This is a genomic window from Streptomyces sp. 2131.1, assembly GCF_900105515.1.
Classification (GTDB): Bacteria; Actinomycetota; Actinomycetes; order Streptomycetales; family Streptomycetaceae; genus Streptomyces; species Streptomyces drozdowiczii.
Window position 1 is genome coordinate 1 of the sequence record NZ_FNSY01000003.1, and the last position, 111411, is coordinate 111411.

Here is a 111411-nt window from a genome sequence, read left to right on the forward strand (position 1 = left end):
GGCACGGGTCACGGGAGCTACTTGCCTCACATGCCTGACGCCCATTTCGCACCCGAGATAACACCCGGGCCGGCGCCGAAGTTCTGTGAGCGTGAGGACCACAACGGGGGCGCGAAGTGGCGGTATGAGCGGAGCGCCGCGGCGAAACAGGCGAGGCAGGCCGGCGCCGCAGAGGAGCCGGAGACCGACAAGCCGGTCACGGACTCTGCGGCCGACGCGGTCAACGTCCGTGAGGACATCGTCCGTCTGCTCAAGCAGCTCCCCGAGTCTCTCGAGCGCTACGTCAGTCTGCTGGAGACGGTCAGCGACCCGGAGGCGGCCGAGGCCCAGGTGATGGCCGTGGAGAGCCAGGCCAACACCCGGGTCGCAACGGCGCAGGCCCGCGCGGACACCGAGCGCACCGCCAGAATCGCCGCGGTGAATGCGAAGGTGGCGGCCGAGGAGGAGAAGGATGCCGCCAACCAGGCCGCGGAGCAGATGCAGAAGGAGCTCGAGGCGGCCCGCGCCCAGTTCGAGGAGGACACCGAGCGGATCACTGCGGAGGCCCAGCACGACATCCAGGAGGCGCGCAACCTCCAGGAGGAGAAGCGGCAGGAAGCCGAGCGCCTGGTCCAGGAGGCGCGGGAGACGGCCGAGACGCAGGTCAACGCCGCTCGCCAGGCCGCAGCCGACGAGATTTCCGCGATCCGGGAGCGCGCCGCCAAGGAGGTCCTCAACGCGGAGAACGCCGCGGGGGAGGCCCGGGTCAAGGCGGAGCGCCAGGTCGCGGAGATGACCACAACGCTCGCGGAGGCGCAGGCCACCGCAGCGGCCAAGATCGAGGAGGCCAACGAGAAGGCCTCGGCCGCGGAGGCACGCGCCGCCACGGCCGAGGAGAACGGCCGGCAGGCGCTGCGGGACGCCGAGGGCATGGTGCAGGCGGCAAAGGGTGCGGCCGAGACGGTCCAGGCCGGGTTGCAGGCCGAGCTCGGTCGGACGAACGACAAGCTCGAGAAGCGGGAGAGCCAGATCGAGGGGTTGCGCGGCGAGCTGAACGCCTTGAAAGACAAGCTGCGCGCCGCGGAGGACCGTGCGCGGACGGCCGAGAACGGACTGCACGCCCAGGAGGCGCAGGACGGAGCTCCGGAGTAGTTCGGCTGGAACACCGGCTTCCACCCGGCGCCGCGGCGTACGGTGGTCACAGAAGGGCCCGGTACCGCAACCCCCGTCGGTACCGGGCCCTTCTGTGCGCCCGGTCAGTCCGTGGCGTAGTCGTGCCGGTCCTCGTCGCCGCGACCGGCGATGGTGGCGGCGGCCCGTTCGAGGGCGGCCGCGAACGGGTCGCCCGCAGTGGTGATCCCGTCGCGCAGGTACTCCTCGGCGGTCTTGCCCGCGGCGGCCGCGGCGAGCTTCACCTGCTTCCGCTCGGCGGCCGTGAGCGGCGCTGTGAGGGCACGGGCCTGGTCGACGTCCATGCGGGGACCGTACCAGCGCCCTGGGGGCCGCCAGGGGCCGTCTAGGTGGTGCTCTCCTCGGCCTGGTGCTGCGCGAGGAGAGTGCGGCGCATCGTTTCCCACCTGGTGGGGACCAGGTCGGTCTCCTCGACGCCCTGCTGGTCCTGCTCCTTTTGCACGGCGTCGGCGACCTTCTTGTACCACTTGCTGATGCCGCGCCGGAGGATCGGAATGCCGGCGTCGGGGTTCGGCGGGGCGGACAGCCACAGTTGCCGCGGCACGCCGCCCTGTAGCCGACTGGTCAGCCTGGAGCGGCGGATGATCCAGTCATTCAACCGGGCGCGGGTGTCCTCGCTGAGCTCCCAGGTCTCCGGCTCGGGCATCTTCCCGCGGAGGCCTCCTTGGGGCTGGCGGATCAGGGTGAGGGTGCGCGGGGTATCGCTGATGAACGTGAGGTCTTCGAGGAGCATGGACTCCAGCTCGGCGAGGCGGGGCCAGACGTCGCGCATGACGCCCCACATGGCCAGGCCGCGGACGATGACGTCGGGCCGGTCGACGTCCGTCCACTGGGCGGCTTCGGTCTCGAGGTGGCCGGTGATCAGGTTGGCCATGCGGGGGGAGACGGTCGGGCGCAGGCGCCACGGGGGGAGGTCGGGGGCCTCGAAGGGGAGCCGAGCCTGCTCGGCGATCCGCTCGAGGCAGAAGATCCGGATCCGCTCGGAGGTGTCGTAGCTGGTCGGGTCGGTGGCCACTATCGGCGCGCTGCGCAGGTGGCCGCCCCGCCCGTACAGCAGGTACGCGTGCACGGCCTCGGGGGCGAGGAGGTTGGCGAGGGAATCGCCGGCGCTCTCGGTCAGGCCGAGGGGGAGCGCCAGGGCGAGCTCGCCCGCGACCCACTCAAGCTGCTGCATGCGGGAGTCCGAGACGACGTCCTTGTTGCCGCGGTTGACGGTGCGGAACGTGTCGAGGATCCGTTCGAGCTGGCGGAGGGCCGGGGCGGGGCTGGGCACGGCTTGGAGGGCGACCGCGTGCGTCACGGGGTCGCCGCTGGCGCTGAGGGGGCGGGCGGTCGTCAAGGTCATGGCACAGAGTTTGCACGCTCCGGGCGCCCGTGGATGCACCTTCCTCGTACTAATTGAGCAGGCCGCGGCGGCGCGGCGGGTTGATCGGCTCCGGCTCGTACACGGTGAGCAGGGCCGCGTCGGCGCGGTCGGGGGACTTCATGCCGCGCTGCTTCATCGCCTTCTTCGACTCGACGACGCTGTATCCGGCCGCGTTGGAGCCGAGGCGCGGGGTGGAGAGCTGGATGCCGGTCTGCCGGTCGACGCGGAGGCGGAGTCGGCCCAGGCCGGTCGAGGGGTCCGGCTGCAGCAGGCCACGGGTAGCGAGCCACATCTCGTCGCGTTTGCGGTACGGCCGCATCTGGGCGCCCGGGTCGTCCTGTTCGGGGGACTCGGACACCATGACGCCGACGATCTGCGCCTGGTGGCGGCCGGTCTTCTCCCAGCGCTTGAGCATGCTGGTCACGCCGTGGCCGATGCCGTTCTGGTCGACCTTGACGCGAACGGCGTGCGGGGAGCCGATGGCGTTGGCGACGAGCTGCGCGGCCTTGATCTCCTCGAGGACCTTCTCGGCGAGGAGGACCTGGTCGTCGTTGATGGTGCCGGAGGAGCAGTAGCGGGTCTCGATGACGTCGCCGACGATGCGCGAAATGACGAACTCATCGCCACCGTCCGCGGCGACGTCGACGCCAAGGCGGACCCAGGCGCCGTCCTTCACCGTATGGGTGGCGGTCTCCGTCTCGATGCCGAGGTCGCACAGCCGGCGCCATCCGGGCCCGGTCGGGTCGTCGCTGGTCTGCGCGGCCTCGACCCAGGTCACGGGGATGGTGAGACCGCCTCCGCCCTTGGGGAACTTGGCGTGCACCTTCGCGATGACGTACGGGTGATCGGGCCCGTACTCGCGGATCGTCCGGTCCACCCATTCCTGGTCGGGGAGGTGGATGGCCAGGGAGTGCGGCGGGACGCCGTCCGGGCAGTCGTTGCAGTAGGGGACGCGCTCCCCGGTGATCGCCGGGGACACGAACGTGGCGATCGGGATGGTGACGGTGCCGCGCTCCTCCGGATCCTCGCCCTCCTCGCACAAGCCCTCGAACCAGGACCTGGGGTCGTCCATCGCTGGGTTGCCGATGGCCAGCATCCGGGCGTCACCGGTGAGCAGGTTGTTCGTGCCGTTGCCGATGGTTCGGGCGATACCGCCGGCCTCGTCAACGATGATGAGCAGCTTGGGCGTGCCGTGGATGCCCTGCATGGCCGCTTCGTCGTTCTCGGGCGCGGTGAAGCCGTACGCCACAATGACGTCATTGCCCCACTGATCAGGCATTTTCCACTGGGTGGTGTCGCAGTAGCCGGGCAGGCCTGCCCGGGCGACGGTCTTCCGGATGTGCGGCCACAGCTGGTTCCGGACCTGCCGGAACCTGGTCGCCGTGGTGACGATGACCATGGTTCCGGGTGCGTTGACGGCCCCGGCCCAGGCAACGGCTCTACCCGCAATCCAAGTTTTACCGACGCCAAATCCGGCGGGGACAGCGATGCGCTTGTTGAACGGGATGGCGTCGACGATCTCGCGCTGGCGGGACCAGATGCTTTCGCCGAGGACGTCCTCGATGAAGCCGGAGGGCGTGTCGTGCCAGAGCCCGTACATGGAGCCGGTGGCCCGTTCGACTTCCCGCATGACGTACGGCCGCTCGCGGGCGCTGATGTCGTGCTTGAAGGCGTGCCGTCGTGCCGAGACGGGGGCGCGCAGCAGGATGTCGGCAACGTTGGAAGCGTCGCGGGAGATGACACCGGGCTTCCGTGCGCGCCGCAGCTCCTCGCGTTCGGGGGCGACGCGCAAGTTCGTGGGCGGGGGCTGCATGCGGGACATGGGCGGGAAGGTGCCGCCCGGGGGGATCTAGTGTCGCGGCCTGGCCGGAGCCCATGCCCAGGCTGCCGGCCAAGCCGCGTGGTCCGGCACGGACCAAATGAACCGAACTGATCACCTCCACCCTTCCAGGTAGCGACCCGTGCCGGAAGTCTGTGCCGAGGGCGGCCCCGCTCCGGGGAGGTGGAGCAGGGGCGCCCCCGGTCTTCAAAGGGTGTGGCCGGAGTGCCTTCCCCAGGAGAATCTCGGGGTCGGAGGGCCAGCCGCACCCTGTAATACGTCGCGGGGACGAATCCTGTTACAGGTCGCCGATGAAGACCCGCGGGGCGGCCGCCTGCGTGCGCATGACCCAGCGCTCCAGGTCGGACCAGGACAGGGTGAAGCTTTCCGCGGGCAAGGGCCGGATGCCGGTCAGCGGATTCTCGGCCGCCCACTGGGCGAGGTTCGCCGCGATGCGCTTCTGCAGGGCGGCACGCTCCTCGGCGGTGAGGGGGACGGGCTTGAAGGCGTACACGGTGGCGCCCTGGCCGCTGCTGTCGCCGTCCCAGCCGAGGGTGAGCTTCAGCCGCTTTACCTGCCGGGTGAGCTCGCTCAGGGCGCGGAGGGTGGAGCAGCCGGGGCAGTCGCAGGGCGCGGCCTCGTCGGCGGCCGTCGGCTGCTCGCCGGTCGGCTGCTCGGCGGCCGGGGCGTTGAAGCTCGCAACGAGGTCCTGCTCCTCCTCGGACCGGAGTATGGCCCGCCGGAACCGTTCGACCTCGAGGTCTTCGGCCTTCTGCTGCTCGGCGGTGAGCTGGTACCAGTGCGGGAGCGCCCGGCCCTCCCCCTCGGCGATGAGGCGTTTCACCTCGTAGTGGTTGCGGGTGAGGTTCGGCGGGAGCAGGGTGCGCCGGGGCTTCACTGTCGTCATGCAGGGGGTAACGCCAGGCGGTCGAATTCTGTGACACCCCCCTGCCCCATCCCCTGCTGCTGCGCTTGTCGGCGCTCGATCGCTAAGAGGCCCCGATACGCGCCGATGCCTGAGCGAAGCGAAGGCATCGGAACTACTTGATGGTGGTACTTGATCTTCTTACTAAAGGGGCCCAGTCCTCGGGCGCCCGGTTCTACGGCGCCCCATAAACCGGCGACCGGAAAACGGTCTCCGGTGACCGGGGACCGAAAACCGGTCCCCGGTGTGACCAGGTCAGATGCAACAAGAAGGCCGGCCCCGATGATGCTGGGGCCGGCCGTGGTGGAACCGGTGGCGCTACAGGCCTCGTCGACGGCGGGCCGCGGCGCGCTGCTTGTAGATCAGGTTCCGCTCGACGTCGGCGTGCTCGGCGATCTTCTCGGGCTTCCAGCCGTAGGGCTGCTCCGACAGGGCGAACACTGCCTCCTGCATGAAGCGCACCGCGAGGTCACGGCGGGCCCGTGCCGCGAAGACGATCGGGGCGGCCTCGAGGAGCTTCTCCTCGGCGCCCTCGACTCGCTCAATGCCTGCGGCCTCGGCGGCCTGGATGAGCTCCTCGCCGTTGCCGGTCGGCAGCTCGTGGACGTGCTTCTTGTTGCCGAACATCACCGTGGCGAGCGCCTGCCGGTAGCCCATGTTCCCCAGGCCGACGGTCGCGGCCAGGCCGAGACGCTGCTCGTAGAACCACAGGTGGGCGAGCGCCTGGTCCCGCTCGTCGAGGTGCAGTGCGATCTCGGCGTCGGCCTGGGCGACGATGCCGGCGGCCTTCACGATCAGGTCCTCGGGGCGAACGTGGACTGCGTCCTCTGGACGCTCAAGGCCCAGCTTCTTGAGGACCTCGTCCTTGGAGTCCTTTTTGATCTGGGCGTAGTTCGGGGCCGGGATGCGCGGGCCGTACGTCTTACCAGCCTTGGGCATGGTGGCTGTTCTCCGTCCAACTGTGGCGCGAGTTGTGCGCCGGCGCGGCGACTGGGGCAACCCCATGCCGCCGCAACGACGGGAATAGTACACCAAGGGAAATGTGGTTGTCAGGGAAGCGGACGCGACACGGGCACTGACCTGCATCGGAGGAAAGCGAACGCCCGGCCGGCCAGGACAAGTACGTAGCCGGCACCGTCGTTCACGACCGTCTGCCCCGAAGCTGGGTTCGGGGTGTCAGTCGTCGCGATCCGTCCGAAGCCGAGGTTCGGGCCCTGAGAGATCGGAGCGGTCCACAGCCGAAACGGCCCCAGGCGCAGGTAGCGCGGCGCCCGGATACGGCGCTGCAGCGTGACACGGGCCATCAGCGGCGCTCCTTCCGCAGGGCCTTGAAGGCGGCTTGCGAGCGCTTGTACGCAGGCCACTCACTGCGCGGCACGAGAGAGAACGCCCCGACGACAACGGGGCCGAGGATGACCTCGAGGCCTGCGATCTTCGCGTTCCGGCCCTCGCCGTGCGTCGCCCAGGCCACACCGAAAAGCAGGGGCGGCGCCGCGGGCGTCACCGGCCACACCCCGGCGGTGAACCGGCCCAGGTCGACGAACCGCGGCCGGCGAACCCTGATCAGCAACTCCAGGGCGACGAACACGACGGCCGAAACCGGGGACGAGTACAGCCACAGGAGGAAGGCGATCGGCCCGTCCAGGGCCACCCACCAGGCGACGGCCCGGGCGGTCTTCCCTCGCGGAGCGCGCTTCGGGCGGTGGAACCACACGGTGCCGGGGAGCACCTCGATGACGTCGGGGTCCTCGTCGGTCCAGGACCAATGCCGGTCGTACGTGGGAGTCGGGGAAGCGCCGTGCGGGCCCTCGTGCTTGGCCAGGCGCTGGCACTGGACGTCGACGGCGAAGCAGGACCAGGTGGTGCACTGACGTTGGCGTCTCATCGCCGCCCCCAGGTGCACAGAAAGTCGGCGATGCCGTCGAAGATGCCTTCGACCACAGCGGCGACCCAGTCCAGAGGCGAGCGGCGGGCGCGGTCGGCGCGCTTGCGGGGCCTCATCGGGCGGCCTCGCCGTGGTGCTCGCGGTGGGCGATCACCTGGGCGCGCGTGGCGAGCTTGGCGAACATCAGCGTGCGGGAGGCGACCGTAACGGTGAAGCCGACGCGGCTGCCGTTGCCGCCGAACGCCCAGCCGGTCGACACCGGCACGGGCCGGATGGTTCGCCAGCCGCCGATCGTGTACCGGCCGAAGCGGTGGCCGAAGTCGCGGTACCAGCCGCGTGTGGTGTGGCAGCAGCCGGAGAACGCGCCGAGGGCGACGGTGAACCCGAGGAGCGAGGCGGCGAAGCCGATGATCCTGGCGGGGCCGTCGACCTGGCAGCGGATGGCCTTCGCGCGCAGGAGGTACTTGCTGCGCCACCCGGCGAAGTACAACCGGGAGGTCAGAGGGAACGCGCGGGTGTGGTCGGGGGCGATCATCGGGACACCGCCATCGCGCGGACACCGTCCGGCGTCAGCCGGTACTCGCTGCCGTCCGGGTAGCGCACCAGGACCTCGTTGGGGAGCTGCGGCCGGCGGACCTTCCACCCGGCCTCGTACGACTCCCTGGGGTTGTCCTCGAACCAGCCGTTGCAGACGGTGCACACGAGGAGCAAGTTGTGGGCCTGGTTGATCCACTCCTCCCGGGCGCCGCCCATGCCGCGGTTCACGCGGTGGTGGATCGTGAGGTGGTCCCGCGTTCCGCAGCGCACGCAGGCGCCGCCGTCGCGGTCGTGGACGATCGCCTTCACCAGGTCGGTGGGGCCGGTCCGTCGTCGTGCCACAGCACTGGTCTCCTCGCCTGCCCCGGCGCCGGACCGATCGTTCACGGTCCTGGTGGGCGCCCGGGGCGAGGCGGGGAGAGTGGACGGCGGCCGCGGCTTACGTCGCGGCGTGCCCGAGGTGGTGGAGGACCTGACCGGCCGGAGCCTCCAGGTACTCGGCGAGGTACTCGGCCCGCTCCCGGCTGATGACAGCGGTGGCCTGGGTGTCCGGGACGGCGTCGGCGGGGAGCTCGGGCAGACCGGTGACGAAGAACCCGATGTGCCGCTGCTGCAGGCCCCGCACGCGGCTGAGGAGCAGCTCGGCCGCGGCGCCGTCCCACGGGCCGATGGTGTGCAGCGGCGACATGGCGCGGTACGAGAAGTGCATGCGGCTGGAGAGGCTGTCGGATGCGGTCCGCGCGACGATGGCCCGCGTGTCCCGGATCCGGCCCGGAGACAGGGAACCGGCCGGGTCGTCGACGGCGTGCTCGACGAAGTCGGCCACGAAGTCCCGCAGGGGCTCCAGGTCGCGGATGGTGCCGCCGTACAGCGGCGCGGCAACACCCTGGGGGCGCGGCCGCTCGTCGATGACGCGGGTCAGGCCACGCATCCAGACGCGGATCCCGCTATCGAGGGAATGCGCGAAGACGAGCTCACCGCCCTCTTCGACGGGCGCGGCTAGGACGTGCGTAGGGGTGGGCATCGAGGGGTTCTCCTCATCGGCGGCGGGATGGGCGCGGCCGAGGTCCCGGGCGCGCGCGATCAGCCCGGTCGGAGGGGGCTGCATCCCCGCCACTGCGGGGCCCAAGAGGGGAGTCCGACGAGGTCTCCGAAGCAGAGCCTACCGAGGGCCGCGGACGGGATGCAGGTGCTTCGCCTCGAAAACGCTGCCCGACTACGCCTCCCACAATGTGCGCGCCACGTTCTCCGTTCCCTGCGCCGCGCGCCCCGCCGACAGTTACGAGCCGGACGGCGGCATGGGATCGCCTCCGATGAACTCCGGCGGGTCGGTGCGGGCGAGATCCCAGCCGCGCTCGTGCGCGTACTCGGCAATCTCGGCCAACGCCTGCTCAATCTCGGTGCGGGGGGTATCGGCGTAGAACAGGTACGTCCCTGGGGCGTCCTTGGCTTTGCTCAGGTACGCGTACAGGTTGGCGGTCGCCGTCTCTTCGGTCTTGCCACCGATCAACTGCTCCACGCCGTGGTGAATGGCGACGATGCCGGCCGAGTCCTTGAACACGTCAAATGTCACGGTTGACACCGTAGCGGCGGTGAGGTGACGTGACGCGGAACGGGCCCGGAAGCCGCGTCACGTCACCTCTCTTCCTGCCCGGGGGTCAGGCCGCGCGGTGCTCGGCGAGCGCCTGCTCGAGCTCGTTGAGGATCGTCACGATGTCGTCGATCTTCACGTAGGAGATCCCGAAGGTGACGGTCCCATCCGCGTGGACGTCGAACTCGTACTCCGCGTACGACTGCTCGTCCTCGTAGTGGTAGCTGCCTGGCTCAGCCTCGGTGAACCCGCCGGGGCCCTCGTCGAACCAGTTCGCGCCCCACGTCTCCTTCATGGCGTGGCCGACGGCGGCCTTGGGGACGCGCTCGAACTCGACTGTGGCGCGCCCGTGGTCATCGAGGCACACCTTGCCCTCGCCCTCCCCGGGCTGCTTCCAGCGCAGGGTGGGGCCGAAGCAATGGCACTTTTCTGCGGGGGTCAGGGCGGGGAACGCCGCGGTGAACGCCTCTTGCGCGGCGAACTGCTGGTTGTCCCAGGACATCCTCCAATCGTGCATGGCCTTCATGACGTGCGGCTGCACGCTGCTCCCTTCCGCCCAGGGCGCGGGGCCACCAGACGGCGGCCGCGGGCCGTGCCTCGGGCAAGGAGCGCACCCTGCACGTTGTGGAGGACTTGTGTCCGCTCCGTGGTTACTGGGTGGTCACTGCGCGGCGGCGGGGGCCGTGACCTGGTCACACGACGCGTACAGCGAGAACCACTCCTCCGGCTCGTCGGCCGTGCCGCCCAGGGCGACCAGGCGGCTCGGGCCGTACGCGTTATCGGCCAGGAACGTCATGGTGGCGCGCATGTCCGGATCGGCGATCCGGTCCGCGTCGGCGACGACAGCGACGTACTGGTGGAGTCCGCCCACGCTGTGCGGGGTGGTGTTCCACGCGGCGAACGCCATGATGCGCTGCGGGCCCTCGAGGTCGTCGGCCCACCAGCCGCCCCGCCGGAGGTCCAGGCGGCCAGGCAGGCACGCGTTGTCGATGAACCGGGCAAGGATGCGCCACACGCTCGCCGACGTCGATCGGTACGGGGCGATGGAGACGGCGACGCGGGGGCCCTCGCCGAACGGGCGGGGGCACGACACCAGGGCCGTCCACGCGACAAGCACGGCGGCCGCAGTGTGATTGTCGATGCCCGGGAGGCGGGCGGCGATCCGGCGGGCGTCCGGGTCGGCGACGGCGTCCAGGGCGGCGCGCAGCTCCTCGTCGAGCGCCAGGCCGAGGACGTCGACGGCGAACCCGCTCGGGGTATCCCGCCACAGCTCGTACGCGCTGCCGGTGTGCTGATCGAGGGCGACCAGCACGTCCAGGAGGACGGCGTCGTCCAGGGCGGCGACGTGGGTGGCCCGCTGGTCAACCGGAAGGTTGAGCAGCCGGTGGGCGAGCTCCGCCGACTCCGCGGCCGGCTGCACGATGCGGTGCGGGCGGTTGGCGGTCCGGGCCTGGGAGGCGAGCGCGGCGCAGCGGGTGAGCGGGATGTACGTCATGGGCGTGGACCGTAGGGGCCGCAGAGGGTTGCGTCGCCCGCTGGGCTGGCCGGTGGCAGAGCCGCTCCTGACGTGGGGCGATGCGATGCAGAGGTGACCTCCAGGACGCGCTGCGCCCCGGCCGGGGAGTCGTCCGGCCGGGGCGCAGCGTCGTACGGGGTCAGGCGTCGGCGCCACCGATGCCGCTCGAGCACTCGGGGTCGAAGATGTTGCAGCCGTCCGGGTCCGGCGTCATCGGCGCGGTCGGCGTCGGCTGCGGCGGTTCGCTGGGTGCCGGGGTGGTGCTCGGCGTGGGGTCCTCGGGCGCCTGGGTCGACGGGGCGGGCTTCGGCTCGCTTGAGGAGTCGGGGCCCTGCACGATGACGACGGCGAGCGCGGCGACGCCCAGGGCCAGGGCGAAACCCCAGCAGACGATCATCACGCGCAGCAGACGCGAGCAGCGCAGGCAGCGCGTCGCACGGGGGCAGGGGGCGGGCTTCGGGCAGGGGACAAGGTCGGACACGGGCGTTCCTTCGGTACGGGGACTGGACGAGCGGACCGTGTCGGACCGACACCGCTTGTGTCGCGTGCTCACCGCCGCGGCGGCGCGATGCGGGGCGGCGCGGCCGGGGCTTTCGGTGCCGCGGGAACCTTCGCGGCCGGGGCCTTCGGCCGGACGGCCGGCCTGCGCGCAGTGCTCGGGCCACTCCCGGCATGGTTGGTACCAGCGTGCGGCGCGCCCGCGGGGCCGTACGGCAGGCACGTCACGGGGTCCACGGTGCCGACGGCGTGCCCGGGGCAGCGGCGGGAGCTGCCGTCGTGGTCGCCATCGGTGACGAGGAGTGCGAGCAGCACGACCAGGCCCAGCACGAGAGCAACGACGCGGGCGGAGACGACCAGGCGGGACGTGCGGTCGTCGGTCATGAGGAACTTGGTCACGACGTGGCCTTCCAGACGAGTGGTGAGGCCGCGGATCGTGGAGGCCGGAAGCGCCTTGCGTCGCGCGCTGCCTACAGTCGAGGGATGAGCACGATTCCCGAACCGGAGCGGGCCCGCCCCCACGGGGCCGAGGACGGGCCGCCCCCCGTTGTGTGGACATGGCCGCGGAGCGACCGTCCGGCGCTCAAGGTGTGGTCCGCGGGCCGATGGCGGTACGCGCCGGTGATCGCACGGCAGGACTGGGCGGACGGCACGGTTCGCTACCAGGTCGAGGCGGACCTTCGCGGGGACACGACCGTCACAGTTTGCGCGTATCAGTGGCCACAGCCCGGGTTGCGGGTGGCGCACCGGAGCGGCTTGGAGCCGTCCAGGGCGGCCGACGGGCGGCGCCAGGGTGGAATGCCGCAGGCGCCGCACCGTCGGCCGCGTACGGGGCCGCAGAAGCGTTCGGCTACAGGTAGGTGATCTGGAGCTCCGCCGCGAGGAGACCACCGTTCAGCGGAGTGTCGGTGAGCAGCGCGCGGACGGGGCGGCCGTCGACCTTGAGCTGGACGACGGAGCCGGCCGGGGCCGGACTGGTGAAGGTGACGCGGCGGCCGCCGAACAGCGCGCCGGAGTTGATCACCAGGTAGGTGCGTACGGAGTCCACGGGAGTTGGCCTTTCGAGCTGGGGCCTGCCCCGTGCGGGCCGCCCTGTACCCCTTACGCGGGCTCGCCCCCGGTGGGACAGGACTACCGGAGCGGATTCTCTCCGGCGATCCGGTCGAGGTCTCCGATCTCGAACGGACAGGTGGGCGCTGGGGCAACGATCTCGCGGTTGCGGGTACCGGCGGGCGGGATTCGGCCGACGGGCCGCGTACGGGCCTCTCCGGGCCCGTATCGAGGCGCCCGACCGCCGGGTGAAGCCCGTTCAGCCTTTGGGGCCCAGTTCGAGCGATCGACAGTGCTCCGGCTCCGGCTCCTCGCGCATCGCAGCGTCGGCGCGCACCAGGGCGTCGGACACCGCTTCGCTCAGGTGTACCGGCTCGTACACGGTGATGGTCGGCTGGAGGCGGTCCGCAAGGGCGGCGGCAAGGTGGTTGCGCAGGGACCGCTCGTATCCGGCGCGGGCCTGCGGGTCAGCCTCAATGCACCGCCAGGCGGCGCGGTCTATCTGCTGCTGGACGGTGACCTCGGCGCCGTTCACGGTGACCGTGGCGGTCAGGACGACGAACGCCCCGAACGGGTTGATGAAGGGAAAGTCGTACACGGGGCCGCTCATGAGCGGCGGGCCGTCGAGCGGCGGCGGGGCGTGCCATGGGCCCGGCCGTGGCGGCGGGGTGCCTGAGCCACCCAGTACGGCGCGCGCTGGCCTTCATCGAGCCGCGCGGCGAGGAGACGGAACGCGGCGGCGGCCTCCCGGAACTGGTCGCCCACACAGAGCGCGTGGAAGCGCTGAAACGGGGTGGCGGTCTCCCGGAGCTGGCGACCGATGTCGAGGCCCGAGAGGGGCGTCTGGTTACTCATGTCGGGGGGAACGTCGGGCGGCCCCGGGCTGTGACAGGGGCCGGGAACGAGGACGGCCCCCGCCGGTGAGGGGCGGGGGCCAGGGGGCGGCGGGGGTCAGTCCTCGTCGATCCCGAGGTACGCCTGTCCGCCCCCGCCGGCGACGGCGTCCCCGTGGGGCTTCTTCTCGATCTGCACGCCGCCCGCCGGGGTCCAGGTGGCAATGTGCGCGAGGCCGGAGACGTCGGCGCCCGGGCTCTGCCCGTTCTCCTCGCCGGGCTCCCAGTCGCCTTCGTGCCACGCCTGGGCGTCGTCGGCGAACTGCCCCTTCATGTCGGCCGTGACCGGGCCGCAGAACTAGACGGTTCCCCCCTCCCCGCGCGTCAGGTAGACCCCTCCGGCGTTGTCCTCGTACGCCCGGATGCTGGCGGTGCTGGCCATGGTTCGCTCCCTCGGATGTGGTGGTTCTGATATAGCGGACGGCACGGACAGCCGGGGCGCCCTCGGCGGAGGACGCCCCGGCCGGGGCCGCTAGGCGACCGTGTCGTAGTCGTCGGCGTCGAGGTACTCGTGCAGCCGGTAGAGCTGGCACAGGTAGTCGGCGGCCCGCGCTTCGCCGTCGACGTTGAAGAACTGGGCGAGGACCCGCGCCGCCATGAGCGGGGGGACGACGTCGGCGAACTGCTGGAACACGCTCGTCCGGGAACCCTGACCCGGGTACGAGGAGCGGAACCCGACGAGGAGACCGGCCTCGTTCTGGGTGAGGCGCAGCCCGTCAGAGACGCGCTTCCAGGTGCGGGCCTTGCCGGTGAGGCAGTTGGACGGCTTGTCGGCGGAGAACTCGTTCCCGCCCTTGGCGCGGCCGGTGGCCGGGTCGATGGGGCGGACGCCACGGGTGTTGATCCGCTCGCCCTCCTTCCAGCCCAGGGCCTGCGCCATCGTGGTGCGGGGGACGTTCTCGCCGGGCGTGGGCAGGGACGACAGGCGGCGGGAGGCGAGGAAGAACACCCGCTCGCGGCGGGAGGCGAGACCGAACTCGGAGGCTTCGAGGATGCCCTGGGTGCTCCAGTACCACTGGCCCTCTTGCTGGCCGCCGCGCAGCTCCCGGCGGATGTCGCCGAGGATCTGCTGCGGCAGCCGGCTGGACTGCTCCATGGCGATGAACTGGAGCGGCGCGCCTGCGGCCTGCATGCCGAACGCCCAGAACAGCAGTTCCGCCATGAGGCCGATACGGGCGTCGGTGAGCGGGGCGAGCTGGGCGCGGAGTTCGTCCCAGGTGGCGCCGGAGCGGGGGGCGAACCCGTCGTGGTAGCCGAGTTCGTCGCAGGTGTCGCAGCCCTCGCACAGGTCGTCGAGTTCGTTGCCGGGGAGGAAGCCGCCCGCCTCGGAGGTTTGGGCGAGCACCGAGCACAGGACGTCGATGTTTGCCTGTTCCTGCCCGGAGTGCTTTCCGGCGGGGGAGAACGAGGGGCACGGCGGGGAGACGATCAGGCCGCGAACGTGGCGCAGGGCGTAGTGCTCGGGGTCCAGGGCGGTGATGTCTGCGCAGATGCGGAAGTGACCGGCGGCGCGGGCGGTGGCGCACGCGTCCTTGGAGACGTCGATGCCGACGGCGTCCACGGCGACACCGAGGACGGTGGCGAGACCCTCCGACCAACCACCGGGACCGGCAAAGAGCTCGATGATGCGGATCGGGTCGCCGGGCAGCGGGTCGAGGAGCCAGCGGCCGGGGAACGGGGCGGCGGCGGTGTCGAGGAAGGCGAGGACCTTGGGCGGGATCGGCAGCCCGTTCTGGCGGGCCAGAGTCGCGATGTGAACGGCGGTGGCGACCGTGGGGGGCAGGGTCCTCATCTGGTGTTTCCTCTTCTTCGCTGGTTCCCGTCGGCGGTGCTCTCCACCAACACCCCGAATAGTACACCAAGGGAAATCCAGCAAGCTCCTAACTGGGGAAATACCCAGTCGATTGCCCCGGGCTGACTGTTCCTGCGGGTCAGGCGAACGTGGCGGTGCGCGCCTGGGCCTCGATCACGGCGGCGGCGGCCTCGACGTCGGCCCCCAGGTCAACCCCGGCGCGCCGAAGGTCTTCAAGCAGCTCCAGGGCCGTCGGGTCGTCGCCCTGGTCGTACGCGGCGATGTGCGCGGCGACCTTCTCGCGCATCGCCACCAGCGCGGTCTCGACAGCCAACAGTCGGCGCAACAGCGGCGGCAGCGCGGTGCGGGCGTAGTTGCCCAGGGCCTGGGTCGTCCGGCGCCCGGCGACGGTGTCGGCGTGGATCTCGGCGACGTCCAGGAGGACGGGGAACGACGGCGGGGCACCGGGGCGCAGCGCGCGGTCCAGCTCGGCGAGCTGCTCGGGCTTAGCAGGGATCAGCACAGGGTGGCTCCGATTCGGAAGGGACGCGCCCGGAGCCGTGACGGGGCTCCGGGCGCGGTGCGGGCGTTCAGCGGGCGAGGTACGGGGCGAGAGAGACGAGGAAGTCAACGCCGACGGCGTGAAGGTCGACGGAGGCCGGGGTGGTGTCGCGCACCCGGGCGGCCGGGTCGGCGGCGGGCGCGGCGTACCCGTACACCCCGGGCCGCGTCCCGAACGCGATGCCGCCCGCGTCGGTCTGCTCCACGTCCACGCGCTGCGCGAGGAACGCGGCCATGCGGCGGGCGAGACGCCCCCGCACGTTGCGCATCGGCCACGTCTTCGGGTCGAGCGGCTTGCCAGGCAGGAACTGGGCCACGGCCCGCTCGACGGCGCGCACCGGACCCTCTATCTGGACGTCACACGCGGGGTTGGAGCCGTGCAGGGTGGCCGAGTAGCGCAGGCCGGCCGAGGACCAGGTGACGGTAGACGTGTTCACCAGGAGCCCGCCCCGCTCGTACGTCGCTGCGCCCTGGGCGCGCATCGCGGCGCCGATCTCGTAGAGCAGCTCCAGCCGGACGCGGGAGACGTCCTCGCGGGCGCGGGCCGCATCGTCGTCGAGGACGGGCAGGACCAGGCGCAGGATCTCGCGGGCGACGACGTCCGGGCGGGAGGAGCAGAACGTGAAGTCCGGCCGGTACGGCTCACGGCCGGGGAGCTGCCACCCGACCTCGGTGTTCCAGGTGTGCCCGTTGGCGACCAGGACCAGGGCGCGGGCGCCTTGGACCAGGCGGACGCCGGGGTGCCGGGCGGTCCACCACGGGGCGTAGGGCTCCACGGTCCAGGGGACGCCGGTTCGCGCGGGGAGCAGTGCGGCGACGTGCTCGGCGAGGGTGCGGGCGGGGCAGGCGACGGGGGCCGGGGCGGCCACGGGCGCGGTCATGTCGTGGGGCCTTTCGAGGGGGCCGCGCCCCGGTACGAGGGGCAGGGGCGCGGCCGGGCGGGTGAGGGTCAGACCAGGTGCGCGGCGGCGGCGAGCAGGAAGTCGACGCCGGCCGGGGCGACCTGGGCGCAGACCCGGGTGCTGTCGGTCACGGGGTCGCTGAGCTCGGCGCGGGAGGGAAGCGCGATCCAGCCGTGCAGGTCCTGGTAGCCGCCGAACTCGACCTCGTCGGCGTCGACTGGGCGGAGCTGCGGGAAGCGGTCCGTCAGGTGGCGCGTGAACGGGCTACCGGCGTCCGTGGGGACGTGACCGTGCAGCGCGGGCAGCAGGACCGGCAGCGCCCCATACAGGCCACTCATGGGCCCCTCGTAGGTCAGCGAGTAGTTCGAGCCCGCACCGTTCGCCCATACGCCCCACTCGGCGCCGGACGCGCTCGCCCACTTGATGCCGGGGCCGTCGGGGCGCTCCGTGCTCGCGGGGGACACGCCCTGGTCGATCAGGTGGAACCCGAACTCCGTAAGCGCGGTGCCCTTGGCGTGCAGAACGTGGTGCCACCCCTTCTCGGCGGCGGCCTCCCGGATCGTCGCGGCGTCCAGGTCGGCGAGGAGCCAGCGCAGCGCACGTGTGGCGAGCGTGGCGACGGAGGCCGGGTCGGTGGAGTCGACGACGACGTCCGGCGTGTACGGGAACAGGTCGGGACGCTCGCCGTACAGCTCGACGCGGTTGCCCTCCTCGACGACGAGCAGGGAGCGGCGGCCGTCGGTGATCCGGGACGTAGCGGCGTGGTTGCGCGGGCCGTAGAGCGGGGCGGTGCCGACCTTCCACGCCTTGCCCTGGCGGGCGGGCAGGAGGGCGGCGAGCGGCGCGGCGGTGGCCGCCTCGGTGACGGCAGAGATCACGGGGTGTTCCTCGTTTCGTGGTTCGGTCCGGCGCGGTGCTCTCCGGCCGGTGATGTGGTCATGCGGGTGGGGCTTGTGTCGCGGCCGGCCCCGGGGGCGGGGGTCGGCCGCGACAGGTCAGCGGGTCGGTTCGAACCCGGCGACGTCGTCCACCAGGTCGCCCTCGAGGTCGGGGCCGACCTCCTGGTCGTACGCCCGCTGAACGGCTTGGGCGTGGCCGTCGACCAGGAACTCGTACGCCCACACGTCGCGGCCGTCGAGGATGGCGTCGATCGCCGTCTCTTCTCCGTCCTTGACGGTGTGGGACTCGGTGATCGTGAGAACCGGGCCGTCCCAGGTGCCGACGAGCAGTACGGACATGGGGCGCTCCTTCCGGGTAGGGGCCGCGCGGTGGGCACGGCCCCGGGGGTGGGCGGTCAGGCGGCGTCGGCGAGCCAGCCCGACACCACGTCGGCGTCCTCGCCGTAGCACTCCGACGTGACGTCCGCGAACGACGCGTCCGGGTCATCCAGCAGGGTCAGCGCGGCGTTGACCGCGAAGTTGTCGATGTCGTCGGCGACGCCGTTGTGGAGCCGTGCGGCCATGTCGTCAACGGCGCGGTTCAGCGCGGTGGAGACCTGGTCCCGGGTGTACGTCTCGTACGTGACCGGGTGCAGGGGAGTAGCCGGCCTCGGCACGGCGAGGACGTTCAGATATGCCCAGAACGCCGACTGTGTCGCTGCGAAGTCTCGGTTCTCAACGTCTACGCCGGACTCCTCGGCGGCCATGTTGAAACCCTCGCCGAGGGCCTTCTCGACCTGCTCGTACGTGAAGGCGGTGGCGGGAGTGGTGCTCATGGTGGGTGTCCTTCGTTCGGATGTCCGGGCGGTGCTCTCCGGCCGGTATGTGGTCAGGCGGTGGGGGCTTGCGTCGCGCCCCGGGGCGGCTCGTGTGTCCGGCCCCGGGGCGTAGCGGCGGGGGGCGTGCCGGCTAAGCCGACTCGGCGTCACCGGCGCGCAGGTAGCGGCCGGTGTCGATGTAGTGCTGGCAGGATGCGGACGACGTGAGGTCCCAGGCGGCGGGGTCGTAGCCGGTGACGGCACGGAGCGCGGCGGCGGCCCGCTCGGCGAGCGCCTTCAGGCCGTCCCCGGCATACGCCTCCACCAGGTACACACCCCCGGGCCGGTCGGCGACGCCCTCGGGCAGCTCCGGCGACTCGGGAAGGCTGTCGTCCTCGTACCCCGTGTACGAGATGGTGAGGTCGCCTTCGTAGTCCACCTCGATCACGAAATCGGCGACGTACGGGTGCCCGGAGATGACGCCGTAGACGCCCCAGGGGCCGGACTCGGCGCTCCAGCCGGGACCGAGGAGCTGCGCCGTGGCGCGTGCGATGTCGGAGATGCTGAACGGGTACTCCGTGCCGGGCGCGGGCTCGTACGCGGCCGGGGCGGTGGCGGTGCTCATTGTGGGTTCCTCGCTTCGTTGGTTGGGCCCGGCGTGCTCTCGCCGGGTAGTACGCCGGGCGGGGGGTTCCTGTGACGCCCCCGCCCGGCCGTGCAGGTCAGCGGCGGTTGCAGGGGCGGGCGTTGTCGACGTGCACCTCGGCCTCAAGGCGGAGGCGCTTCTCCCAGACCTTGAAGACCTGGCGCAGCCAGTCGTCCGTCCGCTCCCACTGGTGCGGGCCGTCGTCGTGCAGGAGGTGCAGCGCGTGCGCCTGCTCGGCCTCGCGCCGGCCAAACTCCTCGAATCCCGGGTTGACCGGGTTCAGGCGGTGAGGGAGCGGGAGTTCGCGGTCGACGAGCGGCACCAGGACGTACTCGCCGAGGTCGGCGGGGAACCGGGCGGCCGGGTGCTCCACGGCGATCTGCTCGGCCATGAACAGCTCCTCGGTGGCCTCCAAGGGCAGGTGCTCGTACGCGCCGGGCGGAACGGCGTCGAACTCGCGGGCGGCGGCGTCGAGGCGCTCCGCGATGCCGTAGAGGGCGGCGCGAATGTTGGGGTCGGTGGTGAACCGGTCGCGGGCGATCTCGGCGACGGTGCGGGCGCGCTGGCCGGCCTGGGCGTACTGGTTGACGACCGGAGCCGTGGTGGTGGACATGGGGGTCTCCGTCTCTGGGGTGTTGAGGGGCCGGGGCGCGGCGGGGGGAGGCCGCGCCCCGGCGGTTCTGGGAAGGGGTCAGGCGGCGGCGCGGGCGGTGGCCGGGCGGCCGAGGCGGAGCGCGGCGAGGAAGTCGGCCACCTGGCCGTTCTTCGGGGTGAAGCCGGAGAGGGCGACGGCGCGGATGTCCTCGCGGGTCCAGAGCGCGACGGAGACGACGCGGTGACGCTTCATGCGGGCGAGGTCGCCGGTGCGGGAGACGGTCAGGCCCTTCTTTCCCTTGCGCTTCTTCGCGGTGGTGGCCGTGCCTGCCTCACGGTCAAGGCCCTTGGCCTTCTTCGTGATGGTCGCCGCGTAGTTGTGGGCGACGAGCGGGGTAACGCCACCGGCCATCAGGTGGGCGGAGGCGGGGGCGGGACCGGCGGCAACGGCCTTGATGGCGTTGCGGGTCTCGCGCTGGGCGCGGGTGCGGGTGCGGAGGGTGGAAGCGGCGCGGCGGCTGCGGGCACTGGCCATGTGGTGTTCCTCGTGTTCTTCGTTGGTTCGTCGGCGGTGCTCTCCGCCAACAAGAGGAATAATACACCAAGGGAAACCAGCAGGGGAAGCCATGATCCGCACGGACCTGGGTTTGCGCAGATGAGAGCGCGTCCACCCCCCTGGGGAGGGTCGGACGTGTTTCCTCCGGCTTACTGTTCGCGCGGGCTAGAACAGGGCGTCGTCCTGGGGCGTGGCGACGGCGGCCGGCCTGCGGGTGCGGGTGGCGCGCGGCTGGGTCGGTTCGTCCCCGAACAGGGCGTCGGTGCCGTTCGCGTGCGGCGCGGCCTCCACGCGGCGGGCGACGGCCTGGGCGTCCACCAGGGTGAGCGGGGCGGCCGGGTCGAAGTCGGCGCGGTGCATGGTGGCCCAGTCGATGCTCTGGGGGCGGGTGGCAGTGCTCACGGGGTCTCTGCTGTCTCGGGAACGGGGCCGGGGCGCGGGGTGCGCCCCGGCGGGGCGGGGAGCTGTCAGGCGGCGACGGTGAGGCGGGCGGGCGGGTGGGCGGCCTCCTCGCGCATCTCGCGGGCCGTGTCGCGCACAGTGGCCATGACCTCCTCGGCCTGGGCCGGGGTGAGCCGCTCGGCGCCCTCGCGCGGGCCCTCCTCGGCCTCCACGACCGCGAACACGGCCGCATAGATCTCCGTGACCAGCAGACGTCCCCCCTTCATGCGCTGAGCGATGGAGCCGGGCGCGGCGGCGTTGAACTCCTCGCGGGCGGCGGCGACCTTCTGCCCGTAGTAGAGGGCGGATCCCCATCCGCGCTGCATGTACTCCGTGCGGACGGTGGTCTCTGCGATGTGCAGGCCGTCGCGGATCGCGCGGTTGGCCTGCCCGCGCTCCATCAGGACGGCGCGGACGTACTTGTTCACGACGTCGCGTGCGGCTCGCTCGGTGGCGCTCATCTTCCGGGCCATGACGTGGGGTCCTCTCGTGTGCTGTGCGGGGGCCGGGGCGCACGCGGGCGGCGCGTCCCGGCGGGGAGCTGCGGGGGTCAGGGGTGCGGCGGCCGGGTCACGGCTGGTTGTGCTCGAACCACTGGGCGTCGAGGGCGAACAGGGCGGCGCCAAACTCCTCGGTGCCCGGGACGGCGTCGATGCGGGTCAGCAGCTTCCGGCCGGCAGCGACGGTGTGCGGGGTGCCGTCGTTGTCCGTCCAGGCGTACGCGGGGCGCTTGGCCACGGTCGCGCACAGGTCGGCGTACTCGGCCTCGCCCTTGCACTGCGGCGGGACGCCGGGGCCGCACTCGCGGTTGCCCATCGTGGCGCAGTCCCACCCGGTCTCGTCCTCGTCGACCCGGCCGTCTCGGTTGTCGTCGCCCATCAGGTCGGCGCGCCCGTCGATCCAGCCGTCGTTGTACGTGGTGACGGCGTCGCTCTTCGGGGCGAAGTCGGCCGGGGTGGCGTCGGACGCTGCGATGGTGCCTGCGGCGCCCAGGATGATCACGGCGGTACCGACGGCGAGCAGGGACGCCGGGCGGGGGCGGCGGGCCAGCAGGCGGGCGAGACGGGGGAAGCGCGGCATGGGGTGTTCCTTCGCTGGTTGGTGCGGTCCCGGTTGCTCTCCGGGGCCGTGGGCGGTGCGCCCTGCGCCCGTTCCGGCGGACAGCCGGCCCAGGGGCGGGGCGCACCGCCCGCCGGGGGTGGCGGCGGGCGGTGCGGTCTGGGGGTCAGGCCGTAACGGCGCTGTCCGTCATGAAGAACGGGTTGATAAGGAAGTCGGCGCTGTCGCCGTTAAGGGCCTCGCGGAACCCGGCGGAGCGGTCCCGGGCGACCACGAGGTGAACGGCGGAGCCGGGGACGGCGTCCTTCACGGCCCAGGCGCGGGCCACCTGGTTGTCGTAGCCGGAGTCGGTGGTGACTCCGAGGTGGTGAACGGCGGCACGGTCGGTGCCCGCGTCGGTGACAACCGCGATGAAGAGGTGGAGTTGGGGGGTCTTGTCCAGGGTGACGGCCATGGTGTTCCTCGCTTCGTTGGTTGGCCCCGGTGCTCTCCGGGGCGACAAGAAGAACAGTACACCAAGGGAAATTCAGCGCAACCCCCTGAGGTAGGAAACCATAAGAAACCCAGGTGAACGGCTAGGAAGTCGCACTGCGCAGACCCTTTATATTTCCCTGGGTTGACTATTCCTCTGGGGTGGGGCTACGTTCAAGGCACGCCACTAAGGCGGGGCCGGGGCGAGCATCCCCGGCCGAACCAACGAACCGAGGAGCACCCGATGGCTGACACCCAGACGACCGGCATCAAGAACGCGGACGAACTCATCACCCTTGCGGCCGCGTTCGGCCTGACCGTGACGGTCGAGAGGACCGACCGCGACACGCTCACCTCCTACGTGGTGCGCTTCGCGATCCCCGTCCCCGCCGCGAACGCCGGCACTGAGCTGGGCCGCGCCATCGCGGGCGACACCATCACCCTCCTGTGGACCAAAGCGAAGAAGAAGGGCGCACGCGGCCGCCTGGCCGACGCCACCGTCTGGACCGTCGCCGGCCACCGCAAGGCGCGCACCCTGCGCGCGGTCACTGCCGCCGTCGACACCCTGGGGCGCAGCTCCAACAAGTACGCCCGCGACGCTGCGCCCTTCCCCGAGGACGTCGTCGACGCCCCGCACGCCGTGTTCGTCGACGGCCACCAGGTCCACGCGGGCATCCCTGCCGCGCACGTCCGCACCATCGTGAAGAACCGCCGCTTCCGTGGCTGGACCTTCCACCAGGACGCCGACAAGGCCATCGTGTGCGAGACCCGCCGCTACGTCCCGGTGCAGCCGGCCGCCGCCGAGGAGGCCCCCGCCCCCGTCGCCGACGAGCGCCAGCACGTTCGGATCACCAACGACGGCCCCGCCGAGGTCATCCCGACCCGTGAGGCCCTGGACGAGATCAACGCCGCGATGATGGAGCCGGAGGTGAAGCGGACCGTCAAGCGCATGTCCGCGAGCAAGTCGACGGCCCACATCGTCTACCGCGACGGCCGGACCGTGTACCTGCGCCCCGCCACCCCCGGCGACGTCTTCCCCACCCCGGCGGAGCGCCCCACGGACGCCGAGCTGACCGGCGACATCGACGCAGGGCACGCCGCCTACCTCGCCGAGACGTTCGCCGCCGTCGCCGACGGTACGGCGCTCCCCGTCCGCGCCGACATGATCCGGCCCGGCATGGACGTGATCCACGCGCACATGGGCGAGACCCGCACCATCGACACCGTCACGGCCTACGTCGGCGCCCCCGGCGCGCCGTGGGTCCGCCCCTCCTGGACGTTCCGCAGCCACGACGAGAGCACGGCCGGCAGCACCTACCCGCCGGAGATGCACCTGATGGTTACCCGCGCCTCCCTGGACGCCGTGTTCGGCCCGGCCCCCGTCGAGGACGCCGCCCCCGCCGCGCCGGTCGACGAGAAGACCCGCCGTTGGGCCGAGGGGTTCGCCGCGAAGTGGTGGGCCGAGCAGAACACCGGCGAGCCCACCGACGCCGCCCTGGCCGCCGTGTTCGCCCACACGGTGAAGCCGCCGAAGCCGGAGGCGTACCCGCTCATCCGCGAGGCCATCACCGCACTCACGCCCCCGCCCGCCGCCGCGCCCCTGTTCGCCGCGCACGCCGCCCGTGAGGCCGCCGAGGAGGCCACCGACCTGACGCCGCGCGCCCTGTCCACGCTCGCCCACCACTTGGAGACCCTGCCGCTCGCCGCGCCCCCCGCGCTGCACGAGAGGCTGCACGCGGCCCGAGACACCGCCGAGGGTGCGTGGGAGGCCCTGCGGTTCGCTCACAGCCTGGCCGCCAAGACGGCCGCCCGTAGTGCCGCAAAGGACGCCATTGTTCGGGCAAGGGCCGCCATCCTGGCCGTCCAGCCGCACGCCCGCCGGATGCACGGCACCGACATGCCACACACCGCCGACAGCATCCGCGCCGCCGCGCTCGCCTACATGCACCTCGGAGCCACCCCCGACGAGACCAACGCCCTCAAGAACGGCGCCGCCGAGGTACGCATCGACTGCCGCCCCGACACGGGGAACGGGTGGACCGTCACCGCCCGCATCACGGCCGGCATCCGGGACGTCCGCTGGTTCCTCCCCGCGCACCCGCCCATCGTCGTCAAGTTCCGCAGGGTCGACGGCCGCCAGAGCCCCGCCGACAACGCGCGCAAGGTGATCGGGTCCATGCTCCGCGTGGACGTACCCGTCACGTACAAGGACGCCGCGCACCACTGACCCCGCCCGGCGCCGCCCGGCCGGATCGGGTCGGGCGGCGCCCTCGAGGCCCCATACGCGCCCGCGCGCGTGTGGACGGTCCAGAAAGTCCAGGAACCCGCGTCACCTGCCCCGTTCCCTCTGGGGCGACGCAAGCCGTCTCCGCGCGGCCCACTGCCCGGCGAGAGCACGCCGGGCCCAACCAACGAAGTGAGGAACCCCCGATGTTGACCCCCCTTGAGCGCGCCGACGAGATGGCGCGTCTGGTCATCGCTGCGGCGCAGCAGGACAACGCCTGTGTTGTGACCGGCGGCCTGGTGGACACCGTGATGAAGCTGCACGCCGACACGGAGGCGGGGAAGGCGAACCCGGTGACGGTGCGTCGGCTGATCCGGGCCGGCGCCGGGGCCGAGGGGGTCCGCGTCGTCCTCACCGATGATGAGCGGTACTGGGCGATCCGGGAGCAGCTCCACCACATGGGCGGCGACGAGGTGCACGCGCTGCGCGACAGCATCTCCGACGGCGGCGAGCTGGACCCGCGCGGCAATGACCGCGTGCTGGTCGAGGCGATCTCCGTGCGTCTGTCGCGGCGTCTGCCTCCGCACCGTCTGAGTGGTGCCGAGCCGGTCTCCATCCGTCTGTGGGACGAGCCGGAGCCGGACGGAGTCGGGTCGCTCCCGGAGTACGCGGGCCACCCGAGCGTGGTCGCGGCCTTGGAAATCCTGCGCGCGGCCAGGGTGCCGGTGGCCACGGTCCCCGGGCGCAAGATGCTGTACCGCGACTGGCACAGCCCGCAGGGGCCGCAGGGTGCGTTTCTGTGGACCTACACGGGTTGGACGCTCGAGGTGACGTGGTTCATCGACGGCGCCCAAGACGAGCGGGGCATGCGGTCCCGTGACGTCCGCCGTGTGCGGGGTGCCCGTAACCAGGCTCTCGACGACGTCGCCGCAGCGTTCCGTGCGGCGGGCTGGACGGCGTGGCGGGTGATGAGCCGTAAGACGGCGACGCGGTGCGATCTCCGCTTGGACGTAGCACCCCCGGCGGCCGTGGAGTCCCCGGCCGTCTCCTGACGCCCCCAGTCCCGTTCTCCCGCCCTGTCGCCGTCGTCCTGGTCGCCGAGTGCGTCCAGACGCGGCGGGGCGCTCCCAGGAAGGCCCAGCCCCGACATGCCCATGCCCCCGTGGCTCCGCTCCCACCTGCCTGCCGAGCCCACCCGTACGTTCGTCGCGTTCACCGACGCGGTCGCCGAGCTTTTGGAGCTGCCGCCCGCGCCGCCGGCCGAGGTCTACGCCCGCCGGTACGACACGGACCACGTCTGGATGGTCTGGCGGTACAAGGACGGCGGCGCCTCCCTGTTCCTCGAGCGCCCATACGGGGAGCTGCGCGACGGCGTGTGGGTTCGCCTGCACTGGCACGAGTCGCCGAACCCGGAGGTGGTGGCCGCGATGATCCGGGCCTACGTGCGCCGAGGACGTCGCGAGCAGCGCCGCCGCCCGTGCTGGCTCGTCCGCGTGCTGTTCGGCCGCTGAGCCGGCCCCGTGATCCCCGGCCCGCACCCCGTGGGCCGGTCCCCTGCGGCGGAGAGCTACCGCCGCAACCCGAAGGAGAGGAACAAGCGCGTGAGCGCGTACGTAGAGATCCCCCGCCCGTACGAGTCGGCCCCCGGCCGGTTCACCGTCGACCTGGTGTTCCCGACTGCGTCGAAGCGCCGGGCGAAGCAACACCACGACGTGGCGTGGGCCCTGGCCGACGTCCACGGCGTGGAGGCGTCCACCCCGTTCGCCCTGAACCCCAGGTGGTCGTACTACAAGGAGATGTGCGGGAGCGATGAGCGGTACGGCGGGCCCGACGAGCGGCGCCTGACGGTGCAGGGCGGAGCTCGAGCGGTCGCCCGGTACCTGGTCGCCCTCGAGCGTGTCCTCGACGAGGTGGAGGCCCTGGCGACGCGAGCAGTCCGCGCGTTCGGCGCGTGGAAGCGCTCCGTGGCCGGTGAGCCGTTCCTGGAGTACGAGGACGCGTCCACCATGCGCGTGCGGTCTCGGGAGTTCCGGGCGGACGTCCTGCGGGCCCTGGTGCAGGGTCTGGACGCCCGTACGCGGCCCGTGGGGGAGCGGGACAGCTCCCGGCCGCTGTGGGAGCAGTACGGGGCCGTCGCCGAGGAGGTACGGGCCGCCGCGGGCGGAGTCGACCTCGAGCGGGCCGACGAGGAGGCCATGACCGCCCAGGAGGCGCGCATGGTCCCGGCGGCCGTCGCCGAGGCGGAACGCCTGGTCCGCGCCGAGGCGGCCCGGCTCGAGGAGCAGCGCCTGGAGGAGGAGCGCGAGGAGCTGTTCCGGCAGGTCGACGCGGCGTGCGCGCAGGAAGCCGACGAGGCGGACGCCGAGCGGTGCGCCCTGGACGGACAGGGGGCGTTGTTCGCCGTCTCGGAGGCCCGGCCCGCGCTGGTGGTGCCCCCGCCCCGGCCGGTGAAGCCGCGCCGCGCGCCCCGTGAGCGCGTGCCCGTGGCGGCCCGGTTCCCCGACGGGACAACGCACGTTGCGATCAGCCGGGAGCAGGTGGAGCACTTCAACCCGGGCATCGCGGCCGCCATGTGGCCGAAGGTGAACCCGGAGCGCCGGCGGTACGTCCCCGCGGCCTGACAGCTCCCCGGAGTCGGGACCACCCCGAACGCTAAGCCCGGGTGAATCCAGGGGTGCGAATCCCTGGTTTCACCTGGGCTACCCCTTCCCTAGATTCCCCTGGGTGTACTATTCTTCTTGTTGGCGGGAGAGCAACCCGCCGCAACCAACGAAGGAGGAACACCCCCATGAACGCTGCCCTGGCTGCGAAGCCCCTGCCGCAGCTTTCCGCGCAGTACGGGCCCATGCGGTCCGTGATCGGCGCCCCCAGCACCACCGACGTCATCCCCGAGCAGCACGACGCCTACCTGTTCAACATCGCGGGCGGCAACGTGCTTCGGGAGTCCGTCATCAAGGGCGCCGACCGGAAGCCCGTCCTGGCCGTCCGGTTCGTCGAGTACACCGACCCCGTCACCCGCACGCAGCGCTACGCCGTCGACTTCTGGTCGATCCGGCGTATCAGCGTCTCGGACCACGGCAACCGCGCCATGGCTGAGGTGACGTACGAGCGGGCGGTGCGCGCCGAGTACGAGCGCCCGACGCTCGACCTGCCCGCCGAGCGGCTCGGCAAGGGCCTGTCGGCCTACTACGACGTCACCGACGTCGCCTGACCGGTCCGGTCCCTCTCTCGCCGGGGCGCGACCGTACGCGCCGCGCCCCGGCACCCTCCCCCAACTCGCCACCACTCCACCGAGGAGACACCCCGCCATGGGCAAGACCACCGACGCCGCCACCCGCACGATCCACCTTCAGGGCGTGGGCCGCGTGCCCGCCGTCGAGGCCCAAGACCTGAGCGTTGGCGACCAGCTCATGTACAACTCCGGCAGCGTCTACCAGATCACTAAGATTGAGGACGCCTCCCCGAAGTTCTTCCGGATTTTCCAGGTCAGCACCGAGACCGGCGAGGAGTACAGCCGCCGTGTCAAGAAGGACCGTCTCGCGGCCCGCGTGCCCGAGGGAAAGCGCCGCCGTCTGGGCCACGACGCCCCGGCAACCAACTACCGCGCCCAGGTCTGCGCCCCCCAGGGCGGTATCTGGGTCACGGTGAGCCACGGTGACACTGCCAAGGCCGCCGCATGTGGCCGTACTCCGCTGAACCAATTCTCCTACTTCGGCTCCGTGATGCTGGGACGTCACGGGCTCGGCGACACTTACGACGCCCGCGTCGACAACATGGCGGCCATGGCGGCCGGCGCGACCCTCACCGCCGAGAACGGGCACCGTTTCCGCATCCTGCCGCCAGAACAGCCGAGCGTATCCGTGGAAGCCGCCGCGCTCGCCCAGAAGTACCCTCTCGGCGCTGCGGCCGTCTTCACGCCGGAGGGCGCCACGGAGCGGGACGTTGTCGTCGTGAACTCCGCCCCCGACGCTGACGGCACCGTCGAAGTGCTCAGCGCCCGGCAGAACGGTAAGGCGCTCCGGGTGCCGCTTGCCGCGCTGGAGGAGCTGCCCGCACTGCCCCCGGCCCCCGAAGGCGACCCCACCGACTATTGGACCGTCACGGACGACAAGGGCCAGGAAGTAACCCGCGTGCGGGCCGAGACCAGGGTCGGCGCCCGTACCGAGGTGGAGAGGAACCCCCAGGCTGCGGCGGTCGCCAAGAGGCTCGGTGGGCTGTTCTACCGGCGCCTCAGCACATCGGAGCTCCCGCCGGAGCTCCGGGCCGCGCTGGAGGCCGACACCGCCCGTCAGGCCGCGCCTCGCGCCCTTGGCTGCCTCCCCGGAAGCGTTGACGTCCCTCAGGTGAAGGCCGCTATCCGTCTCCTCACACACGACGGGCAGCCGCTCGCCGCGTTCGACGAGCGGGACCGGTGCCTGAGCGCCGGGGCCTACCTGGACCCGCGCCGCGAGACCGGCGAGGTGGTCCTCGAGTTCCTCGCCGAGCACCGGCCGGCCGCCGGGCGGAAGGAGCTGGCCGACGAGCAAGAGCGGGTCACCCTCGAATACGCCGCCCTGTTCCGAATGGCCGGCTGGACCGTGCAGGAGTTCCAGGAGCGCGACCACACCGGCCAGGAGCGTCTGGCGCGGCTCATCCTCACGCCTCCGACGCCCCACAGCGTCTAGCAGCTCCCCCGGCCGGGGCGCAGCCCGTACGCCCCGGCCCCACCCGTCTCACGCCCTGGAGGACCACCCGATGCAGACCATCGCCCTGTTCGACGTCCCGACCGCTCCGCAGCCGGCCGCCAAGCTCCATCGGGCGCCGCTCGCCCTGGGGGAGCTGCCCGTGTCGAGTGTTCCCGCCGCGTACGACCGGGAGCACCTCTACAGCCCGAAGGCGAACACGGCCGCGCTCGTCGACCACCGGCCCGGCGACCAGTTCCCGCCGCTCCCGGTGTCCCCGCCCGGGCCGAAGGCGTGGGGCGCCTGGTGGCGGACCGAGGCCAGCGTGACCACGCCGGACTATCTGGGGCTGGAGCCCGGCGACGTGATCACCCTGGACGACGGCGACACGGCGACCGTCGTATCCACGTGCCGGTTCGGCGCGGTCGTCCGCTACGCGCTGCCCCCGAGCGAGTGGTGCGACAAGGAGTACGCGGAGCAGTACGTGACCGCCCGCAACCAGTTCGGCCGCTGGTACCGCTGACCACCCGCCCACGGGGCGCAGCTCCCACGCTGCGCCCCGGCCTCTCCGCCCCTTCTCCGCCCGCTCCACGCCCTTGAGGACCCCGCCATGCAGACCGTGCCCCTGTTCGACCTCCCCGACATCCAGACGCTCCAGGAAGCCCCCGCGGCCGCCGCGCCGGCGAAGACCAAGCCGAAGCGGAAGCGGACGAGCCGCGTGCACCCGTCCGTCCCCCTCGAGCCGTCGACGACCGTGCCGGACGAGATGATCCTCAACGCGGACTGGATCGTCATCTCGAGCAGCGGCGGCAAGGACTCGCAAGCGATGCTCTCGTACGTCGTGCGGCGCGCGAAGGCCCTGGGGATGCTGCACAAGGTCGTCGTCGTCCACGCGGACCTGGGCCGGGTCGAGTGGGAGGGGACGCGCGAGCTCGCCGAGCTCCAGGCGGCGCTCGCCGGAGTCCCCCGGTTCGAGGTGGTCCAGGCGAAGGGCGCCGATCTCCTCGACCGCGTCGAGATCCGGTACGGCAAGCTCAAGGCGAAGGCCGAGGAGGAGGCGCGCGAGCGCGGCGAGGACCCGGCCACGGCGAAGGTCGCCCCGGCTTGGCCGTCGAGCGCAGCACGCTGGTGCACCCCGGACGCGAAAAGGGGCCCGATCCGGACCCTCTACACCCGGCTCGTCGACGAGCTGGGCGACCTGGGCCGCCCCGTGCTCATCCTGGAGTGCATCGGCCAGCGGGCCGCGGAGAGCACCGCGCGGGCGCAGCTCGCCGAGGTGGAGGTCAACCGCGGAGCGAGCAACGGGAAGCGGCACGTCACCACCTGGCGGCCGATCCACGCATGGAGCGACCGGAAGGTGTGGGCGGAGATAGCCCGGTCGCGTCTGCCCTACCACCCGGCGTACGACTGGGGAAACCGGCGCCTGAGCTGCGTGTTCTGTGTCCTGGGGTGCAACAGCGACTTGGTGAACGGTGCCCGTCGGGTGCCGGAGCTCGCCGCGGCGTACGCCCGGACCGAAGTGGTGGTCGGCGCCGACTTCAAGAAGGGGTTGAGCATGGCGGAGATCATCCGGCGCGCCCAGGCGCTCGAGGAGGCCGAGGGCCCCGCCGCGCGGCCGCCGGCCGGAACCGCGATGGCAGTGCACATCGGCCAGGCCGCAGCGACGAAGTACCGCGTCCGTCAGGTGGCGTTGTACAGCCTGGCCGCCTGATCTTCCCCATGCCCGCGCCGGGCCCGGTCCGGCGCGGGCAGACTGACCCCCGACCCCTTCCGATGGAGAGACGACGATGCCCGAACAGCACCAGGACCTCGACGAGCAGCCGGAGGCGGTGCGCGCCCTGGTGGGCCGGACCATCACGGTGACGGAGGCCCTGTCGGGGATCCCGAACGCCCGCCCGTACCAGCTCCGGATCACCGAGGCCCGCATGACGTCCGACCCGGCGTCCCACACTGTGCACGTGACGGGGGAGCGGCTCCGCATGGACGGCCGGCCCGCCACCCGCAAGTGGCGTCCCGTCGAGAACACCACCGTGTGGCTGACGGACGGCTGGACGGACGTCCTGGGCCTGCCCGCCTTGCCGTCGCGGGAGTGGCTCCGGGAGGCCGTGGGCCAGCCGGTGTACTCGGAGAGCCAGCGTGCCGGTATCGCAGCCCAAATCATCGACCAGGGCGCGGCGTACCGGGTCACGGTCGGCGAAGTCGTCGAGGACCAGGCCGTGCCCGGCGACGAGGTGACGCGCCGGGTGGCCGAGGCGCTCGCAGAGAAGGGGATGCGGCTGGACCGGCACGCGCACGGGCGGACGTTGCGGCTGCGCTACGCGGACGGGCGCCCCCTGGTGTTCTTGACCCCGGAGGGCTGAGCCGGCCCGCACGGCGGGGGTCGTCCTGGTGGGCGGCTCCCGCTTTTTTCTGCCGTTCCCTACCCCGGCGGATTTCCCTTGGTGTACTATTCCTGGTGTTGGTGGAGAGCAACCACCGGCGAACCAGCGAAGCGAGGAACACCATGTCCGCAGCCGTTCTTTTCGACGTCCCCGCCATCACGGCGAACGCTAAGCCCAAGGAAAAGCGTCCCGCTCCGGTGTACGCCGAGCGTCGGTGGTTCGCCGACCTCGACCGGGTGACGTACCTGGGCACGCACCAGCCGTCTTGGCTCGCCCGCGAAGAGTTCGGCAACGACTGCATCCCGCTGTGCGTCGCCCACCAGCGGCTCGACGGCCGCAAGACCCTGCCGCGCGCCGTCACTCCCTGGATGCTCGACTCCGGCGGCTTCACGGAGCTGTCGAAGTACGGCCGCTGGACGGTGTCGCCGTACTACTACGCCGCGGCGGCGCGCCGGTACTACGACGAGACCGGCCTGATGGACGCCTGCGCGATCCAGGACTGGATGTGTGAGGACGAGATCCTCGCGAAGACCGGCCTCACGATCGCCGATCACCAGCTCAAGACCGTTGCGTCGTTCCTCAACCTGATGAGCCTCGACGCCGAGCTCCCGTGGATGCCCGTGATCCAGGGCCGCACCCTCGACGACTACCTGCGGTGCATCGACCTGTACGACCAGGTCGGCGTAGACCTCACGCTCGAACCGGTCGTCGGCATCGGCTCCGTGTGCCGCCTGCAGCAGACCGACGAGGCCGCCCGGATCATCGAAACGATCTGGGGGATGGGCATCCGCCTGCACGGGTTCGGCTTCAAAAAGACCGGCCTGCGACGCGTCGCCCACCAGCTCTACAGCAGCGACTCCATGGCCTGGTCGTACAACGCCGTGAACCGGGCCCCGATGCCCGAATGCGTCGGCAAGCACGTCCACTGCGGCAACTGCCCGAAGTACGCCATCGCCTGGCGTAACGCGCTCCTCAACTCCCTGCCGGACGACCCGCAGCTCCTGCTCGCCGCCTGACCTCGGCAGGCCCCTGGGGCGCCCCGCACGGGCGCCCCGCCCCCCTTCGGGCCGGAGAGCACCGGCCCCAACCACGAAATGAGGAACCCCCGATGACCGCCACGCGCATCTACGGCACCTGGACCACCAAGGTGAATCTGTACTCCACCGGCCCCGACGCCGACGTCGACGCCGTGGTCGACGGTGGCGCCCCGGACTGGCGCGCGATGCTCGCCGACACCGGCGCCCTGGACCGCATGAAGGCCGAGTACCGCGCCGCCATCGACGCGGCCCTCCCCGGTGACGTCGCCCTGTGCGGTGAGCAGTTCTTCGGGCCGGCCGAGCCCGAGGCCGGCGAGTTCGACGGCTACCCCGTAGACGAATACGGGGCACTGGACTTCGCCGCCATGGTCGAGGAGATCGACCTCGCCGCGATCGTCGACCGGCACGACCCGGACGCGTAGCAGCTCCCCACCGGGCCCCTCTGGGCCTGCCCCGCCCCCGTTCTGACACAGCCTGCCGCGGCGTGACGTTCCTCCATGCGCCCGGCGACACCGCAACGCCCCTGAAAGGACACCGATGGACCCCGTCGTCTTCACCGCGAAGGACATCAGCACCCTGCGCCAGGCCGCCCGGTTCCTACGCGCAATGGAATTGCAGCTCCCGGCCACCTCGCACGACATGACGCACACGGGCGTTCTCACGTCCGCGTTGTGGCTCGACCACCAGGCCGACGAGCTGGTCGCCGCGCCGCAGCCCGCGTCCCGGGAGACGCGCCGCCCGATCTTCAACCACCTCGTTGCCCCCGCGGCCGGCGGGCCCGTGCTCCACGTCCAGGCAAAGGCGCTGCTCGACGAGCACGAGGCCGCCGTGCGGGCCGAGGCGCTCGCCGACCCGGAGGCCGTACGCGCCGCCGTGGCCCGCCTGAACCAGGTCGACACGGCCGCCGAGGACGACACGGCGCACCGCTGCACGCTGCCGCCCACCCGCCGCCTGCCGTGCGGCTGCTGCCCGCACGCGCTCTGCGAGGACTGCGAGCGGTGCGGCCACACGTGCACGTGCAGTCGCGCCCCCGAGGCCATGGAGAAGTAGCCCACCGGCCGGGCGCCGCCACACACCCGGCTCCCGTCCCACCACACCGTTCCGCCGGCAGGAGATGCGAGATGACGCCATATGAACGCCTCATGGCCGAGGCCATCCCTACTGGCAGATTCGGTGACCCTGTCGGCGAGACCCGCCCTCAACGCCCTCTGATGACAACGCAGGACCAGCAGGCCGCGCGCCGCGCCGCCTTGGCCGAGGCCCAATCCGACTGGCGTCTGCCGGATGCCGCCTCCCAGCGCAAGCGCGCCCGGTCCGCCGCGGTGGCGCTCGAACGGTCCGCCGAGCGGGCCCGGGCGCGCAAGGAGTCCCGCCCGCGTCACCTGCGCATCGTGCCCGACCCGAACGACACCCAAGCCGCTTGACCATCACACGCCCAGAGAGGCACCGCCATGCGCTGGAACGTCACGCCCCGCCGCAGCAAGCCGAACAGCGGCCGCTGGAGGGCCGACCGCACCGAGTACGCCCGCCGCCGGCCGTGGCCGCTCGAGCTGCCCGGTCTGTCCGTCCCCCGCCCCGCCTGCGCCTGACCGTCCGCCTGATTACCACCGCACTAGGAGAAGCCCATGCCCAGCACCACCCCGGCCGAGCCCAGCCGGCTGATCTACCCGTACGGCTACGTCGACGGCCAGAACCACCGCCTGCTCCTGCGCACCGCGGTCGATGGGAACGGGCAGCCGTACGTGTGGGTGGAGGCCGAGAACCTCGCGGCCGGAGGCGACACCGCGGCCGTGTGGCTGTCGCTCGAGCAGGCCGCCAGCCTCCGCGCCGCCCTCGGCGAGGGCCAGGCGCACCACGTCACCGACTACACGGGCGACACCCTGACCGTGCTGCCGGGCAGTGCGTGGACCACCTTCGAGGTATCCCGGCAGGCGAACGACGACGACGAGGCCGCCGCGGTGCGCGTCGTCGTCCTCACCGGCCGGCTCCCGGAGCTGCGCGAGGCGCTCGCCATGACCGCGCAGTTCGCGCAGCAGCGCATAGCCGCAGGCGAGCAGAAGCCGCACGTGCTCACCCCGGCCGAGCACGACCGGGCGTGGCACGCAATCGAGGGCGCCGCGGGGGAGCCTGGGGCCGACCCGGGCACGATCCTGCGGGCCGTCCTCGGCGCGCTGCAGATCCTGCCGCCCAGCGCCGAGGACTGGCAGGCCGCCCGCGAGGACCTGCACCGCCGCGTGGGCAGGAGGTCGCCCGATGGCCAGTAAGGCAGTCGAGGGCGGGTACGGCAGGAGGCAGCGCCGTGGGTGACTGGTTCGGCGTCGGCTTGACCGACTACTACGACCCGGGCGACTGCCACACCGGCGACGTCTGGCACACCCCCGGGACGCCCGTACGCGCTGATGACGACTTCGTCTTCTTCTTCGACGAGCTCGGCCGCCGGCAGCCGGTGGAGCACTGGTCGGACCTGCTCTTTCAGTCGACTTGGTGGCAGGACGCCGAGCGGAGCATCTGGCGCCTGGACGAGCTCGACGAGATGCGGTGCAGCCGGATCTACGGGTTCGCGGCCCGGCGCGAGGAGGAGACCGGCACGCTCCTCGCCTGGGAGGCGACTCGCGGGCCGGTGCCGAACGGGGACGTGGCGTTCGACGCGTACGACCGTGGTCTGGGGCAGCTCCTGGACATGGTCGGTGAGCACGGGTGGATTCACCGCACTGAGCTGATGGTCGCCCTGCAGCGCCGCATGCGCGGGTGGCCCGCGATCGAGGGGACGTGCTTCTGCGGCTACCCCGTCGCCGAGGGCTGGGACCACGGCGCGTGCCACGCCGGAATGGAGATCGCCTGACAGCTGGCAACTCGGTGAACTGCCGTATGCTGCACACCAGTTTCATGCGCACGGAGGCCCGGCCACCAACATTGGCCGGGCCTCCGTGTTATGCGGACGCTGAGCGCTACTTGAGCGCCTCTCTGGCGGCCTTCCTGGTGGCCTTCTCCGCCTCCTGCATCCGCTCGAGGACCGCGTCGTAAACGGTGGTGTCCTCCGGGTCGGCGAACGCCTCCATGAGCCGAAGGGTCACCTCCGAGCGGGAGATCCGGGGACGGTTGAGGGCGTCTGCGATCTTGATGGCGGTCCTGTCGACGGCCCGGGTCACCGCGGGCGGGATCGCGCGGGAGACCGGCGGCTGGATCTCCTCGACGAGCACGCCCTTGATGGTCTTCGCCAGGGCGTCGACGTCCTCGTCCTCGTCGAGCTTGAGGTCGCCCGGCAGCATCTTGACGGTGTTGCGGAGCCGCTCGGCGGTGACCTGGTCCGGGCCCCAGGAGTCGGCGACCAGGACGTACACCGCGACGGCCGCGTTCAGATTGAAGGCGTTTTTGACCGGGACGATCTCACGGACCTGACCGGGGTTGACGTCGTAGCTGCGAGCGGCGAGGACTTCTCCGATCGCCCAGCCGGCGCGCAGCTTGCTGCACTTGCCAACTGAGATGCCTTTCTCCAGGGGCGCCCACTCCTCGATGGTGCGGTAGGTCCGCTCCGGCTCTAGCTTGTGTGGGGTGTCCCGAAACAGCTTGCCAGTGGCGATGGTGTCGAGGGCTTTGCCCTGGATGAACCAGGCTGTGTTGCCCAGGTCGACGCCCTCGAGGCACTCCTCGTACCGCGTCCGTTCCTCGTCGGTGAGCGCGCCCTCCCCGGCGGGCTCGACCGGGTCGGGGATCTTGTGGAGGCCAGGTCGGGCCTCCTCGACGGCGGTTTCGACGGCCTTCTCTATGGTCGCCTGGCGGTCCGCTTCGACGGCCTTGGAGCCCTCGGCCAACTTGCCTTTGCCGCGGCGCCGGGCCGAGCCCCAGCTCGCGTCTTGCGCCCACGCCTCCTTCTTGTCGTCGCTCACGCGGCATCCACCAGCCCGGCCTTGACCGCGATCGTGCGGAAGAACTCGGCGGTGTCCGACTTCGGCCGGTACATCTGGACCGGCTTGCCCTCGGCCTCTGCTTCGCCCAGGTCGGCGCCGCGGAACGGAATCTCGACGAGGGGCGCCAGGTCGGGGTGGCTGCGGAGCTGCTTCAGGATCACCTTGTTGTACTCCCCGCGCCCGTACAGGGCGAGGCTGATAACCATGCCGAGTTCGTGGAAGTCGTCGCGCTCGAGTTCTTCCATGATGCCCTCGTGCTGGTCGAGCTGGGAGCCGACAGCCTTCATCGCCCACTTGTGGGTATTGGCCATCATGAGGGCGCCGTGTGCCGCAGCGGTAATCGAGCTGGTGTCCGTGTCGATGGCCGGTCGGGTGTCGATCAGGATGTAGTCGTACTCGCCCTCGAAGTGGGCGAGCATCTTCCTGTGCGCGTGGAGCGCGTTGCCTCGCTCGCGCAGGCGCGCGGGGAGGAACGTCAGGTCGAGGCTGGACGGCAGGACGTGAATCAGCTCGAACGGCTTGGCGACCAGCGGGTGCGGGTCGAGACCCTTCAAGAGGCAGTCGGTCTGTGTGGGGCCCTCGTCCTCGTCGAGTCCGTCGAGCTTGAACCCGTCGGTGAGGTTCATGGACGGGTCGCCGTCCACGATCAGGACTCGCATGCCGTAGGAGGCGAGCGCGCCGGCGAGGTTCATGGTGGTCGTCGTCTTGCCGACGCCGCCCTTCTGGTTGCACATCGCGATGATGCGCGTCATCGTCGCGGGTCCGGTGAAGGGCCCGTAGCGGAGCCGTTCAATCTCGGCTGCTGATGTCGTCATGAGAGGGACGATAGTCAGACCGTCGCCATGTTTCGGGCAGTGAGCCCGTATAGGTACCGGCGGCGGCACGTGATAGGGCCCCGAACGTCACCCGTACGGGGCCCTGGAGAATTGCCCAATTGGGCAAGAATGATCTTGGTTACCTGCCGAAGGTGCGGCGCTGCGCGGCGTGGACGGCGAGCGCCTCCTCGAGGGCCTGTCCGTCGTAGTCGGGCCAGTGCCGGTCCTCGAAGTGCAGCGTGGCGTCCGCGGCCTGGTAGAGCAGGAAGCCGGACAGGCGGCGCTCTCCGCTGCTGCGGATGATGAGTTCGGGGTCGGGCAGGCCTGCGGTGGAGAGGAAGTCGTCCAAGGGCAGCTCCTGGCGCCCGTCGTAGTTGGGGGCGGTCAGGGACCGGGCGACGGCCTGGCGGACGTCGGCGCGGCCGTCGTAGCCGATGCCCAGGCAGACGGTCATGCCCTGGCGGTCGGCCGTGAGTCGTTCTGTCCGCTCGATCGCGGCCAGGAGCCGGCCGGGGACGAGGTAGAGGCCGGAGAGCTGGGAGAGAACTCGGACGGGGCCGGTGGAGACGGCCGCCTCAGTGTCGAGCAGGTCGACCAGCACATCGGTGAGGGCCTTGACCTGGGCTTCGGGGCGACCGAAGTTCCGCTCGGACATCAGGAAGACGGAGGCGGCCCCGACGCCGAGGGCGCGGCAGTGTTCGAGGATCTGGTGGACGACGGCCGTGCCCTGCCGGTAGCCCTCTTCGACGGTGAGGCCGTGGGCGGTGGCCCAGCGGCGGTTGCCGTCGGCGATGAAGCCGATGTGGCGGGGGACGTCGAGGCGGTCAACGGCGGGCGCGGGAGCGGGAAGCGTCTGCATGGGCCGGAGGAGTACAGGCATGGCGGTCTTTACGTCATCCGGTGAGCGCGGCGAAGACCGCACCGGCGGTTGCGGTGCCCGCGGCGGCGCCGGCGATTGTCTGGGCGAGGGTGTGGTCGCGCAGGGAAATACGGGACCAGGCGATGACGGCGACGAGCGGGTAGGCGAGCCAGACGAGCGGCCCCCAGGTGAGGGCGAGCATCGCCAGGGCGCCGCCGGCGACCGCGGTGTGCACGCTGATTTTCCAGAGCGCGGTGACCGGCAGTAGGACCGCGAGGGTGGCGAGCATCGCGACGACCAGGGCGACCATGTCGGTCGGGGCGTCGAGCCAGAGCATGCCGCCGATGCCGAGGCCGACCAACGCCATGATCACGGGGATGAGGATCATCCGGCGCTGTCGCTGCCCGATGTGCCGGTCGGCCCACATGCCCTTGCGCATGCCGTACTTGATGAAGGCCATGGGCAGGACCGCGGCGAACACGATGGCCTCGAGCGCCCAGAGCGCCCCGGTGATCGGGTTGTTCTGGGCCAGGCCGACGCCGAGGCTCACCCCGATGATGACGTTGCGCGGCTCCATTCCGTCGGTGATGAGGCGGGCCGCGCGGTTCTCCTCGCGGGCCGGGGTAGGAGCGGCGGTCGTGGTGCTGGTCATACGGCGACTTCCTGGGGAGCTTGCCGGCCGGAGAGCTCGGCGGCCGCTTCGGCGAGGCTGGGCGAGGTGTAGTGGTGAGCGACCCGGGCGAGCCATGCTGCGTTCGCCAACAGGTCGTTGTGCATGGGCATCTGGGAGCCGGCCGCGTACGTGGCGGGCTCCTCGCCCTCGACCGCCTTCCTGCGGGCGACGCGCAGGGTGATGGCCTCCCGGGCGGCGCGGGCGTCGTCGCCGCGCAGGCCTGCGCTGTGGGCGATGTCGAGGGCCTGGCGGTGGACGTCCTGGCTGATCCAGGGCAGGAGGGTGAACCACGCGTCGGAAATGTCGACGACGCGCTTGTCGAGCCGGTCGTACAGGTCGCGGGCCCGGCGCCGTTCCTCGCGCGGCGAGTCGGTCTCCTGAAGGCGGCGCAGGATGACGTCCGATGGGAGGACGGAGACGAGTTCCTCCCACAGCGGGCGCAGGGCGAGCAGGCCGTGGCGGTGCTGGAGCGCGCGGATGAGTAGCTCGGCGGCGCGTACGGAGCTGCCGATGATGACCAGGAGGATTGTCACCATCTGGAGCAGGGATCCGCCGCGGTGGAACTCGCCCTCGCTGAGGGGGAACGTCCAGTCGGTGAAGCCGCAGACCAGGAACGAGAGCCGGTAGACGGGGTAGAAGGTGCCTGTCCCGGCCCCCGCGGCCATCAGGCGCATGCACAGCCGCAGAAGCCGGTCGTCGGTGCGCCGAGCAACAGTGAGGCAGAGCAGCGCCGAGGGGGCCAGGGCCGCACCCATGGTCAGCAGGTACAGCGCCAGGTGCACCGTGCCGGCAACGTTGCCGTACTGGGCGCTCGCGAAGTCGGCGGATCCGTCGGGGGCGATGACGGAGGGGGAGGAGAACGGGAAGACAAGGGAGGCCGCGATGCTGGTTCCGAGCAGGAAGACCATGCGGGGTTTGAAGGAGACCCAGCGGCGCCAGGCCGGTTCCTCCTCCAGGGGTGGTACGACCGACTCGACCCATCCCACCAGGAGAATGCAGGCGACCATCACGGCCAGGTGCTTGGGGAGCACCGCGGCGTCGTGAAGGCCGGTGTGCTGGTTCAGGAAGTCCTCGATGAACGACAGGCGCAGCGTGGCGCCGGCCGCGAGGGCGGCAAAGGTCGCAAGGATCGCCCGCTTCCCGCTCGTCCGTGCCGTGTCGCGATCCTGCTTGCGGTCGCGGATCTCCTGATAGGTGCGGATGCCGACCACCAGCCAGAGCGGGATGGTGGTGAACAAGTCAATGACGTCGTCGGTAGGCACGGGGGCTCTCAGCGGCAGGTGGGGGTCACAGGCTGTGGTGCAGCCGGTCGACCAAGGGGTCGTGGTGGCGGGTGTCGCGGGCCTGCTCGGCAGCCTGCCGGCGCAGCAGGTAGGCGAACCCTTCAGCCTCATTCTCGATCCGGACGTACTCGGGATCCTGGGGCCCCTCGTGCGAACGGGCCCGGCCGAACAGACAGCCGTCGAGGAAGTCGGGGCCGAGGAACTCGTACGGCTTCGGCTTGACGGGCAGGAGGAGCGGCTTGTGGCCCATCTCCTGGTGGCCCCACTCGTGGCCGAGGTTGTGCACCGCGGCGGAGCCCGTGAGGGCAGCGTCCACCCAGACGGCGTCCGGGCCGTCGCCAGGGCGTTGGACCCACAAGGCGTTCGCATGCAGGCCGGGGATGGGTGAGGGCCCGCGCAGCAGCTCCAGAAGGCGTCCGTAGCGGAGCTGGTAGCGCTCCTGCATCAACGCGAACAGCGTGTCGAACGTCAGCGGGGACGGGAGGGTGACGGCGGCAAGGGCCTGGCGGATCTTGCGGTCATGGGCGGATTGGATCACCGGATTTGGACACCTGCAGGGGGACTAGTCGGTGGACGGGACTACTGGAAAGGGCCGGTCTCGCTCTCCATCGCCTCGAGCTGCGCGAGCTGCTCGGCGTACCGGGCGACACGCGCCTGCCCGGCAGGGGACAGCCTGCGGGTTGTCCGGGCAAGGACACGAATCTCCGGAGGCTCCGGATCTTCGCTCTGCGTTGGACGTCTGGCGTCGAGGAAGCGTTGCACTTCCTCCACCACCTTCCTGGATGTCTCGCTGCCCGTGGCTTTGAAGACGTCCAGGGGGAGGCCGAAGAAGTCGGCGAGTATGGACGCCACCTCGATCCCGGGGTTCTTCACGGTGCCGTTGCGGAGCCGGCGGATGTGCTCATTCGTGATGGTTCCGGCCCCGAACTTCTTGTTGATCGCGTCGGCGATCTCCGTGTTCGTGGGCTCGATGAACTCACCGGGTCTGGTCGGGTCCTCCTTGGCCTGGGCCTTGAGAAGAAGGCCGAGCACGTCCTGGAACGTGTGGACCTGCGCGCTGGCAGCGTCCTGGGCATGGGGGTCTGCAGTCACGGTGGAGTGATCTTCCTTGGCGGGATGGTGATGGCCTCACCCTAACTGTCATCCACCGATCGTTTGATGGAACACAAGTTTCAACCACAGATTGTTTGACGTTTCACCCTTCGACCATCTTTGATGGTTCGCGAAACAGCGCGCTCGGCCGGTTACCGGCCGTGCGCACCCGTGCAGTCATCGCCACAGGTCGCGCCCAGGAAGGCATCTCGTGCTACCGCACCCCTCGTATCGCTCCGTGCGCCTCATCAAGCGCATGATTCCGCCGCTCTGACCTCTGCACACGCTAGCCGGTTTCGAACTAGCATTCGAAAACGTGCTACCTGATGGAACGGACCATCGTGACGATCTCCGACGCCGCCCCCCACAACTGGCCTCCGCGCGCCCTCATGGGGGAGGGAGGTGCCGCCCTCCTGCTTGGCGTTGAGAACTCCGTCGACTTCGTCATCGGTCCCGACGTCGCGCCGATCGAGGCCATGGAACGCGCTTACGCCACGGCGGCGCTGCTCCTGCCTCGGCTCCTCAAGGGCGCGCCTTATGCCGACCGGACGGGCGACGAGGTCCAGGCCGTGCTCCAAGAGCTGGTAGACGTGACCGCCCGGCACTGCGCCGGCGCCGGTCTGGTAGCCCGGATCGCGTATGACGGCGGTGACGTCACGGTGTCGGTCGGGGACATGACCGGCGCGCTGCCTGCGCCCGAGGTCGAACCGGGGCTGTATCTGGTGTACCGCCTGGCCTCCGACGTGGGTCAGCACGTCGGCGACCATGGCGGCTGGGTCACCTGGGCTTCCGTTCCTTGTTCACGCTGAGCAGCCCATCGTGCCCCGGTTAAACCTCAGCCACCGAAAGCCCGCCACGACGCGCCGGTAGGTGAGTGCTTTGGCGCGCGTGGCCAGTTCAACCCCCTCCGGTATCAGCCACTCCATTACTGCTTCACGGCCTCGGCCACAGACGTCCGGCACGGTCGCATGTGGCCGCGCCACCCACCCCGAGGACCGGAGCGCTTGCGCGAGGACCGCAGGGCCACCCGTACGGCGGCGCGGTCGACCGCGGGCGCCAGCCTCTTACAGATAGCAGCAGCCCTCTGACCTGCGAAAACGTGATCGATCTATTCCTCTTGCGTGAATAGATCGTCTGGCAAACAGGGGCGTTGTATTCCGCCTAGCGGCATAGATCGTGTGCGTCAAGGGTATTGCCGCGACACGCGAATAGAACTCTGCAAAAGTTGCGTCCTGTGCTAAGTTTTGCACTCCCAGGACGGAGGAAGGAGCAGGTCAAGTGCCTACACCTGCAAGGCGCTCAGCAGCAGTAACACCGCCGCTGACGGCCCGGCAGCGTCTTGCCCCCGTACCGCCTTCAGCGCCGTCGGACGACGTGCTGCGCGACATGGTCAAGGCGCTCGACAAAGTCGCGACCAACGGCGGGCTTATCAGCTCGGATCCGCCGAAGCGGCCGTACCAGTTCGCCAGCGGCCAGCACATCAGTCTCGACACTGACCTCCAGGCGAACCTTTGGCAGTTTGGTCTGTCGCCCATGGCCCGTGACCTGCTGGACCACATGGCCACCCACCATGACGACCGGGGCGAGTTGCTGACCACGCAGAAGAAGCTCGCGACGCACTTCGGGTGCTCGCAACCGAAGGTCAGCAAAGCCCTTACTCAACTCGATAAGCTGCATTTTGCCTGGAAGGTTCGCCGGGGGGTGCTGCAGGTGAACCCCACATACGCTTACCGGTGGGGCAGCAGGAAGCAGCGCGCCCTGATCGCACAACTCGGAGCGAAGTTCCTCCGGGAGCGCACCATCGTGATTCCAGAGGCCGGGAGGTAGTTGTGAGCACCGCGCTTGTCCGCAACCCCGATATGTTCGAGCGACTGCCTGACGCGAGTCTGGGCAAGACAGCCCGGGATGTCTTCGACATCCTCCAGGCTCGCCAGGAGCCGGCTGGCCTCGTCCGCATCTCACAGAAGCAGATCGCGGAGCGCCTGGGCATCACAGTGCCGTCAGTCTCCCGTGCCATAGGAGAGCTCAAGGACCGCGGGCTCGTCCACCCCCGGACCGTGCACGGCAAGGTCCAGATTCACCCACTGTTCGCGGCGTACGAGTCGATGGCGCACATGGTGAACCATCTCAAGGAGGAGGGGACGCACCTATGGCCCCTGACCTTCCCCGGCAGGATGGTGCAGCTTCCGTCTGGAAATGACCCGCGCGCGGGCACGTCCTTCGATCCGGACCCAGATGGAGGGGAGCCGGCGCCGCTGCCCGACGCAAAGCCTCCCCTGCGAATCGCAAGCTGACCGGTCCGCACTTGTAGAAGGGGCGTCAACCTGGCCCGGTTGACGCCCCTCTTAGCTACCCTGATTCCTCGCCGGAGCCAGGTACTGCTTGGTCCCGAGAATACAGGCTCCGGACCAGGCCCGGGCCGCCGTCACCTCGTCAGCCGGGTCGGCGCAGCCTGCTCGCCGTGCCGGCGACGGTCTCGGCGTCGTCCCGGTTCTCGTACCAGGAGACCGGCAAGTTGTGTTCCTCGGTGTCGACGACGGCGAACGGCTGCAGGCGGCCGTGCAGGACGACGTTGTCGTAGGGCCGGTACTCGACGCCGAAGCGTTCGGCCGGCTCGCCGTCGCGGCCGCCGAGGTTCGCCAGGCGCTCGAGGATCCGGGACACGTCCACCCCGGTCGGCGAAGTGGGGCGCGGGCGCCGACGCCCCGGGGGTTCCGGCAGGTCGTCGGGTTTGACCCCCAGGTCCTGCAGGGCCTGGGGGAGGTAGCCCAGGTGCCGGGCGACGATGTAGTCGTTCTGCTCCTGGAGCGTCCCGAGCTCGCGGTTGCCCAGGCGGACGTAGAGGGCGAGCAGCTCCTCGAGGGCCGCGGCCGCGGCACGCTCGTCGCGTCCGGCACGAGCCGTACGGATCTGCTCGGTCAGCGGGCCGGCGACAGCGGCGAACGAGTCAGACACGAAGTGGCTCCTACCCACGTCGGGAGGTACGGACGCGCCACGCTACTACCCACCCCGATGGTTCCGGATAACGGGCCAGGGCGCCCCCCTCTCCTAGGTGCTTTTCGCGCGCGCAGCCCACGCGCCTCGCGGCGCGGCTGGCAAGGAGGGAGGGGCGCCCTGGCCCGTTATCCAATTGATCAGTCAGGCGAGGGTCGCGGCCGGCGTGCGCAGCTCCTCGACGACCCGCATCACGTAGAACCCGAGCCGATCGGGCTCCCGTCTCGTACGCAGGAGACCACGGCGCCGGCCGGTGCGGATGACCAGCCGCAACGTTTCACGAGGTAGCCCCACGTCTTCCACATGCGCAGCCGCAGCCGCGGCCGGGATCCACTCCTCGTACGGGAATCTCATCAGGGCCGCGTAGAAGTTGACCGTGTCGGCGGCCGCAGGCGCGGGCGAGGCGTGCGAGGACATCGCGGGGTGCTCCTTCTCTTCGGGTTGGGCGCCCGCCGAGTTGCTCTCCCGACGCTCGCCTGCAAGGCGGAGATTACAGTAAGCCCAGGGAAATCTGCCATGGGGCCTCCGACCGGTGACTGGTACAACTTGGCCGGTTATGCTTCCCTCGCGCCACGCGGAAGACGATCCTCCTTTTCCCCGGTTGGGGGTTCTGGTCCATCGGGCCCGCCAGGGGGCGCTCAGACGGCATATGGGGGGACATCACGCCGTGACGGACAGCATCGCAAGCATTGACCAGCTCATCGCACGAGCAGCCGCCGGTGGCTCAGACGCGCCGGAGGCCATGAGCGCCTTCTACGCGCGTCTCAACACCACGGTCTACAACTGGGTCCGCCAGTACGTGCGCGACCCGCACAAGGCCGAGGACCTCGCGCAAGAAGTTTGGATCAAAGTGGCTCAAAACGTGGGCCGTTACCGCCCGGGGACGAACCTCCTGGGCTGGCTGATGACCATCACGCGGAACACCGCGGTCGACCACCTGCGCAAGGAACAGCGTCGCCCCACCGAAGTGCTCCAGCCTGATCACCTGCAGCTCGACCGGCCGCGGCCGGGCCTCTCCGTTCACGAGCAGACCGAGCGCCGGCAGCTCGCGACGGCCATGGTCCAGCGGATGAACGAGCTCAAGCCCGATCAGCGCACTTGCCTGCGGCTGCGTTTCTACGACGGCCTCAGTCCGGCGCATACTGCGGAGCTCATGGGCAAGACTGAGGGCGCGGTGCGCACCCTGACGGTACGGTCGTTGCGACGGCTGGCCCAGGTGCTCCCGGAAGGGGACTCTTCCGCCGATCTGGTGGAGGAGCTGTTGAAGCTCGCGGCAGGCAGAGGAAAAGTTCACGGTGTTCGGGTCCAGACTTCACAGGAGAGGGCGCCCCATGTTGCAACGCGCTGACAGGGGAGCGGAGCGCCTCGAGCGTGCGCTCGAGGGCGGCCCGATCCCACACGACTCCGACACCCGCCGCGCCCTGGCGGCCGCAGGCGGCCTGACGCCGGGCCACGGGCGCAACCCTGCCCGCGTCCAGCAGACGCACGACGTGATGATGGCGGCCTTCATGCGGACCTTGAATCCGTCTGAGGCCCGCGACGACGCCGGCACCGACGACGGCCTGGAGGAGATGGAGCTCCACCGCACGGAAATCACGCTCCCCGACGGCGGCCAGCTCGTGGTGTCCGACCTCGAGCAAATCACCCCCGAGCGGCTGGAAGAGGCCGCGCAGATGGCCGCCGAGATACTCGCGCGTAGGGCGAAGGACCACCACAGTTGAGCAGCCCTACCGACAAGCTCGACATCGTCGTGGGGGAATTCCCCACCGATGCGATGCTGTGCAATCTCAACGGCGTGCGCACCCTGTTCCTGGGGGTGGACCAGACGTTCGGCCGGGCCGTGAGCAACGTGCGCAACGTACTGCCGGGCATCACCGTCGAGGCCGCCGAACGGATGGTTCGCGAGCAGGCCCCGGAGCTACGGGACTTCGACGAGCTGCTCGGGCGGACCGATCCCGTCCCGCCCAGCGTTGAGGGGCCCGCCGCCGCCCTGGTGGACGACGCCGTCAGGGAGCAGCTCCCGCGCGGTGCCGCCAAGCGTCGCCGGAGGGCTGTCCTCGTCGCCGCGCTGCTGCCCGCCCTCGCTGCAAGCTGGGCGGTAGGCCGGTACACGAACATCGACGACGCCACATCGACGACCGCAGCCAGCGCGCCGGACGCCTCACCGAGTCTGGCTGATGCCGACGTGGTGAAGGCACCCTTCGCCGACCCCCAATTCAAGTGGTTCAGCGGGTCGAGCGAGATCGTGTGCGACCCGATAAACGCACTTGAGGCGGAGTGCACCGACTCCGACGGCATAGTGATGGCGACGAAGGCCGCGACCGGTCCGGACTCGACGATCTTCACGTTCTCGTACGGCAGCGAACGCATCGGCCTGCGGATCTTCTACGACGCCAAGTACGCGGCAACCTGGGCTAAGCAAGACGGCTCCCGAGAGCTGTACCCGAACATGCGGACCCACGACCGGTACATCCTGTGGGGCACGGACCCCGACCGGATCAGGGAGTACAACGACCTCCTGGAGGACGCGGACAAGACGTCCGGGCCGACCGCGATGGGCGGCGCCACGCCGCTGCCGCCGCGGCTGGCCGCGCTCACGCTGGGCACGCTCGGACTGGACGACCACGAGGTGACGCAGATCATCGCCGCCCCCCAGGCGGCGCCGACTGACACTCCCACCCTGCTCGCCGCCCGCCTGGTGCTGGGTCTGGACAGCACACCCACCTGGCCCGAGCCGGGCGACGACGACATCGTGGCACTCGCGGCCGGGATCGAGCCGAACCCGCCGACCACGTCTCCCTCCGGAGGCGGCACGTCCATGGTGGTGCCGGTCGTCGAGCCGGACGTATCCGTCACGCCCACGGCGTCGGCGGGCGGTTCGGAAACGGACACCACGCCTTCCGGCGGAGGGACAGGGACGTCCCCGACGTCGCCTCCGGTGACCGATCCGACGCCGAACGATCCCGAGCCGTCCACCCCCACCACGCCGACTCCACCCCCGGTGACGGACCCGACGCCGAGTGGCCCCAAGACGACGCCTCCGGTGACGGACCCGACGCCGAGTGTTCCCAAGCCGACACCGCCGGCCACCGAGCAGCCGCCGCCGGCCGAGGAGACTCCGCCGCCCGTGGAGGAGACTCCGCCGCCTGTCGAAACCCCGGCGCCGCCAGTGGAGGAGACTCCGCCCACGGGGCAGGACGGAACCATTCCGGCCGGGCCGGAGGAGAGCGGGGACGACCTGCTGATCCTGGACTCAGCCTGGACCGTCTCAGCCGCATGAGACAAGCGAAGGGCCCCGGACATCAGTCCGGGGCCCTTCGCGTGCCTGGTGTCAGAACGGCGGCTCTTGGGTCGCCCACGGATCGTCGACGGTCGGCCCCTGTGCGGCGGCCGCGGCCGGGCGCTGCCCACCGCCGCCCGTCGTCTTGGTGACCCGGGCCGTGGCGTTGCGCAGGCTCGGGCCGACCTCCTCAACGTCGAGTTCGTACACGGTGCGCTTGACGCCCTCACGGTCCTCGTAGGAGCGCTGCTTGAGGCGCCCCTGGACGATGACCCGCATGCCCCGCTGGAGGGACTCGGCCACGTTCTCGGCCGCCTGCCGCCAGACCGAGCAGGTGAGGAACAGGCCTTCGCCGTCCTTCCATTCGTTGGTCTGCCGGTCGAAGGTGCGCGGGGTCGAGGCGACGCGGAACTTGGCCACCGCGGCGCCGGAGGGAGTGAAGCGGAGTTCGGGGTCGTCAACCAGGTTGCCTACGACGGTGATAACGGTCTCGCCTGCCACGGACGGGCCTTTCGAGAATCGGGGGCCGGCCCGCGGGCGCGGGCCAGCCGGGAAGGGGTCAGGAAAACAGGAGCTTCCAGGTCAGCGGGCCGGGGATGCCGTCGGCGTCGCCCTTGAGGGAGGCATGCGCGAGCTGGAAGTCGCGGACGTTCTTCCGATCCGAGTCCGACCACTTCGGCCCCGGGCCCGAGGTGTAGTGCTTGCCGTAGCCCTTCCGGACGAGCTGCTGTCCGAGCAGGGTGATGGACGCATTGCTCTTGCCAGGGCCGAACTTGCCGACGCCGGGGAACGGCGGGGCCGGCTTCGCCGTGACCTTGCCCGGCAGGGTGCCCAGAAGCTCCTTGAGGGAGGTCACGCCCGGGACGCCATCCGCGTCCGCACCGCTGTAGCCGAGGGACTCCTGATAGTCCTGGTAGTTCCTCGTGTCCGCGTCAGTCCACGTCGGACCCGGGCCCGACGTGTAGTGCTTGCCGAACCCCTTCTTCACCAGGGCCCGGCCGACCTTGGTTACGTGGTCGCCCTTGGCGCCGTAGCCGTACGTCAGGTCGCTGATGGTGACCTGGGCACGGGAGACCTCGGAGCCGCCACTCGGAAGGGAGCCGCCCGGGTTCGGGGCCGCCTCGTAGTTCCCGGCCGGCATGCCCGCCTTGACCCAGGCGTACAGCTTGGTGCCGGGGCAGGCGGTCGCGAAGCCGTCCCGGTGGCCGCGCTTGGCCAGGGTGCGGCCGGTCTTCTTGCCTGCCTCCTCGTACAGCGCGCGGCATGCGGCCAGGGCCTTCGCGCTGGGCTCCTGGTCGCCGCCGATGGCGAACTGGACGCCGATGCCAGTGGTGTTGTGGTCGGGACAGTGGGCGCCCTGCAGGCCCCAGCCACGGCCCTCGTAGATGTTGCCGGCCTGGTCGATGACGAAGTTGTAGCCGACGCCGCTCCAGCCGTTGCCCAGGTGCTCCGCCTCGATGGCGCGCATGATCGCGTACCCGGTGCGGGTGATGTGGTGGGCTCCGTCGTAGTGGACGTAGAACTCGGTGCGCTTGGACAGCGGGACGGATGCCGGGGTGCCGTTCCACGGCTTCGCGCCCCAGGTGGCGCGGGAGATGATCTTTAGAGTCATGGGGTGGTGCCCTCCACTTGTTGATCGGTGGAGGGCACCGTGCAGGGCGCGGCCGGTTAACGTCGCGCGCTGCCGGGAGGACTACTCGTCGACGACCTCGGCGTCGACGACGGAGCCGTCCTCGAGCTCCGGCGGGTACTCAACAGAGAACAGGCTGCGGTCCAGGCGCTCGGCGAGCGCGGACAGGTCAACGGCCTGATCGTCGGGGCCGGCGGCGAGGTCGCCCAGGCCGGTGATCTCGACGGCCACGATCGCGTCCTTGCCGTAGTGCTCGCGGTGCTGCCGCTCCAGGTACCAGGCATCGGCGCGCCAGTCGGGCGACGTGCGGTCCTCCACCGTCTCCTCGACGATCTCGCCGGTCACGGAGTCGCGGAACTTCCTGGTGGTGACCTTGGTGACGATGCCGCCGTCAGCGACCCGCCGGATGTTCATCATGGCGCGCGCGGCCGCCGTGGCGCGGGCGGTGCGGACCTTCTCGTACAGGGCCGCGTACTCCTCCTCGGCCGGGTCCGGCTTCTCGCCTGCCTCACGGGCCTCGACCTCGACGCGGCCGCGGGCCATCCACGCCAGGAAGCTCGAACGGGAAACCCCGGCCATCTCGGCGGCCAGCTCGACGGCAACGCCGGTACGCGACGCGCCGACGAGGCGCGCCTCGACGTCGTCGGAGAGCAGGCGTGGCCGACCGCTGCGACCTTCGGGCCGGCGTGCCTTGCGTCGGATGGACATGGTGTTCCTCGGAGGACGGGTCAGCGGCTGGACGTGAACATGTGCCCGCAGGCCGGGCAGGTGGCGTGCGGGGAGCGGCCCTCGTCGTCGGGGCTGAGGTCGCCGTCGCGTTCGCCGTCGTCGGGAAGGTGCAGCAGGGGCGTCTCGTCCTCGCGGCCGCCGCCGGGCAGGGTCTCGGGGTCGACCTGGCCGAGCAGCTTGTCGATCTCGTCGTGGGGGATGGCCAGGGAATCGAACAGCTCCGCGTCGCCGGTGGCCAGGTCCTCGAGGACCTCGGCAAGCTCGCGCGGATCCCATCCGCCCTCGCCGGGGAGCCGGTTGAGCTTGATGGCCAGGGCCTCGGCCTCGGCGTCGTTCTTCGAGGACCAGCCGCGCAGTACGGGGACAAGCCAGCCGCCGTCCTCGTCGATGACGATGCCGCTGGGTGCGCGCATCCCGCGGGACTGCATCTCGATCAGGGACTCACGGCGGCCGTGGCCGTGGAGAGTCTTCCGGGTGCGCTCGTCGACGACCGGGATCTCCACCAGGCCGTGCATGTCGATCGACGCGATCATGAGCTCGAGCTCGTGCCGCTTCGGGTTTCGGTCCGCCGGCATCAGGTCGGTCAGCGGCACGTAGGCGATGAAGCGCGGCGGCCTGGCGATCGTCTCGGTCACGGCTGGTGCGGTCCTCTCCCATGCGTCGATGTCCCGACGGCGGGGGAGGGCTGCGAGCCCGCGGACTTCAACCGCGGCGCCCCGCCTCGCAAGCAGGGCGATGCCGTCATGGCCGACCCCCACCCGCCACCGGGCCGCCTCCGCCCTCGTTCCGGTTGGGGCGGAGCCGGGGCCCCGCCGCTACCGGTGACGTCGCCGGGCGCTGCAGAACCGCGAGGAACGTAGAGGGGCGCGCCGCTTGTGTCGCGTGCTCCACAAAGCATTTCCCTGGGTGTACTATTCGGAGTGGCTGGGAGAGCAACCCAGCTACCTGGGCCTAGGTGTAACAAATTTCGGCCGGTGACGTACCTCCATACGACGCCCCGAAGACACCCCGCCCGGGACAACCCGAATCCTGGGCCTGGCGTCCGGGGAAGAGAGGAACACCGAGATGTCGAACGACGTCGCCGACGACACCCAGGCCGAGGAGCCCATCGGCGTCCCGCTGTCCACCCTCGCGCTGGTCGGGGCACTTGCCCGCGCGATGGAGGACCACCAGCGGGAAGTCATCAAACCTCGGAAGGACGCCCCGCGCGACCCCCTCGTCGAGGACTTCCTGGCGACGAAGAAGCCGGAACTCGTCGTCGAGATCGACGGCGAGAAGGTGGGCCACTACAAGGTCAACGTCACCAGGGACCGGTTCGAGGTCGCCGACGACTCAGCGTTCGAGGCGTACGCGGAGGAGAAGGGCGAGATTGACATCGTCATCGTCCCGAAGCCCGCGTTCGTGGATGCAGTTCTTGCACATGCGCAGCGTGACCCTGAGACGGGCACCATCTTCGATTCGCGGTCCGGCGAGGTCATCCCGGGTCTCCAGTTCGTGTCGGGCGGGAAGCCCACCGGCACCGTCACCTGGACTTGGAACAGGTTCAAGGGGCGCCCGATCGGTAAGGGCGTACTTCTGGCCGCGTACAAGCGCGGTCGGCTCGACGAGTTCCTCAAGGAGACGCCGGAGCTGTTGCCCAAGGCACAGCCCGGCGCGCGCGACGAGTGACACCGACCGCTTGGGCCCGGCCCCCTGCGGCCGGGCCCCTCTCCCTGGGGACCAGCACCATGACCGCCACCGCGACCGCCGCCCGGAAGCTCTCCGACCGCGCGCACCGCATCGTCTTCGAACTCGCCCTGCACGGCGGTGAGTGGGTCGACGTCACCGACATCTACACCCGCCTTGGGCTGACCTCGCACCAGGTGCGCAGCGCCCTGAACGAACTGATCTACGCGGGCATGGCCGAGAGGGAACGGCGCCCGGTGGCCTCCGAAACCGGATGCCGCCGCACGCACCGGACCTACTTCCGCCTGACCGACGAAACCCCGAGCGAGGCCCCTGCATGAGCCGCCTGACCAGCCCCACCGGGGTGCGAGTCAACCGGCGTCCCCGGTTCGTCGCCATCGACTCCAAGACGATCCGGGACACCACCATCAGCTACCGCGCGCTGGGGCTGCTCGGCTACATCCTGGACCAGAAGGAGGGGTGGCAGGTCCGATCCGACCAGCTCTCCAAGGGCGAGGGACGCGAGGGGCGCGGCGCGGTCCGTACGGCGCTGCGCGAGCTCGCCGAGCGCGGCTACTACCGGCTCGAGCGCCGCAGGCTGCGCACCGGCAAGTGCGTGATGGGCACGGCCGTCTCGGAGTACCCCGTCGAGCAGTGGATCAAGGACCACGAGATTTTCAGCACCGTGTCCGACCCGGCCGTCCCCGTGGTCGAGCAGGAAGACGGCTCGTTCCTCGTCGAGTACCCCGACGGCACCTTCGGCAGCGACGGGTTCGAGTCGGACCCGTTCGACAACGAGGAGCCGCCCGCCGATCCCGAGCCGGAGCCGGAGCCGGAGGACAGCGGCGAGGAGGACGAGGACACCGCGGAGGAACCGCCGGCCGAGCCGGAGAAGCCCCCGGTCCGCCCCCGGCGCACCCGCCGCACCTCGGCGCAGAAGGCGGCCGACGACGAGCAGAAGGCCGCCGAGAAGAAGCAGAAGGACGAGAAGAAGGCCGCCCTGGACGCCGCCGTCGAGGCGGTCGCGAAGTGGTGGTGGGAGGACGCCGAGAAGCACCTCGGCAAGTACGTCGGGAAGACCAACGGCTACTTGGCCATGCGCGGCATGGTGAAGAAGGCCCTCGAGGCGGGCTACACCCAACGGCAGTGCGCCGATGCCCTGCGGCACGCACGTAAGCACCTGCCCAGCGCGCAGCAGTGGCAGACCGCCCTCGGAGTCGCCACGAACCACATCGTCCCGAGCCAGCCCACCGGCCGGATCCCGTACAGCGACAAGGCGACGTGGGGTGCCCAGAACGACGCCCCGCCGTCCACGCCCGGCGACGCCCCCACCCCGGCCGCTGACGACTCCGACGACGCCACGTTCGGCGTCATCGCACGATCGTAAGGAGCGCACCCGATGTCGGCCACCACTCACGCCGCCCCCGCGCGCGGCATGAACGCCCTCGGCGACCTGAGCGAGCACATCGTCCGGGTGCTGCAGAAGAACGGCGCCGACATATCCCAGCTCGGCATGCCGCCCCAGCCCGAACCCGAAGACGGGCTCTGGGAGGACGTCTCGGTTCCCCAGGCCCGCGCCCGCCTGAACATGTGGAGGAACAGCATCTACGACGCAGCCCAGAACGAGTACCTGGCCTTCCGCTTCAGCCACCTTGACGACAACCAGAAGCCGAACACCCTGCGGGGGTGGCTCGACTCCCTGGTCGAGGCGAAGAAGCTGGATGCCCGCCCGTCGGTCCTCAACATGCTCATCCCGGGGCCCATCGGCAGCGGAAAGAGTGCCGCGGCGTGCGCCCTCGGCAACGAGGCCGCGGAGCGCGGGCTGTGGGCGCTGTACGTGAAGCACGCGACGTACCTGACGTGGCGTCGCCCCGACTCCGCGCCGCACAACATGAAGGCGTGGGAGGTCCGAAAGCGGTTCGTCGAGTGTGACCTCCTGGTCCTCGACGAGCTGTGCGGCGAGATGGACGTCACCGCGACCGAGTTCGCCCGGCGGGAGACCATCGACCTGATCGACGCCCGTATCTCCGCCGGGCGGCCCACCGCGTACACCACCAACCTGCGCAGCCGCAGGCAGCCGGGAAGCCAGGCCATGGGCGTAGTCGACATCCTGGGGGAGCGGCTGCTGTCCCGGCTCGAGTCCTCGGCGCACCTGGCGAAGATCGTGGGCCCGGACCGGCGGAAGCCCGTGCAGGCTCTCGACTGGTGATCCGGGGTCAAACGCCCTGTATGTCGCTGTTGCTGGCGGGGTGTGGGCGTCGGTAAAGGCGCAGGAGGCGGAAGACGCTATATCGTTTGGTCGACCCGGGAGGCCATGAGCATAAGCCGACCGGGGAGACCCGAACGAGAGGAAAGGTGTCTTGAAGCTGCCGTTCACCCGTGCCCGCGAGGGCGACGAACCGCAGACCCCCGTCGACCACGAGCCGAGCTCCACCGACTCCGCCGATTCCGGCGTCCCTCCGCTCAGTCTCTGGGAGCGCCGCGGTATCAAGCTGACCGCACTGGGCGGAGCCGGCGTCGGCGGCCTCGGCTTCTACGCGTCGTTCGACGCCGTGTCCGCCAAGGCCCTGGAGTGGGGCTTTGACGAGCCGTGGGTTCTGCCCACCGCCATCGACTCCGCCATCCCCGTGTTCACGGGCGCCTACCTGTTCCTCATTCGCATGGACATGCGGCTGTGGTGGGCGCGGCTCGTCCCCTGGGCGCTGAGCCTGATCACCTGCGCCCTGAACGTCGCGGCCGGTACCTCGCTGTGGTCCAAGGTCGCGCACGGCGCCATGTCCCTGCTGTGGGTCGCCGTCTCCGAGATCGCCGCGCACACCTACGCCGTGCGGATCGGCGCGGCCACCGGCCGACGCCGCCGCATGGACAAGGTCCGGTGGGCCCGATGGATCCTGGCCCCACTGCCCACCTTCCTGCTGTGGCGCCGCATGAAGCTGTGGGAGCTCACGTCGTACGACACGGTCCTCGAGCTCGAACAGGGACGGCTCCTCTACCAGGCAAAGCTCCGCGCCCGGTTCGGTCGGGCCTGGCGCACGAAGGCGCCCGTCGAGTCCCTGATGCCGCTCCGTCTCGCCCGTACCGGGATCCCGCTGCAGGAGACCGCCGCGGACGGGCTACGCGCTGCGGGCCTCGAACTGGGCATCTTCGCCCCTCCGGTCGCCCCCGTTGAGGAGCTCCCGGCCCTTCCCACACCCGTGCCGGCAGCCGCCGTACCTGCGGCGTCCCTGAAGCCGCGCCGGATCACGGCCACCGTCCCCTCACAGCCGGCGAAGGTCCTCAAGCCGGCGCCGACGCCGGAGGAGCCCACGGCCGCGGCCGCGGAGGAGCCGGGCGAGCCGCAGCCGTATGTGGTCCCGTCGTGGAGCACCGAAGGGGAGCTGCGCGAGATCCTCGTGCAGGTCATCGACGGCAAGCACCGCGACGTGTTCGACGGCCCTCTGACCGGTGCTGCGATTGCGGAGGTCCTCGGCCAGAGCGAGGGCAACGGGCGCAAGGTCCGCGGTCGCATCATCAAGGAGTACGCCGCGCAGAGGGGTGTCCAGATTCCGCCGCGCGCGACCGTCGACGACGTCTTCGCCGCGTTCGACCAGGCGCTGACGGCAACCGGCTCGTAAGGCATCCTGCCCCTACCCGTACCGAAGCGGCGGGCCCCCGACCTGGGGTGCCCGCCGCCTGCATGATCGGACCCTTCATGACACCGGAGATCCTGGCCCGGATCGCCACCGCCCGCGCCGCCCGCGACCTGTCCGACCTCGCCCGGCAGGCAGTCGCCACCACCGCCGAGACCACCAGCCCGGCCGAGCGCATCCGTCGGGCGCGCGAGCTGCGCGAGCTGACCAATCAGCTCGTCGACCTGGTCGTGCTCGCCGAGTCGTTCGGGGGCGCGTCTTGGGAGGAAATCACGGCAGCACTTGGCCGGCGCGACCCGGGCACGGTGCGGAGGGAGTTCGCCGGCGACATCGCCGACTGGGGCGGGAAGTCCGAGGAGGAGCTCGAGCGCGCGGCCGAGGGGTACGAGGCGCTTGACCAGTGGTACGCGCGGCACCGGGAGGACCAGGACCCCGAGGGTTCAACTCCCGTCGCCGATCTGCTCAACCGGCATTGAGCTATCCCGCCGAGCGGGTAGAATAGTAAGCCGATGGCAACGGCGAGAGGCTAACCCCTCTGCCGTTGCATCCTCCGCGGGAGAGCAACCCGGGGAACCACGAAGTAGAGGAACAGCCAGATGCCTGGTATCACCGCGCCTCAGCGCGCCCGCACGTCCCGCCGACCGACTGGCCTGCCGAACCCGCCGATGATCCTTATCGCGGGCCCGGAGAAGACCGGCAAGAGCCGCGTTGCGGCTGAGGGCACCGCCTCCGAGCTGGTCGGGATGACGTACTGGATCGAGATCGGCGGCTCCGAGGGCACGGCCGACTACTACGGTCGGATCCCCGGGGCCAACTACGAGATCGTGTCCCACAATGGCAGCTACCAGGACATCCTCGACGCCGTTCGGTGGGCCGTCGCGCAGCCGCCTGCCGTCGAGGGCAAGCGGAACATGATCGTGGTCGACAACGTGTCCGTGCTGTGGGACATGCTCAGCGACGAGCAGGCCCTCTACGCCCGGTGGCGCGCGGAGAGGAAGGCGCAGGAGCAGCGCCGCCGCGGCCCGAACCCGGACCTTCCCGTCACGGTGGACCCCGACCTGTGGAACCGGGCGAAGGACCGATGGGGAGAGATCCTCTGGCTTCTGCGTCGGCACTCCGGCCCCACGATCCTGCTCGCCCGCCAGGAACTCGTCACCGCGTTCGAGAACGACAAGCCGACCCGGGACAAGACCCGCAAGACCAAGGCCGAGAAGAACCTCCCGGCGTCCGTTGACGCCATCGTTGAACTTCACGCGCTGGGGGAGGCGTACCTGACCGGCGTGCGCACCCTGCACTGGGAAGTCACGCCCGGACAGAGCGAGCGGTTCGAGAATTTCAGTATCGACACCCTGCTCCGCCGCATGGGCTTTCAGGAGGCCGCGGCCGCCCGACAGGTCACCGAGACGCGGCCGCACGCGTACCTGGACGAGCAGCAGGTGCAGCGGGAGCAGCAGCAGCGCCCCCAGCAGCAGCGACAGCAGCGGCCCGACCAACGGCAGGGGCAGGGGCCCGCCCGGCAGGACGAGCGGCCGAAGCTGACCGGCGACCAGGCCGTCGAGCTGATCCGTAAGGCGCTCGCCGACGAGAACAACCCGGAGGCCGCGCTGCACAACATCCGGGAACAGTGGGGCATGGTCACCCTGCGGCAGATCCAGACCCGCACAGAGGCCTGGGGCGGGATGAACGCGGACGACCTGATCACCCGCTCCCTCGCATACGCCAAGGGCCGCGCCGAACAGAAGCGGCAGCAGGGAACCGGGAGCGCCGGGCAGGCCCCGTCCGCGCAGCCGAGCACGGCTCCGAGTGCGCCTCCGGAGCAAACTCCGACCGCATCCACGGCCACGCCCCCGGCCCAAGGCCAGGGCCAGGGCCAGCCGGAGGGTGCCCGCGAGCACCAGACGCACGAGGACCTCGAGCCGCCGGCCGATGACAACGCACCCCCGCCGCCGCCGGACCCCCAGTTCGACGACGAGCCCCCGGTCGACGAGCGCCCGGAGGAGGTCAGCGAGGCCGAGGAGCCCCAGGCGGCCCCCTCCGCACCGGCAGCCGCCGCGGCGCCTCGGGCAACGCGCCAGACGCGCGGCGAAAAGCTGGCACTCAAGGCGCTGAACGCCGAGGCAGTCGTCCAGGCCCGGATCAAGATGATGACGGTGGGTGAGCACCTCGGGCCTATCTCCGAGGCGGGCGACCCGCCCATGACCGTGCTCCGGGACTACCTCCAGCAGCACCGGCCCGTGATCATCGCCCAGCTCGAGCAGGAGGGGCAGACGGAGCTCGCCGCCTACTACCGGAAGGCGCCGACCGTCGATCCTCAGATTCAGCAGAGGTTCGCTCAGTACTTCGAGGGCGCGCCCGCCGGGAAGTGACGTGAGGTGATGCGCGCCCGGCCCCCTTCGGGCGCGCGCCTCCGCCGCTCCGCTCCTCCGCGCTTTCATCACCTCACGTCACCTCGGCACGGCACGGCGCGCCCGCCCTCCCCCGTGCGCGCGCTCTGGTGATCGCGCGTCCAGTCCGGGACCGCGCTGCTCCGCGCCCGCGCCGTACCTACCGGCGCGCCCGGGCGCGCGCGTTCGGGCGCGCTCGGCATCGAGGCGCGCCCGAACGCGCGCGCCGCGCGCCGGCCGTGTGGAGCGCGCCTCCACGCGCGCGCTCAGGCGCGCCGGGCGCGCGCCGTGCCCGCGCCGATCCGGGCGCGCCCTCCGTAGATCGCGCGCGCCCGGATCGCATGGACCGCGCGCCCGCGCCGAGCCTCCCGCGCTCAGGCGCGCCCGCAGCAGCGCGCCATGGCGCGCACCGTTGACCTGCCCTTTTACAGGGCGCGCCGCGCGCCTGGCCGTCGCGCGCCACGATGGGCGCGGCCTCCTGGATATCGTCGGCCACGCGCGCCGGCCGTGTGGAGCGCGCCGCGCGGCGCGGTGATCGCTTCTCAACGGCGCGCGCCCGGCGGCGCGGATGACCAGGCGGGTGCGCGCCGACCGGCCGATCGCGCGCGCAGGGCCGCGCCCCAGGAACGCGCGCCGCCGCGCCCTCGGGCGCACCCCGGACACGACGAAGGGCGCGCCATCGGGCGCGCCCTTCGGGGAGGAACGGTCAGCCGGTGGCGCGCCCTATCGCGCGCCCTGCCGGGCCGCACGGCGGACCGCACGCCGCGCCCTGCGCTCCTCCGCGGCCTTCTCAAGCGCGCCGCCGCGCTCCTGGCGCAGCAGCTCCATCAGCTCCTCGGGGTGCCGCTCGCCGAGGACCTTGAGCGCCTGAAGCCGAACGTTCGGTTCGCTCGGCATCCGGCCCTGGCGCGCCTCCCCGTACTGGACGGAGTAGCGCAGGTACGCGGCCTCGGACTCCACGCGCCGGCGGAAGTTCTCGACCCGGCGCTCCTGTGCGTTGCCGCTCTCGCCCGCGGGCGGCTCGGGCATGAAGCGGGCCGGCTCCTCGATCATGAGGCGGCACAGACGCGCCACTCTCCCGGCTACTCTCGGTGAGCGGAAAGCAAGGGCCTCGACATGCGGGGACGTCGGGGCGGGCACTGGCTCGTCGAGGACGAAACCTGTCCACCGGTCCGCGAACGAGTCGTCACCGAGGGCGGCCAGTTCCTTCGCGTGGTCGTGGGCCAGGTCGTCGACGACGTCCTCGAACGGCGGCATCGCTGCCTTGATCGTCTCTCGCCACGGCGCGATGCGGGCCTGCTGCTGCTTCCTGGTCTCGCCCTCCCGGATGGGGTTGTAGGCCTTCGCCCGCTGCACGGCGGTTCGGAGCGCCTGGAGAGTGCGAGGGGCGAGACGGGGATCGTGAAGGGCGGCGCCCTGGGTCTCGCGCGGCGCGCGCCTGTTGGTGCCACCGGTGACGTACTGGACGACGGTGTCCGTGAAGGCGTCGGGGCTCATCTCGGACAAACGCTTGATCTCCGCCGCAACCTGTCGGGCATCGGCCATGTACGTGTTCCTCCGCTTCGGGTGTGACCCGTGCTCTCGGGCCCTGGTGTCGTACTGCCTGCTGAGACACAACGAGGTGACCGCACTGGGCGCGGAGATGCGTGTGCCGGATCTTCGTAGGAGCATCCACTCCCCGGCCCCGAGTGCTCTACACACACCCGGTTACTCGATTCGCTATGGCCAGGTAACCAACGGGCGAGAGGAACACCCCAGCTCTTGCGAGCGGCGTGGTCTTGAGCCCATGAACCCTGAACCGGAACCTCGAACGCATTCTTCGCGGCCGCGGTACGGCCACCTCGTTGCAGATGGTACCCGTCGGCCGGGGGCCAGCCGTGCCCTGTGGGCCCTAGTCGGCCTGCTGGGGCGTCTTCTTCGTGGTGAGACTCTCGATGATCGGGGCGAGCTTGCTGGGCTTCCACACGAGGTCGTAGCTCGTCTGGGAGGCAGCGAGCACGGCGAGGATGGTGACCGTGGTCAGCTTGCCGTGCTGGAACTGGTCCCAGCCGCCGTCCGCGGCCACGGCGACGACGCCGGCGACGAGCGCGGCTAGGACCGCAATGACCTTCTTGTACTTCGCCGACCAGGCGGGGCGCTGCACAACCGCGGTGAGCAGCGGAAGCACAGCGCCGACCTGGCCGCCGGTGGAGAGAGCGTCAAGCGTTGCAGACATGGGTGTTGCCCTTCATGCGTGGGGTGCGTGTCGGGCGGACTGTGCGCGCGGGCGGCCCCTTGCGTCGCGTGCTGGCTCAGCCGTCAGGCCGGTTGGCCAGGTCCTCGGCGATCTCTCCCGGCGGAGCGGGGACGGGCCGCTCGTAAAGCCTCGCGACCAGGGCGCGGAGCTGGTGGATGTAGTCGACGGCCGCAGCCTTCCACCGTCTCCACTGCCGTTGCTCCTCCTCCAGGCGCTCGACCCTGTTCTCCAGGGTGGTCACGCGCTCGAGCGTCTTCGCGTTTGTCTCGCGCTGCTGCTCGAGGAGCTGGGTGAAACCGTTGGTCACGGTCTGGACGGAGGTGACGAAGGTGGTGGCCTCCGCGGTCTCCGCATCGGTGTCGTTCTTCTGTCTGTTCTGGCGGTACACCATCCAGGCCGCGCCCAGCACGCCCACCGTGCTGAATGCTGGGCTGAGGACAGGCGCCAGAGAGACGAGCCACTCCATGAGCGCCTCCTCGGTCATCGGTCGTCAGTAGGGATGCGCGGGAGCCGGGGCCCGAAAGCCCGCGGCTCCCCGCAGCCGGAAAGCTGCACCATGCGAGGGGCTTATGTCGTTGCGTTCATCGTCTCGGCGGTCGGCGCGGGCCCGACGCCGGCGACGGCGTTCCATCCCGCACGCACTGCCTCGAGGATCTGCTCGTCGGAGATCGCTGCGGCCATGGTTGCGGTATCGGTTGAGCTGGCGGCCGCCGCGGCGGCGAGCAGCGTTGGGGAGACGACGAGGCCGACCATCATGGAGGCGGCTTGTGCCTCCGAGGGGCTGAGTACGGTCTTCGCCAAGTTCCAGCGCAGCGGGTAACCGGGCGACGTCGACGCCTCAACGAACACTTCCTGCGCGATGACGGCGATGGCCATGCGGACGCGTGGCAGTAAAGACGCCTCGGAGGCCAGGGCGCACATCGTGGTCAAGGACAGGGGTAGAGCGGGCATCGCGGGGCTTCCTCACTTGGTGTAGGTGACGCGGAGCTTGGGGGGGTTGGTCTGGCCGTAGCCGCGGGCGCGGCCGTAGTACGTCGACGACGTGGAATTCGGGTCCAGCGCGATACCGCGCCACTTCGTACTGTCGAAAACGCTGGTGATATCGACCCACTTGCCTTCATTGCGGGCCCACGAGATCGTCTTGCCTTCACTGTCGGAGGAGAACGTTGCCGGCCGCGAGGCGTGGCTGTGGGCCTTGATCACGGCCTTGCCGCCCGCGTTCGCGTACCAGTGATCGAAGTAGAGGTAGACCTCGGCCTTGTTGATCGTCGCGCCCGACAGGTCGGAGGACAGGCTCGACGGGAAGCCGATCAGTGAGGCTTGCGTGCCGTTCGTCGACGAGTAGTAGCCCTGGTAGCAGGAGTTCTTGTAGTACGAGTTGTAGGAGCCGCGGCCCGCGTATGAGCCGGACCAGGAACACGCATACGTCTTGGTGACCTTCTTCGGGGTCGGCGCGGTGGTGCCGCCGCCGTCGTTGTAGCCACCGGTCTCGGGGATGTACGGGCCGATGTCCTCGATGTAGAAGTAGCCGCGCGAGTTCACAGCGCCATACATCTCGCATGTCTGCCCCGACGGACCGAGCGAGTTCATGAACGTGATCAGGAACCGGTGCGTACCGGCGCCGAGACTGGGGCCGGATTCGATGTGCTCCAGCCAGCTCGTGAAGCTGTTGCCGACAGGCATGGGTGCGACGGAGATGTATTTCTGCGTCGAATTGATCGTAGGCGTACCGGTTCCGCCGTCACGAAGGCGCAGTTGCAGCTCTCCACCGCCCGCGGACGGGTTCGCGCGGGCGGAGAACACGAACCGGTACATACGCGTTTCGTCGATGTCGGCGGCCAGCTCCACGAAACCCATCTCGGTGCCGGATGCTGTGCGGGTGGTGATCTGGTAATCGATGGCCTGGATGCCGCGCGGAACGAGGTTCAGGTATTCCGAGAGGTCCGCTCCGCCGATGGTGAGGGTGTCGGCGACGGCCAGGCGCTGGAAGCCGGCGGCGCCGTCCTGGTCGATGGTGGCCACGGGCACGCCGTCGGTGCTGAGCGTCAGGTAGTTCGGGCGGCCGGTGACGAGCGCGACCGCTTCCTCTCCTGCGTCGTCGTAGAGCTGCAGACCCATCGGGGAGATCTCGGCGCGCTGCCCGGCGAAGCCGGAGGCGGTCACGTACCGGGCCTCGGCGTTGTCCCATGTCACCGTGCCCGCAGTGGAAGAGACCGACTTGAGGCGCACAACCACCTGCGTGGTGTTCGCCGGGGCCGCGACGCTGGCGACTCCGGCAATCCGCGTCCATGCCTCCTTCACAGTGGCGCCCGAGCCGGAGGTGATGACGGCGACGCCGAGCGAGGTACCGGCGGCGTTGCGCCACTCGGCGTAGATGCTGACCCGGTCGCCGGCCCAGTCCGCGGAGGCGAGGTAGTCGACGGCGAGGTACATCTTCTGGCCGGGGACCGCGGGAATGGGCCCGACCAGGTACATCTCTAGGGACGACGCCGCGTTGTTGCGCAGGGCCTGAGCGGTGCCGTTGCCGCCTGCGACGACGGACCAGGCGGTGTTGCCCGCGACCCGCTGCGCGGTCACGGCCCCCTCGAAGGAGGGGTCGGCAATGAGGTTGCCGTCGGTGCCGAGCGACAGCCGGTCCGCGGTCAGGGAGCCCGCCTTGATGTGCGTGGCGTCGATGACCCCGGCCGCGATCTTCGTGGCGGTCACCGAGTTCACGGCCAGCTTGTCCGCGGTCACGGACAGAGCGGCGATCTTGTCCGCGGTGATCGCCAACGCCGCGATCTTTTCGGCGGTCACGCCCAGGGCCATGAGCTTGTCCGTGGTGATCGCCCCGGCGAGAATCTTCGGCGCGGTGACCGAACCGTCGGCGATCTGCACCCCTGCCACCACCGGGCGCACGGCCGCATTGTCGAAGCGGACCGCGCCGAGCGTTGTCCCCGCCGACTCAAGGCGGATCCTCGCGTTCGCGGCCAGCGCGGGCGCCGTCACCGTCGCGGTCATCCGCGTCCACGTCTCCCGCGCCGGCGTACTCGTCAGCGCCTTCCCGAAGGTGAGGCGAGTCCCGGCCGCGTCATCCCACCGCGCCTGCAAGTTGATCTCGGTGCCGTTCCAGTCGCTGGACACCCAGTAGTCGACAGCCAGGTACAGCTGGTCGCCCGGCAGCACGGGCACGTTGGTGACAGGCACCTGGAAGGTGGAGGGGGCGGCGGCAACGCAGTCGATTTTGATGCTGGCCGGCGACCCGTTGCCCATCGTCTTGTCCTGCGACGCGTAGGCGATCCCGGCGACCTGCGCGGCTGTGTAGGCGCCCTCGAACGACGGGTCGGACAGCAGGTTGGAGCCGCCGATTATCGTCAGCTTCTCTGCCGTCACGGACCCTGCTGCGATCTCGCGGGCCGTGACGGCGTCTGTCGCGATCTTTCCTGCGACGACCGCGTTCGCGGCGATCGCTGGTCCTGTCACCGCGTTCTCGGCGAGCTTCCCGACCTTGACGGCGTTGTCGGCGAGTTTCTCGGTGAGGATTGCGCCATCGGCAAGTGCAGTCGTCCCGACCGCGCCGAGTGCGATCTTCGCCTCCGTGACAGCGTTCTCGGCGAGCTTGACCTCGGTGACGATCCCGTCGATGAGGTCCTGCTCCACGGCCTGGCGCGGCTTGCCCGCCACAGCCACTGAGGGAGCGCCGGTCAGGCCCGCGGTGCTGAGGGCGATCAGGCGCACCCAGCGCTCCTCGTAGCCCTCTACCGCGACGGTGACGCTTCCGCCGGTGACGTCGGTGATGGCCGCGGCCAGGGTGACGGGCTCGGGGGTGAAGTCGGCGGCCGGGCCCAGGTGGACCTGCAGCGCGGCGAAGTCGGTGGGCGGCGCGTTGGAGTCGTCCCACCAGCCGTCCCAGGTGACGACCAGGCCGGCCAGTGCGGGGGCCACAAGGGGGGCGCCGGGCGTGGGCGGCGGGACGGCGGCCGCGGGCTCCGGCACCAGCGCGATACCGCCGTCCGGCTGCACGCCCACCGACCCGGCGAGCGTGCCGTCCTCGGTGTAGATGTCGAGGGTGCCGCCCTCGATGCTGGTGTACGCGGCCTTGGACGTGCGCTCGAGGTCCCGGAGGCGCCGGTCATAGTCCGCCAGGAGCGCGGCGAAGCGCTTGGCGTCTGACTGATCGTCCAGGAAGTTGACCATGGCGCGGGATGGTCAACGGCCCGGGTGGTTAGTGTCGCGTCCTGGTTAGTAGTGGAAGCTGTCGGACCGTTTTAGGGCCAGGGTGATGAAGCCGTCGGCGCTGATCTCGTCACTGATGATGCGGTGCCACACATCGACGTCGCCGACCCACGGCACGTGCACCTGGACGCGGATGTCGTCGCCGAGGGCCCAGGAACCGAACTTGGCGTTGGGGTGGTCGACGATCTGTATGGCGGGGATCTGCAGGGCGGCGGTGCGGCCGGCGAGTTCCTGCTGACCGCGCTTGCGCAGCGCCGTGGCGGAGGACAGCTTTTTGTCCGTCACCGTTGCCACCCGGCGCATGCGCCGGTTCGCCCAGGTTGCAATGTCGCTGACCTGGGCGCGCTTCATCTTGTGGCCCTCGCCCTTGCCCAAGACCATGACCTCGTTGGCGTAGTCGCCGCCCATCCCTTCCGGCTTGGCGATGGCGACGATGTTCTCCCCCTGCGCGAACCGGAGATCGGTGCGCTTCCGGCCGAGACGGGGAGTCCCCAGTCTCAGCCGGTGGGTGATGTTGTTGCTCGTCGAGTTCTCCCAGGCGTGCGTCTCGATCCAGTCGAACATGTACTGATTGACCAGGGTGTCGAGGGTCTGGCCGCAGTCGGGGTTATCCCACCAGGCGAGTTCCCATGGGTCCTCACCGTCGGCCGTTCCGAGCAGTTCCCCCTTGTTGTGGGTGTCAATGTCCAGGCCGATGTTCCCGAGGGGCTTGCCCTGGACGTGCGCCCAGATTCTGCGGAAGGCGTCGTAGACGTCGATCCGTGGGCCGGCGTACGGCTTCGGCGGCGCGGGGACCTTCTTCTTCGGTTTCGATCCGTCGATGTACCCGTCATGATTCTTGTCTTTTCCGGCATACGGATCTTTCGGGGTGATCTTCATACCGGAGATGATGTAGTTCTCAAACGGGATGCCGTGCGCGTACGTCGAGAACCCCTCGCAGGACACCGTGGCCTGCGCCCCGTCGTACGCGGTCTTGGTGACGATGCCTCCCCACCGGATCGCTCCGTCGATCTCGAGGTACAACTTCGTTCCCCACTCCTGCAGGATGGGGTCTCCGTCCGCGCCGATCATCCGGGCGTACTCCGGATCGATGGTCCCGACCATGGCGCCTGGACCCGACAGGTCCCGCTTCGGGTTCGAGGACAGCGTGAACGGCACCTGCCAGTCCAGAACGGTCTCTGTGAGCGCGCTCTGCGCGATGAATCGCCAACCGACCGGCACGGCTTACACCTCCTCCTCGTCCGGGCTCTCGACGAACTCGACGTCCGCGACGATGGAGGTGCCGACGTCGACGGAGACGTCGCCGGTCTCGGTCTTGTACATGTACGTCTGCACGGACAGGGTCTGCGTCGTTCCGCGCAGCGCGCTGGACATGGCGAAGTTGTCGGCGAGGACGATCGTGGAGCGGCGGGTGTTGTTGCCGGAGTCGTCGTCGATGTACGTGTCCTGACCCAGGAGGGTGCTGCCCCACTTAGTTTGCATCCGGGCGTAGACGTCGGACTTCGTCATGCGGAAGCCGGCGAAGGTCACCACGAGCTTGGCCCGGGTCGCCCAGGACGGCACGTCAATGTCCCAGGACGCGGCCGACGGCCAGTTGTGCCACTTATTGTCGCTGTAGGACAGCGTCGACAAGGCGCCAGGGAACGCGGTGTAGAGGCGCCGGTCGCGGCGGGGGCTCACCATGTCCCGCAGGTCCTTGATCATGCTCTGGGTGATCGACGAGGTGTTCGCGGGGATGTCGATGCGGCCCAGCGTGATCGCCGAGTCGTTCGGGCGGACCTGCCTGACGTCGGTGACCGTCTTCGCGACTCCGGAGATGATCCGCGTAAAGATGTACGGCCCGACCACGGGGTCAGACGGGTTCGGCCACGTCTCCCCGTACGAGTACGGGTTCTCGATCCGGGCCACGACCAGGTCGGAGCGCGCGGACGTCCCGGTCGCAGCGACGTTGACCGTGTCCGTCGCGGGCAGTCGTCCCGCGTACGCCTGGTACGTCGACCCGGTGGCCCGGTTGATGATCGCGCAGGCCCCGGGGCGTACCTGGATCTTGGCGGCCGGCGACGACAACGCCTTCACCGCCAGGTCCCCGGAGCCGACCACACCCTGCGCGCCGCCGAACGCCGCGTACGCCAGAAGGCGCGCCACCTCGGAGCTGTGCTCGGCGCTGCCCTCGGTGAACCACGGCACGCTGTCCCACGCCATCTCGTATCTCCTCTGCTGGTCCTGGTGGACAGCGGAGGATCACGGGCCCGGAGCGCTAACGTCGCGTCCTGGCCTTACAGGTAGGCGTAGGCGTTGCGCCAGGCCACGGTCATGGACGCCGTGGCGGTTGCGTCGGTACCGCGGAGCACGAAGTCCTGGCGGCCGGGCGGGATGAGGAGGTCCTCGAGCAGCGGCGAGGACCTGGTTATGAGACCGGCCACGCTGCCACTGCCCCGCAGGACCGTACGGGCCCAGGGCCGCGGGTCGATGGTGACCTTCTCGCCGACGGCAAGCGTCAGGTTCAGGCCGAGTTTCCACTTGCCGACCAGTTCGCACACCGGCTGGGAGATCGGGCCCGTGATGGTGATGACCGGCCAGGCCGGGCGGTTGCCGCCCACGGTGATCTCGCCGGGGACGCGGACGGCGCCCTCGCCGATCATCGAGATTGGGGCCTTGAGTGGCCCCCTGATGCCGCGGTGCGGGGGTGGGGCCATGTCGACGCGCACGCTCTGTTCGACGTCGTCGAAGCTGCCGGTGTGCGCTGTGGCGAATGTGGCGACGACGGGCGTGTATCCCAGCCTCGTCAGCTTCGACGCGGCCTTCGCGCACTGCCGGGGCCGCCCGTACCAGCGCCGCGCCCGTCCGCCCTGTGTCGTCGACAGCACGGCGGGCGTGGCCATGCGGTCGCGGACCGCCCTCGCGTCCCATGCCTGCTTCATGACCGACACCGCGTCCAGGTTCGCCCCATGCCGCTCGAGCAGTGTGTCGCCGTCATCAACGGTGTCAACTCCAACCTCGAACGTGATGGTGGCGCCCGTGGTGTAGTCCTGGCCGTGCCGAATGCCGTCCTCCCGCGGGAGCGGGGTGTCGCCGGCCGTGATGTCGGTGTCCTTCACCTCGAAGTCGTCGAGCAGGTAGTAGCCCGTCCGCACGGTCCCAAAGGTGAAGGCGGCGCCCGGGTGCACCCCGTTTGCGCTGTACGTCAGCTTGAATTCGCCCTCAGCCAGAGGCATACGCACCTCCCAGTTTGATCCGCCGCAGTTCGAACATTGCGTCGCTCAGGGCCTGGCCCGCGCTGGTGGGAGCGCTGGTCATGTTCAGGTTCAGGTCGCCGCCGACGAGCGGGGTGGACGCCGGCGCCGTGGTCGCGCGGGGCCTGGTCGTGCTCGCGCTCGAACTGCGCACGCCGCCGGCCGCGTACTGGCGGAGAGCGCCCTGGGCGAAGTACACGACCTGGCCGCCGAACATCTGCGCCACGCGCTGGAGGATGGCCTCGCTGCGCCTGCGCTTGCCGGGGGCCAGCGGGATATAGGCCTCCCCCTGAGTCTCCGGCTCATTCCACACGCGGATCTCGCCCGGCCGCCCAATCTGCGCAATGTGCCGCTCGGCGCCGGCCGCGAACGCCTTGATCCTGTTGGTGGCAGCCCGGATGCCGCCGTTGGCGTACTGAACGATGCCGCCGTCCGCGTGGGTGCGGACCACGGACGGCTTGCCGGATTCGCTGTACTTGACGGTGACGTGCACGGTCTTACCGGTGAGCCCGTTGATGGCGCCCTGGATGCGCTTCACGTTGGCCAGCGGCGTCCCCGTGGGAGCCGTGATTCGGACCGTCTTGCCGTTCGAGCCGTCAACGGTCTTGATCTTGTATCCGAGGTCTTTCAACGCCTGCTGGGCGACCTTCGTCGGCGCCTTGACGTCGATGGACTTGCCCTTGGGCAGGCCCGCCACCTTCTCCTGGACGTTCTTCAGGTCGCCCGCGGCCTGCTTGATGATGGCCTGGACGGTGACCTTCTTCTTGTCCGGGGCTCTGGCGATGTCCTCGGCCAGAGCGGAGATGTTGACGCGTGCGCTGCCGGTCGGAGCGGTGACCGACACCTTCTTGCTGCCGGGAATCCGCCGCACGGTGAAGCCCAGCGCCTCGATTTGCTCGCGCGCACCGATGGTGGGGGCGGTGATTTGGATGGACTTCCCCGGCTTGATGCTTTCGAGATCGCCGCGCAGACTGAGGAGCTCTGCCGTCGCCTTCGGGATGCCAACGGCGGTGATGAGCGTGGTGACGGTGTCCGGGACGAACCCCATCTGATCGGCGAGCGCCTTGGCCTGCGTCGTCGGGATTCCCATGTCGGTGGCAAGCTGGATGGCCTTGGCGCGGGCCCGCTCCATTGCCTCCTGGCCCTTGTCCATGGCGTCGGACATGGGCATCAGGCCCTGTTCCCCGGCCTCCCTTGCCCGGGTGGCGACGGCGAGCATGCCGTCGCGGAGCTGGGTGAGCTGGGTGTTGAGGGACTGGCCGTTCTTCGTCGCGGTGTTGACCAGGTGGTCGCTGCCGACGAGCGCCTTGCCCCAGCCGTCTGCCTTCGCGATGTTCGACTTCATCGTGTCGTCGATCTGAAGCATCACGGCGTTGAGCTGGGCTTCGGCGTCGTGGAAGGACTCGGTGTTCCCGTTGAGGGCCTCCAGCGCGCGCTTGAGGGCATTGACCCGCTCGTCTGCGGACTTCGTCTTGTCGCCGAAGGTCTGGACGGCGGCGCCGAGGCGGTCGTACGCGGTGTTACCCGTGGTGCCGGAGTTGTTGATGGCGTCGGCGAGTGCTTTGTGTTTCTTCGCCGCGTCCTGGAGCTCGCCCTTTACGGCGCCGAGGGCGTCCTTCGCGCGGATGGCAGCGAGGCCCTCGTCGTCCCATCCTTGTGAGACGCCCGCACTCGTCGTAATCCATTCCTCGTGGCCGTCGGCCGTCGCCTGGAGCTCTTTCTGCAGCGCCCCGAGGCTTTTCCCTTGACCGAGGTAGGCGTTCGTCAGCTCCCCAAGGCTGACGCCCGCCTCAGACATCACGTCGACGAGCTTGCCCTTGCCGTCGGCGAGCTCCGTGTCCTGGAGGAGCTGCGCGGCCTGGGCGCGCACGTTCGCGTCGATCGCGCCGCCGGAGGCGACCAGGGCGTCCGTCAGTGACTTGACGCGCTCCTGGTGGGCCTGGGTGGCGCGGGCCGCGTCTTCCTGCCGGGAGGCGAGGAGACCGAGTCCGATGGTGACGCCGGCGAGCGCGATACCGAGGGGGCCGCCGAGTGCCGAGGTGATGCCTCCGATGGCTCGTGAAGCGACGCGGTTGGCCGCGCCGATCCCGCGCATAGCGCCGGTGAACCGGTTCCCGGATGCTGCGGCACCGGAGTAGGCGAGGCTCATCCGCTGCCACATGGTGACCTGCGGGCCGAGGACGCCGGGGCCCAGCGTGCCGCGCATCGTGTTTCCGAGGCCGCGTACGGATGTGCCCGCGGCCGTGACGGACGTGCCGAAGGAGCGCAGCATGGTTCCGACGGCCGTAACGACCTTGAGGGCGAGCATCGTGCCCAAGAAGGTCGCCAGGACGGTGTTCGCCCCCGGGATGATGCCCATCAACGTGTTGAAGACGTTCAGCAGACCGTTGAAGGCCATGAGCAGGACGCCGAGCCCGGACCCGGCCGACGACAGGTTGCCGATCGCGGTGGCGATGTTCGAGATCACCGAGATGACTGCCGGGCCGACGGTCTGGCCGAGGGCCTCGAAGAAGGTGCCCAGCGCGGGCATCAGTTCGGTGCGGATCTGCCGTACGAGGTCGGTGATCCCGCCGTCCTTCATGGTCCTGCCGAGACCACGCATCATGTCGCCGAACAACATGTTGACTTCGTGGAAGGCGGGAGCAGCGTCGGAGAAGAACTGCTTCATTGACTTCTGGCCGGCGCCGGAGTTCGCCCAGCGCTGGAATCGGAGCATGCTGCCCTCGAGGCCGTCGAGCAGGGCGTTACCGGTGTCCATCGCGGCCTTGCCGACACCGCCGAGGCCCTTGATCAGGCCGACGCTGGTCCGGCCGAGCTGCGCGGCCTTGTCCCCTGCGTGGTCGAGGAATTGGGCGAGGCTTCCGGTCTCCCGGCCCGCCTTCACGGAGGCGCGCCACCACTGGGTCATCCGCTCGCCGCCCTGGGCGACGCGCTCGGCGAACGGCCCGCTCGCCACCAGGAAGTCCTTCGTGACGGACCCCATGTTCGCCAGGCTGTCCGTCAGGTGCCCGACGACCCGCGAGTTCGTCGACGCGATGGTCTTGAAGTCCTTGCGGAACGGACCCGTCTGCATGGCCTTGGCGCCACGTTCTGCCAGGGTGCCCATCTGCTTGGCGGAGTCGCCGAGGGCGTCCTTGAGGAGCGGGAAAACGGACTTCGCCAGGGGCTTGATGTCGTCGGCGACCTTGGAGAAGAACCGCTCGCTGACCGACATGCGGACCTTGCTCCAGGCCCCTTGCAGCGACGAGACGGCCTTGACCGCCTTACGGGCCGACGGGGAAAGCTTGTCGAGCGCCTCCTTGAGCTTTTCCTGCTGCGCCTTGGTGACCTTGCCGTCCGCGGCGAGCATCTGTGCTGCGGCGTTCGTCTGCTTGAGCGCCTCGCCGAATCCGGAGAACGCGATCTTCGTGCCGATCGCTGCGGTGCCCGCCGCGGCGATCAGGCCGGGTATGGCGCCGAGGACACCGACTGCGGGTGCAGCAGAAGAGACGAGCGCGGTCAGGCCGGCGCCGTACTGGCCGATGAGTGCGACTGCGGGCTGGAGCAGAGAGACGATGGCGCCGATGCCGAGCATCCGCAGACTGCGGCCGCGGCCGCGGCCGCGGCCCGGCATCCGCATGTTGACGGGGACGTTGACCGGATTGCGGTCGGCCTCGCCCTGAGCGTTGGTGATGAGTCCGCGGAGGCGGGTGAGGAGGCCTCCGCCGCCGTTGGCGTCGCTGTCCCCGTCTGGGCGGATGGGGATGTTCAGGTCGGTGTCGTCGATGCGGCGCCGGATGCCGGCGAGGGTGGTGCGGAACCTGTCCTCGTCGATCTCGACGCGGATTTTCGCGGTGACGCCCTTGGACGCCTCCTTGACCGCTTCCTTGAGCCGTCGTTTCAGGCCCTTGGAGTTGACCTCGACCTTGATCTTGGCGGCCAGGCCCTCGGCGGCCGTCTCGACGGCCGTACGCAGCCGTTCAGCGAACCCCGAAAGGTCGGCGACGACCGGCACGTCGAGGCGGCCGGCCTGCAGGCCCTCAGCCACTTCGGACCATTCCTCTCTGCATGGCGGCGGCGAGCATCTGGCGGTGGCCGCTCATGCGGGGTGCCTGCGGTTCCGGGGCGGACTGCGACGGCCGGGGCGGTGTGCCGGGGCCGCTGCGCGTCGTGGCGTCGGAGCGCGGCGGGCGAACGATGGTTGTCGGCTCCTCGCGCCGCTTGTCGGCGGCCAGGAGCCCGATCTCCTCGACGGCGAGAGCCAGGAGCTCGAGGACCTTGGTCCAGCCACCGAGAGGGGCTGAACGGACCCGGGAGTCGTCTGGCAGGCCATCGACGAGGGAGATCAGTCGCCGGAGTCCAAGGAATCCGGGTTGTCCGGGACGAAGCCAGATACGTCGGGCGTCGACTCGGTGGAAGCGGGAGAGGTCGGACTCGACGTCTGCGAATCGTTCGCGGACGAGTCGGCCGACCGAAAGAGCTTTCCCAGCTCGACCCCGTAGACCTTGATGAGGCCGGTGGTCAGCCGGACGTAGTCGCCGATGGAAGGGCGCTTCTCGAGGAATCCCTCGTGCTGCTCGACCAGGAGGATCGCGTAGGTCTGCCGGATCGCGGCGAGGAACTTCCGCGGGAGGGTCGGGCGTCGGAACAGGGCGGTGACGACCTCGGCGACGCCGGCGTCGCCGTCGGCCGATTCGATGACTTCGCCGAGGAGTTCGACCAGGCCGAGCTCGTCCGACAGGATCGGATCGAGGGCCTCGGCGGGCAGTTCCGCCGGGAAGATGAACTGCTCTCCGCCGAACTTGACCGGGATGCCGTCGGGGTACAGAACCTCGCGGCGCTCGGCGTCCAGGTCGATGACGAACGACGTGTCCATGTGCGTGACCTCTTCGTGGGTGCGTAGCTGGGTTGCCGGGTGTGGCAGCGCGCGGACAGTGGCAGCGCTGCACGGCTTGTGTCGCGCCGTGCGGCCGCCCCCGCCTGAGCAGGGCGAAGAGGGCGGCCGCAGGGCTGGGTCACGCGTAGGTGAAACCGCCGGTCTTGGTGACGTCGCCACCCGCGGAGACGACGACGACGTCCTTCGCACCGGTCGTACCGACCGGGGAGATCACGGACAGCTCGGTGTCGTTCTTGAGGATCAGACCGGTGCCGGCCGTGGTGCCGAACTTCACGGCGGTCACGCTGCCGAGGTCGGTACCGGTGATCGTCACGGCGGTGCCGCCGGCGATCGGGCCGCCCGAGGGCGAGATGGTGGCGATCGTCGGCTCCGGAGGCTGGAACGCCGGGTCGTCGGTCAGGACGTACCAGGCATCGGTGTCGTCGCCACCCTGGACGGCCAGGCGTAGCGGCAGGACGCTCTCCTTGGTCTTGGCGAGCTCCTTGGAAACGCCTTCCATCTGCATCGTGCGAGGAATGACGTAGCGGTAGTGCTTGCCACCGTCGATCACCTCGATGCACCCGGCGATCTCCGTGCGGCCGCCGATCCGGGGCGGAGCGAATCGGTAATGCTTCCCGCCTCCTGCGGCCGGGGTAACGGCCGTGATGCTGCCGCCGCCGTACACCGCCTTGAAGTTGCGGACGGACCACTGCTGCAGGTCCACCTCGACGGTTGCCGCGTCGGTCGTCTGGAACGTCCGGGTCGGGTACGAGGACTGGGCGCTGCGGACCTGCTCGAAGTTCGGCTCGGAGTTGAATTTGAGGCTGTCCTCAGTGAACAAGCCGACCGTGTACCAGCCTTCGGGCATGGCCACGGTGGCGTCGGCCGGGGCGACGGTCCCGACGGGAGCCAGCCACATGCGGCTGAGCTGAGGGATGAGAATCTCGTTGTTGTTCGTGGTCTCGCCAGCCATGGCGGGCTTCTCCTTGGTGTCCGGTGGTGGGGCGCGGACACCTTGGAGAGCCGAAGTGGTTAACGTCGCGTCGTCACGGATGCACGGTGACGGAGAGGTTCATGACCCACCTGGGTTGGCCATCGACGAGGGGCGACCACACGAGTAGCCCGGACGGCTTGATGCCGCTGAGGACCGGCTGGCCGGGGACGTGGGGCGCCTCCCCGAGCTGCTGGGCGGCCTGGGCGCAGCGCAGCAGGATCTTCCGCAGCTCGGCCTTGCCCGGCCATCCGCCGGGGTCGCCGTACGCCTCGAGCGTCACCTCCGGGGAGATCGCCCAGTTCATGTCCCGCAGGTCCCCGCCGGGGCCGTGGTCGATGCGCAGGTGCGGCCAGGGAGCCTCTGCGATCCCGGATACCCGGCCGGGGCCGCCGAGCGCGTCGGCGACCTCCGGGTGTTCCAGCAGCCAGACACGGAGCGCGGAGACCGGATCCGCGTCCGCCACGGTGGGCTCGCTCATCAGGCCGGGGTGGCGTAGCCCTGGCCACGCAGCCGGCGGGCGTAGTCCGGGGAGACGAGGAGCTTGGCGCCCGGCGGGTAGTTCGTGCCGTCGATGGTGTGGTGGTGGGCCAAGATGACCGCGACCGGGTCGACTCCCACGGGCAGGGCGGGGCCGACGACGTCCGGGGCGGGAGCCGTCTTACGGGCGGGGCGGGCCGGGGCGGTCTCGGTGACGGCCTCGGCGGTTTCCTCCGCCGCGGTGTCTGCGGCGGGCTTCTTGGTGGTGGGGTTCGTAGCCATGCCGCGCACTGTGCGCGCCGAACGCGGCTTGTGTCGCGCCGTCAGCGCCGCGCGGCGACGATACCGGCCGCGCGGGACATGAAGTGTGTGCCGTCGGCCCGCAGATTGCCCGGGTAGACGGTGCCCACCTCGGCCTCGACGACCATGGGTGCCTGGACGGAGACGGTGACGGTGACCCGCTTCCCGGCGATGACCGGCTGTCCGGTGTTGATGTGTCGGGCGATGCCTTCCGGGTCCTTGTGCGCGCGGCAGCGGCAGTTCTTGAGGTTGGCGATGGCGCGGGAGCTCCTGTCGAGCGGCTCGAGCATGTACGTCGTGGGGCCGACGCCGCGGTGCACCATGTCCCAGCGCATGGAGTCGATCGCGAACCGCAGGTTCCCGGGGACCTCTTGCCCGTTGGCGGAGACGTGCGTCGGGCGGACCTTGTCGTCGCCCATGGTTATCCAGCGCTTGGTGGGCGGGGCCAGGCGCTTCGCCTCGATCTCGACCTGGTGGGCGATGCGCTGTACCGCGGGGGCGAGCATCCGGGCGAGCTGCTGCTCGAGGCCCTGCGCGGGTGTGAACTTCGCTCCGGCCATCACGCCACCTCGGGCGGGTTGAGCGTGCCGACGGCCTGAACGTAGTCGACATCCGGGCAGCCGGGGACGGTGTGGTTGCGGGTGCTCGACAGGGTCCAGGACCGGCCGGTCTCATCGGAGATGGTGTCGCCGTCCTTGACCGGCCAGGCCTGCGGGTCGAGCCGTACCGACCACGATCCGTCGGGCTGCTCGAGGACCGATCCGGGCCAGGTGCCGCGCGGGGCCGGCTTCTGGTTCGGGTTCGGTGGGACGGGAACGCCGTTGGCGTCGCGCGCCCAGGGGTGGGCGAGCGCGTACGCCGTGAGCAGCGCGTTCGGCAGCACGACGGCCATGGTCGGCAGCTCCCTTCGTCAGCGGCCGCGGGCCGAGGAGTACGGCCACGGTGGGCGGGCGGGCCGGGCGAGGGGTTGGAACAGGCGGCGCTTCCAGCGGGCGAGGCTGGTGAGCTCGGGGAGGGCTCCGGCCTGGCCGGTGGTCGGCGCCGACTCGTAAGAGATCGACTGTCCCTCTGCGCTGACGGAGGAGACGCGGCGCCCCTGGGAGCCGACCCCGCCGGGGCGTAGCCGTTCGGACTCGGCGGCGTGTGTGGTCACGTACCGGACGATCGGGTCGACGGCGGCGCCGTCGAGGCCGACGAGGAAGTCGACGTCGTAGGCGCCATCTGTGCGGACGCGGTAGGTGGAGACCTGGACCAGGTCGTCGACGTCGAACGGCCACAGGGTGGCGTCCTCGAGCCGGTCGGTCCCGCCGACGTACGGCGTCAGGGCGGTACGGGTGACGAGCTGGGGGACGACGGGCTGGCCCAGGTACCCGACGACGTCGGCCTGCGCCTTCCGGATCGCGGTGAGCAGGTCGTCGCGCTGCTCCGCGGTGAGCGGGAGCGGCACGCCGAGTTCCTTGGCGACCGCTTCGGGGGAGGTGACGAGGCCCAGCCCGAGGGGCAGGTCCAGGCGTACGGACTCGTCCTTGACGGGCTGGGCCCCCTCGCTGGGGGTGAAGGAGACGGTGGCCCAGTAGCGGCCGGGAGGCACGTCGGGCAGCGTGAACCGGTAGACGCCGGCGCGCAGCCGGGTAGCCGGACCGGCGGCCGCCACGCTGGTGGTGCGGTCCGGACCGTCGTACAGGGACACGCTGGTGACCTGTCCGCCTGCCGGTTCGGGGTCGTAGTGCGCCCCGCCGTACATGGGCCTGTAGTCGAACACCCCGCGGCTCCTTACTTCTCGGCCTGGGCGGCGAGCCGTGCGGCCTGGTCCTGCAGTCGCTCCCTGATGCGCGCGGCGACGCTCTCGGAGACGTGAGCACCCGCGGGCTGCAGGAGGCGGTGGACGGGGTTGCGGTGCGGCCCGAGGAACGTCTTCTCGACCAGGCGGACGGTGCACACGAGGACGGAGCCGTACTCGGTGAGCGGGACGAACACGGAGTCGACGTCGGCCGGCGGCTCCTTGGTGGTGTCGTCGATGATGACCTCGGCGAGGTTCTCCTCGTCGGGGATGACCTCGGTGGGCGTGGCGTAGACAGGGGCCGCGGGCGCCTCCGGGGCCTCTTGGACGGCCGGGGGCTCGAGCGGCGCGGCTTCGGGTGCCTTCGCGGCACTGTCGGCCGGGGCCGTCTCCGACTCCTCGACGGTCGCCGCGGTGGCGGCCTCAGTAGCGGATTCGTCCGCCGCCGCGGTGCTGGCCGACTCCGCGGCCTCGGTGGTCGCGTCGGAGGCCTCTGCGGTCTTCGCGGCCGCGGTCTTACGGGTACGGGTGGTGCCTGCCATGGGTGGCTCCCTCTCGGGGGTTCGTGTCCGGACGGCGCGCACCATGCACACCCGGCGCCGCTTGTGTCGCGCCCTGCCTCGACCTGGCGGAGCGTGACCCGGGCGGCCCTCAAGCGGTGCGGAGGGACGCCCGGGTCAGGGGTCAGGCGTAGGTGAAGCCGTTGGACTTGGTGACGTTGCCGGTGTCGGCCGCGACGACCACGTTGACGGCCCCCGCGGCGCCCGCCGGGGCCTTCACGCGCAGCTCCGTGTCGGAGACGCGCTTGAGCTCGGTGCCCGGGGTGGCGCCGAAGTTGACCGCGGTGACGCCGGCGAGGCGAGTGCCCTTGATCGTGACGGTGGTCCCGCCCGCGGCCGGGCCGGTGGTCGGGCTCACGGTCGCTACGGTCGCTACCGGGGCGTAAAGGCGGTCGATCTCGGACTGGGGGACGATGGTTCCGGCCTGGTAGAGCAGGTGGAACCGAGAGCCTTCGGCGCGCCCGTCGCCGGGCCCGTACGCCTTGGACTCGTACACGTCCTCGGTGATCCGCATGGGGACGTCCGGGACGGCGGACGCGGGGAACGCCGACTTCTTGATCAGCGTCCCGTCTTCCTTGTGCAGCATGGGGTTGTTCCCTTCTGGGGTCGGTGGCGCGGCGAAGGATGGGGCACGGGGGCGCCTTGGGTCGCGTGCTACCGGGGGAAGAGGGGAGTTGCCCAATTGGGCAAGAATGATCTTGATGGGGCGGGACTTCCCATGTGGATCACCTAGTCGCGTCGTATCCGCTGCTCGCACAGCTCCGCGTACTCGGCCTTGGCCTCCACGCCGATGGATTCGCAGCCCTCAAGCCGCGCCGCCTCCAGCGTCGTGCCGGTGCCGGCGAACGGGTCCAGGACGAGCCCGCCGGGCGCGGTGAGCAGCCGGACCAGCCACCGCATCAGCGCGATCGGCTTCACCGTCGGGTGCGTGGTGCCGTCCGGCAGACGCGGCCGCTCGCTGGCCGGGGCCTTGGCCTGGTAGCGGAACGCCGGGTAGAACCGGGACGCGCCGCCGGAGTCCGCGCCCCGGACCGGCTTGCACGCAGCCTGACCCTTGAAGTCGCCGTAGACGTTGCGGAACTTGTCGGCGTTGCGGCGCCGCGGGTTCGCCCCGGAGGTGAGCCGCCCCGACTGACCGTCCAGCTCGGCGACCGGGCATCCCTCCGCGCAGCCGTCCGCGCAGCCGTCGACGATCCATCCTGCCTCGTCGACGGCCCATGCGTGGGACAGCAGGACGTTGGTCGGCCAACGCCCCTCCGGGTCGCCGAGCGGGGTCTTGCACGCGGCGGTGTTCATCGCACCGGTGCCGTACGCCAGGACGTTGGAGGCGACCGTACCTTCGAGGGGCTTCCGCGCCAGGACGATGGGCTCGTGGCCGGGCTTGAGGGCGGTGTTCCAGCCCTCCCAGCGCGCGGCCTCGGCGGTCGCCGGCGTCGTCACGTCGAACGTGTCGGACTGGAGCTGTGGGAACACCCCGGAGCCGGCGCGGGTCCGGCGCGCCGTGCCGATGACCTTCCGCTCCTCCCACGCCTCGCCGGGCGCGTTTTTCCGCCCGTTCAGCTCGTGCACCAGGTCATCGAGCGCGGCCGGGGCCTCGAACCCCATCTCCGCCTTCAGCTGCTCCCACTGCTCCACGGTCGGCACCGCGGCGGACTGGCGCTGTGTCGTCCAGTGCTGCGCCATGCCGTTGAAGCCGAACAGGGCGTCGATCTGCGGATTCGTCCAGCCAACGGAGTCACGGAGCGCCGCGAACTCGGTGGTGAACCGGCGGCGCGCCGGGTGATCGTCGCGGCGTCGGTCGATCAGCTTTCCCACGTCCTGGCCCTTGGGGAAACCGGTGCCGTACATCCAGTGCAGGGAGTCACGGATCTCGAATCCGGCGTCCTCCACGGCCACGGCCATGCGGTGGTAGGTGCGGGTCGCGCCGAACGCAGCCAGGTGCCCGCCCGGCTTGAGGACGCGCAGGCACTCCGCCCACAACTCCACGCTGTACGCGATGCCGGAGGAGTCCCACGCCTTACCGAGGAAGCCCAGTTCGTACGGCGGATCGGTCACGATGACATCCACGGACGAGTCAGGGAGGGTGGGGAGAAAATCGAGGGCATCGGCGCAGTAGACAACGGGCTCAGGGCCCGTCGTCTCCTCCGCACGGATCGGGGCCTCTCGCCCAGCCGGAGCGAGCTTTGTTGCAACCACGGGTACGTCCGTTCTGCCCCACGCGCCGGGCCCCCGGCTGGCGGCCTGCTGAAGACGGTGAGGCGTGCGGGGATGTTGTGAAACTAGTTCCGCTTGCGTCGCGCTCAGAGGATCCGCAGGTCGTCCCAGCCGTCCGGGCCGACGCTGAACACCATCAGGCCCGAGGAGGAGACCTCGCCGGAGCGGACGGCGTACCAGTCGCTGCCGTTGTCCAGGGTCGGGGCCTGGACCCAGAGCCTGCCGTTGCCCATCTGCTGCGCTCGGAAGTGGTGAAAGTGGCCTGTGATGAGAATGTCGGCGTCGGCCACGGGCTGCCGGCCGAACGTCTGCCCTCGCCACCAGTCGCCGGCCTTGTCGGGGCGTGCGTACTGGTGCCCATGGGCCAGGCCCACGATCTTCCCGGCGACGTCGAGCGACACGGTGTCTCGCCACCGCTCCGGCATGACGAAACTGACGTGTCCGTACGCGTCCTCGTTGCGGGCGTAGGCGTCGGCGATCTGGGACATGACCTCAATGCCCCAGTCGTCGACGGGCGGCCCGACGGCGTCCTTCCCGCGGCGTACGCGGCCGTGGTTGCTGCCGCAGGTCGCTGCGACGACGCGGCCGAACTTCCCGGCGAGGCGGTCGAGGCCCTCGAAGGTGATGCGCCGGTGGACGCGGACCATCTCGGTCAGGGTCAGGTCGTTGGTGAACGCCTGCTGCGTCGTGTTCTCGAAGCCCTCGACGCAGTCTCCGGCGTCGGCCCAGTAGGCGACGGACGGAGCCCTGCCGACGGCCTTGAGGTCGCGGATGTGGTCGTCGAGCCGGTCGAATCGGTCGGCGACCCGGGCGATGAGCTCAGGGGTGCCGCCGTCGCGGCCCACCTTTCCGGCCTGGGCGTCGGCATAGACCACGATCAGGGCGCGCTCCGCGGTGTCCACGGCTGCGCGGGGCTTGCGACGGCGGCGCATCGTGTCGCGGACGAGCGCGTCAAGGTCGCCCGCCGACTGCCACGCGGGGGCAGCCGGCTCGATGACGTACCGGCAGCGCCATACCGCGCGGGTGACGGCGTCGTCGCCCTGGTTGTCGCGGTGCCAGGCAGCCGGGTCGTGCTTCGCCTCGACCAGGCGGACGCGGAAGCCCTCGGGGATGGCGAGCCCCATCTCCTCGACGCGCTCGCGCCAGTCGGCCTCTCCCGCGGGCGGCTTGTCGGCGGGCGGGGCGGTGACGACCATCGTCCCGCCCTCGTAGCGGACGCCGGACTCCCAGCCGCGGGGCGCGGCCGGGTAGACGCGCTCCGTCTGGGGGGCCTGACTCTGGCCGTGGGGCACAGGCTCGAGGAGCGCCTGCAGCTCGTTGTTCAGGGTCATCACTCGCACCGGCATCCGTTCGGCTTCCCGCGGCGCCTGTGCCGGTTGACCGTGTAGGCCGTCACGGGGTCGCCGTAGCGGCTGAGCGTCTCGGCGATGGCCGTGGCGGAGACGCTGGTCGTGTCCAGCACTGCGCGCAGCGATGCGGCAACGTCGGCGTCTGCTGCTTCCAGGAGGGCACCGACGCTGCAGCGGGGGCCCCGGTGAGCGGCGGGGGCGCCCGTGAGGGCCTCCAGCTCCTGGGCGAGGCCAATGGGTTGTTTCTCGATCACCAGCGTCCTCCGTCGTCCTGTGGTGGTACGTGGGAGGGGGCGCACCCGTGCGGGTGCACCCCCTCACTGCGGCACGGATCAGCCGGCCGGCTGGGTCCAGGTGCCGATGACGAAGGACTCCGGCCGCGGGACCTCGAGCGCCAGGCGCTCGTCGGCGCGGAAGGTGATCAGGCCCTTCTCGTAGTTCTCCGCGTTCTCCGAGGAGACGGTGACGGAGACGTTCTCGCGGTCGTGGAGCTGCGCGCCGAGACCGAACGCACCGATGAGGAAGTCGGTGTCAGCCATCGCGGTCGTCTCAACGACGTTGAGGCGCCACACCTTCTTCTCGGCGCCGATGGCGACGGCGATGGCGACGCGGAAGGCGCCGTTCTTGTCCTCCTCGACCTCGACGTGCTCCCACATCGTGGGCGACAGGACGATGCCGGTCGGGTCGTACTCGGCGAGCAGGGCCTTCGTGATGCTGCGCCGGATCTGGACGCTGTACTGGTCGGTCGCGATACCGGTGTACTGCTGAACGCCCGGGGTGTTGTAGATGCCGGTGAGGGACTGGCCGTCGCCGACGGAGTGCAGGAGGTCCCAGTCCTCGGCGTACTTGACGCCCTCCACCATGCGGGTGTTGATGAAGGTCTTGAGGCGGGGCTCGTCGGACAGGATGTTCTTGTGCGCGTCGAGCAGGTGGGCGACCTCGGCGACCGGGTACATCACGGGCGTGAGCGTGAGCTTCGACCGCGGGGCGCGGCCCCAGGTGTCGGTGTCGGCGCCGGTGGCCGGCGACGTGCCGTCCGCGGCGTACCGCTCCTTGACCTGGCGGGCGTTGTTCGTCCAGCCGGTCTCTCGCGCGCCGTAGAGCACGGCGTTCTTGGTGGTCGACTTCGGGAACAGGTCGCGGATGTGGAACTTCCGGAACGGGCGCTCCGTGATGCCCAGGTTCTGCGCGGAGCCCAGGGTCTGGTGGGTCACGGTGCCCGCGGACAGGGAGAAGATGGACTTCCCCTCGATGTCGGCGCGGATGTACGGCTTGTCACGGAAGTGCTGGGCGGTGGCGCTCTGGAAGGAGCCGGACTCGACGAAGAGGTCGCCGAGGGATTTCTCCTCGACGCCCATGGGGCGCTGGCCGTAGTGGCTGGCCGCGGCCGGCGCGGACTCCGGGGCCTCGAGGTACTGCTTGATCTCGGTCAGGCCCTGCTCGGCGTCGATGAGGGCCTTGATCTCCTGAGCCTCGCCGGAGACCTTCCGGAACTCCCGGGCCTGCTCGGTGGAGACGACGAACTGGCCGCCGTCCTCGACCTTGAAGGTCTGGCTGATCCGCTCGGCTTCGGCGGACTTGACCTGGAGCGCCTTCTGCAGCTCCTCGATACGGCTGGTGGTGGCGGTAGGCATTTGGGGTGCTCTCCCTGTGCTGGGTGCGGTTGACGTGCGTCGCTCGCCCGGCCAGCACCGGGACGCCTCAACGCGAGGCGTGATGAAAGAGAAGGAGAGGGGTTAACGTCGCGTGCTGCCCGCTTGGGACGTCAAGAGCGGGCAGCACACGGGGTTTGACCTGCTGCTTTGTTCTCGGAGGTGTGTAGGGCCCGCAGGGAGAGGTGCGGGGTCGGGGATGTAACTCAGCTCCGCATCAGGGCGAGTGCGGCCTTCACCTCGTCGGGGTCCAGGCGGACGGTGTCCTCCGGCTTTGCCGCCGGTTCGGCGTCCTCTTCCTCGTCGTCGTCCTCGGGGCCGGTGTTTTCGTCGTCGCCGAAGGTGCTGTCGTCCCAGAGGTCCAGTCCGGCACTGCCGCGGGCCGGGCCGCCCGTGGCCGGGGGTTCCTCCTCGTCGCCGACGTCGAGGCCCTTCGCGGACAGTGCGGCGATCAGTTCCTGGACCTTGTCGCGGACGTCCTCGAGCTGCTCCGGGCTGGCCGTACTGCTGCTGACACGGGCGGTCGCGTCGGCGAGTGCTCCGACGGTCGGCTGTACGACGCGGGCGTCGACGTCCTCGTCTGCGGAGGCGGTGCGGGCCGCGCTAGTGCCCTCGGGCACGACGATCGTGGCGAGCTCCACGGGCTGCGGCTTGTCGAGGGTGATCTCGCCGGCCGTCACCGTGTACGGGATGGCGTAGTGGCTGCTGCGCCGCTCGTCCTCGGTGTGCACGGAGACGATGACGCGGTCGGGGTAGGTGCCCTCGATGCAGGTCCAGGTGTTGCCGTCCTGGTCGAGGAGTTCGCGGACGGCGTCGGCAAGACGGGCGCGGAACTGCTCCTGCGACTCGGGCAGCGTCTTGGGCGACATCACAGGGGCCTCCAGCGGGGCGGAGTGGCTCTTGGCCTCGGCGACCATGGAGCGGGCGGATTTGTGCTCGATGCGGGGCAGTGCGCGGGCGGACTTCACAGCGGCGTGCGCGGACTTCTTCTCGCCGCCAAGGGCCTGGTAGCGGCCCATGACTCCGTCGGCGAACTCCTTGGCCTGGGGCGAGGCCTTCGGGCCAGGGGCTTGGGGGAGGGCGGCGCCGGCCAGGAGAGCCCACGGCGTCTCGCGGCACTCCGGCCGCAGGAGGGGCATGTCCGGGAGGGCCGTGATCGGCCACCAGGCGGTTACCTCGGTTGCGTCGCCCTGGGGGTCGTCTGGGTTCGTGACTCGGCGCTCTCCGTGTGGCGCGTTGATCGGCACGGAGTCCTCGGTGGGGACCACGGCGACGTAGCCGCGGTAGATGCCGTTCGGGGCGGTCCAGGAGCCGACGACGCTGGCCGTTCCCGGCAGGGTCGACCCAGTCTCCTCGGCCCACTCGCGCAGGGCGGCCGCCAGGGGATCCTCGCCGTCCTCGAGGTGCCCTCCGGGGATTTCCCAGGTGCCTGCCGCGGGGTCCTCATCGTCGAGGGCGCGCTGAATCATGAGCAGTCGGCCGGTGTCGGCGGCCTTCACTGCCAGGCCTGCGACCTTGATGGCTTCCGCGTTCGGTGTGGTGACGACGTCGATCTCGACGTGGGACGGGGTGGTCTTGTACTCGAGTCCCTCGTATCCGCCGCCGGTGACGGCCGCGGACTTTACCTCGAGGGCGCGCGTCAGGGGGTGCGCACCGTGCAGGACGGGCGAGACCTCGAAAAGGTCCAGGTCGTGAATGATCCTGACGCCGTCGCCACGCTTGCTCGCGCCGGTGTCGGAGACGCGGTAGCCGATGCTGAACGCGGCCTGCTTGTGCTCGTGCCACTGCTTGACCTGCTCGTAGGCGTCTCGGCCCTGACGGGTGCGCAGGTTGTAGATCACAGTCGCCACGAGGGCGCCGGCTTCGGCGGGCCAGTCGCCGGGGACGTCCCGGAACCGAGGGTCGCCGGGCAGCCATTCCTCGCACTCGACGACGACGCCGACGGGGTCTTTCCACCCGTGGTGCCACACGGTCTTGACGGGGCGTGCGGCCAGGGTGCGGGCGAAGGCGCCGGGCACGATGAGGTCGGCGACCTCGTCGACCACGCCGGTGACGGCGTAGATAGCCCGGCTGGTGCCTCGCTGGGAGGTGCGGGGTACGGCGGATCTGGTGGGTGGAGCAGCGGTCGGCACGGCGGGGAACCTCCGGCGGTGGACAGTGGGCCGCCGGGCACCGTGCCGTTCGCGTTGACCTACTGTCCTGCGCTGCCCTCCGCAGGCTGCTGAGGCCGCGCCTCAGCTTCGGAGCGGGCCATGGACCACCCGCGGTTCCAGTAGCGGTATCCGAACCGCTCCTCGACGCTGCCGTACATGTTGTACGGGCAGGCGTCGGAGGGGTCTCCGGCCTCGTACGCGGCCTTGCCCTCGTTGAGGCGGTCCTGGAAGTTCTGACGGTCGAGCTGAGTTGCCACGGTCGGATCTCCTTACTGGCCCGCGAACATCGAGTCCTGGACGCCGCGGTCGCCGGCCGGGGGCGGGCCGCTCGGGGCGGCTCCTCCTGGTGCGTTCGCTCGGTCCTCGCCGTTGCGGTGCGTCTGCGTCATCTGGGCACCGTCAACGTCGGTCGCCCACGCGTCTGGGTCGGTGTAGCGCCACACTTGGCCCGCGCCGTCCCGCACCCACCCGGTCAGTGTGCCGTCTGCGGCCTTGTCGAGCCAAGCCTGTTCGCCGCTGCTGCCGGTGTACGCGCACCAGGCTTCGGGCCCGTCGGGGTCGGTTTCGTCGCCCTCGTTGTACTCGTCGCCTGCCCACGGGCGGGAGTCGTCGTCGGGTTGGTCCAGGGCGGCGCTGGGGTCTCCGCCGCCTTCTCCCTCGGGCTGAGCACCCGGGTCCGGCGGCGCAGCGGGGTTCTCGCCGAGGTTGTCCGTGGGCGCGGCCGGGGTCGCCGTTGGGTCCTGAGCCAGGTTCTCGTCCAGGTCCTCGGTCAGCTCGTCGGAGACGCCGGGGGCGACCTCGTCGAGCGGAGCCTCTTCGGTGCCCACGGTCTCCTCGTTCTCGTCGTCTTCCTCCCCGAAAGGCTTGCCGCCCTGGGGGAGAGCCTTGATGGCGAATCCGTATCTGGTCACAGGCGGAGGATGGGGGCACGGGGTGGCTTATGTCGCCGCCACCGCCTCACCCCGATCCGGCCAAGATCATTCTTGCCCAATTGGGCAAGCGGCCCGGATCAGCTTCCGGGCACGCGCGGTCGCCGCGGAACGGGTCCGCTCGCCTCGATGACGTTCGTGTACTCGCGGAGCACCGCCAGGACGGACGCGTCGTCGTCCCCAGCAACGGCAGCCAGGGGGCCGGTTGGTGAGAGGGCGACGCGCTCGCCCAGGTGGAGCTCCACGAGGGCCGCAGCCCGGTACGACCCGACCACCGGGCGGTCGGCCCGCCCGGTGATCTGCACGGTGTAGGTCGCACCGTCGTCGAATGAACCGGTGACGGTGAACACTTCCTGCCTCCTTACCTGGTGGCCATCAGGCCCAGGAGGAACGCGCGCAAGTCGTCGTCCTGGTACCAATCGCCGTTGAACATCGCCTGCACGGACCGAGCGAGGGTGTCACCGGTCTCCGGTTGTGTCTGCTGCCGTCGCAGGAGCCGGTCTATCGCGCTCGGCCGCATCCGGCGTGCGCCGGGCCGGCCGGTGTGCGTCTGGCCGAACCAGAACGCCCGTTGCGCGGCGTCCAGGTCGCCGAGGTGGCGGGCGAAGTGCTGCGCCAGGGCGTGCCCGGCGGTGCCCAGTCCCTCGTCGGCGAGGTCGGCGACCGTCACCCGCTGCCCTTCCGGCTCGTAGCGGCCCTGGTTGCCGTTCAGAGCGGTCATGCGACGCGCTTCGGGGGTGTTGAGCCACGCGCGCGGGATGAGGCGCTGCACGCCCCGTACGGCGCGCTCGGCGTCCGGGTCGGTACCTGGGCCGAACACGATTGCGTTGGCGCCGTCCGGGCCCATGTCTCGGACGTCGGCCAGTGCGGCGGCCACGGCGTCGGGCACTGCGGCGGCGTACCGGGCCCGCAGGTCCTCGTACTCCCGGCGGGCGGACGCAAGCTCGCTACGGGCCGCGGTGATCTCGATCTCCAGGTCTTCGTCGTCCGGGATGGTCGCGCCGCTGCGGGCCGCTTGGAGGTTGACCACGCGCCGCTCACTGGCCGCAACGTAATCGTCGGCGTGCTGCAGCGTGGCGTGCGGATCGTCGCCGAAGTCGTCACCGAGCACGGCGGACAGACGACGGGTCACGTCCTGGTCGACGTCGTTGCCGGCTGCCCGCAGCGCCGCCATGTGGCGAAGCGTGGTCAGGCCGGGCCCGCCATCGGCCGCCCTGTCCGGCGCCCACTGGACGCGGTCCGACCGGTCCGGAAGACGGCCCGCTGCGAGCTGCCCCCACGTCGTCGGACGCCAGAAGGTGACACGGCGCTGCGACTGACCGAACCGGCCAGGCTCCGGCATGAGTCCGGCCCAGTGGGAGATCCGCGCGGCCAACGAGTCGCCGTCCGCGTCAGGCAGGTTCACCGCGCGGTGCAGGCGCGCCAGGCGGCGCGACTCCGGCAACTCCCGGACACGGCGGACCATGCGACCCAGGAACGCACGAAGACGGCGCAGGCGCTCGCGTGAGCTGCGGTACTTCTCGGCGATCTTTCGGGCGCCGGCCTTCACCAGCTCGGCGAGGCGCTTGGCCATCCGGACCAGGAAGGCGACGATCCGGGCCAGGAGGCCCGGCTGCCGTCCGGCGTCCGGGTTCGCCGCGGCAACCTGGGCCGCGATCCGGCGGGCGGTCGCCTGCCGAGAGCCGGCCATCTGCTGGGTGAGGATCCGGGCGAGCCGTTCCGCGTCGCCCGGATCCACCCCGGCGGCCTGGAGCTGCTGCAGGAGAGCGTTCACCGCGTCGTCTGCGTGGCCCGTGACGGCGGTCGTGACGTCCGGGTCGGCGTCCGGGTCCGTCGTCGACGGGCGGCCGGCGATCTGGTCCGGAATGAGGCGGAGCAGGTCCCGGGCGCGGGCGGCCAAGTCCTCGTTGCTCTCCCCGTCCAGGGGCTCGAGGTCGTTGATGGTCCGCAGGGCCGCGCGCACGGTGTCCGCGTGCGCCTGGTTGCGGGCGTCGCGGAGACGACGCTGGGCGGCCCCCCGGTCCCGCCCGGTGAGGCCCGTAGCGTCGAGTGCGGCGGAACCGTCGCCGCGGACGGCCTGGCGTGCGTCGCGCAGGGCCTCAGCGGTGAGGCGCTGCGCGATCTGATCCCGCAGGGCATGGATGTCGCCGGGGGGCTCCGTACCTGCGATGGCCTCGTCGATGATCCGCGCGGCAAGTGCTCGTCCGTGGTCGCTGACGATCCGGTCGACGTCGCCCTGTGCGGCCTGGTTGGGGTCGCGGGGTACGCCGGCCGGGGGCAGGGCAGGGGTGGGCCGGTTGCGGTCGTAGACGTTCACGGCGCGGCCGCTGTGCAGACCGAAGTCGTGCACGTTGCCGTCCTCGTCCATGCCGGTGAGCTGCATCCACCAGCCGTTGCGGTGCGGTTCGCTGATGATGGTGAGCCGCCGGTGGCCGTTGAACTGGTAGCCGGTCCGGCTGACCGGCGCGTCGATGACGTCGCCGACCCGAAGGCTTCCCGGGCGGACATGGGCAATGGGCGCCGTGGGCTCGTCGGGTGTAGCCGCCGGGTCCGGAGTGGTCGGTGCGACGGGAGTGGTCGGCGCGGCGGCGGGGTCGCTGCCCACACGGCGCACCGGGCCGCCAGGGGGGTTGGGCCCGGGCCCGCCTTCGGCATCCGGCGCGCCGTCGGCGTCGTCGACGTCCGGCGGGTTGACGGGGTCCGGCTCGGCCTCGGGGAGCTGCCATACCGGCATGGCTCCGTGGACAACTCGGCGGCGCCACTGCTGGTCTTCGTCCTCCAGGAGGAAGCTGCGCACGCCCCCAGGGCCGTTCTCAACGTCGATGACACGGAAGACGCGCATCTGGTCGCCTCGGCGCTCGTCGGGCATGGCCACCAGGTCCCCCTCGCCGATCTGCGCGGCGTTCGCCGGGCGGGGCCGGTCGAGGCCCGCCGGAGGGGTCCGACCGGCGGCGCGGTCGAGGTGGTCCGCGGCCCGCAGCGCAGCGCGGCCCTCGACCGTCGTGGGGTCCGCGGCCGCGCGCAACTGCGCGGCCAAGGCCGCGGCCTGCTCGCGGGTGACGGGCAGGTCGGCGGTGATCCGTACGGCGGCCTGCTGGGCGTCGGGGTCGTCCTCCGGCCCATCGGCGTGGTCTCCGATGAGGTTCCGGTCGCTCGAATCGAGGTCCGGGTCGAGGGTCGGGCCGGTCACCGGGTCCACGCGGCGCGGGGCGGGGTGCACGGTCAGATCCTCATCCGGCTCGGGGGCGTCGTCCGGGCCGAGGTCCGGGGCGCCTCCGTCCGGGCCCTGGGCGCGCGGGAGGATCGCGCGGGCGTCGACGTTGATCTCGCCCATCTCGCCGGTGGTGGTGTCGGCGTACTGCAGGGTGACGCGGTCTCCGTCCCGGCTGGGCGGGCTGGTGATCGCAACGGTGGCCAGATGGCCGTCGAGGTCCAGGAGGACGACGTCGCCGTCCTTGAGGTCCGCGGCCGCGGGCTCGTCGATGCCGGTCACCGGCGCGGTGTCGGGCGCCTCGTCGCGCACCTCCCCGGTGACACGGAGGTCCCCGGCGCTGCGGGTGATCGTGCCGTCGGTCGTGGTGATGGTGACGTTGTCGCCGTCGACGTCGTCGACGGGGCCGAGGAGTCCTCCGTCTGTGTCGCTGACGACGTTCTGGGTCGTCACGCGGTGCCCGTCGGCGGTCCAGCCGTCGGGGCGCTGTCCGTCGGCGACGGACAGGGTGGTGGGCGACAGTGCGGTGTCGTCGTTGCCGTCGGACCAGTGCACCGACACGGTGGTGTCGGTGGCGCCCGTGACGGTGCCCTCGCGGTCACCGGTCCCCGTGACGGTGCTGCCGGGGAACAGGCCGCGGCCGTCGCGGTCCGCCGGGATCTGGTTGGGCAGGTCACCGGAGCGGAGCGCGGCCTGGGCGCCGCTGGCCGGGGAGCCAGGCACGACGTCGTCCGGTGCTTCCGCGCGTGCCGCGGTGGCGTTGGCGGACGTGTAGACGTTGCCGCTCGCGCCGGTGCCGTCCGAATTCTCCGTGACCCAGGTGCGCCACATCTGCTCGGTGCGGCCGCGTCGGGTGACGTCGACCAGTACGGGCGCGGTGTGGACGTAGCCGGCGCGCTGAACCGGCCGACCGCCCTTGGTGGTGCCGCTCATGCGGACCATGTCGCCCGGCACCAGGTCCTCTACGCGGGCCCAGTGCGCTGGCTGGCCGTCGATCGGCTCGGGGTCCGGTTCGGGCGTGGGCTCGGCCTGCGGGCGCGGGGTGTCCTCCGGGGCGTTCACCGGCTCGTCCGGCGCCGGGACGGCGGGGGACGGCGCGTTGCTGTCGCCCTGCGGCTCATCGTCGCCGCGGGGCGGCTGCCGGTCACCATCCGGATCGTTGCCGTGGGGCCGCTGACGGTCGCTCTCCGGATCTCCGAGGCCGTCGAGGAGTCGTCCGGCCCAGTAGGAGCGGTTCTTGAGTCGGCTGCGCTGTCGCTCTGTTCTCCTGGTGGCGGGCAGGAGATCATGCAGCCGTGCGAAGTCGTCGCGGGCCTGCACCAGGTCGTCCCGCAGGTTCCCGCTCGGGGACCGATGGTCGCGGAAGGCGTCTAGCAAGGCGGACAGCCGGTCGTGCCGGTCGCGTACCTCGGGGTTATCGAGGAGCGACTCCGGCAGCTCCCACATCCTGTCTGCCAGGTGCGCAGTAACCGTGCGCCAGACGTCCTCACTCGGGTTCGTGGGGTCCACGGGGCCGTCCCTCAGGGCGCGAACGACGAGGTTCGCGATGGCCGTGTCACGGCTCTCGGAACGGCTGCTCTGGTCGTTGTCCGGGCCGAAGAACGGTCGTGCGTGCCATACCGAATTCCGGTTGGGATCCGACCGGTAAACGTTGGAGATGTGGCCAATCTGCTGGCCATCGAGCCACACGGTCTCGCCGTCGCCGACAGGGCGCAGCTCGGCCCGGTCGGCGAACTCCCGCATTTTGTCGTGGCCGCCGAACCGGAACGTGGCGGCTTCCGCGCTCTCAACATCCCCGGACGGTGCGGGGGCGACGTCGTCGGCCGTGAAGGTGACCGTGTCTTCGGAATCTCCGGCTTCGTCCGCGCGGCGCTGCTCCTCCTCGTGAAGGTCGCGGGCAGTACGTTCGTTATCGCGGCGCGACTGCTTGAACTGGTTGAAGGTGAGGCGGCCGCCGTTCGCGTCGAACCAGTCCTGCAGTTCTTCGCTCGCGACGTCCTTCCACCGATCGAACTGGGACATGCTCCCGCCAGAGAACAGCTCCCGCTCGTCGATCGGTCCGGCCTCGTGCTGTCGGCGGAAGAAGTACCCGTTGGTGGCGGCGATAGCAGCCAGGTAGCGGGCCTCGTCGATGTCCGCGAACTCGGCGCGCAGGGCACGGTCGGCTTCCCGCTGCCGGTACTGCGTGTACGTGAGCCGGCCGTTTCCGGGGGTCTCGTCGTCGCCGTCGAACCAGTGGTTCAGTTCCGGCGAGGCGAGTTCCTTCGCACGCTTGTTGCTGTACTTGCCGCCGGAGAACAGGGTCCGCGGGTCGATGCCTTGGGCCTCGGCCTCGGGGCTGAGCATGCGCCCGCCGGTGGCCTGCATGGCTGCCTGGAAACGCTCCTCGTCGAGGGCGTCGAACTCTCGGCGCAGACCTCCGGGGGTAACCGGAGCGGGCTGCGTGACGTCCGTGTCACCGAAGCCGAGCGCCTCGTCCATCAGGCGGCCCTCGCGCTCCGCCTCGTCGGCGTTCGCCGGGGGTGTCTCGGGCACCGCAGCGCGGATCCGCTCGTCGACGTAGCCATCGCGGCGGTCCATCTCCGCCATGACGCGAAGCTCGTCCTCCGGGCCCAGACCCTGCACGTACGCGGCCTCGAGCTGGGAGTCGTCCAGGGTGGTGAGGTCCTCGGGCAGGGCAAAGGCACCTGCCCGTTCCTGGTCGTAGTCGTCCTGTACCGCGCGGAGCGCCTGGGGCAGGTTCCGGCCCTCCCCGTCACGCCAGGCGGCGACACTGGCCGATCGGCCGCCCTCCACGTCCCAGTCGAAGGGGTCGCCGTTGCGGTCGGTGAGCTCCTCGAAACGTCCGGCGAGTGCCCGCGCCTCCTCGGGGTCATCGGAGGTCAGGGTGATGCCAGGCAGGTTCGTTCCGTTGCGGGCCTGGGCGAAGCGCCACACGGTGTTGCCGTCGTCCTGCCGCTCCGGGTAGGTCGCCAAGCCGCCATTGGGCGACAGGGCGAGGCCTTCCCTGTCTGCCAGGGCAGACAGGTGGGCACGACGCTCGGGGGTGTCCTCGCCAGGGGTGAGGCCGTCGCCGGTACGCCACGCGTTGCGCAGGGAGTCCACGTCGCGGTGACGGGCGCGGGGACGCGGGGAGCGGCCGCGGCCGTTCGCGGCGTCGCCGTCTCCGTGACCACCGTTTCCGTCGCCACCGTCTCCGCCTCCGGCGCCGTCCGGGGCGTTGAAGTCGGGCAGGCGCAGGCGCGGCAGTCCCGGTCCACCCGGTCCGCCCGGTCCGCCCCCGCCGGGTCCTCCGTTGCCGCCCCTGCGGTTACGGCGGCGCCGACGCCGGCGGCGCCGCTCGTCCTCGCTCTCCTCGTCCCCCTCGTCGGTGTCGTCCTCGTCCTCGGGGACGTCCTGGTCGTCGTCTCCGCCTTCGGGGCCGTCGGCGTCGTCGCCCTGGTCGCCGTTCGAGTCGCCGCCGTCGCCCGGTGCCCCGGGCGCGCCCGCCCCTCCGGTGTCGGGTTCGCCGTCGGGGTCGGTGGCATCTCCGTCCGGATCCGCGTCACGGCGCTGACGGCGGCTTTCCTCGTCGCCCTGGCGCTGCGCGTCCTCGCCCTGGTCGTCCTCGCCCTCCGGGGCCTGGTCCTCGTCCTGGCCGTTCTGCTGGTCGTCGTCCTCGCTGTCCGGGGTGCTGGTCGTATCGTTCCGGTCACTGTTGGACTCGCCGTCGGGGCCGTTGCCGTCGTCGTCCTGGCGCTCGTCGTCGCCGAGGCGTTCGTCGCGGTCGTCCTGCTCGCCGCGCGCGATGCGGGCCGCGCGTCGGAACCGATCGGCTGCAAGCTCGCCCTGCGGCCCGGCGAGCTCGTACTGCTCGGCGAGCGCGTCCATGCGGTCAGCGACGTCGCGGAGCTCCGCGTCCCGGTCGTCGGCCGAGTCGGCGCGGCCCAGGCGGTCGTCGAGCTCCTGCATCTCCGGCAGCGAGTCGCCGCCCACGGCGTTCATGCCCTCGCCGAACAGACCCCTGGCACGGTGGGCACGGTCCTCGTCGGGAGCGCTCGGCGCGTCCGGGGTCGGGGCGTCCGGGTCCGGCGCGTCCGGGCCGTTGGTGTCCCCGCCGGTGTTCTGAAAGTCCGGATACCGAAGGTCGCGTTCGGCCTTCATCCGGGCTGCGGTGGCCCAGGACCTGGTTCTGCGCGTCTCGTACGGCAGCTCAAGGTCCGGGTCGTCGAACTGGCTCTCCAGCCACGCGGCCTCGTCACGGATCTGGCGGAGGTCACCCTGCAGATCGTCCGTCTCACCCCGGCTGACGCGCTGGATGAGGTCCTGCAGACGCTGGATGCGCTCCGGGTCCTGGAGGCCTTCCCTGCGCTGCAGGGTGGCGACGTCGTCGCCGATGTCGGCCATGCGAGTTCGAAGTTCGTGTCGCCACGCCGGGGTCGGCTCGGGACGCGTGCGGTCGTTGGCCCAGGCGAAGGTGTCGCCGGGGTGGCTCAGGAAGACAGGGCTGATGCTGGAGCGGGAGCCGTCGAGGTTGGAGACGGACAGGACCATCGTCCCGTTGTCGTTCCGGTTCACGCTGTTCACGCGGACCGGCTGCCTCCAGCCGACGGGGTAAGGGCGGCCGTTGCCGTCCTGCCTGGTGACCGGCACGCGGATGATGTCGTTCTCAGCCACGTCGCCACGATCGCCGAGGGCCCATCCTTCGGGGGCCGCGCTGCGGGCCCGCTCCCGCCGGGCGTCCTCGTCGGCGTTCTCGCGGCGGACGTCGCGGTTGCGGACGAGCGCGGCCACGGCCTCCGCGCGGCTCGGGTAGTGGTCGGGGGAACCCTGGCCGTCAGCGTTGGTGTACCGCCACTTGCGGGCGAGCTGGCCGACGGTGCCGGCGTCCTTGCCGTCGACGGTCACCGGGTATGCGCCGTCCTCGTTTCGCTTGCCGATCTCGGCGCGCGCGAGTGCTTCGGTGCGCTCCTGCTTCTTCTTCTCCTTCTCCTCTCGGTCTCGGCGGGTGTTGTCGCGGTTGCGCTGTTCCTCGTTCAGTACGTGGCGGCGGTTGGCGACAGGGGAGAGCGCGACCACGGCATTGCCCTGGATGCGTGGTCCTTCCCCGTTGCTGGAGACGTGCCGGCTCTGCCACGCCTGCAGTTCCTCGAGTTCCTCCTTGATGTCGTCGTCGGTCATGTCCGCCGGCGACGTCTCACGGATGGGGGCGTCGGGCGCGGTACGGGGCGCCTCCGGCGCGCTTGAGGCGTCGGGAGCGCCCGGGGCGGCCGCGGCTTCGGGACTCTCGGGGGTAGGAGCGACTTCGGGGCTGTCCGGGGCGCCGTGGGCGAAGAGGTCCGGCGTGCCAAGCTCGTCGTCCGGCCGGGGCCGGTTCTGATCTTGGTGCGCGGTCGGGCGTTCGTCCTGCCCGAAGTCGTCCGGGCGCATCTGGCGCCAGTCCATGCCACCACCGGCCTCGGAGCGGTCCGGCTCCGGCACGGTGCCGGGCTTGGACGCTCCGAACGTGGCGTCGGTCCGGGGCACATCGAGCTCGACGTCCTCGCCGTCACGGCTGCCGGTGATGTGGAGATGGCCCATGTCACCGCGGCGGATCTCGGAGACCTGGAGCGGCTCCGACCAGCCGGTCACGGTGCGAACGCGGGCGCCCTCCAGGCGTCCGAGCTCGGGCACGCGGATGGTGTCGCCCGGCTGGACGTCGTCCCATGCCGAGTGTTTCCAGTCCTCCCCGGCACGCTGGTTCCGCCGGTCGGTGAGCTTGTTGAGGGCGGTGATGGCGGCTGCGCGGCTCGTGTACTTCTCGCTGGTCGGGGTGCGTCCGTCGCGGTCGACGAACACCCACTTCCCCTTCGTGTCCTTGTAGACGGCGCCGATGAGCGTGCCGTCGCGGCCCTGGACCTGTTCACCCTTGAGGCGGGCGAGGCGGGCGGGGTCGCGGACGAGACCGGCTCGCTCACGGCGGCTTACCTCGTCGCGGTGACGGGCGAAAGTCCGCTCGGACTGGGCATCGTTCAGGGCACGGATACGGGCGGTGACCTGGCGGCGCACGGCGCGGGCCGCCGGGTCGTTGCCCTCGGGCAGGGTGGCGCCGCGCAGGTGGGCGAGCTCCGCGGTGATCTGCTCGTCCCGCATGCTCTTGGGGTCGTCGGCACCCGGGCGGGGCGTGCCGTCGTCGGCCGGGGCGTCGAACATCGTGCGGATCTCGCCGCCGCGGCGGCGGGCGAGGACGCTGTCGTACGGCGTGGAACCGCGGCTTTGCAGGCGAAGGTTCTTCGGCCCGATCGAGTCGACCGTGTCCCACTGGTGGCCGGTCCACACCTCGTCGCCGGGCTGAAAGTCCGTGGTGGCCCAGGTACCGGCCGGCGCGTAGTGCCGGTCCTTGAGCCGCTCGAGCTGCTCCGGGGTCAGCTCCGGCTTCTCGGAGTCGTCCTGCGGCGCGTGGTAGTCGAGACCCTGACGGTCAAGCCACTCCTTGAGCTGACGCACCTTGTCCTCACGGCGTGACAGCGTCATGTTGCTGGGCAGGTAGAAGAACCGCGGCTGGCTCCTGTCCCTGCTGGCCTTGAACCCGAGGCGGCGCAGCACCGCGAACTCTTCGTCGCTGACCGTGCCGTTCGGTGTGGGGAAGCGGACGGTAGTGCCGGTGCCGCTGTGGTCGATCTGGACCTGGTCCGGGGTCGGTGCCGAGGCGGGGGACGGTTCCTCTTCCGGCCCGTTCTGGTCTGGCGCGTTCGTGTCCCGGTCGTTCGGAGCGTCCGGTGCCGGGGTGTCGGCCTCCGGGGTGTCCGGCGCTGACGGCTCGCTGTCCGCCGTGTTCGCGGACGGGCTGTCGCCCTCCGGCACCTCGGGTGCGTCCTCGGCAGGGTGCAGGACACGAAGTTCCTTATCCGGCGCGAGGAAGTGCTCCCCTCCGTCCTCGTCGACGACGCGAATACGGCCCCGCGAGGTCCGCAGCGGCGGCTCCTTCACTGTGTGCGTACGCCCGTCGGTGTCGACGAACCGGTCCCCGACTTGGAAGTCGGCCGGCTTGCGGGACTGCACGGGACGCAGCTTGCTGGTGTCGCGGCCCTCAGCGGCAGCGAACATGTCCGGCGTGCCGAAGGCATCGTCGGCCTGGTCGTCCGGGTTGTCCGGATCGGCTACGAATCGCTGTTGCTCGTCCGGGCTGACGTCGAACAGGCCGCCGGGCTCCTCGGCAGGTTCCTTCGGCTTGGGCTTCGGCTCCTGCTTCGGCGTACGGCCGGCGCGGCGAGCCTCCTCCGCCTCGAGGACTCGCAGGCGGGTGCGATCAACGCCGGACAGGTCGCCGCCGTTCGCCATCTCCCGCTCCATCAGGGAAACGATCTCGTCGCGGATCTCGTCGTCGTTCATGGCTGACGGGGCCTTGGCGGCGCGGGCTGCGGCCGCGGGCGCGTTGACCTCATCAGGGCTCAAGATGACCCCACCGTCGTCGCCCTGTCCGCTGGGCTTCGCGCCAGGGGCGTCAGCGGGCGGCGAGTCCACGTCGCCCCTGCTGTTGTCGGGAGCATTCGCGTCTGGGGCGTCGGCGCGCCTCTCCTCGCGGTTGCGCTGCAGCGTTGCCGCAGCCTCATCGACGCGCTTGGTGTAGTTGTTGTACGCCCGGATTTCCTTCGGGTTGGACTCCTGCCCTTCGCCTCCCGCAAGCGTCCACGCCCACTCGAGGAGCGCGCGGTGCGTCTCGATCGGCGCGGTCACCTTGAGCGTGCCGTTACGACGCCTTGTGGCCTCGGTGAGGGCCTTCCGCGTATCCGGGTCCTCCATGGCCGCGGTCTCGTCGACGCTCAGAAAGTCGGCGAGAGCTTCCGGCATGGTCAGCGTGACAAGGCCCTCAGGGTCGTCCCAGTTATGCCTCAGCGGCTCATCGGACGGGTCCTGGTCCGCGGGATGGTTCACGTCCGGGGCCTCGGGCTTCGGCGCGTTCGCCTCCGCCTCCCACTCCTGGCGGGTCCGCTTGATGACGGTCTGGATGTTCTCGCCCTTGGCAGAGCGCCAGGTGCTGGCAGTTTCGTCGAGATCGGGTGCGGAGAAGTCGAATCCGCCGTCCGTGCTGGGGGATCCGCCGGTGTTGCGGTTGAGCTGCCGGGCGAACTCGCGGGCTTCGTCCGGGGTGGCAAAGTCGCCGGCCGCGTCCATGCGCTGTCCGGTGCCGGTGGCAGTGAGGTACCAGCGGCCGGTGGAGTCGTCCTGGAGGGCGATCAGGCGACTGTCGTGGGTGACCTCGAGGTGGTCGTCGTCGCCCGCAACGGACCGCAGGAACTGCGCCATCTGTGGCTTCTGGCCGGGCCGGTCGGCGAGGTCGAGGAAGTGCTGGCGGACCGCAGCGGTGTCACGGAACCGGCCAGGACCGTGGCGCCGGTTGGGCAGAGCGCGCACGTTGACGGGCAGCTTGCCGTCCTCGGGCTCGTCCCGGTCGTCGTCGTCCTCGGGCCCGGCGGGGTCGTCGTCGTCCCCGATCGGGCGGCCGCGGTCGTCGGCGTCGTGCGGGTCGTTAGGGGTGTCCGGGTCGCCGTCGTCGTCCCGGGCAACGCCGTTGCCGCGCCGCGGGTCGCTGACCCGCTTCTCGTCCTCCTCCTGGACCTTGTTCTCGCTGTCGGTCGGTGCGGAGCCGTCCGGCCGGGCCACCATGGACACCCACTTGGCGCTGGTGGTGTGCCGACGGCCGTTGAACTCGTTCGGACCGGTCTGGTCCTGAACGAGGATGCGGTCGTTGGGAAGGGCCCGGACGACGCGCGCGAGCTTGCCGCCCCAGAGCCTGACGGTGCCGCCCGTCTCAATAAAGCGGCCCTTGCTGTCCCGCGGATGCAGGGCGGGATTCCACCTACGGCGGGCGGCCTTGACCTCGAACTCAGCGTGCTCAGCGGCGGGGCGATTCTGCATGCCGCGGACCATGCACACCGGTGACCGTTAACGTCGCGCCCTACCGCGCGGGCGCGACGCGGCGGCCGGCGTCTACATGGTCTCGGTGAGTATGTGGATAGCGAACCAGCAGGAGAACCCGAACCATCCGACCGCGAAGATCGCTCTGCCGGCCTTGCTGGTACGGGTGCGAAAGAGGCGTCGGAAGTTCTCGGAAAGCGTGTCGTTCTCCTTCTTGTTGGCCAGGGCGATGCCCTCGGCGACGGCGAAGACGATCGTCCAGACGATCCAGATGGCGGGCCACATGGCGGGTTACTCCTGGGGGTCGGTGTCGTAGTGCAGACGGCAGCGGCAGTTCACGGTCAGGCCGATCGGGGCGAAGGGGTCGCCGGGGTAGCGGAGCTTCGCGCCCGCGATCTCGTACGGGGTGCCGACGGGAAGGGTCTTGCCGTGCAGAGCCTTGTGGGCGGGTCGTACGCGGTCGTCCTGGCGCGTGATCCACGTCCGGACGACTCCGGGTCCGGCGCTCTCCGCCGCGGCGTCCGCGGCCCCGTTGATGGTCGACACGGCGCACGTTTCAGCGACGCGTGAGACCAGGACGGGCGCGGCGGCCTCGTAGAACCGGGTGACGGCGCGCTCGAGGTCCTCGAGCGTGAGCTCCGTCTCCGGGGTGCTCTGGAGGCTGCGCAGCTCCTCGGCCAGGTCGCCGAGCAGCGTGGTCACGGCCTCTCCGGCGTACATCGCGGAGACGAGAGCGGCTGCCACGGCGGCGGGGGGCACGGTGTCGGTACCGGCGACGGCCTGGCCCAGCTTGCGGGCGGTGGCGGTGGCGGCCTGCTGGAGGATTGGGGCGAGGGTGTTTGTCGTCTCCTCCGCCCACCGGGCAGCGCTGACGACGCGGTCGCCGTCGATGTCCGCGTTGCCGCCGCGGGTGTCGTGCTCGTTCTCCGGCTCCCAAAAGCGCGTGTGCTTGCGGGTCTTCGGGGCGCGGAGCCGGGCGGCGATGACGCCCTGCTGGCGGGCGAGCAGCGCGGTGAGGGCCGCCTGGACGGCCAGGGACAGGGCGTCGAAGTCGGCGTCGGTGACCTCGAAGCCCCGGCCGGCCAGAGACTTGGTCTCGACGCGCGCCGCAGCGACGTCCTCGGCTGCCGGCCCGTCCTCAGGCTGCGCGGTGGCGGTACGCGCCGCGGTGACGTCGCCGGCTGCGGGACCGGGGCCGAGGTCGGTGGCCTGCGCGCGGGCTGCGGCAACCTCGTCGGCCGCGGTGCCACCTGCGCCGGTGGGCAGCGCAAGGGGGGCCTGCCCGCGGGCCAGGGCGACCGCCTCGGCCGCGGTCGGGGCCGCCTCGAGCTCGCGGGCCTCGGCGACCGCCGCGGCGGCGGACTGGCCGTCGGCCGAGGGCAGCATGGCGTTCGGGTCGGTGCCCGGAGCGGCGCCGGCTTCCGGCTCGGGTGCCAGGCCCAGGGCGGCCGCATCCTCGTCGTTCGCGGGCACGGGAGCCTTCTGCGGGCTGATCCACAGGGCTCGGGACTGAGGCGTGTTGAACGGCTGCCGGTTGGCGATCCTCCGGTACTCGTCGATCGTGATCAGGCCCGCCTCGAACTCCTTGCGGGCCTCCTCGCGGGCCTGGCGGCGGGGGAACTCGAGCGCCTGGACGCGGCTGGTGTCGAACCGGATCACCCAGTCGTCGGACAGGTCCGGGTCGAACGCCGACGCAATCAGGTTGAGGTGGGGAAGCTCCGTGTGGGACCAGAAGTTCCACTCTTCCCGGTCCGCGTTGTTAAACGTCCGCTCGGAGGCGTTGCCGATGACGGACTCGTACACGCCGAACGCGGAGAGGATCTCGTTCTTCGCGGTACTGGAAAGGGTCTCGTAGGCCATCTCCCGGGGACGAGCGGAGGTGTCCACGTAGGTGACGCCGCCAGGGCCGGTGCCAACGAGGGTGAGCTGTCCGGCGTTGTGCGCGCCGGGGGCGAGGCGCTTCTGGATCCGGTCGACCTCGTTGGGGTCGACGCCGTCCAGGTCGATGCCGACGATGCCGCCGGGGCGGCCGTCGTTGTCGATGAACGAAATGTTGTAGGTGCGCGCCTTCACGTCCAGGTCGACGGACAGGCCGGCGGCCTCAAGGGGCGTCACGCCGCAGAAAGGATCCGTGGGGTGGGGGTCGCGCAGCCAGATGACGTACTTCGGCTTGAGCTCGCGGATGTGCCCGGCGTAGTCGGTGAACTCGAAGTGCTTGACGTAGCTCGCGTTCTCGTCGTCCGGGATGATCCGTACGCGGTCCGGGGGCAGCAGGTCGAGCCTGGTCAGGACGCCGCCGCGGCTGTACGTCTTCTCGATGAACACGCCCTTCTTGCTGAGCAGCAACTGGGCGCTCAGGCGCTTCTTGAAGACGTCACCGGTCTCGAGCGGATTGGCCTGCTTGTTCAGCAGCCGCAGGAGCGGGTGGTCCTCGAGAATCTCCTCGAATTCCCGCTCGTCGCCGCCGCGGCCGATCTGCACCGGGAGAGTGGAGGCGTGCTTGCTGATGGCCTCAACGCTCTTGAACGTCCAGATGGAGCGCTCGTAGCCCTCGACGATGACCCGCTCGAGGTCCCAGCCGTCCGCGCGGCCCGGGGTGCCCCAGACGTTCGTGACGCCGGCGTACGACACCGACGTGTAGACGCCTCCTGCCAGGAGGTCCTTCGTCTCGGTGGGCGCGGGTGAGGGCTCTGCGGTGCCTCGGGGGACGAGGAGCCCCCGGAGCGCGGGGAAGAGTTGGCGTGGCATCAGGCCCCCTCAGCGCTGGACAGCCACAGGCCGGCGGCGGCCACGAGGGCGCTGACTGCGAGCCATCCCAGCGGGGGCAGGAGGTAGAAGAGGACGGCGGTCTGTCCCGCGTATCCGGCGAAGGCGGCGATGGCTCCGGCGTCTTGCTGCCATCGGGGCTTGGAGTTGCGGCGTACGAGAACCCCGCTGAGGCACAGGCCGATGAGGGCGGCGGACAGGCCTGCGGTCCAGTGCAGGGCACCCAGCGCACCGAGTCCGCCGAGCACCCCGAACGAGAGCAGGAGCAGCCCGAGGGCCTCCCGGCCGACCTTGTCGGAGGCCACCGGCCCAGTGCTGTCGGTGGGGGCGACAACCGGGTCGTCGTTCGACGGCTGAGTTCGCTGAGTAGTCACGCCGCGCACCATGAACGGCGGGCGGCGTTAACGTCGCGTGGTCAGCGCGGGGGCCGGGAGACCCCCGACATGTAGGCGCCGATGCCGCGCCGGTTGATGGTGCCGCCGGAGATGATTCGGGCGTTCGCGGGCGGGGTGGGGACCTTGCGCTTGGCCCGCTTGGTCTGGTCGCCGCCGATCAGGTGCGTGTTGTCGATCTTGGCGGCGCAGTCGTCGCCCTTGACCTCGTCGTACGGGCGTCGGCACCCATCGCAGTACACGTCCAGGGCCTCGATGCGCTGCCCCTCGGTGGCCTTGAAGCTGCCCCGGTAGTCGGCAACGCTCGCGACCTTCGGCGTGACCTCGATCGTGGCGGCCACAACCCAGACGTGGGAGAGGTCCGTCTCCGGCTCGGGCTTGGCCGAGGCGCCCTCGATGTCGGACTCCCGCAGCGCGACGGACGCCGCCTCGGGGGCGGGTTCAGGTGCCGGCCGAGGGGCCTTGACGGGTGCGGGTGCGGATGGAGCTTCTGGCTCAAGCCCGGCGAAAAGGCTCTCCTGCAGGTGGGAGCGGCCGGTCTCGGGCGAGAGGGGGGCTGTCGCGGTCGTCACCGTTCCTCCGGATCACTGCGGGGTTGACATAAAGCGCAACCCCCTTCACTCCCGGAACGTCAACGGCCGCGATCTGTTACACCCCAACGGCTGCGCCCCCAAGCGGGGGAGGCTCGGGGGCGCAGTGGGGGAGGGGGTCAGGCGGAGTCGGGGCGGCGGAACACCTCGGTCGGCCGCCAAGGCTCCGGCATCGGGGGGAGCTTGCTGAACAAGGGAAGAGGGACTCGGCCGGCCCGATCTGATGCGTCCTCTCCAGCCTCCTGCGCACCGGTCGGAAAGTCCTCGGCGACGCCGACCGGAACCCATTGGAACCCGTCCCATTCCTGGATGCCGCGCGGCATGGCCGGGTCGACGTGAGCTCCTCGGTCGGCCTGGTCGCCGAGCGGGGCAAGTCTGCGCTCCCCGCGGGCAGGCCGGCGGCGCTCGCGGCGCTCTGCCCATTGCTCCAGAGGCTCGTCATCCATGGGGTGCTCCCTCCTTGTGGACTCGTTCAGTCTGCCGCGTCGGCAGAGTGGCGGGAACCGGCGGCGGACGCTACAACGTTGCCGTCCACCCCCCGCGGGACAACGTGGTCGTTCCGTCAGGGCTGATGGTGACCTGGGCGCCGTATACAGGAAGTTCCCCGTGCTGCACCCACCACCACCGAATCTCGTCCAGCTCGTCGTACAGGCGGCGCGGGCCGGACTGGTGCACGGCCGCGCTCTGCTCGCCGGGCCAGGTGGTCGCTCGCGCCCAGGACCCGTCCTTGTGCAGCATCCACGTCATGCGGCTGCCGTCGTCGCCGGTGCCGGTGCGGTGCTCAATGCCGGGCACCTTGAGGGACAGCATCGACCACACCTCCCATGCCTGCATGACGTCGAGCACGGGGAAGGGCGAAGTGGTGACCTTCTCGCCCTCCTGGTCAACGGCCTGGGCGAACACCTCGTTCAGGCCGGGCGGGTAGTCGTCACCGGATCGGGTGGTCATGAACGAGCCGCGGTCCCACTCGACTCGTCCCTGGGCGCCGCCGTCTTCGGTTTTGTCTGCGGTCACGATCAGGCCGGTGCCCGCGATCGTGGTCACCAGGCGCCCGCCGGGTGCGAGCGCTGCCAGCCACGAGGCGGGGATGCGCGGCATCGAGACCATCGACACGATCCGGTCGAAGGTTCCGGGCAGTTCTTCGGCTCCGGCGTCCGCAGTGACGACCGTCGGGGTGCAGCCGATCCGGGCGAGCCGTTCAGTGGCAGCCGCGGTGAGGTACGGGTCGATGTCCAGCGTGGTCACCAGGTCGTCGCCGAGGCGCCGGCAGGCCAGGGCGGCGCTGTATCCGGAGCCGGTGGCGAGGTCGAGCAGCCGCACACCGGGGGTGAGCCGCCCGTGCTGGAGCATCGTGAGGACGAGTCCGGGGAGGGTGGATGACGATGTGGGGTTCCCGGTGACGATTTGGCCCGGTTCGATGTGGTCGGCGTGGACGGGTCCGACCCGGGTCACCAGCGTGGTGTTGGAGTAGGCGGCTGTTGCCCACGCTGCGGTGTCGGCCGGGCCGTCGACTGCGGTCCATCCCTGCGGGCTGGCGGTGAGCCACCGCTGGACGAATTGGTGCCGGGGCGTCTCGTGCAGGGGCGTCCACCAGGGCGAGCCGGGGTGGGCGATCTGCGCCGCGAGCGCGGCGGCGTGCGGCCTCCACTGCATCAGTGATCTCCTGTCAGGTCGTCGACGATGGCTTCAACGATCGGCAGGCCGGTGTGGGCCTGGATCCAGTCCCATTGGCCGCACGGATTAATTTCCAGGAACGTCCACTCCCCGTCGGGGCCGACCACGAAGTCGGCCGCGCCGTACCGGAGCTGAAGGCGCTCCATCAGCCGGAGCATCCCGGCGAAAACATCCTCGGGCACTGTGGTGGTCTCGTAGGTGAGCGCGCCGTAGTCGCTGCGCCAGTCCTTGTGTGCGGCGTCGCTGCCGGCGTGGATGGCGGCGGCGAGCGCGTGGCCGCCGACCATGGTCAGCCGCACCTCGTACGCCTTATCCACCCACGCCTGGAGCAGGTGGGCCGTGGCCTCAATGCCGCGGAGGTCTTCGAGGTCTCCAGCTTTCAGGACCTGGGTGTAGACGGACTTGAGCTCGTTGTTCTCGATGATGACGGGCGAGGCGATCGGCTTGCACACGATTGGTCCGTCGGTCTCCTGCGCGAAGGCCCTGACCTCGTCCGGTCGGTTGGTGATGAGCGTGGCAGGGATACGGAGCCCGCAGGCGCGTGCGACAGCCAGTTGCACGGGCTTGTACTCGGCGCGCGCCATGGCCGTCGGGTGGTTCACCCATCGGCAGTCCAGCGCGGACAGGACGCCTCCGAGGCCGCCCCGGGCCTGATACGCGGCGAATCTCTCCTCCGGGCCGGACATCCCCTCAGGGAACCGGAACGCCCCGGGGGCGCGGTAGTACACCGCGCCGACCCGGGACATCTCCACTATCCGGTGCTCGGTGATGAGCTCGCCCGTCCAGGCACGCTCCTGGTCGATCCGTCCGGCCAGGGCCAGACGCTGCGGGAAGTCGGCGGTGTCCATGCGGAACACCTCGACGCCGCGGCGGTCCAGCTCCGCGACGACCTTGTCGGTGGGCAGGTCATCGGAGGCTGCGATGATCAGGACGGGCGCGGCCATCAGTCCTTGGGCCCCTCGTCCAGCGGCGGCGGATTGGTGGTGCTGCCGTCCGGGACCGTCGGCGAGTGCGTGCCCGCCATGACGGTCAGCATGCCCCCGTCGGAGGCCATGCTGACCTGGAGGGCGGGGTCGTAGGAGTGCGCCGGGATGACGGTCGCGTTGGTGGAGTCGGGGACGCGGGCGAAGCGCAGGCCCCAGGGCCGGGTCTCCGGCGCCGACGGCGGCTCAGCGCTGACCGGGGTACGGCCCCCGGCCGGCGCGAGGGGGAATGCCTCGCGAAGCAACGTGCTGGCCATTCTTTTCTCCTTCTCAGTGAACTGGATGGGGTGGTGCACCCCGGCGCGGGGCACGAGTTGGTGACGTCCCTGCGTCGGGAGACTGTGGGAGCCCTGACTAGGGCGACGGCTCCGGTGAGCGGCGGCCCGACACGTAGCTGTCGGTACCGTGCACGGCGACTAGGAGCCCTTCCGCGACCAGAGGAGCGAGCGCGCTACGCACGGAGTCGCGGCTGGCCTTGAACTCGTCGGCCAACGCACCCACGGAGAGCCGTACCGGCTTGATCCCCCCGTAAACGATGCGCGACCGCACGGCCCTCTCAATGGGGGAAGGTGTCGGGGGCTGCGCTCGCATGGGCTTCTTGCCCAGGACGACAACTCCGCCCGGGCCGATACGCACGCGACGCTCGTACGCCAGGGACTCCATCGCGCTGGACACGACGCCCTGGGAGACGCCGTAGCGCTGGCGCAGCTTCATGTAGGACGGGAGCCGGGTGCCCGGCGGGTACTGGTCCGTGTCCGCGAGCATGCCGGCGAGGTCGTCATAGACCGCGCGCCCGAGGGTGCCCTTCGCGGGAGGCCCGGGGGCCTTGCGCCGGGTCATGTCGCTTCTGCCGTGCTGGCGGCCGGCTTGATTGCGACGCCCGCGTACGCGCCCGAGGCCCAGTCGCGCAGGTCGCCCATCTGGGGGGACCACCGCGCGGTGGGCACGAGGCCCGGCTCCAGCAGCGGCCACCCACCGAAGAGATCCTTCACCGCGGCCCAGGGGCGCGGAATGTAGGTGAGGTCCGCTGCTTGGCGCAGCAGGGGCGTGAGCTTGGACGGTGTGACCGGTGCGAGGTCAGTGGCGTGCGTGATCGACAGGGCGCTCCCGGCGGGCGCCCAGTCCCGCAGGACGCTCAGAGCGTCGACGGCCTCCGCGTCGTTCAGGCAGGGCAGCACGTCGTGCAGGAGGATCGCGACGGGCCGGGACAGGTCCAGCACGCTGCTCACCTGATCTGAGGTGAGCAGCACTTCCATGTGGCGCAGGTCGCCCTGGACGGTCGTCTCCTCGTCCGAGAATTCCGCACCGTATCTGGTGCCGATGACGACAGGGTCGATGTCGACAGAGACGACCCGGCAGGCGGGCAGGACCCTGCGCGCGTACGACTGCAACGTCTCGACGCACGGGACCGTCCAGTCATAGCCGCATCCGAGGTCGAGGAACTGGTCGATGCCGCGCCGGGCCAGATGGCTCGTCACCCGGCCGTTGTGGTGCGCCTGGACCGTCGCCGCCATCCGCAAGCGTGAAAGGTCGAATTCGGACAGTCGACTCATGACCTTCGCGTCCGACGGGAATTCGGGCCTGCCCCGCAACAGTGACCTGCCCAGCCGTGCACTGGTGGTGGTTTCGTGCCAGTCGAGGCGCGGGCGGGGAACCGGAGTCGCCGGCACCCAGGGCACCGTGTAGAACGTGCCCTCGTCGGGTCCTGCCGTACGCAGGTCGGTGCTTTCCCTCATGGTCAGGTCCCCAATCGTGTGGTCGTGAACGCGGGCGAGACGACAGCGGCCAGGGCCTGGGCCTCGTCCGCGGTCAGCTCGCCGAAGATCACCCGGTCCGGCTTGAAGCAGCTGTCGCACCCGGCTTTCGCCTCGATCAGCACGTCAAGGACCTGGTCGAGCAACTGCATGAGATCGCGGGCGAGTTGATCGAGGCCCGGGAGGGTGGAGATGTCGATGTGGGCGGGCTTGTCGGGGGCGCCGCGGAGCAGCTTCCACAGGGACAGCGCTTCGTCGGCGTGAAGGGCGAGGGGCTGGATCACTTCGTCCTCGACGGCCGCCTGTGCCTTGAAACCGGCCTCGTTGAGGGCCCGGGTCAGGTGGAGTGCGGCGCGCTCCAGGTCGGTCATCCCGGATTCGATCAGGGCCGTAAGCCGGCGTACGTCGCTCGTTGCCGGAAGGGTGAGATTCAGTCCGAGGCGCGGGCCGGGCTCACGCCGGCACTCCCCCGTCATGATGCCGTTCTCGGCGAGAGTGCGCTTCACGTCGCCGAGCGCCCACGCCCACCCGGCCGGCAGCTCGTCATCGGGTGTGGCCACGTAATGGATGCGCACATGGGCACCGCCGCCGCTGTGCTGCTCGACATAGTGCACGCAGGTCGGGCGAATTACTTCAAGTACCAGACCCAGGTCGCGCGCGGCCGCTGCTGCGGTGGCAGCGAAGCCAGTTTCGTTGGTCAGGTGAGGAAATGCATGCCCATCCATCAGGCGCTCACCCGGTCCGCGAAGGCGACGCCGGCGTACGGGCAAGCCGTGCCGGAGGGGGTGAGCGTGGTGGTGAAAACGGCTTCGACGAAGACCCGGGACAGTTCCCGGACGGCGTGCCGCGCCACAACGTATTGGGTGTCGGGGGAGTCGTAGAGGACCAGGGCGTCATCCTGAGCCGGTCCCGGCTGACCAGGGCGCGGGTACAAGGTGCCGCGAACACCGATCTGTTCGGCCTCCCGGACCCGCAGCCGGGCATGCCCGCCCCGCAGCCACGGGCAGCCCTTCGTTGCCTTGTCCGCGCACGGCTCGCACGAGGGCGGGATGTTGGTCTGCACGCCCTCCCACGTCGTGCCCTCGGCCGGTGGTCCGGCCAGCAGCGGCATCAGCCACAGCATCCCGTCGGCGTTCCGGCTCGCAGGGCCGCCGCACGTCGCGCAGAGCAGGTACCGCATCGCCTCGGGCTGACGGCCCGGGTGCAGCAGCGCGTAGATACGGGGTCCGGTCTGCTGACCGCCGCATGCCTCCCACAGCACGCTGTCGTCATCCCTGTGTCGCTGATCCACGCGGGGATCGACGTAGAAAACGCCCCCCGGGGTGATCATCAGCGGTTCGGGCAAGGTGATCTCGCCCGCCCACGGGATGATGTACGGCGCTCTGGTGATGGTCACGGTGCTGTCCCTGATGGTCGGTGACGGTCACGGCACTGAAGGTGAGGATCGGGGCCGGCCGCATACCCCCCCACGGATCGCGGCCGGGGCGCGCAAGCGCGCCGCTCCCGGGTGTCTTCTGACCCGGGCACACTCGCTATGCGGCCCAGCCAGAAGGCAGGATTCCCGGACGCCCCCGGGTCTGATGGCACGCCCTCTCAGGGGCATGCGGGTCGGTCAGCTGGCCATGGCGCTGGAGTCCTTCTGCTCACGCTGGACGGACCGGTAGGCGACCGTGAGGGCGTCGTTAACGGTGCCGAGATGCCGCTCGCCGTGAACAGCCTCCGACTCCCGGACAGACCCGAAGCGCTGCCAGTAGTCACGCACGCACTTGGTACGCATCAGAAGGTCGGCGTAGAAACGCATCTGGGGGGTCGAATCGACGCCCAGCCGGTGCCGGAGCGAGTGCGTGCCCAGCGCCAGATTGGCGCTCATCAGCGTCACGTACTTCGTAGCGCTCATGTCGTCCGGCTTCCACGCTTCGGCCAGCTCGGGGTTGGCCATGATCCGGTCCATCGCCCGCTCCTGGCGGTCAGCCGTCGCGACGTCGAGGAGCTGCCGGTGGTGCCGATCGCGCTGGACGAGACAGGCACCGGCCAGTGCGGTGAGGGCGAGCAGAGCAACGCGTTCGAACTTCATGTGGCGCCTTTCGGAACAGTGGTCGAATTCGGAGGCTGTAGGGACAGTGGCGGTTGCTGGAGCCAGGCCAACGGCAGGAAGGCGACGAACGCGAGCCGTTCAGCAAGTCGGCGCAGCAGGTGTTCGTAGGCGAAGCTGCTGGCCGGCATGGCCGCTCGGGTGGTCGTGAGAATCCCGTGCACGAAGCCGCGGCTGATGGCCTGGCAGGCCGCGTCCAGCTCCGGCCGCTCCACATTGCCGGGCGGCCTGATGCTGGCGGCGGGGTACTCGATGAAAGGGACGCGGTAAACGCCCCAGTCCCGCGTCCAGGCGAACCGCACGAGGGCAGCATGAGTGGCCTCCACGTCGACCCCCGGCTCGGCCAGGACGTACGTGGCGACGCTGACGGTCCGGCTCGCCGGGATGGCGGCCAGGGCACTTGTGAGGTAGCTCCGGCGAAGGTTCGCGAGGCGTGCCTCGTCGGTCTGCCGCATCCGCGGTTGGCCGTAGTCCGGCCAACCGTCCGCGATCTCATCGGGTGGTACAGCTTCCAGCACGGAATTCTCCAGTACGGGCCCCTGGTACCGGGGCCGAGGCGGCAGCCCGGCACCAGGGGGTCAGCCCGTGCTCGCCGACATCCGGGGAGACGGGTGGGGTCGGCGAGCACGGAGTCAGTGGGTCGAGCCGATTCGGGCCGCGAGGTCGCGGTGGGGGGCCGGCTCGGGCCGGGCCTGTATCAGCGCCTGGCGCAGCGGATCGGCAGGGACCAGCCGGTCACTGCGCGGCGGGCGCAGCCAGAACGGGCCCGGCGGGGCGCTGCGGTTCAGCGGGGGCACGGTGAGGGTGTGCGGAGCGCCGAGGCACACCGCGTACGAGTGCCACGCCCAACGATGGCTCGTGCCCGGAGGGACCAGCCAGTACAACCATCCGGCGGGGTCCTGGATGACCGGCCCGCACCCACCCTGCTGCACGTCCATCCGCTCCAGCGCTTCGGCGGCCCCGTTGGCGCCGGTGATGACGACGTCGAACAGTCCGCCGCCCAACTGCAAGCGCGTCTGCCGCTGCGCCTGGACGCTGAGCAGGGCTCGTAGGCGGGCGGCGAGATCCGCCATGTCAGCGGCTGGCTGGCGATCCGGTCCGGCAGCCGCGTCCAGGCGCCCGGTGATCTCGGCGGCCGTCGGCATCTCGGCGACTGCCGGCGGAAGGGTGAGGATGGTCATGGTGCCACCAGGCCCGGGCGCAGGGTGGTGCGTACGCGGTTCTCGGCCGGGAGGGCCGATTGCGCCTCGCGTAAGACCGTGGGGGGGAGCGGCATCATGGAGGGTCCTTCAAGCAAGGGAAGGCGGCACCAGGTGGTGGTGCCGTCCGGGCTGACGCCCCACTCGGCGGCCAGGGACTCGACGAGGAAGAGGCCGCGGCCGCCTTCGTCGTCGGGCTGCGCGTGGCGGAGTTGGGGGCGGGCGGGGGAGCCGTCGTCGACTTCGATCACCAGTCGGTCATCCCGGAAAAAGATCCGGACGCCGATCTCGCAGCCCTTGCCGTGGCGGAGGGCGTTCGTCGCGAGTTCCGTCAGCATGAGCTCCGCCGTGTCGACCAGGTCGGGCCGGCCGTAGTAGGTCAGGCTCGCCCGGACGATACGCCGGAGGCGCTTCGGCCAGGCGGCGTCCGAGGCGGAGAGCCCGCCGGCATCAGGGTCGGGGTGCCGCTCGATGGAGAGTTCGAGGGCCGTCCGGAAGCCTTCCTGCTGCGCGAACGCACGGGATGTCATGCCGAAACCTCCGGACGGCCTGGTGAGGGGACACACACGGCTGGAGGCATAGCGAAGTCGGAACGCCGACCGCTGTTAGTCACGCTGCGCCGTGGCTCAACTACTGTGTTGCATGGCACAGTTGATATGCAACGCCGCATGCAATTTTCACGACGAATGGCATATGCAGTGCACTGGACTCTTGGCTGTGCAAGGCGAACTTGGGGTGGCACACTTCCAACTCGAGCAGGGTCAAGGGGCACTTGGGGAGGCTCGAACCGGACTCCGGGAAGCACGGACCGGGCTCGGGTATGAGCTGACCCAACTCGATCGGCGCGTGCCTCGGCACGACAGAGGGGATGACGAGTGGCCGCACCGAAGGGGCCGACGAGCAGGCGGGTGCACCTGGGCAAGGTGCTCACGAGGATGAGGGAGGACCTTGGGAAGCGGCGCGAAGATGTCGCCGTGGCCTTGGGTTTCTCCCCCGAGAAGCTGTGGCGCGTAGAGAAGGGCAGGACCAGCCTGCCGAACCCGGGCGACCTGAAAAAGCTCCTTGCCCACTACGAGGTCGAGGATTCCGAGGTCGTGGAGAGCCTCCTCGTCATCCACCGGGACTCCCTGCGAGAGGGCTGGTGGGTGCCGTACTCCGCGCACCTGCCGAAGGGCATGCGCGAGTACGTGGGCATGGAGGCTGACGCCCTGTCGATCGCGGCGTGGCAGCCGTCTCTCGTCTTTGGCCTCCTGCAGACGGAGCGGTACGCACGCGAGCTGCTGCTGTCCGCGAAGTCCATCGACGAGACGACCACTGAGTTCATGGACGCGAACGTCCAAGTCCGCATGGCGCGCAAATCGCTCATCACCAAGGAAGACCCGCGGGAATTGTGGGTCATCATGGGCGAGGAGGTTCTTCGCAGCACGATCGGCAGCCCCGAGGTGATGGCTGAGCAGTTCGAGGAGATCAAGCGTCTCGCCGCCCTGGACACCGTGACCGTGCAGATACTGCCGGCGGCGTCCACCGGATACCGCGCCAGCCAGAACTTCGCACTGCTGGACATGGGCGAACCGCTGGGCAAGATCGTCCAGGCTGACCAGCCCGGCGGGCAGGCCAGCATCACCGACAAGAGGCCCGACGTCGGCAAGTACACCCGCAGGTTCGAAGGCCTGCGGGCCGCGGCGCTCGCACCCAACGAGACGCCAACCTTTATTGACGAGGTCCACCGGGACCTGAAACGAAAGTTGACAAAGTGAACCGTATTCGCAAGTCCACCGACCTGGCGCCGGAAAAGGCCTGGTTCAAGTCGTCCTACAGCAGCGGCGCGGAAGGCAACTGCGTTGAGGCCGCCGACCTGGAGGCAGTTGCCAACGTCGCCGCCGTCGGCGTGCGTGACTCGAAGGACAAGACGGGCCCCGCGCTCCACTTCCCGAAGACGTCGTGGTCCACGTTCGTGACCCGCGTCCGTGAGGGTGTTCTCGACCCGCGCGCCTGATCAGGAGCGCAACGCATAGGCATGGCGGTCCCCCTCAGACACGTTGGGGGGGACCGCCATCGTCCTTACCACCCGGCACCGGCATGAACGGCGCGAGACGGAGCCCAGTGTAGGTCTGGCATGCGAAATTTGTTCGGCTGTCACCCATGTCTGCGAGTCCGTTCGCAGATCCTGCACACGCGGGCCACCCAGACGAGGAAAACGGCGATGAACCTGTTGAAGCTGCTGCTCGAGGCGATCATCTCCAACCGCGAGCCCGACGCCCTCCCCCGCTCGAAGGTCTACCGCTGGCACTGCAAAACATGCGGCGACAGGTATAGCGGCTCCAACCGTCAGCATGTCGGGCACGTCGCTATCTCGCACCGGCGGCGAAAGGGCGGCAAGTGCCGGACGCCGAAGGTGTACGCCTCCGAGGTGTGACAGCGCCGGAAGGCGGTGGTGTTCAGCGGCCGCGGCTTAGTCGACCGGCGGGGTGTGCACGGGGACCTTGTTGAAGATGTCACGCGCCGCGTCCTTGGCCGGGCGTACGTACCGCTCACGGGGGATGCGGGAACCCTTTGCCCAGCGGCCGGCTGTCTCGAGTTCTTCGTCGGTCGCCTCGTTCTCGCCGAGGTCGGTGGCGCCGCCGGCGCGGAGGCTGTGGGAGGAGACAGGGCGGCCGTCGGTCACAAGGCCGGCCGCGCTGAACCACTTTTTCACCCGCTCGTTGACCGTCTGCGGCCGCAGGTAGTCAACGTGCTCCGGCTCCCGTTTACGCGTCTTCATCGCTCTGGTCTCCTGCGATGCCACCTTGCCGCTCCGCAGAACCTCCCGAAACAACGGCCCGCACGTGATTCCTTGCTCTGCGAGGTAGTCGAGCCAGCGGCGCAGCCGGAAGACGAGCTGAAGGTCCGGGCGGTCATGAAGGACTAGCGTCTGCTCCTCGTTCTTGTGGGTCTTGTCCTCCGCCAGCCACACGAAGACCTTCGTGTCGGTGATCGTCAGGTCCTCGATGTCCAGGGTGACGTCCTCGATCGACCGGCCGAGGAATCGGTAGCCGAAGGCGAGCATAGCGGCGTCACGCCAACCGATCGGGCGGCCATCTGCTTCGGCCTTCTCCATCATCGGGACCAGGTACGGCAACGTGATCGGGAAGGCTTCCTTCCGGCGTAGGGCCCGTTTGTTCTTCTTCCGGTACTGGCGCAGAAGTAGCAGGTAGAGACTGCTGTCGGGCTGCTGCCCAGGCGGCATCGACGTCCTGATCAACGACATGTAGTTCTTGATCGTTGATACCTTCAGGCCCTTTTTGATCAGGTGGTGGCCGTACTCGGTGTACGTGAACGTGTCACAGGGGATTGCGGGAAGATTCTGCTCTGCGCACCATTTCTCGAACCCGTTCATTGCCGTACGTCGGGGAGCAGAGCCCTCCTCTGCCGCCTCCTTGAGAGCTTGAGCGGTCTCCGGGTTGAGCTTGCGATTGCGGCTGCTGATGGCGGGCAGCAGTTCCCCGTCCTCGACGAGCTCGGCGTCGACAACCTCGTCGTCGTTGTGGATGCTCACGCGGCCGGCTCCCGGACTTCGGCGATGGTCTGGCCGTCGACGGCCCGGAAGGCGTGCCCGCACGGGGTCAGCGTGATGAGACTGGCGATGGTCTGGTGCCCCGGCCACATGATTCGCGGGGTCTCAACGGTGATGGGGGAGACGGCGATGATGTTGTCCTGAAACATCTCGTTGATGGC

The 111411-nt window shown here is 70.5% G+C and carries 121 protein-coding genes and 1 pseudogene (1 of these 122 only partly in view); 33 read left to right on the forward strand and 89 right to left on the reverse strand.

Features of this window, described 5'->3' with window-relative positions; all coding sequences use genetic code 11:
- The coding region (locus tag BLW14_RS33120) for a coiled-coil domain-containing protein (protein ID WP_218137714.1) at positions 1-1131 on the forward strand (1131 nt) is incomplete at its 5' end.
- Positions 1132-1235: 104 nt separating this feature from the next.
- Here the strand turns inward: BLW14_RS33120 and BLW14_RS33125 are convergent.
- The 31 genes from BLW14_RS33125 to BLW14_RS33275 form a co-directional block, all read right to left on the reverse strand.
- A complete protein-coding gene (locus tag BLW14_RS33125) occupies positions 1236-1454 on the reverse strand; it encodes a hypothetical protein (protein WP_093711060.1) in 219 nt (72 codons plus the stop codon).
- 41 nt (positions 1455-1495) lie between these two features.
- Positions 1496-2515, reverse strand: coding sequence for a hypothetical protein (locus BLW14_RS33130; RefSeq protein WP_093711061.1), 1020 nt, complete (start codon positions 2513-2515; stop codon positions 1496-1498).
- Positions 2516-2564: 49 nt separating this feature from the next.
- Positions 2565-4358 carry a hypothetical protein gene (locus tag BLW14_RS33135; RefSeq protein ID WP_093711062.1) on the reverse strand — a complete coding sequence of 598 codons (1794 nt, stop codon included), beginning with the start codon at positions 4356-4358 and terminating at the stop codon, positions 2565-2567.
- A gap of 295 nt (positions 4359-4653) precedes the next feature.
- The gene (locus BLW14_RS33140; RefSeq protein ID WP_143052039.1) at positions 4654-5262 is read right to left on the reverse strand and encodes a hypothetical protein; all 609 of its coding nucleotides are present in this window, start codon (positions 5260-5262) and stop codon (positions 4654-4656) included.
- Between the two features lie 336 nt (positions 5263-5598).
- The gene (locus BLW14_RS33145; protein ID WP_093711064.1) at positions 5599-6219 is read right to left on the reverse strand and encodes a hypothetical protein; all 621 of its coding nucleotides are present in this window, start codon (positions 6217-6219) and stop codon (positions 5599-5601) included.
- Positions 6220-6583: 364 nt separating this feature from the next.
- Positions 6584-7165 carry a hypothetical protein gene (locus BLW14_RS33150; protein ID WP_143052040.1) on the reverse strand — a complete coding sequence of 194 codons (582 nt, stop codon included), beginning with the start codon at positions 7163-7165 and terminating at the stop codon, positions 6584-6586.
- A 112-nt stretch (positions 7166-7277) separates the two neighbouring features.
- Positions 7278-7700 carry a hypothetical protein gene (locus BLW14_RS33155; protein ID WP_093711066.1) on the reverse strand — a complete coding sequence of 141 codons (423 nt, stop codon included), beginning with the start codon at positions 7698-7700 and terminating at the stop codon, positions 7278-7280.
- The gene (locus tag BLW14_RS33160; RefSeq protein ID WP_093711067.1) at positions 7697-8044 is read right to left on the reverse strand and encodes an HNH endonuclease; all 348 of its coding nucleotides are present in this window, start codon (positions 8042-8044) and stop codon (positions 7697-7699) included. Before BLW14_RS33160 ends, BLW14_RS33155 begins: the two co-directional genes overlap by 4 nt.
- Before the next feature lie 97 nt (positions 8045-8141).
- Positions 8142-8810, reverse strand: a complete 669-nt coding sequence (locus BLW14_RS33165; RefSeq protein ID WP_143052041.1) for a hypothetical protein — start codon at positions 8808-8810, stop codon at positions 8142-8144.
- Positions 8811-8981: 171 nt separating this feature from the next.
- Positions 8982-9275 (reverse strand): hypothetical protein, encoded by a 294-nt coding sequence (locus tag BLW14_RS35580; protein ID WP_256333061.1) that lies wholly within the window; start codon positions 9273-9275, stop codon positions 8982-8984.
- A gap of 85 nt (positions 9276-9360) precedes the next feature.
- Complete coding sequence (locus tag BLW14_RS33175; RefSeq protein WP_143052042.1) at positions 9361-9795, reverse strand: hypothetical protein; 435 nt, start codon at positions 9793-9795, stop codon at positions 9361-9363.
- Between the two features lie 159 nt (positions 9796-9954).
- Complete coding sequence (locus BLW14_RS33180; RefSeq protein WP_093711070.1) at positions 9955-10788, reverse strand: hypothetical protein; 834 nt, start codon at positions 10786-10788, stop codon at positions 9955-9957.
- Between the two features lie 160 nt (positions 10789-10948).
- Entirely contained in the window at positions 10949-11290 is a 342-nt protein-coding gene (locus BLW14_RS33185; protein WP_093711071.1) for a hypothetical protein, read from the reverse strand.
- A 68-nt stretch (positions 11291-11358) separates the two neighbouring features.
- Positions 11359-11706, reverse strand: a complete 348-nt coding sequence (locus BLW14_RS33190; protein WP_093711072.1) for a hypothetical protein — start codon at positions 11704-11706, stop codon at positions 11359-11361.
- A gap of 451 nt (positions 11707-12157) precedes the next feature.
- Positions 12158-12355: a hypothetical protein gene (locus tag BLW14_RS33195; protein ID WP_093711073.1), complete on the reverse strand. Its 198-nt coding sequence runs from the start codon at positions 12353-12355 to the stop codon at positions 12158-12160.
- 261 nt (positions 12356-12616) lie between these two features.
- Positions 12617-12955 (reverse strand): hypothetical protein, encoded by a 339-nt coding sequence (locus tag BLW14_RS33200; protein ID WP_093711074.1) that lies wholly within the window; start codon positions 12953-12955, stop codon positions 12617-12619.
- An 8-nt stretch (positions 12956-12963) separates the two neighbouring features.
- Complete coding sequence (locus BLW14_RS33205; protein WP_093711075.1) at positions 12964-13212, reverse strand: hypothetical protein; 249 nt, start codon at positions 13210-13212, stop codon at positions 12964-12966.
- Between the two features lie 96 nt (positions 13213-13308).
- On the reverse strand, positions 13309-13524 hold the full coding sequence (locus BLW14_RS33210; protein ID WP_093711076.1) for a hypothetical protein: 216 nt from the start codon (positions 13522-13524) through the stop codon (positions 13309-13311).
- Between the two features lie 198 nt (positions 13525-13722).
- The gene (locus BLW14_RS33215; protein ID WP_093711077.1) at positions 13723-15042 is read right to left on the reverse strand and encodes a DNA cytosine methyltransferase; all 1320 of its coding nucleotides are present in this window, start codon (positions 15040-15042) and stop codon (positions 13723-13725) included.
- A 139-nt stretch (positions 15043-15181) separates the two neighbouring features.
- Positions 15182-15565, reverse strand: a complete 384-nt coding sequence (locus BLW14_RS33220) for a hypothetical protein (protein WP_093711078.1) — start codon at positions 15563-15565, stop codon at positions 15182-15184.
- Positions 15566-15632: 67 nt separating this feature from the next.
- Positions 15633-16484 (reverse strand): hypothetical protein, encoded by an 852-nt coding sequence (locus tag BLW14_RS33225; protein ID WP_093711079.1) that lies wholly within the window; start codon positions 16482-16484, stop codon positions 15633-15635.
- 68 nt (positions 16485-16552) lie between these two features.
- A complete protein-coding gene (locus BLW14_RS33230) occupies positions 16553-17383 on the reverse strand; it encodes a hypothetical protein (RefSeq protein WP_093711080.1) in 831 nt (276 codons plus the stop codon).
- A gap of 117 nt (positions 17384-17500) precedes the next feature.
- The gene (locus BLW14_RS33235) at positions 17501-17743 is read right to left on the reverse strand and encodes a hypothetical protein (protein WP_093711081.1); all 243 of its coding nucleotides are present in this window, start codon (positions 17741-17743) and stop codon (positions 17501-17503) included.
- A gap of 56 nt (positions 17744-17799) precedes the next feature.
- Positions 17800-18219 (reverse strand): hypothetical protein, encoded by a 420-nt coding sequence (locus BLW14_RS33240; RefSeq protein ID WP_093711082.1) that lies wholly within the window; start codon positions 18217-18219, stop codon positions 17800-17802.
- Between the two features lie 133 nt (positions 18220-18352).
- The gene (locus BLW14_RS33245) at positions 18353-18826 is read right to left on the reverse strand and encodes a hypothetical protein (RefSeq protein WP_093711083.1); all 474 of its coding nucleotides are present in this window, start codon (positions 18824-18826) and stop codon (positions 18353-18355) included.
- Between the two features lie 97 nt (positions 18827-18923).
- The gene (locus BLW14_RS33250) at positions 18924-19460 is read right to left on the reverse strand and encodes a hypothetical protein (protein WP_093711084.1); all 537 of its coding nucleotides are present in this window, start codon (positions 19458-19460) and stop codon (positions 18924-18926) included.
- Between the two features lie 78 nt (positions 19461-19538).
- Positions 19539-19976: a hypothetical protein gene (locus tag BLW14_RS33255; RefSeq protein WP_093711085.1), complete on the reverse strand. Its 438-nt coding sequence runs from the start codon at positions 19974-19976 to the stop codon at positions 19539-19541.
- 186 nt (positions 19977-20162) lie between these two features.
- Positions 20163-20399 (reverse strand): hypothetical protein, encoded by a 237-nt coding sequence (locus BLW14_RS33260; protein ID WP_093711086.1) that lies wholly within the window; start codon positions 20397-20399, stop codon positions 20163-20165.
- 65 nt (positions 20400-20464) lie between these two features.
- Positions 20465-20911 (reverse strand): hypothetical protein, encoded by a 447-nt coding sequence (locus BLW14_RS33265; RefSeq protein ID WP_093711087.1) that lies wholly within the window; start codon positions 20909-20911, stop codon positions 20465-20467.
- Between the two features lie 97 nt (positions 20912-21008).
- The gene (locus BLW14_RS33270; RefSeq protein WP_093711088.1) at positions 21009-21518 is read right to left on the reverse strand and encodes a hypothetical protein; all 510 of its coding nucleotides are present in this window, start codon (positions 21516-21518) and stop codon (positions 21009-21011) included.
- 145 nt (positions 21519-21663) lie between these two features.
- Positions 21664-21951: a hypothetical protein gene (locus BLW14_RS33275; RefSeq protein ID WP_093711089.1), complete on the reverse strand. Its 288-nt coding sequence runs from the start codon at positions 21949-21951 to the stop codon at positions 21664-21666.
- A 261-nt stretch (positions 21952-22212) separates the two neighbouring features.
- On the opposite strand from BLW14_RS33275, the gene BLW14_RS34740 reads away from it, so the two are divergent.
- From BLW14_RS34740 to BLW14_RS33350, 16 genes are all read left to right on the forward strand, one after another.
- A complete protein-coding gene (locus BLW14_RS34740) occupies positions 22213-24195 on the forward strand; it encodes a hypothetical protein (RefSeq protein ID WP_093711090.1) in 1983 nt (660 codons plus the stop codon).
- A gap of 203 nt (positions 24196-24398) precedes the next feature.
- A complete protein-coding gene (locus BLW14_RS33285) occupies positions 24399-25244 on the forward strand; it encodes a hypothetical protein (protein ID WP_093711091.1) in 846 nt (281 codons plus the stop codon).
- 96 nt (positions 25245-25340) lie between these two features.
- The gene (locus BLW14_RS33290) at positions 25341-25703 is read left to right on the forward strand and encodes a hypothetical protein (protein WP_093711092.1); all 363 of its coding nucleotides are present in this window, start codon (positions 25341-25343) and stop codon (positions 25701-25703) included.
- Positions 25704-25793: 90 nt separating this feature from the next.
- Positions 25794-26813: a hypothetical protein gene (locus BLW14_RS33295; protein ID WP_093711093.1), complete on the forward strand. Its 1020-nt coding sequence runs from the start codon at positions 25794-25796 to the stop codon at positions 26811-26813.
- Positions 26814-26980: 167 nt separating this feature from the next.
- Positions 26981-27403: a hypothetical protein gene (locus BLW14_RS33300; protein WP_093711094.1), complete on the forward strand. Its 423-nt coding sequence runs from the start codon at positions 26981-26983 to the stop codon at positions 27401-27403.
- Between the two features lie 97 nt (positions 27404-27500).
- Positions 27501-28856, forward strand: coding sequence for a hypothetical protein (locus BLW14_RS33305; protein WP_093711095.1), 1356 nt, complete (start codon positions 27501-27503; stop codon positions 28854-28856).
- A gap of 70 nt (positions 28857-28926) precedes the next feature.
- Complete coding sequence (locus BLW14_RS33310) at positions 28927-29376, forward strand: hypothetical protein (RefSeq protein ID WP_093711096.1); 450 nt, start codon at positions 28927-28929, stop codon at positions 29374-29376.
- An 87-nt stretch (positions 29377-29463) separates the two neighbouring features.
- Positions 29464-30564 (forward strand): phosphoadenosine phosphosulfate reductase domain-containing protein, encoded by a 1101-nt coding sequence (locus BLW14_RS33315; protein WP_218137715.1) that lies wholly within the window; start codon positions 29464-29466, stop codon positions 30562-30564.
- Positions 30565-30640: 76 nt separating this feature from the next.
- The gene (locus tag BLW14_RS33320; protein WP_093711097.1) at positions 30641-31213 is read left to right on the forward strand and encodes a hypothetical protein; all 573 of its coding nucleotides are present in this window, start codon (positions 30641-30643) and stop codon (positions 31211-31213) included.
- 143 nt (positions 31214-31356) lie between these two features.
- Positions 31357-32250: a deazapurine DNA modification protein DpdA family protein gene (locus tag BLW14_RS33325; protein WP_256333062.1), complete on the forward strand. Its 894-nt coding sequence runs from the start codon at positions 31357-31359 to the stop codon at positions 32248-32250.
- 92 nt (positions 32251-32342) lie between these two features.
- Complete coding sequence (locus tag BLW14_RS33330) at positions 32343-32693, forward strand: hypothetical protein (protein ID WP_093711098.1); 351 nt, start codon at positions 32343-32345, stop codon at positions 32691-32693.
- A gap of 115 nt (positions 32694-32808) precedes the next feature.
- Positions 32809-33321, forward strand: a complete 513-nt coding sequence (locus tag BLW14_RS33335; protein WP_093711099.1) for a hypothetical protein — start codon at positions 32809-32811, stop codon at positions 33319-33321.
- A gap of 161 nt (positions 33322-33482) precedes the next feature.
- Positions 33483-33695, forward strand: a complete 213-nt coding sequence (locus BLW14_RS33340) for a hypothetical protein (protein ID WP_143052043.1) — start codon at positions 33483-33485, stop codon at positions 33693-33695.
- A 27-nt stretch (positions 33696-33722) separates the two neighbouring features.
- Positions 33723-33860 carry a hypothetical protein gene (locus BLW14_RS34745; protein WP_177154262.1) on the forward strand — a complete coding sequence of 46 codons (138 nt, stop codon included), beginning with the start codon at positions 33723-33725 and terminating at the stop codon, positions 33858-33860.
- A 36-nt stretch (positions 33861-33896) separates the two neighbouring features.
- The gene (locus BLW14_RS33345; RefSeq protein WP_093711101.1) at positions 33897-34535 is read left to right on the forward strand and encodes a hypothetical protein; all 639 of its coding nucleotides are present in this window, start codon (positions 33897-33899) and stop codon (positions 34533-34535) included.
- Positions 34536-34570: 35 nt separating this feature from the next.
- The gene (locus BLW14_RS33350) at positions 34571-35113 is read left to right on the forward strand and encodes a hypothetical protein (protein ID WP_093711102.1); all 543 of its coding nucleotides are present in this window, start codon (positions 34571-34573) and stop codon (positions 35111-35113) included.
- A 106-nt stretch (positions 35114-35219) separates the two neighbouring features.
- On the opposite strand, the gene BLW14_RS33355 is transcribed toward BLW14_RS33350, so the two are convergent.
- The 7 genes from BLW14_RS33355 to BLW14_RS33385 form a co-directional block, all read right to left on the reverse strand.
- Positions 35220-36158 (reverse strand): hypothetical protein, encoded by a 939-nt coding sequence (locus BLW14_RS33355; protein ID WP_093711103.1) that lies wholly within the window; start codon positions 36156-36158, stop codon positions 35220-35222.
- A complete protein-coding gene (locus BLW14_RS33360) occupies positions 36155-36994 on the reverse strand; it encodes a ParA family protein (RefSeq protein ID WP_093711104.1) in 840 nt (279 codons plus the stop codon). Before BLW14_RS33360 ends, BLW14_RS33355 begins: the two co-directional genes overlap by 4 nt.
- A gap of 139 nt (positions 36995-37133) precedes the next feature.
- Positions 37134-37874, reverse strand: coding sequence for a polyprenyl diphosphate synthase (uppS, locus tag BLW14_RS33365; protein WP_093711105.1), 741 nt, complete (start codon positions 37872-37874; stop codon positions 37134-37136).
- Between the two features lie 13 nt (positions 37875-37887).
- Complete coding sequence (locus BLW14_RS33370; RefSeq protein WP_256333063.1) at positions 37888-38505, reverse strand: phosphatase PAP2 family protein; 618 nt, start codon at positions 38503-38505, stop codon at positions 37888-37890.
- Positions 38502-39764 (reverse strand): MAB_1171c family putative transporter, encoded by a 1263-nt coding sequence (locus BLW14_RS33375; protein ID WP_093711106.1) that lies wholly within the window; start codon positions 39762-39764, stop codon positions 38502-38504. Before BLW14_RS33375 ends, BLW14_RS33370 begins: the two co-directional genes overlap by 4 nt.
- 49 nt (positions 39765-39813) lie before the next feature.
- Complete coding sequence (locus BLW14_RS33380) at positions 39814-40347, reverse strand: hypothetical protein (RefSeq protein ID WP_093711107.1); 534 nt, start codon at positions 40345-40347, stop codon at positions 39814-39816.
- A gap of 41 nt (positions 40348-40388) precedes the next feature.
- Positions 40389-40901 carry a hypothetical protein gene (locus tag BLW14_RS33385; protein WP_093711108.1) on the reverse strand — a complete coding sequence of 171 codons (513 nt, stop codon included), beginning with the start codon at positions 40899-40901 and terminating at the stop codon, positions 40389-40391.
- Positions 40902-41227: 326 nt separating this feature from the next.
- Here BLW14_RS33385 and BLW14_RS33390 point away from each other — a divergent pair, with 326 nt between their 5' ends.
- The 3 genes from BLW14_RS33390 to BLW14_RS33400 all read left to right on the forward strand — a co-directional run bounded on the left by BLW14_RS33390 (position 41228) and on the right by BLW14_RS33400 (position 43195).
- On the forward strand, positions 41228-41710 hold the full coding sequence (locus tag BLW14_RS33390) for a hypothetical protein (RefSeq protein ID WP_093711109.1): 483 nt from the start codon (positions 41228-41230) through the stop codon (positions 41708-41710).
- 469 nt (positions 41711-42179) lie between these two features.
- Positions 42180-42728 carry a helix-turn-helix domain-containing protein gene (locus BLW14_RS33395; protein ID WP_143052045.1) on the forward strand — a complete coding sequence of 183 codons (549 nt, stop codon included), beginning with the start codon at positions 42180-42182 and terminating at the stop codon, positions 42726-42728.
- Between the two features lie 2 nt (positions 42729-42730).
- On the forward strand, positions 42731-43195 hold the full coding sequence (locus BLW14_RS33400; RefSeq protein WP_256333064.1) for a helix-turn-helix domain-containing protein: 465 nt from the start codon (positions 42731-42733) through the stop codon (positions 43193-43195).
- A 139-nt stretch (positions 43196-43334) separates the two neighbouring features.
- On the opposite strand, the gene BLW14_RS33405 is transcribed toward BLW14_RS33400, so the two are convergent.
- Both BLW14_RS33405 and BLW14_RS33410 read right to left on the reverse strand, forming a co-directional pair.
- Positions 43335-43856, reverse strand: a complete 522-nt coding sequence (locus BLW14_RS33405) for a hypothetical protein (RefSeq protein WP_093711111.1) — start codon at positions 43854-43856, stop codon at positions 43335-43337.
- A 183-nt stretch (positions 43857-44039) separates the two neighbouring features.
- Positions 44040-44312, reverse strand: coding sequence for a hypothetical protein (locus BLW14_RS33410; RefSeq protein ID WP_093711112.1), 273 nt, complete (start codon positions 44310-44312; stop codon positions 44040-44042).
- Positions 44313-44562: 250 nt separating this feature from the next.
- On the opposite strand from BLW14_RS33410, the gene BLW14_RS33415 reads away from it, so the two are divergent.
- From BLW14_RS33415 to BLW14_RS33425, 3 genes are read left to right on the forward strand one after another with little or no spacing between them, the layout of a single operon-like run.
- The gene (locus BLW14_RS33415) at positions 44563-45243 is read left to right on the forward strand and encodes an RNA polymerase sigma factor (protein ID WP_177154263.1); all 681 of its coding nucleotides are present in this window, start codon (positions 44563-44565) and stop codon (positions 45241-45243) included.
- Entirely contained in the window at positions 45227-45616 is a 390-nt protein-coding gene (locus BLW14_RS33420; RefSeq protein WP_093711114.1) for a hypothetical protein, read from the forward strand. Before BLW14_RS33415 ends, BLW14_RS33420 begins: the two co-directional genes overlap by 17 nt.
- A complete protein-coding gene (locus tag BLW14_RS33425) occupies positions 45613-47175 on the forward strand; it encodes a hypothetical protein (RefSeq protein WP_093711115.1) in 1563 nt (520 codons plus the stop codon). Before BLW14_RS33420 ends, BLW14_RS33425 begins: the two co-directional genes overlap by 4 nt.
- A gap of 60 nt (positions 47176-47235) precedes the next feature.
- Here the strand turns inward: BLW14_RS33425 and BLW14_RS33430 are convergent.
- The 4 genes and pseudogenes from BLW14_RS33430 to BLW14_RS33445 all read right to left on the reverse strand — a co-directional run.
- Positions 47236-47676 (reverse strand): annotated as a pseudogene (locus tag BLW14_RS33430) (single-stranded DNA-binding protein); the annotation flags it as partial.
- Positions 47677-47734: 58 nt separating this feature from the next.
- Positions 47735-48787: a peptidoglycan-binding protein gene (locus BLW14_RS33435; protein WP_093711116.1), complete on the reverse strand. Its 1053-nt coding sequence runs from the start codon at positions 48785-48787 to the stop codon at positions 47735-47737.
- Between the two features lie 81 nt (positions 48788-48868).
- The gene (locus BLW14_RS33440) at positions 48869-49513 is read right to left on the reverse strand and encodes a hypothetical protein (protein ID WP_093711117.1); all 645 of its coding nucleotides are present in this window, start codon (positions 49511-49513) and stop codon (positions 48869-48871) included.
- Positions 49514-49533: 20 nt separating this feature from the next.
- A complete protein-coding gene (locus BLW14_RS33445) occupies positions 49534-50169 on the reverse strand; it encodes a ParB N-terminal domain-containing protein (RefSeq protein ID WP_093711118.1) in 636 nt (211 codons plus the stop codon).
- 430 nt (positions 50170-50599) lie between these two features.
- On the opposite strand from BLW14_RS33445, the gene BLW14_RS33450 reads away from it, so the two are divergent.
- The 7 genes from BLW14_RS33450 (at position 50600) to BLW14_RS34750 (ending at position 57194) form a co-directional block, all read left to right on the forward strand.
- Complete coding sequence (locus BLW14_RS33450) at positions 50600-51202, forward strand: hypothetical protein (RefSeq protein WP_093711119.1); 603 nt, start codon at positions 50600-50602, stop codon at positions 51200-51202.
- Between the two features lie 59 nt (positions 51203-51261).
- Positions 51262-51540: a MarR family transcriptional regulator gene (locus BLW14_RS33455; protein WP_093711120.1), complete on the forward strand. Its 279-nt coding sequence runs from the start codon at positions 51262-51264 to the stop codon at positions 51538-51540.
- Positions 51537-52586 (forward strand): hypothetical protein, encoded by a 1050-nt coding sequence (locus tag BLW14_RS33460; protein ID WP_093711121.1) that lies wholly within the window; start codon positions 51537-51539, stop codon positions 52584-52586. The genes BLW14_RS33455 and BLW14_RS33460 overlap by 4 nt, the downstream gene beginning before the upstream one ends.
- Positions 52587-52598: 12 nt before the next feature.
- On the forward strand, positions 52599-53408 hold the full coding sequence (locus BLW14_RS33465; protein WP_093711122.1) for an ATP-binding protein: 810 nt from the start codon (positions 52599-52601) through the stop codon (positions 53406-53408).
- 151 nt (positions 53409-53559) lie between these two features.
- Positions 53560-54813: a DUF2637 domain-containing protein gene (locus BLW14_RS35585; protein WP_256333065.1), complete on the forward strand. Its 1254-nt coding sequence runs from the start codon at positions 53560-53562 to the stop codon at positions 54811-54813.
- 62 nt (positions 54814-54875) lie between these two features.
- A complete protein-coding gene (locus tag BLW14_RS33475) occupies positions 54876-55304 on the forward strand; it encodes a hypothetical protein (RefSeq protein ID WP_218137716.1) in 429 nt (142 codons plus the stop codon).
- A gap of 189 nt (positions 55305-55493) precedes the next feature.
- Positions 55494-57194, forward strand: coding sequence for a hypothetical protein (locus BLW14_RS34750; protein WP_093711124.1), 1701 nt, complete (start codon positions 55494-55496; stop codon positions 57192-57194).
- Between the two features lie 741 nt (positions 57195-57935).
- On the opposite strand, the gene BLW14_RS33485 is transcribed toward BLW14_RS34750, so the two are convergent.
- From BLW14_RS33485 to BLW14_RS33695, 43 genes are all read right to left on the reverse strand, one after another.
- The gene (locus tag BLW14_RS33485) at positions 57936-58757 is read right to left on the reverse strand and encodes a hypothetical protein (RefSeq protein WP_093711125.1); all 822 of its coding nucleotides are present in this window, start codon (positions 58755-58757) and stop codon (positions 57936-57938) included.
- Between the two features lie 346 nt (positions 58758-59103).
- Positions 59104-59427 (reverse strand): hypothetical protein, encoded by a 324-nt coding sequence (locus BLW14_RS33490; RefSeq protein ID WP_093711126.1) that lies wholly within the window; start codon positions 59425-59427, stop codon positions 59104-59106.
- Between the two features lie 76 nt (positions 59428-59503).
- Positions 59504-59932: a hypothetical protein gene (locus BLW14_RS33495; RefSeq protein WP_093711127.1), complete on the reverse strand. Its 429-nt coding sequence runs from the start codon at positions 59930-59932 to the stop codon at positions 59504-59506.
- An 83-nt stretch (positions 59933-60015) separates the two neighbouring features.
- On the reverse strand, positions 60016-60324 hold the full coding sequence (locus tag BLW14_RS33500) for a hypothetical protein (RefSeq protein ID WP_256333066.1): 309 nt from the start codon (positions 60322-60324) through the stop codon (positions 60016-60018).
- Positions 60325-60411: 87 nt separating this feature from the next.
- Positions 60412-63624 carry a hypothetical protein gene (locus tag BLW14_RS33505; protein WP_093711129.1) on the reverse strand — a complete coding sequence of 1071 codons (3213 nt, stop codon included), beginning with the start codon at positions 63622-63624 and terminating at the stop codon, positions 60412-60414.
- A gap of 45 nt (positions 63625-63669) precedes the next feature.
- Positions 63670-64884: a hypothetical protein gene (locus BLW14_RS33510; RefSeq protein WP_093711130.1), complete on the reverse strand. Its 1215-nt coding sequence runs from the start codon at positions 64882-64884 to the stop codon at positions 63670-63672.
- 3 nt (positions 64885-64887) lie between these two features.
- Positions 64888-65865, reverse strand: coding sequence for a hypothetical protein (locus BLW14_RS33515; RefSeq protein WP_093711131.1), 978 nt, complete (start codon positions 65863-65865; stop codon positions 64888-64890).
- A gap of 74 nt (positions 65866-65939) precedes the next feature.
- Complete coding sequence (locus tag BLW14_RS33520) at positions 65940-66878, reverse strand: hypothetical protein (RefSeq protein WP_093711132.1); 939 nt, start codon at positions 66876-66878, stop codon at positions 65940-65942.
- Positions 66865-70923, reverse strand: coding sequence for a hypothetical protein (locus BLW14_RS33525; protein ID WP_093711133.1), 4059 nt, complete (start codon positions 70921-70923; stop codon positions 66865-66867). Before BLW14_RS33525 ends, BLW14_RS33520 begins: the two co-directional genes overlap by 14 nt.
- A gap of 297 nt (positions 70924-71220) precedes the next feature.
- Positions 71221-71751, reverse strand: a complete 531-nt coding sequence (locus BLW14_RS33530; protein ID WP_093711134.1) for a hypothetical protein — start codon at positions 71749-71751, stop codon at positions 71221-71223.
- A 139-nt stretch (positions 71752-71890) separates the two neighbouring features.
- Positions 71891-72724, reverse strand: a complete 834-nt coding sequence (locus BLW14_RS33535; RefSeq protein ID WP_093711135.1) for an IPT/TIG domain-containing protein — start codon at positions 72722-72724, stop codon at positions 71891-71893.
- Positions 72725-72797: 73 nt separating this feature from the next.
- A complete protein-coding gene (locus BLW14_RS33540) occupies positions 72798-73223 on the reverse strand; it encodes a hypothetical protein (protein WP_093711136.1) in 426 nt (141 codons plus the stop codon).
- A complete protein-coding gene (locus BLW14_RS33545; RefSeq protein ID WP_143052047.1) occupies positions 73223-73504 on the reverse strand; it encodes a DUF7210 family protein in 282 nt (93 codons plus the stop codon). Before BLW14_RS33545 ends, BLW14_RS33540 begins: the two co-directional genes overlap by 1 nt.
- A gap of 41 nt (positions 73505-73545) precedes the next feature.
- Positions 73546-74082 carry a hypothetical protein gene (locus tag BLW14_RS33550; RefSeq protein ID WP_093711138.1) on the reverse strand — a complete coding sequence of 179 codons (537 nt, stop codon included), beginning with the start codon at positions 74080-74082 and terminating at the stop codon, positions 73546-73548.
- Positions 74082-74414: a hypothetical protein gene (locus BLW14_RS33555; protein ID WP_093711139.1), complete on the reverse strand. Its 333-nt coding sequence runs from the start codon at positions 74412-74414 to the stop codon at positions 74082-74084. The genes BLW14_RS33550 and BLW14_RS33555 overlap by 1 nt, the downstream gene beginning before the upstream one ends.
- Before the next feature lie 18 nt (positions 74415-74432).
- Entirely contained in the window at positions 74433-75284 is an 852-nt protein-coding gene (locus BLW14_RS34755; RefSeq protein ID WP_093711140.1) for a hypothetical protein, read from the reverse strand.
- A gap of 11 nt (positions 75285-75295) precedes the next feature.
- Entirely contained in the window at positions 75296-75844 is a 549-nt protein-coding gene (locus tag BLW14_RS33565) for a hypothetical protein (protein ID WP_093711141.1), read from the reverse strand.
- A 142-nt stretch (positions 75845-75986) separates the two neighbouring features.
- Complete coding sequence (locus BLW14_RS33570) at positions 75987-76448, reverse strand: IPT/TIG domain-containing protein (RefSeq protein WP_093711142.1); 462 nt, start codon at positions 76446-76448, stop codon at positions 75987-75989.
- 143 nt (positions 76449-76591) lie between these two features.
- Entirely contained in the window at positions 76592-77917 is a 1326-nt protein-coding gene (locus tag BLW14_RS33575; RefSeq protein WP_218137717.1) for a DNA methyltransferase, read from the reverse strand.
- A gap of 245 nt (positions 77918-78162) precedes the next feature.
- Positions 78163-79407: a hypothetical protein gene (locus tag BLW14_RS33580; RefSeq protein WP_256333067.1), complete on the reverse strand. Its 1245-nt coding sequence runs from the start codon at positions 79405-79407 to the stop codon at positions 78163-78165.
- Complete coding sequence (locus tag BLW14_RS33585; protein ID WP_093711144.1) at positions 79407-79679, reverse strand: hypothetical protein; 273 nt, start codon at positions 79677-79679, stop codon at positions 79407-79409. The genes BLW14_RS33580 and BLW14_RS33585 overlap by 1 nt, the downstream gene beginning before the upstream one ends.
- A 78-nt stretch (positions 79680-79757) precedes the next feature.
- Complete coding sequence (locus tag BLW14_RS33590) at positions 79758-81059, reverse strand: phage major capsid protein (protein ID WP_093711145.1); 1302 nt, start codon at positions 81057-81059, stop codon at positions 79758-79760.
- A gap of 224 nt (positions 81060-81283) precedes the next feature.
- Positions 81284-83209: an NUDIX domain-containing protein gene (locus BLW14_RS33595; RefSeq protein WP_107468467.1), complete on the reverse strand. Its 1926-nt coding sequence runs from the start codon at positions 83207-83209 to the stop codon at positions 81284-81286.
- Positions 83210-83268: 59 nt separating this feature from the next.
- Positions 83269-83487, reverse strand: coding sequence for a hypothetical protein (locus BLW14_RS33600; protein ID WP_093711146.1), 219 nt, complete (start codon positions 83485-83487; stop codon positions 83269-83271).
- 12 nt (positions 83488-83499) lie between these two features.
- On the reverse strand, positions 83500-84141 hold the full coding sequence (locus BLW14_RS33605; protein ID WP_093711147.1) for a hypothetical protein: 642 nt from the start codon (positions 84139-84141) through the stop codon (positions 83500-83502).
- Positions 84142-84239: 98 nt separating this feature from the next.
- Positions 84240-84509, reverse strand: a complete 270-nt coding sequence (locus BLW14_RS33610) for a hypothetical protein (protein ID WP_093711148.1) — start codon at positions 84507-84509, stop codon at positions 84240-84242.
- A gap of 11 nt (positions 84510-84520) precedes the next feature.
- The gene (locus BLW14_RS33615) at positions 84521-96247 is read right to left on the reverse strand and encodes a hypothetical protein (RefSeq protein ID WP_143052048.1); all 11727 of its coding nucleotides are present in this window, start codon (positions 96245-96247) and stop codon (positions 84521-84523) included.
- Positions 96248-96319: 72 nt separating this feature from the next.
- Positions 96320-96532, reverse strand: coding sequence for a hypothetical protein (locus BLW14_RS33620; RefSeq protein WP_093711150.1), 213 nt, complete (start codon positions 96530-96532; stop codon positions 96320-96322).
- 6 nt (positions 96533-96538) lie between these two features.
- Entirely contained in the window at positions 96539-98995 is a 2457-nt protein-coding gene (locus BLW14_RS33625; RefSeq protein ID WP_093711151.1) for a phage portal protein, read from the reverse strand.
- A complete protein-coding gene (locus tag BLW14_RS33630; RefSeq protein ID WP_143052049.1) occupies positions 98995-99387 on the reverse strand; it encodes a hypothetical protein in 393 nt (130 codons plus the stop codon). Before BLW14_RS33630 ends, BLW14_RS33625 begins: the two co-directional genes overlap by 1 nt.
- A 41-nt stretch (positions 99388-99428) precedes the next feature.
- Positions 99429-99977 carry a hypothetical protein gene (locus tag BLW14_RS33635; protein WP_256333068.1) on the reverse strand — a complete coding sequence of 183 codons (549 nt, stop codon included), beginning with the start codon at positions 99975-99977 and terminating at the stop codon, positions 99429-99431.
- Between the two features lie 137 nt (positions 99978-100114).
- Positions 100115-100441 carry a DUF6087 family protein gene (locus tag BLW14_RS35590; RefSeq protein WP_093711153.1) on the reverse strand — a complete coding sequence of 109 codons (327 nt, stop codon included), beginning with the start codon at positions 100439-100441 and terminating at the stop codon, positions 100115-100117.
- 70 nt (positions 100442-100511) lie between these two features.
- A complete protein-coding gene (locus BLW14_RS33645) occupies positions 100512-101648 on the reverse strand; it encodes a methyltransferase domain-containing protein (RefSeq protein ID WP_093711154.1) in 1137 nt (378 codons plus the stop codon).
- Positions 101648-102613 (reverse strand): ATP-grasp ribosomal peptide maturase, encoded by a 966-nt coding sequence (tgmB, locus tag BLW14_RS33650; RefSeq protein WP_093711155.1) that lies wholly within the window; start codon positions 102611-102613, stop codon positions 101648-101650. Before tgmB ends, BLW14_RS33645 begins: the two co-directional genes overlap by 1 nt.
- On the reverse strand, positions 102613-102909 hold the full coding sequence (tgmA, locus tag BLW14_RS33655) for a putative ATP-grasp-modified RiPP (protein ID WP_093711156.1): 297 nt from the start codon (positions 102907-102909) through the stop codon (positions 102613-102615). The genes tgmB and tgmA overlap by 1 nt, the downstream gene beginning before the upstream one ends.
- Positions 102910-103006: 97 nt before the next feature.
- A complete protein-coding gene (locus BLW14_RS33660; protein WP_093711157.1) occupies positions 103007-103492 on the reverse strand; it encodes a GntR family transcriptional regulator in 486 nt (161 codons plus the stop codon).
- Positions 103489-104388, reverse strand: coding sequence for an SAM-dependent methyltransferase (locus tag BLW14_RS33665; RefSeq protein WP_093711158.1), 900 nt, complete (start codon positions 104386-104388; stop codon positions 103489-103491). Before BLW14_RS33665 ends, BLW14_RS33660 begins: the two co-directional genes overlap by 4 nt.
- Positions 104389-104390: 2 nt before the next feature.
- Positions 104391-105131 carry a hypothetical protein gene (locus tag BLW14_RS33670; RefSeq protein WP_143052050.1) on the reverse strand — a complete coding sequence of 247 codons (741 nt, stop codon included), beginning with the start codon at positions 105129-105131 and terminating at the stop codon, positions 104391-104393.
- The gene (locus tag BLW14_RS33675; RefSeq protein WP_093711160.1) at positions 105131-105802 is read right to left on the reverse strand and encodes a hypothetical protein; all 672 of its coding nucleotides are present in this window, start codon (positions 105800-105802) and stop codon (positions 105131-105133) included. Before BLW14_RS33675 ends, BLW14_RS33670 begins: the two co-directional genes overlap by 1 nt.
- Positions 105803-106018: 216 nt before the next feature.
- On the reverse strand, positions 106019-106480 hold the full coding sequence (locus BLW14_RS33680) for a DUF6082 family protein (RefSeq protein ID WP_093711161.1): 462 nt from the start codon (positions 106478-106480) through the stop codon (positions 106019-106021).
- Positions 106477-107016 carry a hypothetical protein gene (locus BLW14_RS33685; protein WP_093711162.1) on the reverse strand — a complete coding sequence of 180 codons (540 nt, stop codon included), beginning with the start codon at positions 107014-107016 and terminating at the stop codon, positions 106477-106479. Before BLW14_RS33685 ends, BLW14_RS33680 begins: the two co-directional genes overlap by 4 nt.
- Positions 107017-107130: 114 nt before the next feature.
- Positions 107131-107679: a hypothetical protein gene (locus tag BLW14_RS33690; protein ID WP_256333069.1), complete on the reverse strand. Its 549-nt coding sequence runs from the start codon at positions 107677-107679 to the stop codon at positions 107131-107133.
- On the reverse strand, positions 107676-108227 hold the full coding sequence (locus tag BLW14_RS33695; protein WP_093711163.1) for an ATP-binding protein: 552 nt from the start codon (positions 108225-108227) through the stop codon (positions 107676-107678). The genes BLW14_RS33690 and BLW14_RS33695 overlap by 4 nt, the downstream gene beginning before the upstream one ends.
- Before the next feature lie 393 nt (positions 108228-108620).
- Here BLW14_RS33695 and BLW14_RS33700 point away from each other — a divergent pair, with 393 nt between their 5' ends.
- The 3 genes from BLW14_RS33700 (at position 108621) to BLW14_RS33710 (ending at position 110113) form a co-directional block, all read left to right on the forward strand.
- Positions 108621-109454: a helix-turn-helix domain-containing protein gene (locus BLW14_RS33700; protein WP_256333070.1), complete on the forward strand. Its 834-nt coding sequence runs from the start codon at positions 108621-108623 to the stop codon at positions 109452-109454.
- Complete coding sequence (locus tag BLW14_RS33705; protein ID WP_093711165.1) at positions 109451-109693, forward strand: DUF397 domain-containing protein; 243 nt, start codon at positions 109451-109453, stop codon at positions 109691-109693. Before BLW14_RS33700 ends, BLW14_RS33705 begins: the two co-directional genes overlap by 4 nt.
- A gap of 207 nt (positions 109694-109900) precedes the next feature.
- Positions 109901-110113, forward strand: a complete 213-nt coding sequence (locus BLW14_RS33710; protein ID WP_093711166.1) for a hypothetical protein — start codon at positions 109901-109903, stop codon at positions 110111-110113.
- Between the two features lie 36 nt (positions 110114-110149).
- Here BLW14_RS33710 and BLW14_RS33715 read toward each other — a convergent pair whose 3' ends face one another.
- Together BLW14_RS33715 and BLW14_RS33720 are read right to left on the reverse strand one after the other, a co-directional pair.
- Positions 110150-111232 carry a tyrosine-type recombinase/integrase gene (locus BLW14_RS33715; RefSeq protein ID WP_093711167.1) on the reverse strand — a complete coding sequence of 361 codons (1083 nt, stop codon included), beginning with the start codon at positions 111230-111232 and terminating at the stop codon, positions 110150-110152.
- Positions 111229-111411 carry the 3' portion of a hypothetical protein gene (locus BLW14_RS33720; RefSeq protein ID WP_093711168.1) on the reverse strand. The gene runs 183 nt beyond the window's last position, so 183 of the gene's 366 nt are visible here — the last part of the coding sequence; the start codon falls outside the window, past its right edge — the gene reads right to left on this strand; it ends in the stop codon at positions 111229-111231. The genes BLW14_RS33715 and BLW14_RS33720 overlap by 4 nt, the downstream gene beginning before the upstream one ends.

Coding starts and splice junctions, on each gene's coding strand:
- BLW14_RS33125 (WP_093711060.1), bottom strand. CDS start 1,454: ATGGACGTCGACCAGGCCCGTGCCCTCACAGCGCCGCTCACGGCCGCC.
- BLW14_RS33130 (WP_093711061.1), bottom strand. CDS start 2,515: ATGACCTTGACGACCGCCCGCCCCCTCAGCGCCAGCGGCGACCCCGTG.
- BLW14_RS33135 (WP_093711062.1), bottom strand. CDS start 4,358: ATGTCCCGCATGCAGCCCCCGCCCACGAACTTGCGCGTCGCCCCCGAA.
- BLW14_RS33140 (WP_143052039.1), bottom strand. CDS start 5,262: ATGACGACAGTGAAGCCCCGGCGCACCCTGCTCCCGCCGAACCTCACC.
- BLW14_RS33145 (WP_093711064.1), bottom strand. CDS start 6,219: ATGCCCAAGGCTGGTAAGACGTACGGCCCGCGCATCCCGGCCCCGAAC.
- BLW14_RS33150 (WP_143052040.1), bottom strand. CDS start 7,165: ATGAGACGCCAACGTCAGTGCACCACCTGGTCCTGCTTCGCCGTCGAC.
- BLW14_RS33155 (WP_093711066.1), bottom strand. CDS start 7,700: ATGATCGCCCCCGACCACACCCGCGCGTTCCCTCTGACCTCCCGGTTG.
- BLW14_RS33165 (WP_143052041.1), bottom strand. CDS start 8,810: ATGCAGCCCCCTCCGACCGGGCTGATCGCGCGCGCCCGGGACCTCGGC.
- BLW14_RS33175 (WP_143052042.1), bottom strand. CDS start 9,795: ATGTCCTGGGACAACCAGCAGTTCGCCGCGCAAGAGGCGTTCACCGCG.
- BLW14_RS33180 (WP_093711070.1), bottom strand. CDS start 10,788: ATGACGTACATCCCGCTCACCCGCTGCGCCGCGCTCGCCTCCCAGGCC.
- BLW14_RS33205 (WP_093711075.1), bottom strand. CDS start 13,212: ATGAGTAACCAGACGCCCCTCTCGGGCCTCGACATCGGTCGCCAGCTC.
- BLW14_RS33210 (WP_093711076.1), bottom strand. CDS start 13,524: ATGAAGGGGCAGTTCGCCGACGACGCCCAGGCGTGGCACGAAGGCGAC.
- BLW14_RS33215 (WP_093711077.1), bottom strand. CDS start 15,042: ATGAGGACCCTGCCCCCCACGGTCGCCACCGCCGTTCACATCGCGACT.
- BLW14_RS33225 (WP_093711079.1), bottom strand. CDS start 16,484: ATGACCGCGCCCGTGGCCGCCCCGGCCCCCGTCGCCTGCCCCGCCCGC.
- BLW14_RS33235 (WP_093711081.1), bottom strand. CDS start 17,743: ATGTCCGTACTGCTCGTCGGCACCTGGGACGGCCCGGTTCTCACGATC.
- BLW14_RS33240 (WP_093711082.1), bottom strand. CDS start 18,219: ATGAGCACCACTCCCGCCACCGCCTTCACGTACGAGCAGGTCGAGAAG.
- BLW14_RS33245 (WP_093711083.1), bottom strand. CDS start 18,826: ATGAGCACCGCCACCGCCCCGGCCGCGTACGAGCCCGCGCCCGGCACG.
- BLW14_RS33250 (WP_093711084.1), bottom strand. CDS start 19,460: ATGTCCACCACCACGGCTCCGGTCGTCAACCAGTACGCCCAGGCCGGC.
- BLW14_RS33255 (WP_093711085.1), bottom strand. CDS start 19,976: ATGGCCAGTGCCCGCAGCCGCCGCGCCGCTTCCACCCTCCGCACCCGC.
- BLW14_RS33265 (WP_093711087.1), bottom strand. CDS start 20,911: ATGGCCCGGAAGATGAGCGCCACCGAGCGAGCCGCACGCGACGTCGTG.
- BLW14_RS33270 (WP_093711088.1), bottom strand. CDS start 21,518: ATGCCGCGCTTCCCCCGTCTCGCCCGCCTGCTGGCCCGCCGCCCCCGC.
- BLW14_RS33275 (WP_093711089.1), bottom strand. CDS start 21,951: ATGGCCGTCACCCTGGACAAGACCCCCCAACTCCACCTCTTCATCGCG.
- BLW14_RS34740 (WP_093711090.1), top strand. CDS start 22,213: ATGGCTGACACCCAGACGACCGGCATCAAGAACGCGGACGAACTCATC.
- BLW14_RS33285 (WP_093711091.1), top strand. CDS start 24,399: ATGTTGACCCCCCTTGAGCGCGCCGACGAGATGGCGCGTCTGGTCATC.
- BLW14_RS33290 (WP_093711092.1), top strand. CDS start 25,341: ATGCCCATGCCCCCGTGGCTCCGCTCCCACCTGCCTGCCGAGCCCACC.
- BLW14_RS33300 (WP_093711094.1), top strand. CDS start 26,981: ATGAACGCTGCCCTGGCTGCGAAGCCCCTGCCGCAGCTTTCCGCGCAG.
- BLW14_RS33305 (WP_093711095.1), top strand. CDS start 27,501: ATGGGCAAGACCACCGACGCCGCCACCCGCACGATCCACCTTCAGGGC.
- BLW14_RS33310 (WP_093711096.1), top strand. CDS start 28,927: ATGCAGACCATCGCCCTGTTCGACGTCCCGACCGCTCCGCAGCCGGCC.
- BLW14_RS33315 (WP_218137715.1), top strand. CDS start 29,464: ATGCAGACCGTGCCCCTGTTCGACCTCCCCGACATCCAGACGCTCCAG.
- BLW14_RS33320 (WP_093711097.1), top strand. CDS start 30,641: ATGCCCGAACAGCACCAGGACCTCGACGAGCAGCCGGAGGCGGTGCGC.
- BLW14_RS33325 (WP_256333062.1), top strand. CDS start 31,357: ATGTCCGCAGCCGTTCTTTTCGACGTCCCCGCCATCACGGCGAACGCT.
- BLW14_RS33330 (WP_093711098.1), top strand. CDS start 32,343: ATGACCGCCACGCGCATCTACGGCACCTGGACCACCAAGGTGAATCTG.
- BLW14_RS33335 (WP_093711099.1), top strand. CDS start 32,809: ATGGACCCCGTCGTCTTCACCGCGAAGGACATCAGCACCCTGCGCCAG.
- BLW14_RS33340 (WP_143052043.1), top strand. CDS start 33,483: ATGACAACGCAGGACCAGCAGGCCGCGCGCCGCGCCGCCTTGGCCGAG.
- BLW14_RS34745 (WP_177154262.1), top strand. CDS start 33,723: ATGCGCTGGAACGTCACGCCCCGCCGCAGCAAGCCGAACAGCGGCCGC.
- BLW14_RS33345 (WP_093711101.1), top strand. CDS start 33,897: ATGCCCAGCACCACCCCGGCCGAGCCCAGCCGGCTGATCTACCCGTAC.
- BLW14_RS33360 (WP_093711104.1), bottom strand. CDS start 36,994: ATGACGACATCAGCAGCCGAGATTGAACGGCTCCGCTACGGGCCCTTC.
- uppS (WP_093711105.1), bottom strand. CDS start 37,874: ATGCCTGTACTCCTCCGGCCCATGCAGACGCTTCCCGCTCCCGCGCCC.
- BLW14_RS33370 (WP_256333063.1), bottom strand. CDS start 38,505: ATGACCAGCACCACGACCGCCGCTCCTACCCCGGCCCGCGAGGAGAAC.
- BLW14_RS33390 (WP_093711109.1), top strand. CDS start 41,228: ATGGAACGGACCATCGTGACGATCTCCGACGCCGCCCCCCACAACTGG.
- BLW14_RS33410 (WP_093711112.1), bottom strand. CDS start 44,312: ATGTCCTCGCACGCCTCGCCCGCGCCTGCGGCCGCCGACACGGTCAAC.
- BLW14_RS33420 (WP_093711114.1), top strand. CDS start 45,227: ATGTTGCAACGCGCTGACAGGGGAGCGGAGCGCCTCGAGCGTGCGCTC.
- BLW14_RS33435 (WP_093711116.1), bottom strand. CDS start 48,787: ATGACTCTAAAGATCATCTCCCGCGCCACCTGGGGCGCGAAGCCGTGG.
- BLW14_RS33440 (WP_093711117.1), bottom strand. CDS start 49,513: ATGTCCATCCGACGCAAGGCACGCCGGCCCGAAGGTCGCAGCGGTCGG.
- BLW14_RS33450 (WP_093711119.1), top strand. CDS start 50,600: ATGTCGAACGACGTCGCCGACGACACCCAGGCCGAGGAGCCCATCGGC.
- BLW14_RS33455 (WP_093711120.1), top strand. CDS start 51,262: ATGACCGCCACCGCGACCGCCGCCCGGAAGCTCTCCGACCGCGCGCAC.
- BLW14_RS33460 (WP_093711121.1), top strand. CDS start 51,537: ATGAGCCGCCTGACCAGCCCCACCGGGGTGCGAGTCAACCGGCGTCCC.
- BLW14_RS33465 (WP_093711122.1), top strand. CDS start 52,599: ATGTCGGCCACCACTCACGCCGCCCCCGCGCGCGGCATGAACGCCCTC.
- BLW14_RS33475 (WP_218137716.1), top strand. CDS start 54,876: ATGATCGGACCCTTCATGACACCGGAGATCCTGGCCCGGATCGCCACC.
- BLW14_RS34750 (WP_093711124.1), top strand. CDS start 55,494: ATGATCCTTATCGCGGGCCCGGAGAAGACCGGCAAGAGCCGCGTTGCG.
- BLW14_RS33485 (WP_093711125.1), bottom strand. CDS start 58,757: ATGGCCGATGCCCGACAGGTTGCGGCGGAGATCAAGCGTTTGTCCGAG.
- BLW14_RS33490 (WP_093711126.1), bottom strand. CDS start 59,427: ATGTCTGCAACGCTTGACGCTCTCTCCACCGGCGGCCAGGTCGGCGCT.
- BLW14_RS33495 (WP_093711127.1), bottom strand. CDS start 59,932: ATGACCGAGGAGGCGCTCATGGAGTGGCTCGTCTCTCTGGCGCCTGTC.
- BLW14_RS33500 (WP_256333066.1), bottom strand. CDS start 60,324: ATGGCCATCGCCGTCATCGCGCAGGAAGTGTTCGTTGAGGCGTCGACG.
- BLW14_RS33505 (WP_093711129.1), bottom strand. CDS start 63,624: ATGGTCAACTTCCTGGACGATCAGTCAGACGCCAAGCGCTTCGCCGCG.
- BLW14_RS33515 (WP_093711131.1), bottom strand. CDS start 65,865: ATGGCGTGGGACAGCGTGCCGTGGTTCACCGAGGGCAGCGCCGAGCAC.
- BLW14_RS33520 (WP_093711132.1), bottom strand. CDS start 66,878: ATGCCTCTGGCTGAGGGCGAATTCAAGCTGACGTACAGCGCAAACGGG.
- BLW14_RS33530 (WP_093711134.1), bottom strand. CDS start 71,751: ATGGACACGTCGTTCGTCATCGACCTGGACGCCGAGCGCCGCGAGGTT.
- BLW14_RS33535 (WP_093711135.1), bottom strand. CDS start 72,724: ATGGCTGGCGAGACCACGAACAACAACGAGATTCTCATCCCTCAGCTC.
- BLW14_RS33540 (WP_093711136.1), bottom strand. CDS start 73,223: ATGAGCGAGCCCACCGTGGCGGACGCGGATCCGGTCTCCGCGCTCCGT.
- BLW14_RS33545 (WP_143052047.1), bottom strand. CDS start 73,504: ATGGCTACGAACCCCACCACCAAGAAGCCCGCCGCAGACACCGCGGCG.
- BLW14_RS33550 (WP_093711138.1), bottom strand. CDS start 74,082: ATGGCCGGAGCGAAGTTCACACCCGCGCAGGGCCTCGAGCAGCAGCTC.
- BLW14_RS33555 (WP_093711139.1), bottom strand. CDS start 74,414: ATGGCCGTCGTGCTGCCGAACGCGCTGCTCACGGCGTACGCGCTCGCC.
- BLW14_RS33565 (WP_093711141.1), bottom strand. CDS start 75,844: ATGGCAGGCACCACCCGTACCCGTAAGACCGCGGCCGCGAAGACCGCA.
- BLW14_RS33570 (WP_093711142.1), bottom strand. CDS start 76,448: ATGCTGCACAAGGAAGACGGGACGCTGATCAAGAAGTCGGCGTTCCCC.
- BLW14_RS33580 (WP_256333067.1), bottom strand. CDS start 79,407: ATGACCCTGAACAACGAGCTGCAGGCGCTCCTCGAGCCTGTGCCCCAC.
- BLW14_RS33590 (WP_093711145.1), bottom strand. CDS start 81,059: ATGCCTACCGCCACCACCAGCCGTATCGAGGAGCTGCAGAAGGCGCTC.
- BLW14_RS33615 (WP_143052048.1), bottom strand. CDS start 96,247: ATGCAGAATCGCCCCGCCGCTGAGCACGCTGAGTTCGAGGTCAAGGCC.
- BLW14_RS33620 (WP_093711150.1), bottom strand. CDS start 96,532: ATGTGGCCCGCCATCTGGATCGTCTGGACGATCGTCTTCGCCGTCGCC.
- BLW14_RS33625 (WP_093711151.1), bottom strand. CDS start 98,995: ATGCCACGCCAACTCTTCCCCGCGCTCCGGGGGCTCCTCGTCCCCCGA.
- BLW14_RS35590 (WP_093711153.1), bottom strand. CDS start 100,441: ATGGATGACGAGCCTCTGGAGCAATGGGCAGAGCGCCGCGAGCGCCGC.
- BLW14_RS33645 (WP_093711154.1), bottom strand. CDS start 101,648: ATGCAGTGGAGGCCGCACGCCGCCGCGCTCGCGGCGCAGATCGCCCAC.
- tgmB (WP_093711155.1), bottom strand. CDS start 102,613: ATGGCCGCGCCCGTCCTGATCATCGCAGCCTCCGATGACCTGCCCACC.
- tgmA (WP_093711156.1), bottom strand. CDS start 102,909: ATGGCCAGCACGTTGCTTCGCGAGGCATTCCCCCTCGCGCCGGCCGGG.
- BLW14_RS33660 (WP_093711157.1), bottom strand. CDS start 103,492: ATGACCCGGCGCAAGGCCCCCGGGCCTCCCGCGAAGGGCACCCTCGGG.
- BLW14_RS33665 (WP_093711158.1), bottom strand. CDS start 104,388: ATGAGGGAAAGCACCGACCTGCGTACGGCAGGACCCGACGAGGGCACG.
- BLW14_RS33670 (WP_143052050.1), bottom strand. CDS start 105,131: ATGGATGGGCATGCATTTCCTCACCTGACCAACGAAACTGGCTTCGCT.
- BLW14_RS33680 (WP_093711161.1), bottom strand. CDS start 106,480: ATGAAGTTCGAACGCGTTGCTCTGCTCGCCCTCACCGCACTGGCCGGT.
- BLW14_RS33690 (WP_256333069.1), bottom strand. CDS start 107,679: ATGACCATCCTCACCCTTCCGCCGGCAGTCGCCGAGATGCCGACGGCC.
- BLW14_RS33695 (WP_093711163.1), bottom strand. CDS start 108,227: ATGACATCCCGTGCGTTCGCGCAGCAGGAAGGCTTCCGGACGGCCCTC.
- BLW14_RS33710 (WP_093711166.1), top strand. CDS start 109,901: ATGAACCTGTTGAAGCTGCTGCTCGAGGCGATCATCTCCAACCGCGAG.